Raw genomic sequence first — 112269 nt, 5'->3', positions numbered from 1 at the left:
GCCGGGTGTGCCCATGTCCACCGACCACACCGGGGCGGTGCAGCGGCGCCGGCTCGCCGAGGCGGGGCTGAACGTGCGCGACCTGCCGGTACTCCTCGACGTGGACACCGCCGCCGACGCCGTCGCGGTCGCCGCTTGCTGCCCCGTCGGTTCGCGCTTCGCCACCACACTGAACTCGCTCGCGGAGGTCGGTCGATGAGCGGTACGGCACACGGCACCGACCCCTCCTTCGCCCGGTGGACAACGCAGACAGGGACTCGACGGCATTCGCAGACCGTGATGGCGCGGCCTGCTCGACTGCCCGCGCAGTCGCATCCTGCCGATCGCCCGAGACCGGGCGAGCCGTGGACGGACGACCCCTACGCCCACGCCCTGCGCACCGGACGCGGCCCGCTCTTCATGCGCCGCCTGCGGCCACCGGTCGACAGGGACGACGCCGGAGGGGAAGGGGAACTGCTGCCGCTGGACGTCGAGCGCTGGTGCGCCGCACCCGACGCCGCCGACACCGGTGTTCTGCAGCGTTGCGCCGGCCCCGTTCTCGACGTCGGCTGCGGGCCCGGACGGCTGGTGGCCGCCCTGACTGCAGGGGGCGTGCCGGCGCTCGGCGTGGACGTCAGCCCGGCCGCCGTGGCCCGGACCCGACAGCGCGGGGGCGCCGCCGTGCGCCGGTCCGTGTTCGATCGCCTTCCCGGGGAAGGTCGCTGGGGCACCATCCTGTTGATGGACGGCAACCTCGGAATCGGCGGCGATCCGCTCGTCCTCCTGGCCCGCCTGCGCACCGTGGTCCCGCCCGGCGGGCGCCTGCTGGTGGAGGCCGCGCCGCACGACGTCGACGAGCGCCTCACCGTCCGGGTCGAGGACGCCCACGGCCGTCACGGCCGCCCCTTCCCCTGGGCACGGCTCGGCGCCACTGCCCTGCTGCACACCGCCGAAGCCGTGGGCTGGATCCTGACAGGCCGGTGGGCTGACGAAGGCCGCTCGTTCGTCGAACTGCACCGGCCACGGTCCAGGCAGCACGACGAGCGCGCCTCGGCCGGCGGAAGGACCGAACAGCCGTGAGCGACACCGCTGCCCCGCAGCATCAGTCCCCCCAGCCGATGCCCGGCCGGGCCGGAGTGCCGGGGAACCGCGCAGCAGCCCGTGTCAGCGTCGTGCTCACAGCGGTCCTGCTCACCGCGCTGACAGCCGTTGTCCACGACACCGTCCGCGCCGGCGACAACCACAGCGCACCCGGCCGTCTGCTGGCCGGCTACGGCATCGCCTGGACACTGTTCGCCGCCGCGGTGTGGGCTGTGCGCAGGGCCCCGGCCCGTGCCGCGACCGGACTGGTCCTGACCGGTGCGGCCGCCATGGCGCTGGCCGCCCTCGCCGCGCCGCCCCGCACCAGCAACGACATGTTCCGATATGCGTGGGACGGCCGTGTCCAGGCCGCCGGCATCTCCCCGTACACCTACCCGCCCGCCGCACCCGAACTTGCCAAGCTGCGTGACGACTGGCTGTTCCCCCCTCAACGGCCCTGCCGGGGCTGGGGGCTGACCCATACGGACAGCGGCCTGTGCGTCCGCATCAACCGGCCCACCGTCCCCACCATCTATCCGCCCGTCGCCGAGGGCTGGTTCTTCGCCGTGCACGCCCTCTCACCGTCCGACAGTCGCCACAAGCCGCTCCAAGTCGGTGGCGCAGTACTGGCGTTCGGCACGACTCTCGCTCTGCTCACCGTGGTGCGCCGGCGTGGCGATCCCCGCCGTGCCCCAGCCCGCGCAGCCTTGTGGGGATGGTGCCCGGCCGTGCCCTTCGAAGCGGTCAACAACGCCCACATCGACACCCTCGGCGTCCTGCTCACCGTGCTGGCTCTCGGCACCGCCACCGCCGGGGGCCGCCGCGGGGCGCTCCTCGGCGCCGCGATCGCCGTGAAACTGCTGCCCGTCCTGGCACTGCCCGGCGCCCTGTCCGGCCGGCGCAGTCCCGCACAGGTGGCACGCGTGGTGTCGGCCGCGATCGCCGTGTTCGCGCTCGCCTACCTGCCCTACGTCATCGCCTCCGGCGCGGGCGTCCTCGGCTATCTGCCCGGCTACCTCCAGGAGGAAGGCTACGAGCCCGGGGACGTGCACCGCTTCGCCCTGCTGCGGCTGCTGCTTCCGGACGCCGCCGCAGGGGCGACGGTGATCGTGCTGCTCGTACTGATGGCCCTGTACGTGTGGTGGCGCGGCGACCCGGCCCGGCCCTGGCGTGGTGCCCTGGTGCTGACGGGCACCGCTCTGCTGCTGGTCTCACCCAACTACCCGTGGTACTCGCTGCTCGTCGTCGGCCTCGTGGCCCTCGACGGCAGGTGGGAGTGGCTGACCGTCACCATGGCCGGCACCGCCCTCTACCTCGGCGGCCGCCTGCTCCCCGGCTTCCCGCTCCAGGCCTGGGCGTACGGCGTGGCCGCCGCGGCCATCGCTCTCGGAGCCTGCCTGCGCACCGCCCCGGCACGGCATCTCCTGGACCGGCGCCGTGACCGGAGTCTGCCGGGCACCTGACATGGATCGCGGACGCCGACCGGGTGCCCGGACACCGTGGCGCCGCACCCAGGAGGCTGATCCAGGTCATCCGCCCTGTCGGCACCACGGCATCAGCGGCGGCGCCGGAACACGACCAGCCGCAACATCGTGAAGCGCAAACCGGTCACCAGGGCGACCGTGGGAACCAGCACCAGAGCCTCCGTCGCCGGAGGGGCGGTGGGCCGGTAGTGGACGAAGAGCAGGAGCACACCGGAGGTGACGAGGTAGGCCAGAACGAACAGGAGCCCGGCGCCCGCATGAGCCCGAACGGCCCTGACCGTGGACCCGCGGAAGGTGAGTCGGCGGTTGGCCTCGGTATTGAGAACCGTGACGACGACCAGGGAGACAAGATTCGCCAGCACCGGCGGCCACCAGCGGCGCATCTCCCAGTACAGCAGTGCCTGGGCCACGGTGGAGGCGAGACCGATCACGATGAACCAGCCCAGCTCCCCGGTCAGCCTCGTACGGCCGGGCAAAGAGGGGCGGTGCAATGTGCGCAGGCGTCGCACCTGACCATGATGAGTCCAACCTCCCGGGCCCGTCGAGTCGAGCCGGGCAACGACTCCGCCGTCCGGCTGACGGCACGTACCCGCCTCCCCGCCGGACCCGCCCTTCGGCCCGGATCTGCGTCAGGTTGTAGACCTGCGCCGAGGTGTCCGGCGCCCGCCGTGCCGGGGTCGGCGGCCGGTTGCGCGGGAGCGCCCTGCTCGCACCCCACAACCGCAATCCGGGCAGCGGCCCGAACGGCTTCCAGAACAACAAGACGGCCGCGGCCGTCGGAGTCACCCGCGCGCGCCTGGGCCCTGACCGGCGGCTGGAACTCAGCGGGCACGGCCCGTCTGTGACCTTGACCCGAGCCCGGCTGCTGGCCATGCGTCAGCACGCCGTCATGTTGCCGATCGCGTGCGTGGAGGGATGGTCCACCTCCGATCAGCACTGGAGCGGACTGCGGCTGGCGGATCTGGCCGCCATGGCCGGGCTGCCCCGTGCCTCGAGCGTCCTGGTCGAGTCCGTCCAGCCGCCCGGCCCCTACAGCTCCGTGCTGCTGCGGGGCAACCAGATCCACGACCCCCGAGCGCTCCTCGCTCTGCGCGTCAACGGTGCGGACCTCTCGATCGATCACGGATATCCGGCACGCGTCATCGTCCCGGCCAACCCAGGGGTGAACAACACCAAGTGGGTGCACCGGCTCACCTTCAGGACGTGACCATGGCACGTTTCGTCCGTTGGTACGGCTCCAACCCCTTGCACCTGCTGGTTCCGATCTGCTCGTTCGCCCTCACCGCCTACGCCATGGTTCGCCTGTTCGCCATCAGACCGCTCGCAGTCGCGGTCGGGTTCGTCGGCGCCGCGATCGTCCACGACTTGGTGCTGCTGCCGCTCTACCCGATCGCCGACCTGACGGTCCCCGCGGTGCTGAGGCATCGGACCATCGGTGTGCCGTAACTCCCCTGGATCAATCACCTGCGGGTGCTCCGGGGTGCTCCGGGGTGCTCCTGCTCGTCTGGTTCCCGCTCGTATTCGGTCTGTCCATGCCCTATTCCGGTGCGACCGGGCTGTCGGGGCTCCTGACGGCCGGTAAGAACATGACGTCCTGCGTGTGGTGCGCAACGACCGGACTCAGGCACCTTCGGCAGGCGGAGAGGGAAGCCAGGCCGATTCAACGGGGCCCTCGCCCGCGCAGCCCCTGGGACCAGCACCGAGCCGCCGTGTTCAGCTCCCGCCCTTCGTCGTCGGAACGGTCCAGGTGTCGTTGCCGTGGAGGAGGGTGGTGAGGTCGCCTTTGCCGTTGTGTTCGATGGCGGTGTCGAGTTGGTCGGCCATCTGGGTGTCGTAGACGGGGCGGTGGATGGAGCGTAGGACGCCGATGGGGGTGTGGTGGAGGGTGTTGGGGTCGGCGAGGCGGGTGAGGGCGAAGGCGGTGGTGGGGGTGGTGGCGTGGGCGTCGTGGATGAGGATGTCGGCTTCGTTGTCGGGGGTGATGGTGGCGGTTTTGAGGTCGCCGGTGTGGGGGTCGCGCAGGACGCCGTGGGTGTGGTGGGGTCCGAAGCGGATGGGTTGGCCGTGTTCGAGGCGGATGACGGCTTCGTCGGCGGTGTGTTGGTCTTTGAGGGTGTCGAAGGCGCCGTCGTTGAAGATGTTGCAGTTCTGGTAGATCTCGACGAGGGCGGTGCCGGGGTGGGCGGCGGCTTGGCGTAGGACGTCGGTGAGGTGTTTGCGGTCGGAGTCGATGGTGCGGGCGACGAAGGTGGCTTCGGCTCCGAGGGCGAGTGAGAGGGGGTTGAAGGGGGCGTCGAGGGAGCCCATGGGGGTGGATTTGGTGATTTTGCCGGTTTCGGAGGTGGGGGAGTACTGGCCTTTGGTGAGGCCGTAGATGCGGTTGTTGAAGAGCAGGATTTTGAGGTTGACGTTGCGGCGCAGGGCGTGGATGAGGTGGTTGCCGCCGATGGATAGGGCGTCGCCGTCGCCGGTGACGACCCAGACGGACAGGTCGCGGCGGGAGGTGGCCAGGCCGGTGGCGATGGCGGGTGCGCGGCCGTGGATGGAGTGCATGCCGTAGGTGTTCATGTAGTACGGGAAGCGGGAGGAGCATCCGATGCCGGAGATGAACACGATGTTTTCTCTGGCCAGGCCGAGTTCGGGCATGAAGCCCTGGACGGCGGCCAGGACCGCGTAGTCGCCGCAGCCGGGGCACCAGCGGACTTCCTGGTCGGATTTGAAGTCCTTCATGCTCTGGCGGGCGATGGCTTTGGGCACGAGGGAGAGCGCGTCGATCGTGCCGGTGCCTTGGGTGGGCGTCTCAGCCATCGATGGCCTCCTGGAGAGCCGTGGCGAGTTGTTCGGCTTTGAAGGGCATGCCGTTGATCTGGGTGTGGGGGCGGGCGTCGACGAGGTAGGTGGCGCGGATGAGGGTGGTGAGCTGGCCGAGGTTCATCTCGGGGACGACGACGGTGTCGTAGTGGTGCAGGACGTCGCCGAGGTTGGCGGGGAAGGGGTTGAGGTGGCGCAGGTGGGCCTGGGCGATGGATTGGCCGGCGGTGCGCAGTCGGCGGACGGCGGCGGTGATGGGGCCGTAGGTGGAGCCCCAGCCCAGGACGAGGGTGCGGGCGTGGTGGGGGTCGTCGACGTCGAGGTCGGGCACGGTGATGCCGTCGATCTTGGCTTGGCGGGTGCGGACCATGAAGTCGTGGTTGGCGGGGTCGTAGGAGATGTTGCCGGTGCCGTCCTGTTTCTCGATGCCGCCGATGCGGTGTTCCAGGCCGGGGGTGCCGGGGATGGCCCAGGGGCGGGCCAGGGTCTGTGGGTCGCGCAGGTAGGGCCAGAACGCTGTGGTGCCGTCGGCCAGGGTGTGGTTGGGGCCCTGGGCGAACTGCACTCGCAGGTCGGGTAGTTCGTCGAGGTCGGGGATGCGCCAGGGCTCGGAGCCGTTGGCCAGGTAGCCGTCGGACAGCAGGAAGACGGGGGTGCGGTAGGTCAGTGCGATCCGGGCCGCCTCCAGTGCGGCGTCGAAGCAGTCTGCCGGGGTGCGCGGGGCGATCACCGCGACGGGGGCCTCGCCGTTGCGGCCGTACATCGCCTGCAGCAGATCGGCCTGCTCGGTCTTGGTCGGCAGGCCCGTGGAGGGGCCGCCGCGCTGGATGTCCACCACCAGCAGCGGCAATTCCAGGGAGACGGCCAGGCCGATCGTCTCGCTCTTGAGCGCCACCCCCGGACCGGAGGTCGTGGTCACGGCCAGTGAACCGCCGAACGCCGCGCCCAGTGCGGCGCCGATCCCGGCGATCTCGTCCTCCGCCTGGAAGGTACGCACTCCGAAGTTCTTGTGCCGGGACAACTCGTGCAGGATGTCGGAGGCGGGTGTGATCGGATACGAGCCCAAAAACAGTGGCAGGTCCGCCTGCCGGGACGCCGCGATCAGCCCGTAGGCCAGCGCCAGGTTCCCTGAGATGTTGCGGTAGGTGCCCACCGGGAACGCCGTCGTGGCCGGCGCGACCTCGTAGGAGACCGCGAAGTCCTCGGTGGTCTCACCGAAGTTCCAGCCCGCCCGGAACGCGGCGATGTTGGCCGCCGCGATGTCCGGCTTCTTCGCGAACTTCGCCCGCAGGAAACGCTCCGTGCCCTCCGTGGGCCGGTGATACATCCACGACAGCAGACCCAACGCGAACATGTTCTTGCTGCGCTCGGCCTCCTTGCGGCTGAGGTCGAACTCCTTCAGCGCCTGGACGGTCAGCGTGGTCAGCGGCACCGGATGGACCTGGTAGCCCTCCAGCGAGCCGTCCTGCAGGGGGCTGGTGTCATAGCCGACCTTCAGCAGCGCCCGTTTGGTGAACTCGTCCGTGTTGACGATGATCTCCGCGCCCCGCGGCAGGTCGCCCACGTTCGCCTTCAACGCGGCCGGGTTCATCGCCACCAGCACGTTCGGCGCGTCACCCGGCGTGAGGATGTCATGATCGGCGAAGTGCAACTGGAACGAGGACACACCCGGCAACGTGCCTGCCGGAGCACGGATCTCCGCGGGAAAGTTCGGCAACGTCGACAGATCGTTCCCGAACGACGCCGTCTCCGACGTGAAACGATCACCCGTCAACTGCATCCCGTCACCGGAATCCCCCGCAAAACGGATGATCACCCGGTCGAGCCTCTGCACATCCTTCGTCCGTGAGATCTGGCGGTCCGGTGTCTGTGCGGGTGTCGTGCGGTCCCGCGCCTGTGCGGCGGTCATGTCCTCATCCCATCTCCCGAGAGCGGCGTCAAGTCGCCCGGGTCCTGTCGTGTGTCGGCCGGGGAGGATGGCCGATTCGCCACTGCTTCTGAACTGACGGTGTCGATAGCGTGCTGTTGTGGATACTCCTGCGCTTGATCGCATTTGCGGTCGCGTGGGTGTGACCCATCACTCGTATACGTCGTACGCTCCTGCGTGTACGATGTATCGCGAGATAATGGAAGAGGTCTGTACGGGGGAGCTGGTGTAGTTGGCTTTGCAACAATTCGGGGCTGGTGTGCGGATACCAGTGGGCTGACTGACCAGGCAATATGATTCGCTATGCGATGAGCCTTCCGCCGGGGTCGTGTTTCCGCGGGGGCGTGAATCTGTGTGCACCGGATCGCCTTCTTCGGCGCCTGTCGGATTACTTATTGTTTCGGCAGAGTTTCGGTTCTCCTCTATTTGCCGAGTCATCAACTGTTGATCTTTGACGGATCGAGTGCATGGTCTGTACCCTTCTTGTGGACATGCTTTCGATGGCTCGACGCTCCTCTTGACCGGACGAATATGGGGGATTTCTCGGATGGGGCATCAGTCCGTAAGGCTTGTTGAAGCGCGCATTCCGCATCAGATGTCGGCGCGGGGTGCGTCCGTCAGGCCGGAGGTGAGGCGAGTCCGCAAGGCGTTACGCGTACTCGCGGTGGAGAACGAGACCGAAGTGGCGAAGGAGTTGGTTCGCGACCTGTGGCGGCACGGATACCAGGCCGAGAGTGTGCCGACCGGCGCACAGGCCCTGCAGCAGTACCGCAATGCCGACCTGCTCCTCGTCGACCTGGACCTGCCCGATCTGGACGGTGTCGAGCTGTGCCGGAGCATCCGTGCCCTGTGCGACGTCCCGATCATCGTCGTGACGGCCCGTGACTCCGAGGTGGACCGGGTCCTCAGCCTCCGGGCCGGCTCGGACGACTATGTGGCCAAGCCGTACAGCCTGGCCGAGTTGATCGCGCGTATCGAGGCCGTCATGCGCCGGGCGCTGCGGCAGCCTGCCGCGCCCGATGAGGCCATCACCGTCGGCTCGCTGGGCATCGATCCCCGCGCCCGGGAAATCCGTCTCGACGGCCGGCACATAGATGTGACGCGCAAGGAATTCGATCTGCTCTACCTGCTGGCCTCGCGCCCGGGAATCGTTGTCACCCGGAGGCAGATAATGGCGCAGGTCTGGCGGGACTCCCGGTCGGAGCCGGGACGTACGATCGACACTCATGTCAGCAGCCTGCGCAGCAAGCTGGGTTCGAGCAGTTGGATCATCACCGCCCGCGGCGTCGGTTTTCGTCTGGGGCATGCTTGATCCTGACCGGCGGTCACCTGGATCGTCCGGGAAATGAGTCGGCAGTACGGCAGGGATACGTCTCGTATTCGAGAGCGGATCCGGGGAAAACGAAGGATCAGTGATCCGAGGGAGGCCGCCCGGTCAACGGCGATCTGCGGTCTTCCCACCTGGAATCGGCTCGGATGAAACTGTATTCCGCTCATTCGCCCCAGGTTTTCGCCCCCGCCCGGCGGGCGGGATCAGGCCGCGCCGCGCCAGCCCGGCAGCGGGCCGGCGGCCCATGAGGTGGCCGTCCCGCGCCTGGCCGAGAAGGGTGTCCAGTGCGCCCCCCGCGGACCGGTGCCGGTGTCCGCCGGCTCCACCGCCCGAGTGGCGTTCGTGGCGAGTACGCCGGCCAGCGCCACCGCCACCGCGGCGACCTCTTCGTCGGTGGGCGATCCGCTGATGATGCGCCAGCACTCCGTTGCCATGCTTCCCCCTTGTACGCGGTGATGTGAAGACGTGCGGAACCGTACGAAGGCGGCCCTTCGGAACCGGTCGGTTCCGAAGGGCCGCCTGGCGACTGCCTCGATGTCAGACGCGGGACCTGCGGACCACCTCCAGGGCGGCCACCACGACGAAGCCGACGAACAGATGCATCGGGATCAGGGTGGCGGCGGTCCCGCCGTCGGTGTCCTGGGTCAGCGGCCCGATCGCGGTGAGCACCGCCACGGCACCGCCCAGGATCTGACCCACCCTCAGGAAGACCGGCTTCCAGCGGGCCAGAAGGACGGTCACCGTGACGCCGATCACCGGTGCCGCGATCGACATGAAGACCACGGCGCCGGCGCCGATCTCGTCGGGCTTGCCGTTGAGCTCCAGGACCAGGGAGGCTCCGGCGGCGTCGCCGATGAACAGAAGGATCAGGTTGACGACCGTGGCGAGGACGGCGGCCCCCGCCACGGCCTGCCATACGGGCAGCGCTCGCCGTCCTGGAGCGGTGCGGGTGGCAGCGGGGTTACTGCTGGTCATGGAGCCCTCCGGGCTGTTGTACCGCGCCGGCCACGGGGGTGCCCGGGGCCGGCGCGATGCTCATGGACATAGGGGTGTGCGCTTCCGGCGCGAGGGCCGACCGCCCGAGCCGGCCGTCAGGCGGGATCCAGGGACAGGGCGTGCCGGAAGACGTTCTTGGGGTCGTAGGTGTTCTTGACCCGCTGCAGCCTGGGGTAGTTGTCCTTCCAGATGATCGAGTACCAGGGCACACCGGAGGTGTTCTGCACCGGGTCGCGCATGTCGACGTCGGGGTAGTTGATGTAGCCGCCGTCCTGCCGGCCGTTCGGCACCGGGAAGCCGCCGGTCGCTCCGTGGACGTTCTTGCGCAGCGTGCGCAGCCAGCCGACCTCGGTCTCGTCCTGCGCCGGATCGGCCCAGTTGTTCGAGTACCAGAGCTTGAGGACGGAGTCCCGCTGAGGGATGGCCGTGGCCGACGACTCCACCGTGTTGATCTTGCAGCCGTAGGCCGCGAGGTAGACCAGCCCGGCGCCGAAGTGGTTCGGGTCGTTCAGGGAGCGGTAGATCGCGCCGACCTGGGCCTCGGTCAGCGGCTTGCGCAGATGGCCGCCCATGGACTTCTGCCGGGCGTATTCGCCGTAGCTCGGGGTCGGTTCCAGGGCGATCTCCAGCCAGGTGCCCTCCGTGATGTCGACCGTCGGCTCCAGGCCCACACCCGCGTTCACCGCGCGGATGTAGTCGTCGTGGAGCTTGGCGGTGTCCTTCAGCGTGGCGTCCATGCGTATCTCGAGCTGGACCGTGCCGGCGAGGGACGAGTGCAGCTGCAGCGAGCTGTGCATCGCCGAGTAGACCGAGCCGGGGGCGCTGTTCGCGGCGTGCCAGGCACCGTGGTTGAGCACCATGCGCGTGAAGCCCGCCTCGGTCAGCTGGGCCCAGGGCCAGGTCACGATGGTCTTGCGCATCCGCGCGGGAGGCCGCGGCAGCAGTGCGGACGCGCTCCCGGAGGCCCCCGGGGTGCGGAACCAGAACCGAGTCACGATGCCGAACCCTCCGCCGCCTCCGCCGGTGTGGGCCCACCACAGGTCGCGGTTCGGGTCCCCCGCGTCGCGCGTGGCGATGATCGTGCGCGCCTTGCCGCCCCGGTCCGCGACGACGACCTCGACCGCGTACAGATGGTCCACGACAAGGCCGTGGCGGCGGGACAGCGGCCCGTATCCGCCGCCGCTGACGTGGCCGCCGACGCCCACCTCGGGGCAGACCCCGCCGGGGACGGTGACACCCCAGCCCTCGTACAGCGCCTTGTACACCTCGCCGAGGCGGGCACCGGCCTCCACGGCGAAGGCGTTCATCGTCCGGTCGAAGGTGACGTTCTTCATCTCCGACAGGTCGACCAGCAGACGGAACTGCGGGTCGTCGACCAGGCCCTCGAAGCAGTGCCCGCCGCTGCGCACGGTGATGCGCTGGTTCTTGGCGACGGCCTGGTTCACCGCCTTCTCGACCTGGGAGGCGCAGTGCACGAGCCAGATCTCGTCCGGGGTCGCCACGAAACGGTTGTTGTAACCGCGCTCTGCGAGCTCGGCGTAGCGGGCGTCGCCCGGCCTGACGATCACCTCCGGATCGGCCTGTGCCACGGCCTGTGCCGAGGACGGGTTCAGTGCGGTGAAGCCCGCCGTGGCGCCGGCCACCGCAATCGCGGAGCCCAGAAACCTGCGTCGCGAAACCATGTTGAGCCCTATCTGTGCGGGGATATCGACAAAACACCGCATGGACGCATGCGGACCGGGGGTGGCCTTCAGCCAAGCAGCCACCGAGGGGCGTCACCACGCACTTGACGTGGATCTGTCATGCCCCGATGCGAAAGTTGAGGTACCGGACGCTCCGGTCAGAAGCCGGGGGTGGTCCGGGCCGCCTCGCGCAGCGCCGCGAACAGCGCGGCCTCCGGCTGGGATCCGTGCAGCGGCCGTACGCCGTCGATGAAGAACACCGGCACCCCGGTGACCCCCAGCCGGCGCACCCGGTCCAGTTCGGCGCGCAGCCGTTCGGTCTCGGCGGTCATGTCGACCGGCACGGAGCCGTCGTCCTCCATGACACCGACCTCCTCCGCGAGACGGGCGAGAGTGGTGGCGTCGCCGATGTGCAGCCCGTCGGTGAAGTGGGCGCGGAAGAGCCGTTCCACCAACTGCTCGGCCCTGCCCTGCCGGGCGGCCCGGGCGATGAGCCGGTGCGCCTCGAACGTGCCGGTGGCCACGGCGCGTTCGTAGTGCAGCTCCAGTCCCTCCGAGGCGAGCTGTTCGGCGTGGCGCAGCGTCTGCCGTACGGCCTCCGCGCCGAACACCCGCTCAAGGACGGGAAGCAATGGCTCCCCCTCGGTGGCGGCACCCGGTGCGAGTTCGAACGGCAGGAACTCCACCCGGACTTGCCGGCCTTCGGCACGCAGCCGGTCTGCCGCACGGACGAAGCGGGTGTAACCGAGATAGGAGTGCACGCAGATCACATCGAGCGCGATCCGTACGTGCACCGTCGTGCTCTTGGGCGTGTGCTGTGGCAAGGCTGCCGCCTCCCAGGGGCTGGTGCGGTCGGGTACCTGGTCACTGCGGGGGGTTGCCGTGTTTGCGGGAGGGCAGGTCCGCGTGCTTGGACTGGAGCATCGCGAGGGACTTGATGAGGACCTCGCGGGTCTCGGCGGGATCGATGACGTCGTCCACGAGTCCGCGTTCGGCCGCGTAGTAGGGGTGCATCAGCTCGGACTTGTACTCCTTGACCATGCGTGCCCGCATGGCCTCGGGGTCCTCCGCACCGGCGATCTGGCGGCGGAAGATGACGTTGGCCGCACCCTCCGCGCCCATCACGGCGATCTCGTTCGCGGGCCAGGCGTAGGTGAGGTCCGCCCCGATGGACTGGCTGTCCATCACGATGTACGCACCGCCGTACGCCTTCCGCAGGATCAGCGAGATCCGCGGCACGGTCGCGTTGCAGTAGGCGTACAGCAGCTTCGCGCCGTGCCGGATGATCCCGCCGTGCTCCTGGTCGACACCGGGCAGGAACCCCGGAACGTCCAGGAGGGTGGTGATTGGGACGTTGAAAGCATCGCACATCTGCACGAAACGGGCGGCCTTCTCGCTGGCCTGGATGTCCAGTACGCCGGCGAGGGTCTGGGGCTGGTTGGCGATGATGCCGACGACCTGGCCGTCCAGGCGGGCCAGCGCGCAGATGATGTTCCGCGCCCAGCGCTCGTGGACCTCCAGGTACTCGCCGTCGTCGACGATCTCCTCGATCACCTTGGCCATGTCGTAGGGCCGGTTGCCGTCCGCCGGGACCAGGTCCAGCAACACCTCGCTGCGCCGGTCCACCGCATCCTCGGACTCCACCCGCGGCGGGTTCTCCCGGTTGTTCTGCGGCAGCATCGACAACAGGTAGCGCACCTCGGCGATGCACGTCTCCTCGTCGTCGTAGGCGAAGTGGCACACCCCGCTGGTCTCGGCGTGCACATCCGCACCGCCCAGACCGTTCTGGCTGATCTCCTCACCCGTCACGGCCTTGACCACGTCCGGACCGGTGATGAACATCTGCGACGTCTCACGGACCATGAACACGAAGTCCGTCAGCGCCGGACTGTAGGCCGCACCACCCGCACACGGGCCCAGCATCACCGAGATCTGCGGGATCACACCCGAGGCCCGGGTATTGCGCTGGAAGATGCCCCCGTACCCGGCGAGCGCACTGACACCCTCCTGGATCCGCGCACCCGCACCGTCGTTCAGCGACACCAGCGGCGCACCGGCCGCGATGGCCATGTCCATGATCTTGTGGATCTTCGTGGCATGCGCCTCACCCAGCGCACCGCCGAAGACACGGAAGTCATGGGCGTACACGAAGACCGTGCGGCCCTCCACCGTGCCCCAGCCGGTGACCACACCATCGGTGTACGGCTTCTTCGTCTCCAGCCCGAACCCGGTCGCCCGATGCCGCCGCAGCTGCTCGACCTCCTGGAAGGAACCCGCGTCCACAAGCAGCTCGATACGCTCCCGCGCCGTCAGCTTGCCCTTGGCATGCTGCGCCTCGGTCGCCTTCTCACTGGGCCCGGCCACAGCCTGCGCACGGATCTCGTGCAGCTCCGCCACCCGCCCGCGCCCGTCGACGGGTTCGACCCCCGACGGAGGCCTGTCGTCCAGTGCGGTCATCCGTGTCTCCTCCTTCATGAGCGGGACGGGCGCGGTCGGGCGTCCGTGGTACGTCCGTCGGAGATGTTCCCGACGCTCAGCACCGACTCGGGCCGGAGCCGGTGCACGACGGTGTGCCGAACCGGTTCCCGAACCGCCGCGGCCGCCGCGTGGCCCGGGCCGCAGGGCACGTCGAGGACGTGCCAGCCGTCCGGCCGCGGCGGAGCCCCGGGGCCGGCGTCACCGAGATACACATCGGACGTCCAGCGGCCCACCCCCACGCCCGTTCCCTTCAGATACGCCTCCTTGCGCGCCCAGAGGCGAGCGAAGACGGCCGGCCGGCCCGGACCCGCACACTGCTCCAACTCCCGCCGCTCCCACGGGTGGAGAGCCGATCGGCACAGCGAGACCCGTTCCGGGCACGGCAGTCCTTCGATGTCGACGCCAACCGGTGCGCGGGCCACACCGATGAGCACCGCGCCCCGGCTGTGGGACAACGAGAAGTGCGGTGCGCCCGGTGCGGCGCCGGCCAGCACGGGGCGCCCGTGCGGGCCGCCGCAGCGAGGGCAGTCCGCACGGGTGAACGTCACGTCCCTGGCGGGGATGCGCAGGTACGCACCGAGCAGCCGGCGCAGCGCGATGTGCGCGGCGATGTACAGCGCCCGGTCGGCGGGCCGCCGGAAGGCGTCCGCTCGGTGCCGCTCGGCTTCGTCGAGTTCCCCGAGGGGAAGCGGTACGACTCCGGGCGGGGTCAGCAGCCACAGGTCCAACCGATCCGCGTCGAGGTGGAGTTCGGTCATGCGGACAGACGGCGTACGTCGTCCAGCAGCTCGGCCTGCCGCAGGGTGTCCCCACGCACCGCGGACCCGGCGCGGACGGCGGTGGCGAAGGCGGCGACGGTGGCCGCGACCTGGTCGGCGGGCTCCAGCCGGATCTCCTCCGTGGTGTGCCCGTGCACGGCGATCCCGGGCACGAAGTCGGCCGGCGGCGTGAACGCCCGGTCCACCGTGATCCGGCCCTCGCTGCCCCACAGTTCGTACCGCGAGAGGTAGGCGTGCTCCATCCCGAACGTGAGGTGTGCGGTGACGCCTTCGGGTGTGCCCAGCAGCGCGGCGCCGGACGTCTCCACCCGTCGCCCGCTCCCTCGGGTGAGCCTGGCGCCGATGACCTCGAGAGCGGGGCCCAGGAAGTGCAGGGCGGCGCGCAGCGGGTAGAGGCCGACGTCCGACAGGGCGCCACCGCCGAGCTCGGGTGCGTAGCGGATGTCACCGTCGGGGAGCGGGGGGATGGTGAACGCTGCGTGAAACGAGCGGAGTTCACCGATCCGCCCCGCGGAGACGAGGCGCCGCACCGCCTCGTGCCGCGGATGGTGGACGAACATCACGTTCTCCATCAGGGCCGCACCCTGCTTCGCGGCGAGGTCCAGAAGACGCTCGGTGCTCTCCGGGTCCGTCGTCAGGGGCTTCTCGGCCAGCACGTGTCTGCCCGCGTTCAGAGCGGCCTCCACCCAGGGGGCGTGCAGTGCGGCCGGCAGGGGGACGTACACCGCCTGCACGTCGTCGGCGTCCAGCAGTTCGGCGTATCCCCGCACCGGACGGCAGCCGAAGCGTGCGGCCACCTCCTCGGCCCTGGCCGGATCACGGCTGGCGACGGCGGCGACCTCCACGTCGCGGGATGCGGCGAACGCCGGCAGCATCCGCCGTACCGCGATGTCCGCGCAGCCGAGCACCCCGATGCGTACCGGCGCGCTCATCGCCGGCCCGCCAAGGTCGCGTTGAGGCAGGCCAGCAGTGTGCGGGCCTGGACGTTGAGGTAGTGACCGTGGCGGACCAGCCAGGTGAGCTGGTCGGGGGTGACCCAGGCGTAGCCGGGCGGCGGATCGAGTGGGGCCTCCCGCTCGTCGGCGTCGACGACGAGATACCGGCTCTCCGCGTTGAGGAACCGACCGCCCTCCTCCGAGTGCACGGCCTCGTACCGGATCCGGTCCGGCGGCACCTCGAGCACGGTGTCGAGGAACAACGGGCGCTCCTTGTCCGGGAGATGGGCGTAGTTGCCGGGTGTGTACTGGACCGTGGGGCCCAGTTCGACGGTGTCCAGGAACCCGCCTTCGACCCGGGCGTGCACCAGCACATGGGGTATGCCGTCGAACGTCCGGGTGAGGAAGGCGGTGACGCCGAGGCCGACCGGCTCGAACAGCGGCTGGGTCCAGCTGGTGACCTCGCGGTTACCGGCCTGGACGGCCACCGCCACCACCGTGAAGTAGCGTCCGTCCTCGTGCTCGATGGCCATGTCGTGGCGCCGCCAGCCGGGCAGCCCCGCCAGCGGAACACGCTCGGCGTGCACATCGTGCCGGGCGCGCTCACCGGTGATCCAGGACAGCAGGTCGGCGTCGCAGTGCAGGGCGCTGCTCGCCGTCGGTGCGACGGGCAGGCAGGACAGCACCGTTCGCGAGTCCATGTTGACGACATTGTCGCGGTGCAGGAGCTCGGCGATCTGCCCCAGGGTGAGCCAGCAGAAGTCGTCGAGGAGGGGCACGTCGCCGACCGCTTCCACGATCATGTTGCGGTTGGACTTGCGGTAGAACCACGAACCGTGCTCGGACTGCAGGACGTCGGCGACGATCCGCCCGCGCCCCGGCCCCACGAAGTGCTCGATGTACTTCACGTCCGCGCCCCGGTGGGCCTTGGTGTAGTTGCTGCGGGTCGCCTGCACGGTGGGGGAGAGCTGGAGCAGATTCGGGTTGCCGGGTTCCATCTTCGCCTGCATCAGGAAGTGCAGGACCCCGTCGAACTCCTTGACCAGGATGCCCAGGATGCCGACCTCGGGCTGCTTGATGACGGGTTGGTGCCAGTCCGCGTACGGGCCGTCGCCATAGGGGCCGTCCCGCTCGGTGACGTGCAGGCCCTCGATCGTGAAGAACCGGCCACTGCGGTGCATCAGGTTCCCGGTGGTCTCCTGGAACGACCAGCCGTCCAGTCGCGCGAGGGGGATCCGGTCCACGCGGAAGGCGTTGACACGGCCTCGTTCGGCGAGCCATTCCGGGAAGTCGGCGGTCGGCAGGTGCACGCCCCGGGCGGTGGCGGCCGACCGGGCGAACCGGTCGGAGAACTGCCGTGCAGTGTCGCGTGCTTGAAGGAGCGGAGACGGCATCGAAGAGAACTCCCCGTGTGCGATGGGTCCGGTGTGTCCGGGCTGCGAGGCGTACGGCTGACCGTTCAGCGGAAGTCGACGATGGTGAACAGGCCCTTCTTCACGAGCTTGATCCCGTCGGTGGCGTCCTTCGACCACGTGAGCGCGGCGTACCGGGCCCGCTCCACGGGGAGTTGTACGACCGTCGACCGGCCCGTGGACAGATGCAGGCTGCCCAGGCTGACCGAGGTGAACGGGGAGTCCGGCGGGAAGGTGCCGTCGTCGGGCATCGAGTCGAAGTAGGCCTTGAGGCCGGCTTCGGTGGTGCCGTCCGCGATCCTCACGAAGAGCAGTTCGTTGACCTGGCCGGGGATCTCGTTGACGTACTGCAGGGGCCGTCCGGCGCGCAGCGTGCCGCGTACCTCGAAGCGCGGCCCGGCGCCGGGCACGTTCCTGGACACGATCGTCGCGGTCGGTGCGAGACCCTGGTCCACGGTGTCCCCGGTGACCGTCAGCCAGCGGTAGCGCGGCTCGGCGTCGCCCACCGCCAGATAGTCGAACAGCAGGTACCTGCCGGGCTGGAGACGCTGGGTGAAGACCCCCGGCTGTCCGGGGTGGATCACCAGGCCGCCGAGCAGGGTGGCGGTGTCGTCCAGGTCCTTCGCCCCCTGGGGCACGTCGGACGGCGTGTTGGACAGCGCGCGGGACAGGGCGCCCAGGAAGTCGTCCCAGCCCTTGCCGTCCCTCAGCCGGGCGAGTCCGATCCAGCCCTTGCCCGCCTGGGTGGTCGAGGCGTGGAACGTCGTCAGCCCGGGACGGATGGTCGCCGGTGCCGTGAACTCCTCGGCGGTGGAGGTGATGTCGACCGAGTGGGACGTCTCGGCGGTGGCGGTGCTGAGGGCGGGAGCAGGTGCCGCGAGGGCGGGCCCCTGGACACCGGCCAGTATCAGTGCGGCGCCGGCCAGTACGGTCGTCATGCGCGGGGTGCGCCTTCCGCGCTCGGTGTTCTTCCCGCCCTGCGGGCGCTTTGTGCTCTCACGGCTCTCGTCGTTCATCTCGGGGTCCTCACCGGTCTTTCCGGGTACGGGGGCGGGTGCTGGGGCGTCGCAGGGAGGCGGACGTTCAGGCGTGCGTGGACGTGCGGGACGAGACCGAGGCCGTGAAGTCGCCGAGGATCCGCCGGTAGTAGCCGGGACCGAAGCCCATCTCCGCGACCTGCGGCACGAGGGCGCGCAGTTTCTCGGTCGAGATGACGTGCTGACGGACCCCCGTGTCGACGAACTCTTGGCGCGCCTCCAGACCCAGGGCCCGCGCGAGGTGGTCGACGACGTCCTCCACCGGGACCGCGAAACCGGAGGCGACGTTGACCGTCTCGGCCCGCAGATCCATGGCGAGCAGACGGTCGATGACCGTGATGACGTCGCCGACGTCGATCAGGTCGCGGGCCGCTCCCCGGTGCACGCGGACCCTTCCTTCGCGCAACTGGCGTACCAGAGTGGGCAGTAACTGGTGCTCGGGCTGATCGGGCCCGACCAGATGGCCGAGCCGAAGGATCACGTGGGCGGCGCCGGAGTCGTGCAGCAGCTGCTCGAGGGCGAGTTTGTGCGCGCCGTAGGGGGTGCAGGGCGTCACCGGCGTGTCCTCCCGGCCGGGCCCCTCGGCGAGTCCGTACATGCCGGTCGCCGCCGTGGAGAAGAAGAGCAGTCGCCGGCCGGTGTCCTGACACCGCTCGGCGACCTCGCGCAGCAGCGCCGCCTCGCGGGCGAAGTCCTCGTCGGAGGTGCCGCTCGCCCAGGACACGCCCGCCGCCAGAGCCACGGTGTCCGGATGCCGGCCGGCCAGCGAACGCAGGTTTCGCGCCAGGAAACCGTTTCCCACAATGTCCATGTGTCGTCGTCCCGATCTCTGGAGGGGGATGAGGGCCGGTCCTGCTCAGCCGCGCGTGGCCACGAACTCCTTGATCGAGGCGGTGACGTAGTCCAGCATCTCGTCGGTGAGCGCCGGGTAGACCCCGATCCAGAAGGTGTGCTCGGTGATGACGTCGCTGTTGGCCAGTTCCCCCACGATCCGGTGCGGCTGGTCGATGTAGGCCGGGTGCCGGGTGAGGTTGCCGGCGAACAGACGGCGGGTGCCGATCCTTCGGGACTCCAGGAAGTCGACCAACTCGGCGCGGCCGAAGGGCGCCTCTGGGTCGACGGTGATCACGAACCCGAACCAGCTCGGCTCGGAACGCGGCGTTGCCTCGGGCAGCAGCAGCCCGGGAACCCCGTCCAGGCCCTCCCGCAGCCGCCGCCAGTTGCGCTGCCGGGCCTCGATGAAGGAGTCCAGCTTGGCCAGCTGCGCCAGACCGAGTGCGGCCTGGATGTCCGTGGCCTTCAGGTTGTACCCGACGTGCGAGAAGATGTACTTGTGGTCGTATCCGGCGGGCAGCGTGCCCATCTGGTACTTGAACCGCTTCATGCAACGGTCGTTCTCGCCCGGCTCGCACCAGCAGTCCCGCCCCCAGTCCCGCAGTGACTCCACGATCCTGGCCAGTGCCAGGTTGGAGGTCAGCACACACCCGCCCTCGCCCATGGTGAGGTGGTGCGCCGGGTAGAAGCTGACGGTGGTCATGTCGCCGAAGGTGCCGGTGAGTTTGCCGTCGTAGAGCGAACCGACCGCGTCGCAGTTGTCCTCGATCAGGAACAGATCGTGCTCCTGGGCGAGTTGGGCTATCTCCGCGACCTCGAAGGGGTTGCCCAGGGCGTGCGCGACGATGATGGCGCGAGTCCTGGGACCGATCGCCGCGGCCACCCGGTCGGCGGTCGCGTTGTAGGTGGTGAGGTCCACGTCCACGAAGACCGGGATCAGGCCGTTCTGCAGGATGGGGTTCACGGTGGTCGGGAAACCCGCCGCCACCGTGATGACCTCGTCGCCCGGCCGCAGCCGCCGGTCCTCCAGCGTGTGCGACGTCAGTGCAGACACCGCCAGCAGATTGGCCGACGAACCGGAGTTCGTCAGATGGGCCTTGCGGCGCTTCAGGCGGCGGGCGAAGGCCGACTCGAACTTGCGGGAGCTGGTCCCGGCGGCGATGCGCATATCCAGCGCGGCCTCCACCAGAGCCATCCGGTCGGCCTCCTCCAGGACCGCGCCGGACGGCCAGATCTCCGTCGTGCCCGGCACGAACTCACGCTCCGGGGAGACCTCCTGGTGGTACGTGCGGACCTCTTCCAGGATCCGGTCCTTGCGGTCGCTCATGGTCGTACCCCTTCCTCGGCCGGTGCGCCGGCCGTGATGCCCAGTGGTGTGCCGAGCGGCGGTCGCTCCGGCGGCAGTACGGATGCGAGAAGGTGGCGCAGGGAGTCGTCGACGCTGCGCAGCGGGCGCCAGCCGAGCAGTCGCCGGGCACGCGAGACGTCCAGGCACTGACGGGCGACATCGGTGCGCGAGGCGGGTGCCTCGGTCGCCTCGACCACCGGGATCTCCAGGCCGCTGAGCGCGATCATCCGGTCGACCAGCCCGCGCATGGGGACCGCCTCGCCGCGGCCCACATTGATCACCTGGCCGGTGACGATCCGCGCCGGTGCCGTGGCCGCGGCCAGGACCGCCGCGGCGACGTCACCGGCGTCCACCAGGTCGCGGGCCGCACGCAGGGGCGGCAGACGCAGTGCGGCGGGCTTCTCACCCCGCGCGTCGGCCCGGGCGGACGCGCCGAGGTGGCCGGCGACCCGGCCGAAGAGGCTGCCCTGCGGTACCCCGGCACCGATGACGTTGGCGAGCCGGAGCACCACCCCGTCGACGCCCCGTTCCCGTGTGCCGCGCAGCACGGCCTGCGTGCCCCGGAGTTTGGTACGGCCGTACGGCGTCACCGGGGTGGGCACATGGTCCTCGCCGGTGGCGCCGTCCGGGGCGCCCGCCCCGTACTCGTGGACGCTGCCGAGCTGGACCAGCCGCACCGGAGGGCCGGATGCGGCGGCGAGCGCCGTCACGACACGTTCGACCAGCTCGGCGTTGCCCGCGGCCATCTCCGTCCCGTCGGCCCGCCAGGCCCGGCCCGCCGCGTTGACCACCACGTCGGCCCCGACCGTGGCGAGGACCTCCGTGAGTGCCTCGGGTGCCGTCGTGAGCAGGTCCAGCCGCGTCGTCGTCACCCCGGAGTCGGTGGGCGGCACCGACTCGGTTGCCGCGGTGCGGGCGATCAGGTGCACCCGGGCGCCCTGCGCGGCGAACGCCGCGCCGAGGTGCCGGCCCAGGAACCCGGTGCCGCCCAGGACGGCGACCGAAAGCCCGGCCGTCGGCCGGTGCTCAGGCCGCACGGCTCGCCCCGTGCTTGACGGCCTTCCACCAGTCGGGGTTGTCGCGGTACCAGGCGACCGTGTCGGCGAGACCCTGTGCGAAGCTGATCCGCGGCGCGTAGCCGAGCTGTTTGCGGATCTTGGATTCGTCGATGGAGTAGCGCAGGTCGTGCGCCTTGCGGTCGGCGACCCGGCGGATCATCTCCTCGCCCGCGCCGGTCAGTTCCAGCAGTCTCTGGGTCAGGGCGAGGTTGGTGTACTCGTTTCCGCCGCCTATGTTGTAGACCTCTCCGGGCTTGCCGTCGTTGAGCACGAGGTGGATGCCGCGGCAGTGGTCGGCCACGTGCAGCCACTCGCGGACATTGCGCCCGTCGCCGTACAGCGGCACCTGGTGGCCCTCCAGGAGGTTCGTGACGAACAGCGGGATGACCTTCTCGGGGTGCTGGTAGGGCCCGTAGTTGTTGGAGCAGCGCGTGATCGAGAGGTCCACGCCGTGGGTACGCCAGTACGTCCGCGCCACCAGGTCCGAGCCCGCCTTCGAGGCGGCGTACGGGGAGTTGGGCGCCAGCGGCCACTCCTCCGTCCAGGAACCCTCCTCGATCGAGCCGTACACCTCGTCCGTGGAGACGTGCACGACCCGCTCGATCCCGCTCTCCAGCACGGCGTCCAGCAGGGTCTGGGTGCCGAGGACGTTCGTCCGGAAGAACTCGCCGGCGCCCTCCAGGGAGCGGTCGACGTGGGACTCGGCGGCGAAGTGGACCACGGCGTCATGGCCGGGCAGCAGTTCACGCAGCAGACCGCGGTCGCAGACGTCGCCCCGGACGAACACCAGCCGCTCGTGCGCGGCGGGCAGGTTCTCCCTGTTTCCCGCGTAGGTCAGCTTGTCCAGTGCGGTGACCTGGGCGCCCTCCCAGCCGCTGTACTCGTCGGCGAGCAGGCTGCGCACGAAGTGCGAGCCGATGAAGCCTGCCGCTCCGGTGACCAGGATCCTCATGCCGCGACCTCCACTCGGGTGTGATCTCCGACGACCAGGCAGTGATGGTCGGTGCCCCGGCCCGTGGTGCCCACGGACGCGGCGCGCCCGATCAGCGAGTTGCGCAGGCCGCGGACCCCGGTGACCGATGCCTCGTCGAGGGCGATGGAGCGCTCCAGCCGGCTGTCCGTCACCAGGCAGTTCCGCCCGATGGAGGTGTGCGGGCCCACGTGGCTGTCCTGCAGCACCGTGCCCGCGCCGATGATCGCCGGGCCCTCGACCCGGGAGCGGACGACGCGCGCGCCCGCCTCGACCACGACGCGGCCGACCAGCACGCTGCCGGGGTCGACGCGTCCCTCGACGCGCCGGGTCAGGCCGTCCAGGAGGTGGCTGTTGCACTCCAGGACGTCCTCGACCCTTCCGGTGTCCTTCCAGTAGCCGTCGTAGCGCCCGGCGCGCACGTCCGCCCCGGAGGAGACCAGCCACTGGATCGCGTCGGTGATCTCCAGTTCGCCACGGGCGCTGGGTTCGATCGAGGCCACCGCCTCGTGGATGGCCGCGGTGAAGAAGTACACGCCGATCAGGGCCAGGTCGCTGCGCGGCTGCCGAGGCTTCTCCACCAGACGCAGCACCTCGCCGTCCGGGCCGAGTTCGGCGACGCCGAACGCGCGCGGGTCGGCCACCTTGTGGACGACGACCTGCGCGGCCGGCCGGTACCGGGCGAACTCCTCGGCGCTCGAATCCACGCCGTCGGGCAGCATGTTGTCGCCCAGGTACATCACGAAGTCGTCGTCGCCGAGGAAGTCGCGGGCGATGACCACGGTGTGGGCCAGTCCGCGCGGCGCGTCCTGCGGGATGTAGGTGATGTGCACGCCGAACCGGGCACCGTCACCGAGCACCGCCTCGATCTCGGGGCCGCGGCTGCCGACGACGACGCCGACCTCGCTCACCCCCAGATCCCGAACGGAGTTCAGCACATGCACCAGGACGGGCGTGTTGGCGATGGGGATGAGTTGTTTGGGCATCGAATAGCTGAAAGGCCGCAGCCGGGTACCGGACCCGCCTGCGAGCACCAGAGCCTTCATCGAGAGGTCCTCTCGGTTCGTGTGTTCACGCCAGTCGGCCGAGCGCGGCGACCACGCTCGCGGGTGAGGGCATGCCGGCGATCTCGCGGGCCAGTTCACGGGCCCGCTCGCCGTATCCGCCCTTGGACAGCAGCTCCTGACAGGAGTCCGCGACGGCGTCGGCCGAGTCCTCGCCGGGCAGCAGCGTGATCGCGGCCCCGAAGTCGGCGACGCGGCGGGCCGGCTTCTCGAGCACGGCCCCCTTGGGGATGAGCAGTTGGGGCACCCCGGCGTTCAGCCCGGTCAGGGTGCTGACCCCGCCGGCGTGGTGGACGAGCAGATCGCACGTCGGCGCGACGAGATCGAGGGGCACCCAGCCGGCCCGGACGCCGGGCAGATCCTCGCGCACGGCGTCGGCGACCTGGTCGGGTGCGGCGACGATCAGCTCGACGTCCCAGGACGCGACGTCCTTCGCGAGGCCGCGCAGGAAGTCGAAGTTCTTGTCGTAGCTCTCCCTGGCGACCCGGCTCCCCGAGGTCACGAGGATCCTGCGGCGCTCGCCCCGCTCGAACATCCAGGATTCCAGGCGCCGTTGGGCGTTCGCCGGGATGTAGCGCAACGCCTGTGCCCCGGCCGTGCCCGCCGGGCGCAGGCTGGGCGGGCAGATGTCGACGAACAGGTCGGGGTCGGGCAGTCGGTCGAGTCCGAACTCACCGAGTTCCGGCCGGAGTTCGGCGTCGGCGCCGGGATGGATGCCGTCGGCCTCGATGGCGTCCCAGGCCTGCCGTACATGCGGCACTCCCAGATGCAGTGCCAGCAGCGGAGCGACATAGCTCATCGTGCCGCCGACGATCACGTCGGGTCGCCAGGCCAGGCCGAACTCGCGCATCCGCGGCAGGCTCGAGGCGGCCATGCGCGCGAACCAGCGCCCGGTGAACAGCGCCTGCTCCAGCGGGTCGGAGGGGATCGACTCGGGGTTGCCGGCCCGGTCCGTGGTGATGAAGTGCCGGATCGGCAGATCGGTGGTCGCGACCCCCGGCAGGCCCGAGGCGGTGATGTACGGGACCATGTCGTCGTTCGCGGCCATGACGACCTGATGGCCCGCGTTGCGGGCGGCGGTGGCCAGCGGGGCGAGGGCGAACACGGTCGCCGGACTGCCCGCGGCGACGAACAGCATCTTCACGGTGTGCCTGCCTTGTCGAATCGGGGCAGCATGCCTGCCCTTACGGCCTCGGCCACGGTGGGCGCCTTGGCGTCCTTGTCCGAGATGAGAGGGGGCTGCGGGCAGTCCCAGGGCAGATCGAGATCCGGGTCCAGAGGATTGATGTCGATCTGCGTGCCCGGCACGTACGTGGTGGAGACGACGTAGCAGATGCAGGCGTCGTCGCTGAGTGCGAGGAAACCGTGGCCGACACCCTCGGGCACGTAGACGGACCTGCCGGAGTCCGCGTCCAGCACATTGACCCGGTGCTCGCCGAAGGTCGGGGAGCCGATCCTCAGGTCCACGACGATGTCGCGCAGCGAGCCGCGTACACAGGTGACGTACTTTGCCTGCCCCGGCGGAATGCGCACGCTGTGGATCCCGCGCAGCGTATGGCGCTTCGACACGGAGTAGTTGATCTGCCGCGGACCGAAGGGGACGCCGGTGGCGCCCTCCAGCGCGTCACTGCGCATCGCCTCGTAGAACGTCCCGCGCTCGTCCGGGATCTGGGCGGGCGTTATCAAGTAGGCCCCGGGGATGTTCAGTTCCTCGATCCGCACTGTGTGCTCGCCTCTCTCGGTCGTCCGGCCGCACGGGCCAGGTCCGCCAGGTCGGCGGCCACGGTGGACGGGGGCGGCATCGCGGCCGTCTCCGCGGCCAGCCCCCGCGCCGACGCGGCGTACCGGGGGTCGGACAGCAGATCGTCCAGGGCCTCGCCGACGATCCGCGGGTCGTCCTGCTGGGCCGCCCTGTCGAAGGAGAGCCCCGCCCCGGTCGCGGCGAGCCGGTCGCCCAGCGGGAAGTGGTCCGCCAGCTGGGGCAGCACCAGCTGCGGCAGCCCGAACGCCGTGGCGGTCATCGCCGTACCGGCACCGCCGTGGTGCACCATGGCGTCACAGGTGCCGAGGAAGAGGTGCAGGGGCAGCGGATCGACCGCCGTCACGCGATCGGGCAGCGGCCCGATCGCGGTGCGGTACGGCTCGGGCAGTGTCACCACGATCTCAGTGCCGGGTCGCGCGGCGAGAGTGTGCAGCAGATCGCGGGTGAAGCGCTCGCCGTGCAGGGCAAGGGTGTTGCCCAGCGACACGGCGACCCGGCGCCGCCCGGCCCCGGGGCCGCGGTCCGCGCGCACCCAGGCCGGCACCTCGCCGCCCCCGCTGTACGGCACGTACCGGACCGGCACGCCCGGCTCGCCGTCCGGTATCCGCAGCGACGGCGGGCACGGGTCGAGCAGCACGGCCGGATCGGGCAGCCCGGGCAGGCCGAGTCTGTCGCACAGCTCCTGCAGGTCGGGGCGGACGAAGCGCCGGGCGGGGCCGGAGATGGCGTCCACCGTCCAGCGGTGGTGGACCACCGGCACCCCCAGCCGCGCTCCGATGATCAGCGAGCAGTACTCCAGCGGGTCCGCGAGGATCAGCTCCGGGCGGTACTCCTCGGCCACGCCGGCGTAGCGGTCGAGCAGCGAGGTGGCATGGGCCCCCCACAACCTGCCGTAGCCGCCGATCAGTTCGGGTTCGGGCCGGGGCCTTGCCTGCAATGGCCGCCGGTCCTCGGGCAGCCCCTTCAGCAGCATCGCGTTCACATCGAACGACTCGCCGATCCGGATGCCGGTGAGCCCGCCGGCCCGGACGGCGCCGAGCACATCGGGCTGGCCGAGGACGGTCACCTCGTGTCCGGCGGCACGCAGCGCCCACAGCAGTGGCACCAGGGGGAGGAAGTGGGTCGGTACAGGGGTGGAGATCACCAGTACGCGCATCTGACGGGCAGTCCTCTCGGGGCGGTCAGCGGCGCTCGGCGGTCAGTCGCTCCAGCAGCGGAACGACGTCCTTCGGCGCGGGCGCGGCGAGCATCTCGTCGTGCAGTGCGCGCGCGCCCAGCTGGAACGACGGTTCTTCAAGGAGCCGTACGAGTTGCTTGTGCAGCCCCGCGACCTCCAGCGCGTCGGGGTCGGCGACCAGGCCCGCGCCCATGTCGGCCACATAGCGGCCCGTGACCATCTCGTCCCACATGACCAGCGGCATCACCAGCTGAGGCACCCGGAAGGCGACGGCGGAGGCGAAGGTGCCGCCGCCACCGTGATGGATGATCGCGGAGCTGGTGGGCAGGACCTGGTTGAGCGGGACGTACTCGACGGCGCGCACATTGCCGGGGAGCGTGCCGACCGTGTCGAGCTGGCGGCTGTTGAGCGTGGCGACGACCTCGATGTCCAGGGCGGACACCGAGTCGAAGAACTCCCGCATCGGGAAACCGCTGTACTTGCCGAAGATCTTGCGTCGGCTGACGCCCAGGGACAGCACCACGCGGGGCCGCTGCGGAGGTGTGTGCAGCCAGCCGGGCAGCACGGCCGAGCCGGTGTACGGGACCCGGCGCACCGGGACGTGCGTGAGATCGAGCGGCGCGCGCATCCGGGACTGGGTCAGATCGAGCGTCCACTGACCCAGCAGCATCTCGTCGCCGAACTCGAGCCCGTACCGCTCCAGCATGGGGCCGAGCCAGCTCAGCCATGGGTGTTCGGTCAACTCCGCCGCGGGGTCGGCCAGTTCCCTCTTCGTGCGCTCGTGGATCACCGCGATGTTGTCCATGCCCCAGACCAGTCGGGCGTGCGCGGCACCGCTGACCCGTGCGCCGATGGGCGCGGGGAACATCAGCGGGTCCCACAGCACCAGGTCCGGGCGCCACACGCGGGCGAAGTCGACCAGGTTGTCCAGCACCGGCCTTCGGGCACCCGCCTCGTCGGGCTCCGGGTAGTGCAGCCGGAACATGCCCGTGAGGATGGAACGCGCCGTACGCCAGGAACCCGTGTCCTCCGCTTCGTGGGCGTCGAAGCCGAGCGAGGGCCGGTCGGGCTTGGCGTCGCCGGTGTGCGGTCCGAGCGCGGCCGGAAGTTCCTCCGGCGTGCCGAGCGGTACGGCCGTGAGGCCCGCCGCGGCGATGTTGTCGATCACTCCCGGGTCCACCACGCCCGCGTGGCTCGCCACGACGACCTCGTGCCCGGCGCTCTGCAGCGCCCAGGCAAGCGGCACGACCGGATACAGGTGTGCCGTCGCCGGAAAGATGGTGAACAGGACACGCATCGTTGATCTCCGTTCGCGTTCGTCCGCGTAGGTGGATTGAGGGCCGGGTGCGGTGGTGTCAGACGACTGCTCCGGGGCCGTCGCGGCGGCGGGACGTGCTTGCGATCAGGGCTCCCGCAGCGGACAGCGCGGTGAGGACCAGCAGCGCCGCGCGGTATCCGACGGCCGCGGTGGCGGCCACGGCCGGCAGGGTCACGACGGGGCCGAGCTGCACGGCCGTCTGGTAGACCGGCACCGCGGCGCCGCGGTGCCCGGCCGCGATCCCGGACGTGGCCTGCAGATTGAGGGCCGCGAAGGACAGCACGAAGGCGGCCTCCACGCACAGCAGCACGGGCAGCACCCCGGAGGCGTACGCCGACGGCGGTCCCGTCAGGAGCGCGGTCGCACAGCCCGCAAGCGCGGCGCAGCCGCCGGCCGCGATCAGTCGTTCGGTGCCGAAGCGCGCCACCAACCGTCCGCTGAACGGCAGGGCGACCGCCAGTGGCACACAGGCGGGCAGGAAGGCGACCGCCGTACGCCAGGAGCTCCACCCCCACCGGTCGTGCAGCCAGTGGGTGAGAAGAAGCAGCAGGCCCAGATACGTGCCGTTGAGCGTTGCCGCGCACACCGCCGACCGCACGAACGGGGCGTTGCGTGCGAGCCGTGCCAGGGTCACCCGGAGCGGTACGGCGGGCGCGGGCGCGGTGTCGCGAGGGATGAGACGAAAGCCGGCCACCAGCAGAAGCAGGGCGACCGGCGCCGGGAACACCGGGTTCCAGCGCCAGCTCAGCTCGGTGAGCGCCCCCGAGGACAGCAGCCCCGCCGTGAATCCGGCGGCGCCGAACAGCGAGTACACCGACACCGCCCGGCGCTGTTCGGGTCCCGGCCGGAACGTGGAGCCGATGATGGCGAGCCCGGTGGGGGCGGTGAGCGCGGCGCACATGCCCTTCACCACCCGGGTGGCGACCAGTACGGCCCCCTGGCCGGTCAGCCCGCCGGCCACCGAGGCGGCGATGAACACCGGCAGCGCGGCGAGATACACGCGCCGCCGGCCCCAGCGGGACACCAGGCGCGGACCGAGGAGCAGCAGCGCCGCGAACCCGGCGGCGAACCCGCTCATCACCCACTGGCCGGCGGCCGCCGGCCAACCGAGGTCCCGCTCCACGGCCGGCAGCGCGACCAGGACGACGGAGACCTCGAGGGCGTCGATGAGCATGTTCCCGGCGAGGACGAACAGCAGGGCCCGCTGTCCGGCACCGAACCCTGACGCGGGGCGGGAGGAGAGCGTCGTCATGTGCTCGGCCGCCGCCCGCTCAGCCGCCGAGCAGGGTGCCGCCGCTGGCGTCCAGGTAGGAGCCGGTGATCCAGCGGGAGTCGTCGCTCGCGAGGAAGGCCACCACGTCGGCGATGTCCCGGGCCTCGCCGACCCGGTTGAACACCGAGTAGCCCGCCATGGCGGCCACCGCCTGCGGGTCGTCGAAGACCGGTGTGCCGTTGTCGGTGATTCCGGGACCCACGCTGTTCACGGTGATGCCGCGCGGGCCGAGGTGCTTGGCGAAGTGCAGGGTGAGTTGGTCGATGGCGCCCTTGGTCATCGCGTACGCCACCTCCTGCGGATTGGCGACCCGGGTCAGTCCCGAGGAGATGTTGATGATCCGTCCGCCGTCGGGAAGGTTGTCGAGCGCACGCTGCACGAGGAAGTAGGGCGCCTTCGCGTTGACGGCGAAGAGCCGGTCGAACTTCTCGGGTGTCAGGTCCTCGGGGTTCACCCCGCCCATGACCCCGGCGTTGTTCACCAGGATGTCCAGCGTGGTGGTGCCGGTGCGCACCTTCAACTCCCGCTCCAGGGCCAGGAAGAGCTTGTGCACGTCGCCGGACACCCCGAGTTCGGCCGACACCGGGAAGGCCCGGCCGCCGTCCTTCTCGATCGCGGCGACGGTGTCCCCGGCGGCCTCCCCGTTGCTGGAGCAGTGCACCGCGACGAGCGCTCCTTCTCGGGCCAGGCGGAGGGCCGTGGCCCGCCCGATGCCCCTGCTGGAGCCGGTGACGAGCGCGGTCTTCCCGGTGAGCTTGCCCATGGTGATCCTCCTGGTCGTGGTGTGCTGACGAGTCGGTGCGGCGCCGTCGGACGGGGGCGGTGCGGCCGGGGCGTGCGGCCGGACCGCGACGGGGCCGCCGCCTTCGAGCCCGCTGATCGTCGCGGCGAGTGCGCGCCGGGCGGCCGGGATGTCCAGCAGCTCCCGGAACACCGCGCGCAGGGCGTCCGTCTCGGGGCCGCCGAACAGCAGTTGGGCCTGCGCCTCGATGTGGGTGAGCGTGCGTGCGCCCGCCGGGTGGCGGACCGCGTGATAGGTGTCGAGCAGGTCGGCGCCCGACCGGCCGGCCAGGTACGCGGCGAGTTTCCCGCCGAGGTCCATCGCGTCCTGCAGACCGAGGTTGAGCGCCTGGCCACCGACCGGCAGCTGGACGTGCGCGGCGTCCCCGGCCAGGAACATCCGGCCCTTGCGGTAACAGGCGGCCTGCCGCCGGGCGTTGTGGAAGGCGTTGACCCAGACCGGCCGGGCGGCGCTGATGTCCTCTCCGGTGACACGGGCCCATACGGCGCAGATCTCCGCGAAGGCGGGCGTCCGGGTCGTCCCCGGGACCCGGCCGAAGGCGTGCACCATGATGCGGGTGATGCCGTCCGGTCCGCGGCGGGCGTTGGCCACCCCCTCCGGGTGCCGCTCGAAGCGCCGCTCGCGCAGATCGATGCCCGCGAGGTCGGCGCGCAGCAGTTCCTTGGTCGCACCCGTTCCCGGGAAGTCGAAGCCGCCCAGCCGGCGCACGGCGCTCTCCTCGCCGTCGCAGCCGACGACGTACGCGGCGTCGAGACGCGGGCGCTCCGCGTCCGGCCCGTCGGCGAGGACACGGACCCGATCGGGTTCCTCGACGAGGCCGGTCACCGTGTGACCGCGCAGCACCTCGACGCCGAGCTCCGTGGCCCATGCGGCCAGGACGGCCTCGATCCGGGTCTGCGGGGCCTTCCATTGTCCGGCGTACGGGCTGTCGCCGGCCTCGCGCAGGTCGAGGCGCATGCCACCGAAGTGGCCGGGACCGGCGTCGGGCAACTGGCCGAACCGCTCCAGCAGGCCTCGCTCGTCGAGGAGTTCCATCGTGCGGGCGTGCAGGATCGACGCCCGCGACTCGGTGGTGGGCGCCGTGAGCCGTTCCAGTACGGTCACCCGTGCACCGCCGGTGCGCAGCTCTCCGGCGAGCATCAGACCGACGGGTCCGGCGCCGACCACGATCACATCGGTGTCCGGTCCGGCCATGGTCAGCGCTTGTTCTCGGCGTAGTCCCTGGCGTGGCCCAGCGTGGCCCGGCTGTTGGTGCCCAGCGCGCCGCGGACGTACTCCCGGGCGTCGGCGACGGTCGCGTCGGGGCCGAGGACACGCGCGATGTTCTCCGTGTTCAGGACCACGGTGTGCTGTGAGGTGGCGGCGACACCGCCGTCGTTCTCGGTGAACGTCCAGCGGCCGGTGTGCAGCGTCATCAGCGCGGGCAGCGTGACCTGCTTGTACACGATCCTGTGGTGGGGGAAGGTCACTCGGTACGACTTCGTGGTGTGTGTCGAGCCGTCCTTGGCGCGGGTGTCCATCTCCAGGGTCTGCAGTCCCGGGGTGTCCTCCGAGAAGCGTACGGAGGCCACGTGCGGCAACCGCTCCACCCACAGCCCGGCCTCGTTGACGAAGTCGTAGGCATCCTTGGCCGAACCGGCGATCTGCACGGTGTCCTCGAAGGAGAACGTGACCTCCTCGGCGGCGTGGGCCAGTTCGACGTTGGTCTTCAGGGCGGCCAGCTCCGCACGGGAGTTGCGGTCCACGGCCTCGTCGATCCACTTCAGGCCCGCCGGATCGTCGTCCACGGCCCGGTAGTCGTGCAGCAGCCGGATCCGGGCGGAGCCGCCGGAGAGCGGTTCGATGATCCAGGTGCCGCCCATGGCGGCCACAGGCGGGGTGGAGACCTCCTGGCGGAAGGTGATCCGCAGGTTCGCCGGGTCCAGGGTGCGCCGCGAGGACCAGGTCTTCGCCTCATCGTTGGCGGTGGCCCAGATCCGGATGCGCTCTTCACCCGCCCCCCGCTCCACGTGGTCGACGTAGAGGGTGGGCGGGAAGATCCGGGGCCAGTTCTCCACCTCGGCGATCAACCGGTAGACGGCGGCTGCCGGGGCCTCGACGATGATGTCGTGTTCGACCTGACGGGTCGTCATGACGTGCTCTCCTCGTGTCGTCGAAAGTGCTGGGCGAGGTCTCAGAAGTTGCCCAGGCCGCCACAGACGTTCAGCGCCTGGGAGGTGATGGAGGCGGCGCTGTCGGAGGCCAGATAGCCGACCAGGCCCGCGACCTCCTCGGGGGTCGAGTAGCGGCCGAGCGGGATCTTCGCCTGGAACTTCTCGAGGATCGCGTCCTCCGTGGTGTCGTAGGCGGCCGCGTAGCCCTGGCGGACGCGCTGCGCCATCGGGGTCTCGACATAGCCCGGGCAGACCGCGTTGACGGTGATGCCGGTGGGCGCCAGCTCGTTGCCGAGCGCCTTGGTGAAGCCAACGACACCGTGCTTGGACGCCGAGTAGGGGGCGCCGAGCACCACACCCTGCTTGCCCGCGGTGGAGGCGATGTTGATGATCCGGCCGCGGTCCTTCCCGCGCATGCCGCCCGTGGTGAGCACTTCGCGTGTCATCAGGAAGACGCTGTTGAGGTTCGTGTCGATGACGTCGTACCAGAGGTCGTCGGTGATGTCGGCGGTGACCCCGCCGCCCGACCGGCCGGCGTTGTTGACCAGCACGTCGATCGTGCCGAAGCGGTCGACCGCCTGTCGCACGAACCGCCCCACGTCGTCCCGGGAGCGAACGTCGCAGGGGGCGCCGTCGACCTCCAGCCCCTCGTCGAGGAGCTCCTTGACCGTCCGGGTCACGCCGTCCTCGGTGCGGGCGCACAGGAACACCCGGTGGCCCCGGCCGGCCAGCAGCCTGGTCACCTCCAGGCCGATACCGCTGGTCGCACCCGTGACAACGGCGACCTTCGGGCTCTGCTGCGTCATGTCTGTCTCCTGGATGTGTCGGTGGCGGCTGACAGGCCGCTGCCGCCGGGCCCGACGGGCGCACGGCGGCAGCGGTGGGAGGGGAGTGAGGGGAGGGGGGAAGCGCGCCGCCGGTTCCCGCCGGGGGCATCGACGGTGGCCGGCGGGAACCGGCGGGCGCCGTCCGGGCCGGGCTCAGCCGATCTCGGCGGGCACCAGCAGAGCGTTGACGGCCTCGACGAGCGCACGCGGCGTCCTGGCCTCGGTCAGCGTGTCGTCGTCCAGGGTGACGCGGAACTCGCGCTCGATCCGGCTGCCGGTCTCCAGCATGGCCAGGGACTCGTAGCCCAGCGACTCGAAGTCGGTGTCGGTGATGTCGCCGTCGAGGTCGACACCTTCGTCCGCACCGGCTCCCTCGCGCAGGATGCGCTTGAGGTCGTCGAGGGTGAACTCATGGGCGGGCATGGTGGCTGTCCTTTCGTCGCTGTTGTGGGGAGGCGGTCACGCCCGGCCCTGCGCATGCCGTCGTGAGCCTGCGGGCCGGGGCCCGCGCAGGCCGGTGCGATGCTCCGCCCCGTGAGGGCGCGGCAACGGCGCGACCGGCCGGGGACCGTCCGCGGGGCTCGGGGCGGCACGGCCCGTGGAGCGCCTACTCCACGGCTCGCACCACGGTCGCGGAGTTGAATCCGCCGTGGCCCCGGGCGATCACCAGGGCGGACCGCACCGGGGCGGTCCGTTCGTGGCCGACGACCAGGTCGAGGGCGTGGCCGGGGGAGGGGGTGATGCCGATGGACGGCGGGATCACGCCGTCCCGCATGGCGAGGAACGCCGCCGCCAGATCCAGGGGCGCGCCTCCCGAGTAGAGCCGCCCGGTCATCGTCTTGGGCACCGTGACCGGCACCGCCCGCTCGCCGAACACCCCATTGATCGCCTCGGCCTCGATCCGGTCAAGCTCCAAGATCGCCGCCCCGTCGGCGAACACCACGTCGATGTCGCGGGGCAGTGCCCCGGCGTCGGCGAGCGCCAGCTCGATCGCCTTGCGCAGGCCGGGCGGACGCCCGCTGCCGGGACGGGGGTCGAGCGTGGCGCCGTACCCGGCGATCTCGCCGTAGATCTGCTCGGCGCCCCGGGCCCGCGCCTGCCCCAACTCCTCCAGCACGAGCAGGGCGCCGCCCTCGCCCGGCACATGTCCGTGCGCGGATCCGTCGAAGGGAAGGTAGGCGCGCTCCGGGTCGTGCGTGGTGCTCAGCCGGTTGCTCGCCATCTGCGCGACCCAGCCCCATGGGCAGATCGAGGCGTCGACGGCGCCCGACATCACCAACCGGGTGCCCTTGCGGATCTGCCGCCGTGCCTGGGCGACGGCGTCGAGCCCGCCCGCCTGGTCGCTGACCACCACGCCGCTCGGGCCGCGCATGCCGTTGCGGATGGAGATCTGGCCGCTGTTGACGGCGTAGAACCAGGCGAAGGACTGGTACGCACTGACGTACCGGCCGCCCTTGCTCCACAGAGCCTGAAGCTCTCGCTGGCCGAACTCGAAGCCGCCCGAGGAGCTCGCCGTGATCACACCCATCTCGAACTCGGGCAGCTCCGAGGGGCGCACGGCGGCGTCCCGGAACGCCCAGTCGGCGGCCACCAGGGCCAGTTGGGTCATCCGGTCGGTCTGCGGCAGGAGCCGGCCGGGCAGATGCTCCTCCGCGGTGAACCCGTCGATCTCCCCGGCCAGTCGGGCCGGGTAACGGTCGGGCACGAAGCGCGAGATCCGTCCGATGCCGCTGGTCCCCTTGCGGGTCGCGGCCCAGTAGGCCTCCGCGCCCAGGCCGTTGGGCGCGACCACGCCCAGCCCGGTGACGGCGACCCGGACACCTGACTCGCTCATGCGTCCCTCCGATCGGGACGGGCGAGCACCATGGCGCTCTGGAACCCGCCGAAGCCACTGCCCACCGAAAGCACCGCGTCCGTTCGCCAGTCCCGGGCGGTGAGCGGCACATAGTCGAGGTCGCATTCGGGGTCCGCCGTGTGCAGGTTGGCGGTGGGGGGCACGACGCCGTGCTCCATCGCCAGCGCGCTGGCCGCGATCTCGATCGAACCGATGGCGCCGAGCGAGTGGCCGACCATCGACTTGATGGAGCTGACGGGCACGCCGTAGGCGTGCTCGCCGAGGCTGCGCTTGAACGCTGCGGTCTCGTGCCGGTCGTTCTGTTTGGTGCCCGAGCCGTGCGCGTTGACGTAGTCGACGGCTTCGGGTCCGAGGCGGGCCTCGTCCAGGGCGATCCTGATGGCCTCGGCCATCTCGCGTCCGTCCGGGCGCAGGCCCGTCATATGGAAGGCGTTGCTGCGCGTGGCGTACCCGGCGACCTCCGCGTACACATGGGCGCCGCGCCTGCGTGCGCTGTCCAGTTCCTCCAGCACGAACACGGCCGAGCCCTCACCCAGTACAAAGCCGTTGCGGGTCCCGTCGAAGGGTCGCGAGGCGTTCTCCGGGTCGTCGTTGCGCGGGGTGGTCGCCTTGATCGCGTCGAAGCAGGCCACGGTGATGGGGGAGATCGGGGCGTCTGCCGCCCCGGCCACCATGACGTCGGCCGATCCCTCCCGGATCAGTTCGGTGGCGTAACCCACGGCGTCCAGACCGGAGGTGCAGCCGGTGGACACCACGGTGGTCGGCCCCTCGGCGCCCACCGCCCAGGCCACCTCGGCGGCGAAGGAGCTGGGTACAAGGTAGTTGTAGAGGTGGGGGACCGCGTACTCGTGGTCGACGAGGTCGAGCCGGCCGCTGTCGCTGACGGTGCGGTACTCCTGGTCGAGCCCCATCGTCGCGCCGACGGCGCTGCCGATGGTCACGCCGGTGCGGTGCGGATCGAGGGAGTGGAGATCCAGGCCGCTGTCCTCGACCGCCTCGCGCGCGGTGACCACCGCGAACTGCGCGGCCCGGTCCATCCGGCGTATCTCCTGGGCGCCCAGGCCCAGCAGTTCGGCGTCGAAGTCGACCTCGGCGGCGATCTGCGAGCGGAACGGGGACGGATCGAAGAAGCTGATGCGCCGGGTGGCGGTACGGCCGTCGGACAGCAGGCTCCAGAAGTTCTTGACGCCCACCCCGCCGGGTGCGGTGACCCCGATCCCGGTGATCACGACCCGCCTTGCATACGGGCCGCTCACCGTGCGCTCCAGTGGTAGAAGCGCTGTGCCATCGCGTCGGCGGGGGAGCGCCAGGTGGCGGGGTCGTAGGCGGTGATGAACGGCTTGAGGTCCTCGCTGATGCCGATGAACCGGGGGTCCGTCTTCGCGGCCTCGATCCGCTCGCCGCCGTCCTCGGTCTCGAAGTCCTGCAGATGGAAGTAGAGGCCGCGGTACCTGAAGAGCTGCCGACGCCGGGTGCCCATCAGATGTGGCATCTCCGTGCCGTCGAACTCGCCGAAGAGGCCCGCCACTTCGTCTGCGGTGTGGGGTTCCATCCGCGCCACGATCAGGGTGCTGTGCATGTGTCTCTCCTTGTCAGGACTGCTGGATCCGGGACGGACCGAACCAGCGCTCCAGTGCCATGGGCAGGTCGTGATGGCTGCCCGGCGCCGCCCAGGCCACGTGCCCGTCGGGCCGCACCAGTACCGCCGAGGTGTCCGCGAGCGGGCTGCCGGCCGGCGCGCCGTGGGGCTCGGCGGTGACGAGGTCGACCCGGTCCGACCATCCGGCCGCGCGGTCGCGCAGGACGGCGTTGTCCTCCAGGTCGAGGAGCACGCCGCGTCCCGCGCGCAGCAGTTCGGTGCTGCTGGTCTTGCGTCGATCGCCCACCAGTTCCAGGTGCGGCATGCGCAGTCCCAGCAGGGGATGCGGGCCCGGGCCGACGTCGTAGCGGATCTCCAGGCCGCTCACCATCCCGGCGAGGTGGCGGCTGACCTCCTCGTAGTGGATGAGCTCCTTCAGCACGTCGCGCAGCGGCTGGATCTCGTCTCCGGTGAGGAAGAGCAGGCCCTGGGCCTTGGTGTTCATCATCAGCCGCTCGCCGACCGGGTGCCGCTCACCGTGGTAGGTGTCCAGCAGGGCCTCGGGTGCGGTGCCGAGGACCACCGCGGCCAGCTTCCAGCCGAGGTTCACGGCGTCCTGGATGCCGGTGTTCATGCCCTGGCCGCCGGCCGGCAGATGGATGTGCGCGGCGTCCCCGGCGAGCAGTACCCGGCCCCGCCGGTACTCGGTGGCGAGCCGGGTCGCGTCGCCGAACGCACTGACCCACTCGTGCTCGGCGTGCGAGATGTCGATTCCGGTGATCCGCTGCCAGGCCGCCGCCACCTCCGCGTACGAGGGCGGCTCCGTGCGGCGTCGGGGCGGCGTGCCGTGCTCGCAGACGATGATGCGGGTGACGCCGCGGTCGCCGAGCGGGCCGCTCATGACCATGCCGCCGGAGTACGTCTCACCGATCAGCCGCGGCGCGAGGTCCACGCCCTTGATGTCCGCCAGATACATCTCCATGGTCGCGGCGGTGCCCGGGAAGTTGAAGCCGGCCGCCTTGCGCACGGTGCTGCGGCCGCCGTCGCACCCGACGAGGTAGTGCGCGCTCAACCGGACCTCCTCGCCCCCGGGACCGCGCACCTCGACCTCGACGTGGTCGCCGTGGTCGTGCAGCGCGACCAGGTCACGGCCGCGCCGGATGTCGGCGCCGAGTTCGCGGGCCCACTCCTCGAGCATCGTCTCGGTGTCCGACTGGGGGACGGTCTTGGCGGCCTGGTGGATGCTGTCGAGGACGCCGAAGTCGACCGGCAGGCCTCCGAAGTGCCCGGCGTTGCTGGTACCCATGTCGCCGAGGCGGTGCAGGAGTCCGCGCTGGTCGAAGATCTCCATCGTGCGGGTGGTGAAGCCCAGCCCGCGGGACTCGCCGGTGCGCTCCCGAAGCCGGTCCAGCACGATGACATCGACTCCCGCGAGCCGCAGTTCCCCGGCGAGCATGAGTCCGGTGGGACCTGCGCCGGCGACGATGACGGAAGCGTCCATGGATGTGTCCTCCGGGGCGTCGGAATGGGGATACGACGAGGCGGCGCACCGGAAGGGACTTCGGTGCGCCGCCTCTGACGGGTCGTGATATTCGTCCGTGGCCAATGTGTGCCGGATGAATCGGCACAGTGCTGCGGAAGCTAATGAAGAGCTTCTTCGGAATCACGGCCGATGTCAATGCGGATATGACAGTTCGACAACAAGCTTGTGTCAAACCCCTGTCAAGTTGAATTCCTCGGGCAACAAAGAAAAGCTCTGCCAGGTGAATAACCCCTGGCAGAGCTTCTTTTCCGCTTGTTCTGCGGCCCGCGCCGCTCAGGTGCGGACGCCGAGCGACGCGTGGATGTCCTGCTCGTGGTAGTACGTCCGGCCGCCCCGCGCGCGCCGACGCCACCGGTCCTCACTGGCCCGGCGGTACACGCTGCCCGGCGCGATGCCCCAGAGCAGGGCGATGTCCCGGGCGGTCATCCAGCGGACCGCGGGCTCGCGCCGCTCCTGCGCCCCTCCGCCCCGCCGCAGCCACTCCTGACCGGACCACCGGTGCTCGGGATCGGCGTCGCAGCCGACCTCCACCGTGCCCGCGGTGGAGCCGGACCGCGCCGCCGCCAGCAGGACGCCCCGGCACCCCGGCACCACGCAGTCGCCGACCGGGACACGGCGCCGGGGAGCGGGATCGATCACCTGACGGGCCAGGCGCACACACCGGCTGACCTCGTCGGACAGTTCGCCGGCGGCCGGGTGCGAGGCGAGCCAGCCGAGGTGCACGAGCAGAAGTGCGGCGAGCTGGGGCGGGGTGTCGCGCGGAGCGCCGACACCGCGTTCCTCGATCACCAGTGCGGCCCAGGACCGCAGCAGCCCGACGATCGCCGAACGCGCGTCGGCGGCCGCCGTGTTGAAGGGCATGCCCGGCAGCGGGCCGCCGGAGGTGCGATCGCGCGGCCGGTCGGTACCGGTGAGCAGCCGGCCGCACTCGTCGTGCAGCCGCGGCAGCCGCTGAAGATCATGGGTGAGCCGGAGCCGGCAGTTCGGGCAGAGCCGGCTGCCGGCGGCGGCGAGATCGCGGGCCCGGCCCGCCGTTCCGTCGCGCCCGCACGCGGCACCCTCGCACTCCCTCGGTTCGGTCGTCCCGGGTGCTGTCTTCGTGGTGTCCGTGAATCCTTTGGTCATTTCCCCCACCGCCTCGAAGTACGGCGAACCTATTTTGGGGATTCCGGCACGGACAAGCGAAGGCTCGCTACATGTAATTCCTCTGTAGCGAGCCTTCTGTTTTTCTGAGCGACCTGTTCGGGATGTGTCTCAGACCGCAAGACGTGCCGCGATGCCGTCCAGGACGCAGTCCAGACCCGTCTCGAACTGCCACTGCAGATCGTCCTTGCGGTCGGCCTCCCCGATGTAGCGCGCGTACATCGGGAAGCGGCCGGTGCTCATGAGCCAGGTCATCTGCGAGGCGAGTCCCGTCCGGGCCTCCTCGCGGCTGGACCAGCCACGCACCCGCAGCAGTTGGGTCAGCCCGATCTCCGAGTCGACGGCGCCGTGCACATACGCGGTGACGGTGCTGTAGACCGCCATCGCGGTGTCCGCGTCCAGCCCGAGGCCGTCGAGCGCCGCGAGCGCGGCCTCCGGTACGGCCAACTGGTGCGGGGTGGGCGCGCACCAGGTCGCGCGGGTCACCCATGAGTGCCGCAGCAGGACCTCTCTGATACGCAGGGCGAGGGTGCGCATGGTCGTGCGCCAGCCGTCGGTGCCGTCCGGCAGGTCCAGCTCGCCGTAGACGAAGTCGACCATCAGCTCGAGGAGTTCGTCCTTGCCCGTGACATAGCGGTACGCGGCCATGGGGGCGACGCCGAGCTCGGTGGCGAGCCGCCGCATGGTGACCGCGTCGAGGCCCTCGGCGTCGGCGACGCCGACCGCGGTTCTGGCGATCCGCTGGGGGGTGAGGGTGGTGCGGGGGGCCGGCGCGGGGCGTTCGAGGCGTTCCCACACGGAGACGTGGTCCCTGTCCTCGGTCTCTACCTGTCTCTCCTGGGAGGCCATCGCATGGGTTCCTTCCGCCGAACAGTGCTGTGTACAGCGTATCAGCAGTAGACAACGTACACGTGGATGTGTACGTTGTACGTTGAGGATACGTCGTACACAACTGGAGGTGCTTTCCCATGGGCGACGCGACCGGTACCCCCCTGCGGACCGCGGTGATCATCGGCAGTACGCGGGACGGGCGGTTCGGCCCGGTCGTCGCCGACTGGATCACCGGGCACATCGGTGAGCGCGAGGACATGACGGCCGACGTGGTCGACCTCGTCGAGACCCCGCTGCCCACCGTCTTCCCCGCCTTCGGCCAGGCCCCCTCCGAGGAGGTCGTGGCCCGACTCGGTGCGGTGACACCGCGACTGGCCGAGGCCGACGCCTTCGTGATCGTCACCCCGGAGTACAACCACAGCTTCCCGGCGGCGCTGAAGAACGCCCTCGACTGGCACAACGAGCAGTGGCACGCCAAGCCGGTCGGTTTTGTGTCCTACGGCGGCCTCGCGGGCGGCCTGCGCGCGGTCGAGCATCTCCGGGTCGTCCTCGCGGAACTGCACGCGGTGACCATCCGCAACACCGTCAGCTTCCACAACTACGGCGAGATCTTCGGCGCCGACGGCAGGCCGACCGACCCCGGCTGCGAGGTCGCGGCCAAGGCCATGCTCGACCAGCTCACCTGGTGGGCGCACGCCCTTCGCGAGGCCAGGAGCCTGCGCCCGTACGCCGTCTGACGTCCCGCCACTTCTGCCTTGGGGGAAGCCATGAACGACCCCGCGACACCCACCTCCGCGGCCGACCCGCCCGCACTGCCCCGGTTGGGCGTCTTCGGACTGATGCTCGGCATCTTCCTGGCGACCCTCGACGGGCAGATCGTCAGCACCGCGCTCCCCACGATCGTGGGCGACCTCGGCGGACTCGACCACTTCTCCTGGTCGGTGACGGCGTATCTGCTGACCATGGCCGCCTCCACACCCATCTGGGGCAAGCTCGGCGACCTCTACGGCCGCAAGGGCGCCTACACCAGCTCCGTGGTGCTCTTCCTGATCGGCACGGTGCTGTGCGGCCTGGCCCAGAGCATGGGCCAGCTCATCGCCTTCCGGGCCGTCCAGGGCCTCGGTGCGGGCGGACTGATGGTCGGGGCGCTGTCGGTGATCGGCGTGCTGGTACCGCCGCAGGAGCGTGGCCGTATCCAGTCGATGGTGGGGGTCATGCTGCCGGTCGCCTTCGTAGGCGGGCCGCTGCTCGGCGGATTCATCACCGACTACCTGGACTGGCGCTGGACGTTCTACGTCAACGTGCCCATCGGCATCGTCGCCCTGCTGGCCGTCGGCAAGGGCGTGCGGCTGCCCGCGCAGCGGGTAACGGGGCGGGTGGACTACCTCGGCGCGGCCCTGCTCACCAGCGGCATCCTGGCTCTCACCCTGCTCGCGAGCTGGGCCGGCACCACCTACGCCTGGACGTCCTGGCAGATCGCCGTGCTCGCCGTCGTGGTCGTGCTCAGCCTCGCCTGGTTCGTGCGCGTCGAACTGCGTGCCACGGAACCGATCACGCCGCCCCGGCTGTTCACCAGCAGGGAGTTCACCCTCGCACAGGTACTCAGCCTGCTGGTCGGCGCCGTACTCGTCTCCGTCATCAACTACCTCCCGCAGTACATGCAGTTCGTCCAGGGCGCCTCGCCCACGGTCAGCGGCATGCTGATCCTGCCGCTGATGCTCGGCATGCTCACCGCCCAGCTCACCACCGGACGGCTCATGGACCGCGGGGGACTGGACCGCACCGTCCCGCTCACCGGCGGCACCGTCACCGTGGCCGGTGCGATGCTGCTGCTCCTGCTCGGCGCGGACACCCCGCTCGTCGCCGCCTCGGCCCTGACCCTGGTCATCGGGGCAGGCGTCGGCATCCTGATGCAGAGCACCCTGCTCACCACCATGAACAGCGCCGCCCCGCGCGACATGGGCGCCGCCACCGGCACCGTCACCCTGGTGCGCACCATCGGCGGCTCTCTCGGTGTCGCCGTCCTCGGTGCCGTGCACAGCAGCCGCATGGCGGACGTCCTGGCCGAACAGCTGGGCACCGACACGGAGAAGCGGCTGACCGCCGGCGGCGGACTGACCCCGGCCCTGCTGAAGGACATGCCCACCCGCGTGCGCCACACCGTCGAGGACGCGGTCAGCAGCGGACTCCACGGTGTCGTGGTCGGCGCTGCCGTCCTGTCGGTGATCGCGTTCGGCACGGCCTGGTTCATCCGCGTGACCCCGGAACCCGACCCGGCGGCCGCTGCGACGGCGGCCCCGGAAAGCGCACCGGACAAGGACTCCGTCCGCACTCCGCACGTGGACTGAGTGCGGCCCGGCCGCACCCAGGCACCACCTCCCATCCAAGCCGCCGACCGTACGGTGTCATCCCCCGTCGCCGTGCGGTCGGCTCCCAATCGAAGGCGAAGACTGATGCCCGCGAATCCGGTCGAGCGTGCCAGGGACGTCCTGGTCCGTCCCTTCTCCCTGGGTGGTCTCACCCTGCCCAACCGTGTCGTGATGGCTCCGATGACGCGCGAGTTCTCCCCCGGCGGAGTGCCGGGCGAGGACGTGGCGCGGTACTACGCCCGGCGGGCCGCCGGCGGCGTCGGCCTGATCCTCACCGAGGGCACCTACATCGGTCATGACTCGGCGGGCACCAGCGCCCGGGTACCGCACTTCCACGGCGACGAGGCGCTGGCCGGCTGGTCCGCGGTGGCCGAGGCGGTCCACCGGGCGGGCGGCCGGATCATGCCCCAGCTGTGGCATGTCGGCATGGACCGCACCGCCGGCAATCCTCCGGTGCCGGGGGCCCCGGCGATCGGTCCCTCCGGTATCGCCCTGGACGGCGCGCGCTCGGGCCACACGATGACCCAGGCCGACATCGACAACGTGGTCGCCGCCTATGCGACGGCCGCGGCCGCGGCCGAGGCACTCGGCTTCGACGGTGTGGAGATCCACGGCGGCCACGGTTATCTGGTCGACCAGTTCCTGTGGGCCCACACCAACCGGCGCACCGACGGCTACGGCGGTGATGTCGCCCGCCGCACCCGGTTCGCGGCCGAGATCGTGGCCGCCTGCCGCTCGGCCGTGTCGGCGGAGTTCCCGATCTCGTTCCGGTTCTCCCAGTGGAAGGTGAACCACTACCCGGCCCGGATCGCCGAGACGCCGCAGGAACTGGAGACCATCCTCGGTCTGCTGGCCGAGGCTGGCGCCGACATCTTCCACTGCTCGACCCGGCGCTTTCACCTCTCCGAGTTCGAGGGCTCCGACCTCAACCTCGCGGGCTGGGCGAAGAAGGTGTCGGGGAAGCCCGCCATCAGCGTGGGCTCGGTGGGCCTGAGCAATGAGTTCCTCCAGGTGTTCCAGGGGGAGCAGGCGAGCGTCACCGACATCGTGGAGCTGCTCGACCGCATGGAGCGGGAGGAGTTCGACCTCGTCGCGGTCGGCCGTGCCCTTCTCGGCGACCCGGAGTGGCTGATGAAGGTCCTCGCCGGACGTACCGAGGAACTTAACCCCTTCCACGTGGGACTCGTCGGCAGCCTCCATTGATCCCCGCGGTCGCACGCCCGACGGCGGGCCACTGATTCCCGTCGCTCCGGAGACGGCGCCGGAGCGACGGGGCATGCGGGCAACACGGAACGAGCGGTCCAGTGGCCGCCGTGGGCCGCGGAGTCCGCGGTGAGGGCGGGTCGGCGGTGAGGCGCGGGTCCGCCGCGCGCTCGGTGGCGGCGGACGTTCACGCATCCGGTATCGCCAGGGACCTCGGCCTCAGGGTCGGGGTCCCTGGCGCTTTTGCGGGGGATCCGGTACGGGCGGCGATGCGGCGGGGCCACCATGACGTCCGCCGCGCAGCGGTACCCAGGGGCCGATCCCGGTGCGCCCACGGTGAGTTCGCTGCTCGGCTGTTCGAGGTCTTTCCTTGCGCCGTTCAGGGGGCCCGCCGGTGCGATCTCGGCCCCACCTTCGTTCGGCGCGCATTGACTGCCCCCTGCCGCGCGGCAGGGATCCGTTTGTCGCAGCCCTCTTCGCGGTCAACCGTCATGACCGCGTAGGCGGTGCCGGCCGGCACCGCAAGAGAAGGGACTCGAATGCGCGTACTGCGACTGCGGCGTCTCGCACTGAGCGCACTTGCGTCAGCGCTCTTTCTGGTCGGAGCCGCCCCGGCCACCGTCCAGGCCGACGAAGTCCGTGTCCAACGGGCCGCCCGCGACTGCCCGATCACCCATCGGTCGGCCAGTACGACGATTGCTCCGCCGACGGGGCTGCAGAACTACTACCACAACGACTGGCGGCTCGGGCCCAGCCGGCTGCCCCGGACCGGGCCGATCGGAAGGATGCTTCGGGGCTACCACCCGGAGGACAGCACATCGCAGTACTGGTTCCTGGGCTGCTACTGGCAGACGAACCAGCAGAACCAGTCCGGTTGGTGGTACCCGGACAACAACGGGTTCGTGCTCCGCAACGGTCGTCCGGTCCAGTCGACGAGGACGCTCAAGGTGGGGCAGCTGGTCGACCTCTTCGGCAGGGGTACCGGCAACTTCCTTGCGCCCGCGGGCACGCCCTACGCGAAGCGCGCGCTGCCGCCGACCAACCTCGACGAGTACGACCCGGCCGCTCCCGCGTACAACTACCACCTCTACCGCGTCATCAAGGCGTTCACCGTGCAGGCCGGGCCCATCAGGCCCTGGTTCGGCCAGCCGGGGCTCGGCGAGCAGTACGTGACGAGTGTCACCATCCCCACCCTGATCGACACGCAGAACCTGGAAGAGATCGTCCCGAGGGGATAGAACCTCTTGAACGGTGCCCGGGGCGCGCCACTCGCGCCCCGGCCCCGATCGAAAACCTCCGGCCGTGCCCCGGCCCGGGCGTGCGCTCACCGGGCAACCGCCGACCGCCCGGCCCCTGGTCCGAGGTCAGCCGCCGGCCGTCGCCGACCCGGCCGGGAGCAGGTGCCGCAGTCGCGGCTCGGTGCGCGACAGGGACCGCACCCGCTCCAGGACCTCCTGGTCGAAGCCGGTGGTCCGTTCATGATGCTGCCTCAGGTGCTCGTCCCAGCTGGGCACCTCGAAGACCTCGTACACCTTCACCGGGTCCGCCGCGTCCTGGTACAACCGCCAGCGGGTCGCTCCGGTGCGGCGGCGGGAGCGGGACAGCCGCTCGGCCGCCGTGAGGAACTCGGACAGTTCCTCGGGGTCCACCTCGTAGACGACCTCCACCAGCACGGGGCCCGTGTCGCCGACGGTGTCGAAGACCAGGGCGGGCTCCGGCCAGTGGGCGGAGACGGTCCGGTCGAGCGTGCCGGTGTCGGGCAGCAGCGGGAGCAGCGGCAGGCTCGCCGCTGCGGCCACCAGCAGCAGGCCGGCCAGCACCAGTGCCCCTTGGGCGCCCAGCGGACGCGCGACGAACCCCCAGAGCAGCGAGCCGACGCCCTGACCGCCGAGGAAGACGATCAGATAGACCGCGAGCGCGCGGGCCCGGACCCAGGCGGGGAGCGTCAGCTGCATGGAGGTGTTCAGCGTCGACAGGGTGACCAGCCACCCCGATCCCGTCACGACGGACACCGCGGTGACGACGAGCAGGCTGGTGGAGTAGGCCGTGACCAGTACGCCGGCGCCGTAGAGCAGTCCTGAGGACAAGAGAAGTTGATTGCCAGTCAGCTTTTTGCGCAGCCGGCCCATGCCCAGCGCCCCGGCCACCGCGCCCGCCCCGAGTGCGGCGAGCAGCAGGCCGTAGCCGCCGGAGCCCTGGTGCAGACGCACGCTGGCGATCACGGGCAGCAGGGCCCACAGGGCGCTGGCAGGCAGGACGAACAGGGCGGCCCGCCACAGGATCCGGCGCACGCCCGGGGCATGGCGCACATAGCGGCCCCCTGCGTGCAGGGCGGCGACGACCGCCTCGGGCGCGGCGCGCTCCTCCCCGCTCCGGCGCCAGCGCAGCAGCGCCAGGATCACGGCGGTGAACGACACCGCGTTGATGCCGAACAGCACCCAGGTGGAGGTGAACGTGAGCAGCAGGCCCGCGAGGGCGGGGCCGACCGCGCGCGCCACGTTGACGCTGAGGCTCCCCAGAGCGGCCGCGGCCGGGATCTGCTCCCTGGGGACCAGCTCGGGCTGGATCGCCTGCCACGCAGGATTGCCGACGGCCTGCCCGCAACCGAGCAGGAAGGTGAAGGCGATGAGGACGGCGGGAGTGGTCCGACCGGTGGCGGTGAGCAACGTCAGCAGCGCGGCGAGCACCGTCATCGCGCTCTGCACGCCGATGAGCAGCCGACGCCGATCCAGGACGTCGGCGAGCACGCCCGCGGGGAGCGACACGAACATCACCGGCAGCAGGCTCGCCGCCTGCACGAGCGAGACCCAGGTGGCGGCGCCCGGGCGGTGCACCAGCATCCACTGTGCTCCCACGGCCTGCATCCAGCCGCCGACGGCCGAGCCCAACTGGGCGGCCCAGAGCATGCGGTAGGTCGGATCTCCCAGAGGCCCACCACTGACACGGGTGCGTTGCCGGATCGCGCTCACCGCCCCATCCAACCACCTCGCTTTCGCCTCGCCGGCCGAACCGACCGCTCGTCGGGGCCCTGGACCCCCTGCCCGCCGAACCTCGCGCGGCTCATGGGCCGCAGGAACAGAAGGGTTCGCACAATCCGGGTGTTCCTCCCCGTCCCGCCGAGGTGAGCTTCCACCGTCGGCGGGGCGACCCGTCGGCCACACACCATGACCTCACGCCAGTGGCGTTGCCGTACTGACGGGGCCTCGGACCGACGCCTTCGTCAGGGAGTGCTCGCCGGTGTGTCCACGACCATCCAGTCGAGCACCGGGGTGCTCTGCAGATAGACCAGCACGCACATGAAGAGCATGAAGACCACGCTCCACACGATGACCCGGCGGAAGAGGATCCCTTCGCGGCCCTCGAAGCCGACCGCGGCCGCGGCGATGGCGAGGTTCTGCGGCGAGATCATCTTGCCGAGCACACCACCCGAGGAGTTGGCCGCGGCCATGAGGGTCGGCGACAGGCCGGCCTGGTGGGCGGCGGTGATCTGGAGGGCGCCGAAAAGGGAGTTGGACGAGGTGTCGGATCCGGTGACGGCAACGCCCAGCCAGCCGAGGATCGGTGAGAGGAAGGCGAAGGCGCCGCCGGCCCCGGCCACCCACAGACCCAGCGTCGTGGTCTGGCCGGACTCGTTCATGATGTAGCCGAGCCCCAGCACCAGCATGACGGTGAGCACCGCGAACTTCAGCTGGTCCAGGGTGCGTCCGTAGGCGCGCAGGGCGCGGCGCGGCCCGACCTGGATGAGCACCATGCTGATCAGTCCGGCGATCAGCAGCAGACTCCCGGCCGCCGAAAGGTAGTTGAGCTTGAAGGTGGTGGCGACCGGGTCGCCGTTCGCCTTGAGGATGTGCAGCCCGGGCCAGTTGACGATGTGCGTCACCGACTCCAGACCGGTACCGGTGGCGCCGACGCCGGTCGGCGGCTTTCCGGTGATCGCCGGAACCCGGGTGGCCAGTACGAACACCACGATGATGGCAAGGTAGGGCGCATACGCCTTGAAGACGTCCAGCGGCGAGTCGTGTATGTCGCGGTCGGCGTCCGCGCGGGCCCGGGTCAGCACCTGGCTGTCCGCGGACTCGTCGCGGCCAGGGGCCGGTTCGCCCCCGGGGGTGTGCGGCCCGCTGGAGCCGCCGTCGGCGCCGTCGAGTCCTTCGTCCTCGTCGCGTTCCTGGTACGTCTCCTCGGCGTGCCACAGACGGGTGAACACCAGGACCGCCAGCGCGGAGGCGAGCGCGGCGACGATGTCGGCGAGCGGCACGGACCAGAAGTTCGAGGACAGGTACTGGAACACCGCGAAGGACACGCCGCAGACCACCGCCGGCGGCCAGGTCTGCCGCAGCCCCCTGCGGCCGTCCACGATGAACACCAGAGCCAGCGGCACGAACAGGGCCAGAATCGGGGTCTGCCGGCCGACCATCGCGCCGAGGTCGTCCACGGGCAGGCCGGTGACGCCGGCCAGTGTGGTGATCGGCACGGCGATCGCGCCGAACGCGACGGGTGCGGTGTTGGCGACCAGGGCGACCGTGGCCGCCTTGAGCGGCTTGAAGCCCAGGGCGATCAGCATGACCGCGCTGATCGCGACGGGGGTGCCGAAACCGGCCAGCGCCTCCATGAGGGCGCCGAAGGAGAAGGCGATGATGATCGCCTGTACCCGCTGGTCGTCGCTGATGGACGCGAACGACCGGCGCAGTACGTCGAAGTGACCGGTCTCCACGGTGAGGTTGTAGATCCAGATCGCGTTGATGACGATCCACATGATCGGGAAGAAGCCGAACGCGGCTCCCAGCAGGCCGCTGTTGAGCGCGTCGGCGACCGGCATCGAGTACACGGCGACCGCGAGTACCACGGCGACGACGAGGGAGATCAACGAGGCGAGCCACGCCTTCATCCGCACCACGCCGAGCAGGACGAAGAGGACCAGCAGCGGAAGGATTGCGACGATGGACGACAGCCCGAGCGAATCGCCCACCGGACTGTAGTCCTGCTGATAGTTGGCGAGGAACATGTAGCACCCTTTTTCTACGACGCCGGAGATGAGGGGGCCGCGCCACGGATCGGCACCGTGGTGGTCGGGGGGGATGGCGTACATGACGACGTCGCCGGGAACGCGGGCGCGCCCTTGGGCGACTGTCGTGCGGGGACGCCGCGGACGGCGGCATCGAGCACCTGCACGGTGGGGGCGAGGGGCATTCTTCGCACATGCGGGCGGACGTGGTCGCGACCTGTATCCAGCACCCGGGGGCGGCGGTCAGTCCCCGACGTGCCCCGGGAGCAGGTGGCCGGCACCGCCTTGGTCCTGCGTTCACCGGGACCGCGGGCCCCGTGACGCAACAGGTGGCACGTTCCGGCGCTCGCTCCCACGCGGACGCGGGATCTGATGCGGTGTCCCATGCGGGTACTCCGAGTTGGCGACGAGGTCGATTCCACTACTCGGTAGACACCAACCGAATGGTGGAAGAATGCAGTGGTGCCGGAGCTGTGTCAAGGGTCACACGTGACCTGGGTGCAGCCGCGCTCCCGCCAGAACAAGGGGTGTGCGGGAACGGGTCCGCCGCCGGGGGCCGTCGCCCTGAAACGGAGGAGGTCGCGGACGTCAGCGCGCGGGTCGCCGGTGTACGGCGCCGGTGACGACGGACGTCACGAACCTGTGGACGGCCGCGGTTACCGGTGGGCCCGGTTCGCGGTCCGTGAACAGCAGATGCCCGCCGCCGACCAGGGAAAGGGTGAGTGAGTCGATGTCGGCGTCGACTGCGATGCGGCCCAGATCGCGCTCGTCCGCAAGGTAGGCGGAGACGGCGGTCGTGGCCTGGGCGAGGATCGCGACGCCGCCGCCGGGCGTGGCGTGCCGCAGCCGCTCGCGCAGCTGGTCCCGGAAGGTGACGAGCGGGATGATCGCCATCGGGATCGGTCCGAACAGGACGGTCAGCGCGCCGGTGAGGTTGTCGACGACCGTCCCGGTGCCGGCGGACTCCCGCAGCGCAACCGCCTGCGACTCGAGCTGCGCGGCCCGGTCGAGTACGAGATCGGTGAGGAAGGCGCCGAAGTCCGCGAAGTGACGGTGCAGGACTCCCTTGGCGCAGCCCGCCTCGTCGGTGACGGCCCGGCTGGTCAGCGCGTTCGGACCGTCCCGCAGCAGGACGCGTTCGGCGGCGTCGAACAGCTGCTGCCGCGCGTCTCGAAGATGCACCCCGGTCGGCACTCGCCGTCCTCTCGTGTCGGCCCGCCCGCGGCCATGGCCCAGTGGGCATGCGCCCACTAAGGTGGGCGCATGCCCACTCTACCGCGAGAGCAGCCTGAACCCTCCTCGCCGGAGCCGTACAAGGCCCGGCGGACGGCCGAGTCGTTCGGCGTGGACGCGCAACGCTACGACCGAGCCAGGCCCGGTTATCCGGAGGCGCTGGTGGCACGGATCGTCGCCGCCGGCCCGGCGCCCGACGTGCTCGACGTCGGCTGCGGCACCGGCATCGCGGCTCGTCAGTTCCAGGCGGCAGGGTGCGCCGTACTCGGTGTTGAGCCCGATGTGCGGATGGCGGAGTTCGCGCAGGCGCGCGGGCTGCAGGTCGAGGTCGCGACTTTCGAGACATGGCAGCCGGCGGGCCGGACGTTCGACGCCGTCGTAGCCGCCCAGTCGTGGCACTGGGTGGATCCGGTCGCCGGCGCCGTGAAGGCGGCACGGATACTGCGACCAGGGGGACGGTTGGCGATCTTCGGGCATGTGTATGAGCCGCCCGCCGAGGTGTCCGGGCCCTTCGCCGCCGCCTACCGGCGAGTCGTTCCCGACTCCCCGTTCGACGGCGGACAGGACCGACGGCCCGTCGACCTCTATGAGGTGATGTACGCGCAGTTCGCCGACAGGGTCCGGGAGACCGGACAGTTCGACGAACCCGAGTTGTGGCGATTCGACTGGCAGCGGCCCTACACCCGGGACCAGTGGCTGGATCTGCTGCCCACCACCGGGGGCCTCACCCGGCTCCGCCCCGATCGGCTGGCCGAGGTGCTGGACGCCGTCGGGGGTGCGATCGACGCCCTGGGTGGACGCTTCACCATGAACTACACGACCCTGGCGGCGACCGCCGTACGCGCCGCCTCTTGAGTCGGCCGGCGCCATCGCCGCCGGCCGAGGAATCGGCGATGCCTGCCTGCGATGGACCGGGGGCGGAGACATGGTCGAGAACCGCTGTTCCGCGGTCCCGGCATCGTCCGGTGGGCGCGGCCGGATCTGCGCCCACCGGGCGACGACGTTCGGCATGCGCACCCCGACGGACCCGGTTCCAACAGGAGTCGGAGTGCGCTCTGGACCGGCGAGGGTCAGATGCCGCGCCGGCGGAGCAGCAGGTCGGCGACGACCGGCCGGTGGTCCGAGGCCGCGGTCTCCTCCTCGCGGGTGCCGGTCACGGTGACCTCGGGGGAGACGGACACGACATCGATGCGCTTGACCGGGGTGATCGCCGGGTACGATTTTCCGCCCTGCGGGGCGGCGTCGGCGAGGGGTCCCCACAGCTTCGCCAACTCGGGGGCGCCGGGCTCGGCGTTGAAGTCACCGACGAGGATCTTCGGCCCGGAGTCCTCGGCGAGGATGCCCAACATGTCGTCGACCTGCGTCCGCCTGACGGTCGGGTCGGCGCGGTAGTCCAGGTGCGTCGAGTAGACGTGCACAGCGGTCCCGCGAACCCGGAGCGTCACCTCCGCGAAGCCCGGGGCAGGGGCCGGCACCGGGTTGGGGTCCTGGGTGGACAGTCGTGTGATCTCGTGGTTCTCCGCGCGCACGATCGGGTGGCGGCTCAGGATCGCGACACCGTACTGGCGCCGCTCCGTGTGCTCCGGCGCGGGAGGCAGGTCGTAGATCGGGGCGAAGAAGACACGCATGTGCAGGCGTGCCGCCAACTCATGCGCCTCGTCGGTGAAGTTGCTCCGCGCGTCCCAGTGCACGTCGACCTCCTGGAGGCCGATCACATCGGCATGGAGGGCCCGGACGGCATCGGCGGTGCGGTCGAGGTCGAAGACGTTGTCCTCGCCGGCCCCCGCGTGGATGTTGTACGTGGCCACCCGCAGCGGCACACTCCGGGGCGCCTGCTCGGCAGTGGTCGACGGGCGGGCCGTGGCCACGCCGGGTGATGTCGCACCGAGCGCCACGAAGGCGAGAACGCCGGCGGCCAGTGACCGGTAAACAGACAATCGATTCGCGTGTTTCACCCAGTGCTCCAGATGCTCGACGGACTGATGACATGCTGCGGGCGTGGGAGACGGGACGAACGCCGACCGCCGGGGAGACGTCTCCCGGCTGCCGCGCGCATCCGTACCCGCCTGTTCGGCCCGGGCGATCATCGCGGGATCGGGTGACGGGGTTGCGCCACACGCTCAAAAAAATCGTGCTGACCCTGTGTCCGACAGCGAACGAACTCCCCTGCGTCCGCCCGTCAGGGCACCCTGCTGTCCGCCGCTGCCGCGGCGGGCGCTGTCGACGCCGCCCTGCCGACCCTCGCCGAGAGCGGACTGCCCCCGACGGACGTCCACGGCCCCTGTTCGGCATCGTCGGCCTCGACGGCCGGCTGGACTGGTCGCAGGAGTACACGAGGTCCACCCCGGTCGGGTCCGCGACGGATTGACCGTCCGGACGACGCGCATCGAGTGGAGTTCGTACACGACGGTGCTTTCGTTCATGCCTTTGCGGTGAGCCGCCGAGTCGCTGTCTATCATCGACCACGAACGGCACGGCATTCTCGCGATCAATGGGACAAGGGACGGTCCGTTGAACGGACAGCGGAAAGGGCGGGGAGACGCGGCCACCGGCCGGGCGATATGACAGGCCTGCACCTGGACATATCAGTAGCACCGACGCTGACGACCTCTCGGCCGGTCGGCCTCGGGACTTTCGCCGCCCGGCGGGGTTCGCCTGCACAGGGATTCCGGCATCATCAGCCGTCTTCCGGCGTGACATGCGAATGGTCCGCCGCCGTCCGAGCCGGAGAGAGAATTCATGACGCTGTCTGCCCTGCTGGGAGCCGTCGACCCGCCACAACTCCTCCCCGCGCGTGAGCAGATGGCCTTCACCCTGGGCTTCCACATCATTCTGGTGCCCTTCGGCGTCGCATTCACCTTCATGATGCTGATCTGCCAGTACCGCGGGCTGCGCCGCGGCGATCAGCAAGCGCTCCTCCTGGCGCAGCGATGGTCCAAAGTGGCCGCCGTTCTGTTCGCGGTCGGGGCCGTTTCGGGAACGGTGCTGACTTTTGAATTGGGCCTTCTCTGGCCCGGGCTCATGGGCAAGTACGGTTCGGCGTTCGGATTTCCGTTCGCCATCGAAGGGCTTTTCTTCTTCCTCGAAGCCATCTTCATGGCCATCTACATCTACGGCTGGAAGCGGCTGCCCCCATGGCCACACTTCTTCACCGGCGTCGTGGTCACCCTGTCGGGCGTGGGCGGAACGGCGTCCGTCATCGCGGCCAACAGCTGGATGAACCAGCCGGCCGGCATCGTCGTGAAGAACGGGCGTGTGGTGGACGTGATCCCGTCCAAGGTCTTCTTCAACGGGGCCTTCTGGTGGGAGATGGTGCACATGCTCCTCGCGGCCTACATCGTCGCGGGGTTCATGGTCGCCGGGGTGTACGCATGGGACCTGCTCAAGGGCCGTCGCGACCACTACCACCGGCTCGGGTTCCTCGTCCCCTTCACGGTCGCCGCGATCGCCATGCCGCTGCAGTTCCTCGTCGGGGACACCATCGCGCGCCAGGTCTTCGACAGGGAACCGGCCAAGTTCGCCGCCATCGAGATGGTGCCGACCACCGGCACCCATGTCCCGGAGATCCTCGGCGGCGTCTATATCGACGGCGAGGTGCGCTACGGCATTCCGCTCCCCGGTGTCGCGTCGATCCTCGCCGGTTTCCGTCCCTCCACCCCCATCAAGGGGCTCGACGCGATCCCGCCGGACGTACGCCCTGACGACGCGGTGGTCAGCGTCGTCCATCTCGCCTTCGACGTGATGGTCGGCACGGCGTCACTCCTGCTCCTGCTGGCCCTGTGGTTCGCCTGGCTGTGGTGGCGGCGGCGCGAGGTGCCGACGAACCCATGGTTCCTGCGCAGTGCGGCCGTCGCCGGTCTGGTCTCGCTGCTGTCGCTGGAGAGCGGCTGGGTGGTGACCGAGGTCGGCCGGCAGCCCTGGACCGTCGTGGGGCTCCTGCTCACTCGGGACGCGGTCGCCACGCAGGGCAATCTGTGGCCGCTGTTCGCCACGGTCCTCGCGATCTATTTCTGCGTCGGTGCCGGTGCCCTGTTCGTGCTCCGGACCATGCGCCGCCGTTGGGCGGAGGAAGGAACCGATGCCGTGGCGGTCCCGTACGGCCCCCGGCCGGCACCGGCGATGAACGGGCGCACCTCCGGAGCTGATGACGCATGAGCACTGTGATCGCCGTGATCCTGTTCGTCGGTGTCATCGCCTACGCCCTCTTCGGCGGGGCCGACTACGGAGCCGGCTTCTGGGATCTGACGGCCGGGGGCGAGACGCGGGGACACCGCGTCCGCGAGCTGATCAACCTCTCCCTCAGCCCCGTGTGGGAGGCCAACCACACATGGCTGGTCTTCTGTCTCGTCACGATCTGGACCGGCTTTCCCCGGGCCTTCACCGCCATCACCACGACCTTGTACATCCCACTGGGACTTGCGGCGCTGGGGATCGTCGCCAGAGGAGCCGGCTTCGCCTTCCGTCATGCACTGACCGAGCGTCAGGCACAGCGCGTCAGCGGTATCGCGTTCGCCTGTTCGTCGGTGCTCACCCCGTTCTTCTTCGGGACCATCGCGGGCGGGATCGCCTCGGGGCGCGTGCCGTCGGCGGGGCACGGTGACGCGCTGTCCAGCTGGCTCAACCCGACCTCCGTCCTCGGCGGGGTCCTCGCGGTCACCGTCTGCGCCTACCTCGCCGCCGTGTTCCTGACCGGGCAGGCCCAACGTCGAGCGGACGCCTCCCTGGAGCACGCATGCCGCCTGAGAGCCTTCGCGGCGGGCGTCGGCGGGGGAGTGGTGGCCCTGGTCGGCGTGTACGTCCTGTACTCGGACGCCCCGCGTCTGTTCCACCAGTTGAGGACGGTGGGCGCGCCGCTCCTGGCCGTCTCGGGCCTGTGCGGTCTCGCCGCGCTGATCCTGTTGCACCGGGGCCGTCCGCCCGTGGTACGCGCCCTGGCGGCCCTCGCGATCGCCACCGTCGTCGCCGGATGGGGAGTCGCCCAGTATCCGTACCTCCTGGGCACCCACCTGACGATCCAGCAGGCGGCCGCGCCGTCGGCCACCCTGTGGGTGCTGCTCGTGGTCTCCTGCGTGGCGGCCGCCCTGATCGCGCCTTCGCTCGTCCTGCTCTACACGCTTCAGCTGCAACGCAAACTCGGCTGACCGCACCGGGTGCGGTACGCCCTCTTCACCCGCTCCGACCGATCCGGCCGCCGGAAGTCCGTCCGACCTGCACGGGAGAAGAGCGGGACGGCTGAAGCACGGGCACAGGCGACGTGTTACAAGTGTCCCCTGGCAGGCAGCAACAGGAGATCAGTCGTACCACCCGGAGGGCCGTCCGTTGTTCAGCATCACCGTTCGCGATCACATCATGGTCGCCCACAGCTTCCGCGGCGAGGTGTTCGGGCCCGCGCAGCGGTTGCACGGTGCCACGTTCCTCGTCGACGCGACGTTCCGGCGGGAGGAGTTGGACGACGACAACATCGTCGTCGACATCGGGCTGGCCACGAAGGAACTGGGCGCGGTCGTGGGTGAGCTCAACTACCGCAATCTCGACGACGAGCCGGACTTCGCCGGGATCAACACCTCGACGGAGTTCCTGGCGAAGGTGATCGCCGACCGGCTCGCGGAGCGCATCCACAAGGGTGCGCTCGGGGAGGGTGCCAAGGGCATCGCCACCCTCGCCGTGACCCTGCACGAGTCCCATGTCGCCTGGGCGGGTTATGAACGTGCTCTGTGATCGGGCGACCGTTGCGGGCGTGGCCGTGAGCCGGCCGCCCCTCGTCGCCCGAGGGGGCGGATGAGGCAGCTTCGCCGGCGGACCGGGTCGACCGGTCTGCCGGCGGTGCCCGTGCGGGCTCAGCCTGCCCGCCCGGCGTCGCCCGGGTCCGGGCCCCGCGCGTCCTGCGGGTCCTCCGGCGTCCAGTGGCGGTGCCAGGTCCTGGCCCAGTCGCGCCCCACGAATCCGGTGCGCATGCCGAGCCGTGCCTCGGGGTCGCGATACGCCCTTCTCATGTGCCCGATCAGCACCGCGGCGATCCCCCAGGCCAGGACGTCGTGGACGAAGATGGCACTGGTGCGGGAGATCGTCGGCAGCACTCCGGTGAACCACATCAGGAGTCCGGTGGCCATCATGACCAGAACCGCTCCCGCGATCCAGCCCGCATAGATCTTCTGTCCCGCGTTGAACTTGCCGGCGGGGCGCGCCCGGGGCTCGGTCAGCCGCCTGCGGACGGCCCGCAGCCATTCCCGGTCGTACGCGGCGAAGCGGTTCAGCCGGCGGAGATCCGTGCGGAAGGCGGGCGAGGCGAGCCCGAGGAGGAAGGGCAGGGGGAGCAGGACGCCCGACCACTCATGGACCGTGACGAGCAGGTGGCGGCGGCCCACCAGCTGGGCCAGCGGCGCCAGATAGAGGCAGGCCGCCGTCCCCACGCAGAGCAGCATCAGCCAGCCGGTGGCCCGGTGCACCAGGCGTTCGGCCCGGCTGAACCGGCGGACCCGGCCCGAACGCTCAGGCCGCGGAGCCGTCGCCGTCGCGGTCCTCGCCGTCGAGCCATCCGTCGATGTCATAGCCGTACTCCTCCCAGTAGCCGGGGACGACCTTGTCGGTCACCGAGATGCCGGACAGCCATTTGGCCGACTTGTAGAAGTACATGGGGGCCGCGTAGAGCCGGACCGGACCGCCGTGCTCGTGGGTGATGGGCTCGTCCTGCATCCTGAGCGCCACGAGCATGTCGGAGCGGCGTGCCTGAGCGAGCGTGAGGCTCTCGGTGTAGACACCGTCGAAGCAGGTGAAGCGCAGGGCGCGGCCTTCGGGACGTACCCCGGCGGCATCGAGCAGGTCGGAGAGCCTCACACCTTCGAACGGGGTGTTCTCCACCCGCCAGCCGTCGGTGCACAGCACGTCGTGGACGATCCGGGTCTGCCGCAGCGCGCGCAGATCCTCGAGCGTGTAGGTCGTCGGCCGGTCGACGAGTCCGTCGATCCGCAGCGCGTAGTCGGTCTCGTCCTTGCGCGGCACCGAGCCCACCACGCTGTAGTAGCGGAATCCCCCCGGGTTGGGGAGCACCCCGGTGAGTCCCGTGGGGTCCTTCTGTGACGCCGCGCCGAGTGCCTTCTCCCAGCCGTCCTGCAGCCAGGGCGCGGTGGCGAGGCCGACGGCCCCGGCGCCGAGCATGGTGAGCATCGTCCGCCGCGCCACGGGTGCGCCCTCGGCCGGCCGGTTCTTTCTGAGGCCCATCGTCACCGGACCCCGGGGTGCGGGGGGAATGCGGTGACACGCCCTGTGTGACCGCGTCCCACCATCTGCGGCGCCGCGCTCACCGCGGCGTCGCCGTACTCGACTGCCGAACTCACCGAATCTCTCCTCTGCATGTGCACGGTCGTCACGAAGGGGCGGGCGCCGCCCGGCGGCCCTTCGGTCCTCCGGCTGCGCCGGGGGATCGGCCGTGCCGGTGGCCGGCGGCGGGGACGGTCGGGCGGTATGGAAACCCGCGGCGCCCTGGGCGGTCTCAGGCGACCGTGGCCTCGATGGTCACGGGGATGTCGAGCGCCTTGGAGTAGGGGCAGATCCGGTGAGCACCGGCGCCGAGCTCCTCCGCGGTGCTCTGGTCCACTCCGCTGAGCTCGAGGCGCAGGACGGCACTGAGGTGGTAGTCGCCCGCGTCGTGGTGCAGCGTGACCTCGGCGACGACCGCCGGGTCCTGCAGAGCGACCTTCTTCCGAGCGGCGGTGATCTTGACCGCGCCCAGGAAGCAGGATGCCCAGCCGGCGGCGAGGAGCTGCTCGGGATTGGTGGCTCCGCCATTGCCTCCGAACTCCTTCGGAATGGCAAGGGTGACGTCGAGAAGCCCGTCGCTTGATGCGGCACGGCCGCCGTTGCGGCCCTCACCCGTCGCGGTGACGACGGCGGTGTAGTTCGTTTCAGCCATGATCGCGCCTTTCGGATTCACCTGGGAGGGAGCCGATCGAGTTCGTAACCCCTCTGACCGGTGACGACTCTGGCAGTCTCGCTATCACCTGTCAAGCGGGTGACGGATGGGAAGGTTGGAGTGTCCTGGGTCGCCGAGCGGAGTGTCTGGCGCCCGACGGAAGGGGGCCAAGTGATGCACGAGGTTGTGATCACTCTTTCGGCGCGTGAAAATCAGGGTCGACCTGCCTCGAGGTGCTTGAGGGCTGTCCCCTTGTTCTTTTTTCCATCACCGGTCAGACTGGTGACATGATGCATGTCTTCAAATGCGGTGCCCCTGTGCTGGACTTCCTGGGGACCCTGCGTGCACGGCGCAACGCGGTGCCCGTCGAGGTGCTCACCTCCCCGGAGAGCCTCGACGCCTGGTTCCGGGAGTCCGGCATGGTCGACGGAGACACGCACTGCGGACCGTCCGACGTGGATGACGCGATCGCTCTGCGCGAGGCGATCTACCTCCTGATCGTCGCCAGGCTGGCCGGCGACGACTACGACGCGGAGGCGCTCGCGCTGGTCAACGGCAGGGCGCGCACTCCGTCCGCGATTCCGCAGCTCACGCGGGCGGGGCGCCGGATCGAGGCGACGGCGCAGCAGGCCCTGTCGTCGGTCGCCCGGCAGGCCGTGGAGGTGCTCGGCGGTCCTGAGGCGGCGCTGCTCAAGGAGTGCAGCAGGCCCGAATGCACCCAGGTCTTCCTCGACCGGTCGCGTGGAGGCTTCCGGGAGTGGTGCGCCATGGATCCCTGCGGAAACAGGGTGAAGGCCGCCGCCTACCGTGCCCGCAGGCGGGCGAGCAGGCCTCGCTCGGCCTCGACCGCGCCGGCCGGCCGTTAGGACTCAGCCCGCGGTGCCCTCGTTGCGCCGCCGGCTTCCCTGCGGACCCCGCCTCTCCGGGGCCTCCGGTCCCGGCCGCTCGATGGAGCAGCGCGTGGACGGCGGCGGTGAGCTCCTCGGTGAGGTGTTCCCCGCTCATGTCCCCCACGGCGCCGGCCAGGACGATGGGCGGCTGAAGGTGCCCCCCACGAGCAGTGCGGCGAGGAACGGCAGCCGCTGTTCCGGCGGTGCGCCCGTCGTCCGCGGCGCCGCGCAGGAGCGCGCTACGAACGTGTCGGTGCCGTCGGGGTCCTCCGTGCGCCGTACGTGGATCCGGGGATGCGTACGGGCGATGCACTCGGGCCCGGGCCCGCGGACGGTCCGGGTGGAGCCGGCATGTCCCAGCCGGCCACTCCCCGAAGGGCGACGCATCCGACTCGTCGTCACCCGGCTCCGAGACCCGCGTCCTCGACCTCGTTCCTGCCTTCCGCCTTGAGGACCTTGTTGAGCGGTGCCAGGTCGTAGATGCCCTTGAGATCTGGCTTCTCCAGCAGACCGGCCTTCACCGCGTGGTCCGCCTCACTGTCGAGCGTGGCGGCCAGCGGGTCGTCCAGGAACGTGATGGACTTCCAGGCCGGGTCGAGGACTTCGGCGGGCAGCGCCTTGCCGGACAGTTCCTTCAGTGCGGCGTTGGCGGAGGCCTTCGCCTTGTCGGGGTTGGCGTTGATCCATTCGTTGGTCTTCACCGAGCCTCGCAGCACGGCCTCGACGACGTCCGGGTGCTCCTTGAGGAACTTCTGGGACACGATGATGTTCGTGATCACGAACTTCTTGTCCGGCCAGAGATCCGATTCGTCGAGCAGCACCTTGCCGCCCTCGGCGACCAGTTTGGAGGCGGTCGGCTCCGGCACCCAGGCGCCGTCGATCGAGCCGGACTTGAAGGCGTCCGGGGTGACCTTGTTGTCCATCCGGAGCACCGAGACGTCGCCCTTGCCGCTCTCCGCGTCGACCTTCCAGCCCTGGTCCGCGATCCAGTTGAGGAAGGCGACGTCCTGGGTGTTGCCCAGCTGAGGGGTCGCGATCTTCTTGCCCTTGACGTCCTTCAGGGACTTGATCTTCTTCGGGTCGCCGACGAGCTTCACACCGCCCGACGCGGAGCCGCTGATGATGCGGAGGCTCTTGCCGTTCGACTTGGTGTAGCCGTTGATGGCGGGGGAGGGGCCGATCCAGCCGATGTCGATGGAGCCCGAGTTGAGCGCCTCGATCTCGGAGGGCCCGGCGTTGAAGGTCGACGCCTTGATCGTGGTGCCGCCGAGCTCCTTCTGGAACAGGCCCTCCTGGACGCCGACCAGCGCCGTGGCGTGGGTGAGGTTGGGGAAGTACCCGATCCTCACTTCGTCGGTGGAGAGCTTCTTGCCGTCCGCCGCAACCTTGGTCTGCTTGCCGTCGTCCGTGGACTCGGAACCGTAGCCGCAGGCGGTCAGCAGGAGAGGGAGCGCCGCTATGACGGCGATCGTGCGCAGGGTGGTGAGCGGTCTTGCGGCAGACACGGAGGTGTCCTCTCAGGGAATGGGTGATCGGGGAAGGAACGGAACCGGGCGGTGCGGAGCCCATGGGCACACACCGGCGTGACGTTCACCGGCCCTCGGCGGATGGAAGGCCGTCGCGGGCGGTGAAGCGGGCTGTGGTGTGCCGCAGGGGACGGTGTGACTTCACGGCGTCCGTGCGGGACCCGAAGGTACGAGGTCATGGGAGCGCGCGGGTGACGCCGCCGGTCGAGGGGCGTCCCGTCCGCGACGCGGAGCGGGGGCGCGGTGATGTCCGGCGGGATGCCGGCCGCTTCTGCGGACGGTCTCAGACGGGTCGACAGATGGCGCTGGACGTACGGCCGAGGTCGATGTGGCGACGTGAGGTCAGAAGGGGCAGCAACCGGCCTGCCCGGCTGAGTGTTCTCATGGCCGCCCTCCCCCCACAGATCCCTAGTTTTCCTACCGGGTTGATGGGGATCGTGGCAGAAGTCGGCGCCCGCCCCAAGGGGGTGTTCACATACTGGATGACCAGATCTCGCTCTTCGAGATCGGTGAGGCCGCAGGGCGTGGCGTCAGGGGTTCACCCAGGCGCCCGGGGCGTCGGTCAGTGCGGACACGCCGGCGGGCAGTTGGGCCGATGCCACATCCGCGAGCGACACACCCTCGAGGATCTCGCGCACATTGGTCCGCAGCGCGATCCACAGAGGGAGCAGCGACTGGGCGGGTCCGGTGTAGGACAGCTCCGGGGGACGGACCCCGCGCACCGAGACCAGCGGTCCGTCCACGACGCGTATGACATCGGCGATGCTGATGGCTTCGGCGGGCCTGGCCAGCCGATAGCCGCCCTTGCCGCCGCGCTGGCTGAGCACAAGACCGCCCCGGCGCATGTCGTTCAGGATGCTCTCCAGGAACTTGTGCGGAATGTCCTGGGCGTCGGCGATGGCCTCGGCCTTCAGTGGCTCGTCGTCCCGGGACGCGGCGAGCTGCAGTGCGGCACGTACCGCGTAGTCCGCCCTGGCTGAGATCCGCATGCGCCCATTATTCCGCAGAGCTCCCGTACTCGTCCGTCCCGGGCGGGCCCGGACGGGGCAGCGGTTCCCGCCGAGCGATCGGGCCCGGCGGAGGTGCGCGGCCCCGGCGGTCAGACGGGGAGTGAGAAGGGAGGATGCGCACCGTTCAGGAAGTAGTCCCCGACGTCGCGGAGTCGGTGCGCAACGGGTTCGTAGAGGGTGTGGGTGCGCGCATCACGCCAGAAGCGGTCCAGACCCAGGTGGGAGGACGCGGAGCGGGCGCCGATGACGTCGAGCGCGCGGGTGGTGGCCTCCTGGGCGGCCGTGGACGCGGCGGCCTCGGCCATGGCCACGAGGACGGAGATCTCCGCGTACTCGTCGTAGCCGAGGTTCTCGCCGCGTGCCAGTCCGCCGCACACGGCCTGCTGCGCCTGATCGGCGAGCGCCGACGCGGAGCGGGTGAGGACCGTGAGTTCGCCGTAGACGGTCAGTACCTGCGGCTCCTCGGGGGAACCGGCCGGCCAGGCGGGGTGCCAGGGCGAGTGGCCCGCCCTGCTGTACTCGCGGACCTCGGCGAGCACGCCCTCGGCCGCGCCGAGACAGAGCTGGACGGAGAAGAGGCGTCCGATCGGCGACGCCAGCGCGGTGTGGGGTGCGAGGACGTCCTCGTCCGCGGACAGGGAGCCGAGCATGTCGTCGCCGGCCACCGGGACCGCGTCGAACTCGACGCTGCCACCGGCCGCGAGCCGCTGGCCGAAGGTGTCGATGTCGCTGTCGATCCTCACTCCGCCACGGGCGGGATCGACGACGAGGGCGACCGGCTCACCGGTGTCGGCCCGCGCGGCCCGCACGGCGATACGGTCGGCGACCAGGACCCCGGTGACATGACTCTGGCGGCCGTCGAGCACATGCCCGTCGGTCGTCTCGGTCAGCGTCAGGGACGGCTCCTGGCGGGCGAAGCCTCCTCCCCAGCACCACTGCTCCGCCGCGGTCCGGCGCTGGACCCGTGCGGCGAGAGCGGGTTCGCCGAAGAACCGGGGGCTCGACGACAGATGGTAGTGGGAGCCGAGGAGCCGGCCGATCGCGCCGTCGGCCGCGGCGATCTCCCGGACCACGGCATAGGCGGTCGCCCAGTCCGCGCCGCCTCCGCCCGACTCGGCGGGGACGAGCAGCGAGAGCAGTCCCGCGTCGCGCAGCCGGGACACCTCGTCGAACGGGGCCTTGCCCGCCTGCTCCCGGGCCGCCGCGTCCGTGGCCAGATCGTCGGCCGTCTCGCGGGCCACGCGCAGCCAGAGTGCGGGGGGCGGCCCGGTTCGGTCGCGCTCCGAGGTGAGGCCGGACGACGCAAGGGCAACGCCCATGGAGGTGGTCTCCTCAACTTCAGCAGCAGACGGCACTGATGACGTGACCGAGGTCGACATGCCGACGACGAACGAGTCGTTGCCGGGTGCAGGCCGTGTACATCATCCTGCGCATCCCCGTTCGGCCCCGTCAATGCTTTCCTAGTAAATCGATAGGAAAACTGGGAAAGCGCTTCACCCTTCACCCGGCTGCACACCGGCCCCGACGCTGACGTCGGCGTCGAGCCGTTCCGCGGCGGCACCGGGCGCGCCGGGGTGCGTACCGGTGTCGAGGGCGCGCAGGAGCGCCCGGGCAACCGCGTCGTTCTGGCGGAAGGCGGGGGCGTTGGTGCGGGGGCGGGCGAAGGCGGCCACGGCCCGGCTGTCGGTCGGGGCGCCGAGGGCGATACGGCGGGGGTGCGGGCCGCCGAGACCGGGATCGATGACGCGGCCGTCGGCGGGGGCGACGGTGAGCCGGCCGGAGCGGTGGGTGTGTCCGGCGTCGGCGATGACCTCCTCCGCGAGCGCGCCCGTGCGGTGCAGTCGCCGCAGCAGCGGGTCCTCGGTGCGGTCGAGATTCGGGCCGGGCAGATACGCCTCGATCAGGGCCGTGGCACGGACCGTTCGACCAGGCACAGTGGGACTCGTCGCGGTGAAGGTGCCGGTTGTCTCGTCGGTCCCGACGCGGAGTTCGGCACCGAGGAAGCGGACCAGCCCGGCGCGGGACAGGGCGAGCAACTGGCGCAGCCGGAACCCGGGGGGACCCGAGGCGAGGAAGCTGAAGAAGCCGTGCCACCAGCCGTCGAGGTCCTCGGCGAGGGAGCGGGCCGACAAGCGTCCCCCGGCGATCAGCCGCGGCAACTGGCCGTACACGGAGAGCAGGGCGAGGAACGCGCCCAGGTCGGCGCTGTACGCGGGATCCTCACGGCGGGCCACGTCCCGGGCGATGCGGTCACGCAGATGCTCCTCGAAGTCGTCCGGCGAGGCGAAGGCCAGGTCCTGCAAAGGGCGGTCGAGGGCTTCGAAGTCCAGGCGGTCGTCCGGTCCTGGCACGGCCCCGGCGACCAGGTGCGTCATCGCGTCCGAGTACCACTCGAGGCGGTCGTAGGCGGCGGCGAACTCCGGCCACGGCACGGCGGTGCGCTCCGGGTGGGCGTGGAACAACTCGTGGTAGTGCCCGAAGCCGATCTCCTTGGCCATCAAGGGCCATACGTCGCGGCGCAGGTTCAGCGGGCGTTCCTCGGCGAGCAGCGCGTCGACCGCCTCGGGGCCGAAGTGGCGGGGCAGCGCAGGGCGGGGTCCCTGGAGCCGGTAGCCGGTCTTGGCGTGGTACGGCACCCCGCGCCGTGAACCGATGTGCAGCACCGGCTCACGGCCGGAGGGCAGGTAGGTGAGGGTGCCGTCGGGCTCGTCGCGGTAGGTGCCGCCCCGACCCTCGGTGAGCAGCGTCACCAGGTCGACGCAGGCCAGCCCGAATCCGCGCAGTACGACGTGCTCGCCGGGGCGCAGCCCCGTGAGATCGGCGTCGGCGGAGAACTCCGGCGGCAGATGGAAGCGTCCGTGACGGCGGGCGAAGGCGGCATGGGCGCGGTGCTCGGCGGCGGGGGCTGAGCCGAGGTGCCCCTGGGCGAGGACCACCAGGTCGGCGGTGAGCGGAGCGGTGCGGCCGGTGAGGTGCACCTGCTGGGCTCCGTCGGACGGCCCGGTGACGGCAGTCGCGGTCGTGCGGTGCCATTCGACCGTGACCGTCGACGGCAGTTCGGCCACCGCCCGGCGGAACACCCAGTCCAGGTAGGCGCTCTGGGCGCGACGGGTCGGGAAGTCGGCCCCGGTCAGTGTGCGCAGTTCGGGAAGTACCCGCGGGTCGGCCGGTTCGGCGTACGGTGCGAACCGCGGTCCGCCGGGGCGGAACTGGGCGGCCCACTCGGCCAGGGAGGGCCCCGGACGGACCGGTCCGTCGATGGTGGACGTCTCGTCGGTGAACATTGTGACGTCCTCGGCCATGGAGTTCATGCGCAGCAGAGGCGACTGCGTGTGCCGCCAGATCCGCCCCGGCCCCGGCGGATGCGGGTCGACCAGATGGATGCGCAACTCCCGCTTGCCGGACCACAGTTCGGGTGAGTTGGCGGCGATGCGCTCCAGCAGTCCGGTGGCGCGCGGTCCCGCGCCGACGACGACGAGGGTGGAAACGGAACCGGTGCTCACCGGTCACCGCCGAGGGCAGGTCGGGAGTCGGCCGCGGTCGCCACGTGCAACCGGCCCCGCAGCACGGAGAGTCGGGCGCGCAGCCGCGCGAGCGGGGTGGGCGGAAGGCTGTGTGCGAGCCCCGGACGTAGTGGCGCGCCCGTGAGCCACAAGGTGTGCAGCAGCCCGTCGAGTACCGCGCCGGTGGTGAGGTAGCGGCCCACGACGTCCCACTGGAAGGCGGCGTTGCGGACCACGGAATGGAGGACCAGTGCGAGAACCACCAGTGCCGCGGCGCCGGTCAGCAGGCGGCCGGGGTGCCGGCGCGGCACGATCTGCGGCGGTCCTTCGGGGGCGCCGCGCTCATCGGGTTCGTGTGCGGGGGCGGGCATGACATCGGAAGGCGTGACCATGGGGAGGCTCTCCGGGGAGGGGAAGCGCAGGCGTAGGTGACCAGCCGGGGTCCCTCGCGGGCGCAAGGTGCCGCGCCGCCACGGGGCCGCCGGGACGGGATGTCGTCACGCTCGCCGCGTCCCTCAACGCGGCCGGACAGACACCGCGCACGGCGGGGCCTCTCCGCCGTCGATCGTATGTGTGGGCCGCACGGTTGTGTCAACCACGGCCCACGGCCACCTGCGGTCCGGCATGCGGGCACCTGTTGACGAAAAGCCCGGCGTACTGCTCAATGAATCGCATGAATGCCCAGTTGCGCTTGGTCTCGCGCGATCACATCGACTTCGGTCGTGTGTGGTCCGCGGCGTGTTGCGCCTGACTCGGCAGCGGGCCGCCTGACCGGCCCTTCCCTCCCTCGGTGACCCCGTCGCGGGCCGAGATTCCTCCTGCGCGCGCTGCCGCACCCGCGTATCTCCCGACGCCCGGCGTCGTCACGCCCGCCTCGCCCCGTCCGTTCGTCTGACGGTTCGTCATCCCTGCTCGTGCGCAGGGCAGTTCCGCCATGCCCGCACACGGACAGCCTCTCGAAAGGCTTCTGTCATGCCCGTGGAGTTCCTCGGCATCGCCGCGACCAACAACGGCTCCGAAACCACCCCGCGCTCCGGCCCCGCATTCGACAAGGAGTACACGCTCCGGCTCGCCCGGGCGCACGAGGACCACGGCTGGGACCGGGTGCTGTTCGCCTATGGCTCCGGATCCCCGGATCCGGCCCCGGCGGCCGCTTACATCGCGAGCCGGACGGACAGGCTGCAGATCCTGCTCGCCCACCGCCCCAACGTCTCCTACCCCACCTTCGCCGCCAAGACCTTCGCCACCCTCGACCAGATCAGCGAGGGCCGGCTGACCGTGCACTTCATCACCGGCGGCAACGACCACGAGCAGGGCCGTGAGGGGGACACCCTGACCAAGGACGAGCGCTACGCCCGCACCCGCGAATACATCCGCGTCGTCAAGAAGATCTGGACCACCCACGAGCCCTTCGACCACGAGGGCGGGCACTACCGCTTCCACGACTTCGTCAGTGATGTCTTCCCGGTCCAGCAGCCCCGCCCGAACGTGTCGTTCGGAGGTTCCTCGCCCGCCGCGTACGCCGCCGGGGGCGCCGAGGCGGACATCTACTGCCTGTGGGGGGAGCCCTTGGAGAGGACCGCCGAGCAGATCGAGGCGGTGAAGGCCGCCGCGAGGGCCGCGGGCCGTACCGACGTGCCGCGCATCCAGGTCGCCTTCCGCCCGATCATCGCCCCGACCGAGGAACTGGCCTGGGAAAAGGCCCACCGCACGGTCGGTGCCATCCGCCAGCGGCGCGAAGCCGGCCTCGTCCGCCACCACCGCGGCGACGCCCCGGAGAACACCGGCTCACAGCGGCTGATCGCCATCGCCGAGGCGGGGGAGCGCTACGACCGCGCCCTGTGGACCCCGACCGCCGCCGCCACCGGTGGCGCGGGCAACTCCAACGCCCTGGTCGGCACTCCGGAGACAGTCGCCCAGGCCCTGCTGGACTACTACGACATCGGCGTCGACATCCTCTCCGCCCGCGGCTACGACCTGCTCGGCGACGCCGTCGACTTCGGGCGGCACGTGATCCCGATCGTCCGCGAGGAGGTCGCGAGGCGCGACGCCGAGCGGTCGGCGCATGTTCCCCGGACCTACGCGACGGTGGCCGAATGACCTCCGTCGCACCGAAGCCCGTCCCCGGGCCGACGGTGGTGCATGTCCCGGTCTCCGACCCACGCGTGAGACCCCTGCTGCACGAACTCGGCGGGGAGTACTCCACCTGGTGCGGCAAGGACGCGCACGTCGAAAAGGGGCCGCCCGAGGCGGGCCGGGAGACGCTCCGTCCGAGCCCGCCCGCGACGCGAGCCGACTGAAAGGCGCAGTGCCTCTCAGTCGACCCGATCCGAACGAGAGGCCCTAGACAGCCTCGGTTCTCGAGGCGGCCGCCGGCTGCGCGCCGGACTCGTTCCCGCTGGGCAGCGCCGGGTTCCGCCGGGCCAGCAGCCAGTACAGCAGCGCGGGCACCACGAGGCCGACGATCCAGGAGACGTCCGCGCCGCCCAGCGGATCGACCAGCGGACCGGTGTAGAACGCCGTGGAGAGGAAGGGTAGTTGGGCGAGCAGACCCACCGCGTAGACCACGAGCGCGTCCCACCTCCAGGCGCCGTAACGGCCCTTGGGGTCGAAGAGCGCCGGGATGTCGTAGCGCTCCTTCGAGATCAGGTAGTAGTCGACCAGGTTGATGGCCGACCACGGAGTGAAGAAGGTCAGCAGGAAGAGCAGGAAGTCCTTGAACGAGGCCAGGAAGCTGTCCTTGCCGAGGAGCGCGACCACCGTGCCCGCGACCATGATCAACGCGATGTAGGTGGCCCGGCCGCGCTGGGAGAGCAGGCGCCGGCCGCGGAACCCGCTGACGCTCGTGACCATCGACATGAAGCCGCCGTAGGTGTTGAGCACGTTGATCGTCAGCTTGCCGAGCGCGATCACGAAGTAGAGGAAGGACGCGATGAGGCCCGTGCCGCCGAGGCCGACGACATAGCCGACCTGGTTCGCGAGGAACTTGTCACCGGCCGTCGCCGCCACCAGCACGCCGAACGTCATCGACCACTGCGAGCCGATCGCCGAGCCCGACAGGGTCCACCAGAAGGTGGCCCGGCCGGAGGTGGTGCGCGGCAGATAGCGCGAGTAGTCCGCGACGTAGGGCCCGAACGCGAGTTGCCAGGACGCCGACAGCGACATCGCGAGCAGGAACATCGGCAGCGAGAAGTGCGCGTCCTTCATCAGCGTCGAGAGGTCGACGTGATCGAGCAGGCGTATGCCCAGGTAGACGAAGGCGAGCGCGCAGATGACGCTCGCGATCCGGCCCAGGGCGTGGATGACGCGGTAACCGACCACCGCCACGACCGCCGTGACCACGGCGAAGATCACGATGCCGCTGGTGTCGCCGGTGTGGGTCAGCTCGCCGACCGCCTGGCCCGCCAGCACCGTGCCGCTCGCGAAGAACCCGACGTACATCAGGATCACCAGCAGCAGCGGGACCACGGCGCCGCGCACGCCGAACTGGGCGCGCGACTGGATCATCTGCGGAAGGCCGAGCTTGGGGCCCTGAGCGGAGTGCAGCGCCATCACGGCGCCGCCCAGCACATTGCCCACCACCAGGCCGAGGAGCGACCACACGACGTCCCCGCCGAAGACGACGGCCAGGGCACCGGTCACCACGGCCGTGATCTGGAGATTGGCGCCGAGCCAGAGTGTGAACTGGGAGAAGGCGGTGCCGTGTCGTTCCTCGTCCGGTACGACGTCGATGGAGCGCCGCTCGACCAGAGTCTCTGCCATGATCCGCTGTCCCTCCTCGGTCGTCTTCCACGACGGACCTAGGTGTGCCGGGCATGTATAACATCATGCAGAGTTCTAGGTGACTGAATAGATTGTCAAGAGGCTGCACGTCGCGAGCTTGAACGAGGATCCCGCGCCGAGGTGTCCGAGTCCCTCGAAGGTCAGAGGCCGCCGGCCGGCCGGGCGAAGGTACGGGCGGCGGGTTCGGTCATCGCGTGACGGTGGCCCGTGCCCGCCCACAGAGGGATCAGCCGGGTGTCCCCGGCCGCGGTGGCCGCCCTGCGCGGCGGGACGGTGAGGTGGTGCAGGGCCGGACGGCCGACGGGGGCGACACGGTCGTAGCGCTCGACGAAGTGATTGCGCAGTGTGCGTGCGGGCCGCCCGGTGAAGGCGCGGGTGATCACGGTCGTGTCGAAGGCGGGATCGGTGAGCCCGGCCTTGTGCGGCGCGGACGCCCGCGCTCTTGTCGATGCGCAGCAGGGCGGTGCCGGCCATCGCGGCCTCCTCTCCGGCGGCGAGGACGTCGGCCACGTCGGCCGGGCCTGCGAGTCCGCCCGTGGCGATGACGGGCAACGGGACGGCGCCTCTGATCCGGGTGATCAGTTCCGGCAGCGCAACGGCGCGGGCAGGTGCGCGGGCGTGAACGTGGCGGAGTGCCCGCCGGCCGCCGAGGCCTGGACGATGACCGCGTCCACCATGATCCCGGCGGCGCCCCGTGCCTCGTCGGCCGAGGTGACCGTCTGGACGACGCCGTGAACGGGTGAACCGCGGGAGGGCCCGGATGCGCGGCCGCGTTCCGTTCGGGGGGCGGCGGTCTTGTCCTCGCAACGGCACGACCCGGACCGGACCGGGGACACGCGGTGCCCGCGGCCGATGTGGTTTGACTTGCGGTGCACGCATGGCACGCTGAGGAAACGTGAGCCGGTGGAGCACTGCGGTGCCGGCGGCCTGCGGGCCACGGTGCCGGCGGACCCGGCCACCGCATCGGGGACGGCCGGTCGGCGGCCCGAAAGGACGGGCGATGATGGATCCCCTCAGCGGTGCGCGGTGGCTGACGGGGCGGCACGCCGCGGGGACGGCCCTCCGGGCCCTTGCCTGCTGAGGGCGAGATGCGCGGAGAAGCCCATGGCGGTGACCTTCGTGCCGCCCCCGCCCGTTGGGAGCGGCGTCAGTGGCGGGGAATGCTGCGGCTGGGGTCGTTCAAATGGCACGAGTTGTCCCTCGGCAGGGCGCTTCGCGTGGCGCTCGGCGTGGCGGTCCCGCTCGTCGTCGGAGTGGTGACCCACCACCTGGACGACGGGGCGTTCGCCGCACTGGGCGCGCTGCCCGCCGGGTTCGCGTCGTTCGAAGGCAGGGCCCGGACCCGGGTCGCAGCGGTGGTGGCGGCCAGCACGGGCATGGCGGTGTCCACGTTCGTCGGCGGTGTACTGGCCGGCTCGGCCCCCTGGCTGCTCGTGCCCGTGGTGGCCCTGTGGGGGTACGCGACCGGGCTGTCGGTCTGCCTGGGCCTGTGGCTGAGCGTCGCGATCCTTCAGTGGGCGGTGGCGCTGCTGATCGCGGTCGGAATCCCGCAGAGCCCGTCGCAGGCGGCGCTGCGGGCCGGTCTGGTGCTGGCGGGGGGCCTGTTCCAGGGTGTGCTGGTCGCCGCATCGTGGACGGTGCAACGCGGCGCCGCCGAGCGGGCCGCCCTGGCCGAGTCCTACCGCAGCCTGTCCGCCTACGCGTCGGGCCTTGCCGCGGGCAGCACCGAACCGCCACCGCCGGCCGACTTCAGCGCCACGGCCGTCGTCGCCGATCCCAACCCGCTCCTTTCGGACACAACTCGCGCGATCTGTCTGAACCTCCTGGAGCAGGCCGAACGCATCCGCGCCTCACTCGCGGCCCTGGGCGCGCACACGGCCGCTGATCCCTCCGGGACCGTCCGGACCTTCGCCGTACGGACCTCCGAGGTCCTGGACGTCGCCGCCGAGGCGATGAGCGCCAGGTCGGCCGTTCCGGCCACGCGGCTGCGTGAGTTGAACGCGGCCCTGGCCGGGCAGGCGGCCGCGGCCCGGACCAGCGGCTGGCACTGGGTCGCCGAGGCGCTCCTCGGGCAACTGCGCGCCGTCGACACCATCGTGGGCCGTATGCGAACGACCGGAAGCGGCACCGGACACGCCGGTCCCGACGAGGCGCCGCAGCGGCCGGTCCCCGGGCCGGGGGTGGAGTGGACGGCCCTGACGCTCAAGGCCAATCTGACCCCGGCGGGGGAGACCGGGCGTCATGCGGTGCGGCTGGCCGTCGTCGCCGGGCTGGCCGAGCTGATGGTGCACATCAGTGGCCTGTTCCAGGGCCGTTGGGTGGTGCTGACGATCTTCCTGGTGCTCAAACCGGACTTCGCCTCGACGCTGTCCCGAAGCGTGCACAGGGCGCTGGGCACGGCTGCCGGAGCCGGCCTCGGCGCGGGGGTCGCCCTCCTGGCCCGCCCGCAGGACGCCGGTCTGATCGTCGGTGCGACCGTCGCCGTCGCCGCGGCCTACGCGCTGTTCTCCGTGAACTATCTGCTCTTCAGCGTCTCACTCACCGTGTTCATCGTGATCATCCTGGACATCCTCGGGCTGTCGGCCGAGTCCACGGCCACCGCCCGCCTGGCCAACACGGCCATCGGAGCGGCGCTCGCGATCATCGCCTACTGGGCATGGCCCACCTGGGAGGGCCTCACGGCCCAGCAGAAGTTCGCACGGCTGCTCACCTCGCAGAGCGCGTACCTCACCTATCTGCTGAGCCGGCTCGGCCGGCCCGGGACGACCGACCTGGCCCGGCTGCGCGCCCTGCAGAGCGCGGCCCGCCGCGCTCGCACCGATGCCGACGCGTCCACGGCCCGACTGGCCGCCGAGCCGATCCACCCGCCGCTGACCCCGGCCGTCGCCCGGACCCTGGTCGCCGTCGTCATGCGTCTGGCACACGCGGAGCTCTCCCTGCATCTGCTCGTGCTCCAGCAGGCCGCTTCCCGGCGAGCGGCGGGCACCGGAGCGGCGGACCGGGACGAAGAGTGGCGCGGCTGTGCCCCCAGCGCTCAACTGGACGCCCTGGCCGCCGCTCTGGGCGGCACCTTGGACAAGCTGGCGGAGGCCCTGGTGACCCTGAAGGCCCCGGGCGGTCTTCCGCCACTGCGGCGTCTGGAGGCCTCGCTGCGCGACCGGTCGCTGCCGGACGGCAGTCGCCTCCTCCCCATCACGGACAGCATCGTCGATGCCACGAACACCCTGAGCGATGTGCTGCGCCGGGAGTTCGCCTGAGCAGCGACGCCCGACGAGGCGTTTTCGCCGCCCGACGCGCGACCGTTCCGCGGGACCACCGGCACGGCCCCGGGCGGGCGTGCGCCCCATGCACCGATGCCGGGCAAGCGCGGGGGAACGGTGGCCCTGGGACCCGGTGTCCTCGCGTCGTCAACGGGGTCGGGGGAACTCTCCGCTCGGGCGGGTGCAGCACTGCACGGCCATCATGGCGAGATCGTCCTCCAGCCGCCGACCGGTGTGGGCGTCCAGGTCGTCACTGATGCGCTGCAGGATGGCTTCCGGCTCCCCCCACGGCCAGCCCGAAGCCCGTTCGGCAAGGGGGTAGAAATCGCCGGCGGTGTCCCGACTCCAGGACGTTCACACGGCCGTGATACCTCAGCAAGTCAACCACATGGCCTGGTAGGACGAGTTGGCGCCGTCGACCCTCTCTTCACTCACGGGTCTGCCGGAGTTGCGGTGCGCTGTTCCCTGCCCGGCCGCCGTTCGCGTCGTCGCGCCGGTAACGTTGCGTGTGGGTGGTGATCTCCTACGGCGCATGGGGGCGTTTGATGAACCAGCAGGTGAACTTGGTGACCTTGGGCGTTCAGGACGTTCGGGTGAGCCGTCGGTTCTACAGCCAGGGCCTCGGCTGGACGCCGCTGCTCGATCTGGACGGGATCGTCTTCTACCAGATCGGCAAGGGGCTGGCCCTGGCGCTGTTTCCCCTGGCGGACCTCGGTGCCGACACCGGGCATGCGGCGACGGCCGGAACCTCGTTCACCCTCGCCCAGAACCTCGATACGCCTGCCGCGGTGGACACGGTCATGGCCAGCGCCCGTGCGGCAGGGGCGACCGTCCTCAAGGAGCCTCAGCGTGCGGCCTTCGGCGGTTACCACGGCTACTTCGCCGACCCGGACGGTCACCGCTGGGAGGTGTGCCACAACCCCGGCTGGTCGGTCGCGGACGACGGCACCGTGACGCTCACGGCCGTCGAGGCGGCGGACATGGGGGAATGACGTCGTCAGAACCAGCCGCCGTCGGCCTGGATCGTCCGGCCGGTGATGAACGAGGCGTCATCCGACACCAGGAACGCGACGACGGCGGCGATCTCCTCGGGCTGGGCCATCCTCCCCAGTGAACTGGTCGTGCGGATCAGGGTGTTGAAGTCCGCGTCGAGATCGGGGTGGACGTAGTGCGCACCGGCGTGGGCGGACATGTCCGTGACCGTTCCGCCGGGGGCGACGGCGTTGACGGTGATGCCGCGGCTGCCGAGTTCGGGGCCGAGGTTGAGCGCGATGGATTCGACGGCGGCCTTGCTCGACGCATAAAGGGCGTGGTGGAAGACCGCCTTGTGGGCGCTGCCCGATGACGTGAGGACGATCCTGCCACCGTCGTCCATGTGCCGCACCGCGTTCTGCACGGCGAAGAACTGGGCTCGGGTGTTGACGGCGAAGACCTCGTCGAACTCGTCCGGGGTGACGGCGTCCAGGCTGCCGAAGTGCTCGATTCCCGCGTTGCTGACCAGGGTGTCCAGCCCGCCGAGAGCGTCGGCGGCCCGATCCGTCATGCGCCGGATCTGATCAGGATCGCCGACGTCCGCCTTGATCGCGGCTGCGCGTCGGCCGGTGGCGGAGATCTCGGCGGCGAGTGCTTCGGCCGCGTCGCCGCTGCTCCGGAAGCCGATCACTACATCGGCCCCGTCGGCGGCGAGTCTGCGCGCGGTCGCCGCGCCGATCCCCCGTGAGCCACCGGTGACCAGGGCCTTTCGGCCGGCGAGCCGTCCACTCATCGGTCTTCTCCCGGACGGCCGGTCGCATCGGGCGCGGACAGCGCTGTGGCTACGGGCTCGGGCCGAGTGCTCACGAGCGGCCGCCGAGGCCGTCGTCGACTGCCACGTTCTCGGGCTCGAGCGTCATTCCGGAGTTGCGCGCCTGCTCGAGGACCAGGGACGCGAAGTCCTCCGTCGTCAGGCCCGCGCCGACGGCCGCCTGGACGAGTTGCGCGGTGGCCGAGGCGACGGGCATGGGGACCTCCAGCTCGCGTGCCGCCGCCAGCCCCAGGTCGAAGTCCTTGCGCAGCAGGACGTTGGTGAAGGTCGGCGTGAAGTCCAGGTGGACCAGCGCGGGGGACTTGTACCTGGTGAACACCGAGCCCATCACGGAGTTGTTGAGGAACTCGAGAAACGCCGACCGCGTGACGCCGCCCTTCTCCGCGAGGACCGTGATCTCGGCCAGCGACTGGGTGACGACGCCCAGGAAGACGTTGTGCGCGATCTTGACCAGCCGGGCCACCTCGTCCGCACCCACATAGGTCACGGCACGTCCCAGCAGGCTCAGGAGCGGCTGGACGGCGTCGAAGACCTCCCGCGGACCGGAGACCGCGACGGTCAGCTCGCCCGCCTCGATGACCTTCGGGTTGCCGCTGACCGGGGCGGCCAGGAAACCGGTTCCGTGTTTGGCGGCGGCCGCCCGTACGAGGGCGGAGACCTGGGTGGACACGGTGGAGCTGTCGACCAGCACACCGGGTGAGGCGTCGCTCGCGGTCAGTACGCCCCCGGGGCCGGTGGTGACGGACTCAAGATCGGGAGACGTGGCCACCATGGTGAAGACGACGTCCCGGTCGGCCAGTTCCTCCGGCCGGTCGACCACCGTCGCGCCTTTTTCGGTCAGCGGCTCGGCCTTGGCGCGGGTCCGGTTGTAGACGGCGACATCATGGCCGGCGTCGAGCAGTCTGGACGCCAGCCGGTACCCCATTCGGCCGGCACCGATCCAGCCGATGCGGGGACGGTCAGTGGCGACATAGGTCATGGTGTCTCCTCACCCCCGGAAGACGGCCCGGCAGTTCCGGGGACACGGTGGGGCGGTTTCCGGGGGACACAGTCACACGCCGTTTCGACGGCAATTCCCGTCACGCACACGTGTCGCCGCCGTCCTACCGGACGCCTCGGGGGTTCCGTGCGGACCTCCAACCACGCTATGCCGACCGGCCAGGTCTGTCCTGTTGCCCTCCCGGACGGCGACAGGCGCCGGCAGGACAGGCGCCGGCAACGGTGAAATGCTGCTGCTGAGACCTTGTTGACGAGGGCGCCGCGCCTGGCGCCTGTCCGAACGGCACCTCACACGGCTCCGTAGACGCACGGGCGTCCACGGGCTGCGTGGAGGAGTGGATCAGTGATGAGCGAGAAGATCGCCGGTGTGGACATCCCCGATACGCGGTTGGTCGCCGACGCCACGGAGTTCGTCCGGGAAGCCGAGCCGCCGCTGCTTTTCGACCACTCGCGCAGGGTGTACCTGTTCGGGATGTTGCAGGGGCAACGACGCGGTCTGAAGCCCGACCCGGAAATGCTCTATGTGGGGGCGATGTTCCACGACCTCGGGCTGACCCGGCGTTACCGGACGACCGATCAGCGTTTCGAGATCGACGGGGCGAACGAGGCACGCCGGTTCCTCACCGACCACGAGGTGGGCCCCGACGACGTCCGCCGGGTATGGACCGCCATCGCGCTGCACACCACGCCCGGTGTCCCGGAGTTCATGGAGCCCGAGATCGCGTTGGTGACCGCGGGTGTGGAGACCGATGTGCTCGGGATCGGCCGTGACGACCTGGATCCCGAGGACCTGAGAGCCGTCACCGACGCGCATCCGCGCCCCGACTTCAAGCGCCGGATCCTGGAGGCCTTCACCGACGGTTTCAAGGACCGGCCCGACACGACCTTCGGCACGGTGAACGCCGATGTGCTGGCCCACTTCGTGCCCGGATTCCGGCGCATCGACTTCGTCGAGGTCATCCTGAACAGCTCCTGGCCGCAGTAGCGTTGCCCGGGGACCTCGCAGCCCGGCCGCGGCCGGCGCGGATCCCCAGGTGTGCATCGCGACCCGGCCCCGGGGCCGGGTCGCCCGGCTGCGCGGACATCACAGGTCGAGTGCCGTGCGCCCGCCGGCGCTCCGGCACCCGAAGCCGCGCCCCGGCCCGCTACCCGCGCTCAGCGCTCCGTGCGGGCGGGCAGCCGCCATCCCGGACGCGGGAAGTGGCAGGTGTAGCCGTCGGGGTAGCGCTCCAGGTAGTCCTGGTGCTCCGGCTCGGCCTCCCAGAAGGGGCCGACCGGCTCGACCTCGGTGACGACCTTGCCCGGCCACAGTCCGGAGGCGTCCACATCCGCGATGGTGTCCTCGGCGATCCGCTTCTGCTCGTCGTCCACGTAGTAGATCGCCGAGCGGTAGCTGAGACCGATGTCGTTGCCCTGGCGGTTCTTGGTGCTGGGGTCGTGGATCTGGAAGAAGAACTCCAGGAGCGTGCGGAAGTCGGTCTTCTCGGGGTCGAAGAGGATCTCGATCGCCTCCGCGTGCGTCCCGTGGTTGCGGTACGTCGCGTTCGGCACGTCACCGCCCGTGTATCCGACCCGGGTCCCCGTCACGCCCGGGAGCTTGCGGATCAGATCCTGCATTCCCCAGAAGCATCCGCCCGCAAGCACGGCCCTCTGCGTCTGCGCTGCCATGTCGGCCCCTCCAATGTGTGTCGCCTCGGTCATTCGGGCTGCTCGGCCCGCACACAGCCGGCTCGCATACCCTCCGCCCTCATCAGCGCACGGGGGTGCCGAACAATTCCGTGCCCGGCCCGCCGCCCTCGACCGACGGCGGTCCGGCGGCCTGCGAGTGCCTCGGCGAGGGGGGTGTGCCGGGTGGTGCGCTGCAGCACTCCTGCCCCGCCCTCGCCGAGAAACGTCTTTCGTGCAGGTCGGACGTGTGGTGCGGGCGGCGCGAGGCCGACGGCGCGTCCTACAACCGTACGGGCAGATGGCGGGGGCCGCGGAGCATGGCGTTCTGCCGGTAGAGAGGCGGATCCTGCACGAGGGCCGCCGTGCCGAGGCGGGGGAGCAGCGCGCCCAGCGCGGCCTGGGCTTCGAGGCGGGCGAGTGGAGCGCCGTAGCACAGATGGACGCCGCTGCCGAAGCCGAAGTGCTCGTTGTCCGGGCGGGCGGGGTCGAACCGGTCGGGCTGGTCGAACCGCTTGGGGTCACGACTGCCCGAGGCCAGGGCCAGTACGACCGATGTGCCCTTGGGAAGGGTGGTGCCTGCGACGTCGACGTCCGAGAGCGGGATGCGCTCACGCATGTGGACCGGGGGCTCGTAGCGCAGCAGCTCCTCGATCGCGTTCGGCAGCAGCTCGGGTTCGCGACGCAGCCGGTCCAGCTGGTCCGGGTGGCGCAGCAGGGTCAGCACCCCGTTGGTGATCAGATTGACGGTGGTCTCGTGCCCGGCGATGAGCAGCAGCACGGCGGTCTGCGCGAGTTCCTCGCGGCTGAGTCGCAGGGCCGGGTCAGGCTCGTTGACGAACTCGGACAGGATGTCGTCTGTGGGATGGCCGCGGCGCTCCTCGGCGAGGTCCACGAGGTACTGGCCCATCTCGGTCCGCGCCTGCCGGCCTGCGCGGTCACGCTCGGTGGTGGTGTCGTCCGCGGGCCTGACATCGGCGGAGGCGATCAGCGCGTCGGTCCACCCGCGGAAGAGGGGCTCGTCCTTGCGCGGCACGCCGAGCAGCCGGCAGATGACCGTGACGGGCAGCGGGTAGGCGAAATCGTCCACGACGTCGATCTCCCGCCCGGTTCCGAGGCCCCCGAGCACTTCCTCGGTGATCCGGGTGATCTCGCCGCGCATGGCGTCGATCCGGCCCGGAGTGTGCGGCGGGCCGAAGGGCCGCATGGCCAGGGTGCGCAGCCGGTGGTGCTCGGGATCGTCGAGCCGCAGGAACGGCGGCTTCGGCGCGTCCTGCGACGGACCGGGCGAGGGGGCGGTGCGGCTGCGTGGATCCGCGCTGATCCGCGGGTCGTGCAGCAGGGCGGCGACCTCGTGGTAGGTCCCGATCAGGTAGCTGCCGTCCGACTGCCGCACCACGGGACCGGCCTCGCGGAGCTCCGCGTACAGCGGGTAGGGGTCTGGGCGGTTGCCGTAGTCGGTGATGCGCTCGAGCAGGGTGTCGGCGGTCATGAGTATCGCTCCTTGCCGAGGGGCGGGTCAGCCGGTGGGCCGCACCACGGTCAGCCGGCGGTCCGGCAGATGACCGGTGAGCGCCACGGTGGGGCCGTGGTACAGCCCCTTCGGGTCCGGTACGTCGGAGGGGATCGGCACCTCGGCGGCCATCGGGCGGTCCGCCGCCCCGGCCGCGGGCGGAAACGGCGCGGCCGTCTCGATCAGGCGCTCGTAGTACTCGAGCGACTTGGCCATGTCGACGGTCACCGCGGCGGTGACCCGGCCCCGGTAGCCGTACACCATCACCAGCCGGCGTGCCTCCAGCGAGCCTTGGGCGATCACCACCTGGTCGGAGAAGGTGGGCACACCCACCGACTTGATGTTGTGCCCGAACTGACTCGACCAGAAGATCGGGACCGAGAGGTGCGGGCGCCGCATCGGCCCGGGATGCACCATGTTGTGGGCCGCCACCTCGGCCTGCGCGACGGCGTTGCCCCAGTGCTCCAGAGACAGCATCTGGTATTCGAACAGCGGGTGCGGGAAGCGCGAGACGTCGCCGGCCACGAACACGTCGTCGGTGACGATCCCGTACATGTCGAAGGCCCGGCACCCCGCGTCGCAGGCGATGCCGCGTGGGCCGGCCGCGAGTCCGCTGTCCGCGAGCCACTCGACGTTGCGGACGGCCCCCAGCGCCACGACGCACACGTCCGCCTCGACACGGCTGCCGTCGGACAGGTCCGCACCGGTGAACCGGCCGCCGCCGTCCCCGCGCAGCGCGGTGACCGTGACCCCGCAGCGCAGGTCGACCCCGTGGGCCCGGTGCATCGCGGCGGCGAGCTTCGACAGCGTTCCGCCGAGGGCGCCCACCAGCGGTCCGGGGCCACGTTCGGCGACCGTCACCTCCAGGCCGCGTTCCCGGCAGGCCGAGGCGATCTCCGAGCCGGTGAATCCGCCGCCGATGACCAGGACCCGCCGCGGTCCCGCGGCCAGCCGCTCGGCGAGCCCTCCGGCGTCGTCGAGGGTGCGGAGCGTGAACACCCCGTCGAGGGCGGCCTCCTCCTGCTGCGGCCAGGGCCTCGCCCGCGTCCCGGTGGTGATCAGCAACCGGTCGAACGGCACCGCTTCCCCATCGGCCAGCAGCACCCGCTTGCCCATCGGGTCCAGCCCGGTGGCGGGCACCCCCAGCCGCCACTCCGCGTCAGGGTCCCGGCGCATCGGCAGCCCGGTGGTGTCGGCGGCGGCCTGGCCGAGCAGCACCTGCTTGGACAGCGGCGGCCTGTCGTAGGGCGGACGGGGCTCGTCCCCGATCACGGTCACGGGGCCGGTGAAGCCTTCCTCACGCAGCGTCTCGGCGGCCCTCAGTCCGGCCAGCGACGCGCCGACGACGACGATCCGGCCGTCCCACAGGTCACCGGCCACCGACGCTCACCTCTTCACCGAGGAGGATGGCCTGGACCGGGCACGCAGCCGCGGCCTGACGCACCCGCTCCACCTGATCACCGGGGACGGCAGGGGTGTAGAGCAGGGCCTCGTCCCCGTGCAGCCGGAACACCCCGGGAGCGAGGAACACACACTGCGCGTAACCCTGGCAGCGCGTGAGGTCCACGACGATCTGCATCCTCATCACTCCCTCCGTCGCCTCACCCCCTCGCCTTCAGAATGCGGGAAGGAACGGATGCTCGCCCGGCCACCGCGGTGGGCCCCGACGAGCCGCCTCGGTGCGCACACATCCCGTGCCCGGGGAGGTCACTGGTCCTCGGGCAACGCGACGACCCGGGGTCCGGTGGGTTCCGCGCCGTCGACGCGGGGCAGTTGAGGGAGCGGAACGCGCCGGCGGTCTTCCGTTGTGGACCGCACCGCCCGGTGCAGGCGGGCGTTGGGGCCTGCAGGGCGATGCGGTGCGACAGTTCCGCGGTCGGCCCGAGGTGGTCTTCGCGGAAGAGCCGTTCGCGAGCGGTCCGTGCGGGCGCGACAGCTCTCATTTCACGCCGGCAGGCGTGGCGCGATCACCGCCGAGTTCGCGTTCGACTGTTCCTGCGGGTTCCACTCTCACATGGGTGCCTTCCGGCGAACAGCCGGCCCGGGGGGCGAGCAAGGGGTCGACCCTGCGGAGCACGCGGGCCGAAGGTGTCCTCGGGAGCCGTGGGCAGACAGCCTTCGGCAGCTCCCTGCGGCAGCAGCGAAGGGTGCGTACACGCGCCGGAGACGTTTGCCGCCCACCAGCAGATCCATGGCGCACGAGTCGGCCAGCCGGGGTACCACGCCCCTGCGCGCCCACCGCAGGCGTCGAGCGACCGGCGGCGGGATTCGGCGGGACGCGAGCAGTGTCCGGTTCCGGGGTGCGGGCGCCCCGCGGCAGAGAGCGAGGGCCCGAGAGCTCGGCCGAGCTCTCGGGCCCTCGCAGGATCGCGTATCCGGGGAGGTTGATCATTTACGCGATGCGCGAGTCAACGATCACTTTTGTGGCAGGTCACGGGGGAGACGTAGACGTCTTCCCGGCGGCCGTTCCTCCGGACCGTTTCCGCAGCGGCACGTTTGTCACCAGTAGTGCCGACGGCCACCGACGGCACGCCCCGTGGCGCCCAACACCCAGAGCACGAGACCGATGACCGCCAGGATGACCCCGATGGTCCACAGGATGGAGATTCCGGTGAGGAATCCGATGATCAGCAAGATAACGCCGACAATGAGCATGCTGTCCTCCGTTCGTGGCGTCGCTTTGAAGGCACGGGCCCGGGTTCGGTGCGAGCCCGCTCAGCTTCCGAGTGCCCGCTTCAGGTCGGCCTTGTTCATGTGGGAGCGGCCTTCCACGTTGCGCCGCTTGGCTTCGGCGTAGAGCTGGTCGTAGGTCGGGCCCTGAGGACCCTTGCCCGAGCGGTGACCACCCCGCTCGCCGGAGGACATGTCCTGGGTGGAGCTGCGACTCGCGGTCTTCGCCTCACCCGAGCGGGCACGTTCCTTGTTGACGGTGCGCGCGGCGATCTCCTTGGCGCGCTTCTCGCTCTCGCCCCGGTCCTGGGCGCTCTCCTTGATGTGCTCGTACTGCCGCTCACGCTTACGGCTCGACCCTGCGGGCATCGGATGTCACCCCACTTCTTCCCTTGAGCTCTCTGCGTCGGGTACCCCGTACATCCGGATCATCACGGCTTTGCTCCGGCAACGCGACCGCGGGAGACCCGGGCCGGTGCCGATCCCCCGGCCGACGCCCGGGGAGGCGGCGATCCGGGGAATGGGCCCGAGTATGGGCCGCATGGGTCTGGGGTACTCGCGGTCGAAGCGCCGTTCGGGCCGAGCGCACCGCTCGTTGCGTACGGCCCCGAAGAGGTGGAGACAACGCCTACCGCAATACGACCAAAGTTCGATTTCTCCCGATCGGGAAGGGGAGGTGTCCCTCATGAGGCTGACGAGCGCAGCGCAGACACCACTGGGCGACCCCCTGGCCACCGCGATGGACTCCATCGAAGAACAGGAGTGGCTGGACGGCCTCGCCGCGGGGATACGCAAGGTCGTACGTGCCGTCCCCATGGGCCGGGGCCGGGACGCCCTGCGCGGCCTGTGGCTCGGTCATCCGCTGCACCCTGTCATGGTCCAATTGCCCATCGGGGCCTGGACCTCGGCCGCGATCCTCGACCTGTTCCCCGGGGAGAGCCGTGCGGCCCGCCGGCTGGTGGCGGCCGGTCTGCTCGGTGCCGCACCGGCGGCCCTGACCGGCTGGGTGGACTGGGCGGAGCAGCGTCCGCGCCAGGCCCGCGTGGGTCTCGTCCATGCCACGTCGAACCTCGCCGCCGTCGGCGCGTACGCCGCCTCCCTCGCGGCGCGCAGGCGCCATCGCAACGTGCTGGGCCGCATGCTCGGCTTCGCGGGTCTGACGATGGCCACGGTCGGGGGCACGCTCGGCGGCCATCTCGCCTACCGGCAGGCGGCCGGCGTCAACCATGCGGAGGCCGTGCCGGTTCTGGTCGAGCCCGGATGGCACCGGATCGGGGCGCTCGACGACTTCCCGGTCGGCGAGCCCGTGCGGCGGACGGCAGACGAGGTGTCGCTGCTCGTGGTGCGTGACGGGGACGGCCGGCTGAACGCCCTCGCCGACCGGTGCAGCCACATGGACGGCCCGCTCCACGAGGGCAACGTGCTCGACGGCTGCGTCACCTGCCCGTGGCACGGGAGCGAGTTCCGGCTGTCGGACGGCGTGAACGTGCACGGTCCCGCCACCGCGCCGCAGCCTTCTTTCGAGTGCCGGGTCTCCGCGGGCGGCGACGTCGACGTCCGCCTGCCGGTGACGGCCTGAACGGCAGGAGACGCCATGGGTCCGGAAGCTCTGGAGATCTATCTCAACGACCATCTGGCCGGTGCGACCGCGGGGCAGTTCATGTCACGTCATCTGGCCGAGCATCACCGTGCCTCGTCGCACGGCGGCGCATTGCGCCGCGTGGCGGACGAGATCGCCGAGGACCGGCGGTCCCTCCTGGAGATGATGGACGCCCTCGGTGTACCGGCGCACCGCTACAAGGTGTACGCCGGTCGCCTCGTCGAGAAGGTACGGCTGTTCAAACTCAACGGGCGGGTGACCCGGCGCTCGGGGCTGAGCAGCGTCCTTGAACTGGAAACCCTGCGCTTGGGCATCGAGGGCAAGAGCCTGCTGTGGCAGACCCTGTTGTCGCTCCCGCCGGCCAAGGGCCTCGACAGGGCGCGGCTGCAGGACCTTCTGGACCGTGCGCGGCACCAGATCGACACCGTCGAGGGCATGCGCCGTGAAGGGGCGGTCACCGTCTTCGGCTGACGGGACGCTCACTCGGGCGCTCGTGACCGCGAGGGCGCGGTCAGAGGGGTTTTCAGGGCGGTCCGGCCGTGCCGCCACGCCTCGAGCAGGGTCGCGGCAAGACGGCGGTCGAGTTCCGCGGTCGTGTCGATGCCGAACACGACGTCGGGCTCCAGACCCGGCTCGTCGGCCAGCAGACCGCCGATGACCTCACGGCGGACGACCTGTTCGTGCACGGCGTCGGCCTCCACGTGTTCGTCGTAGAAGCGCTCGGCGGCCGGGCCCGCGCCGGTGCGGTGCATGGCCCGGGCCAGGCGCCTCGAAGCGGGGGACGAGGTCACCTCGACCGAGGCGAAGTGACCGACCAGCGCACCCCGCCAGAGGCGATGCAGCCCGAACAGGGACATGAGGTTCACCGTGGCCAGTGCCTCGGCGGGCGCGGCGTCCAGGTAGCGGCCGTATGTGCCGTCCAGCCCCAGGTCGGCCATGAGATTCGCGAAGAGGGTCGCGTGGATGTCCTCGGCACGGCCGGCCCCGAACTCGTCGAACTCCACGGCCACCATGCCGGCCTTGGCTCTGCCGCGCAGCCTCGGGACGACCCACACGTGCGGGTCGGCCTCCTTCAGATGGTAGAGCGACCTGATCGCCGCGTATTCCCGCAACTGCCAGAGTTCGCCGTGGTGTTGGAGGAAGTGGGTGACACTGCTCCCGTCGTCCCGAGCCGGTTCCGCCAGGAGGTCGTCGAGCGCCCGGCCCACGGATCTGCCTGCTCGGGCGACATCATGGCGGAGGGCGTCGAGGAAGTGGTCCTCCAGTGTCGAGCGCAGACTCAGCAGACGGGAATCCCACTCGCGGCGGGGGTCCACGCCCTCGAAGCCCCAGTAGTGCAGCTCGTAGAGGCTGTAGAGGGCCAGTTGCATGTCGTCACCGTACGGATCCGCCCGTTCGGCCTCGGCGGACGTCGGCAGCTCACCCGGGTCCCCCCTCGACACCGCGACGACGGCGGACGAGATGTCGCCCCGGGGGCGCGGCGGCGCCGGCCCCGTGCTCACGGGTGCCGGCGGGGGTGCGATCATGACGCTCCGCCCTCCTCATGTGTTCCGGGGCAGCCGGCTGTCCGGCGCCGATGGCTGGTGTCGCACCACGGGTAGATGGCGCTGCGTCGGCACATGCACACGGCGACGACGAACCGGGTGGACACGGCCACGGTCCCGTCGGCGAGAGTGACCTCCACCGGGCCCGGTACGAGCAGCGGGCCGTCGTCGGTGAGCACGACGCGGCACGGTCGGTCAGGCTTGCTGGGCACGGATGATCACCAGCTCTTCGAACATGTCCTGGGGGTTGACCAGTCGGCGGTCGCGCAGCCAGGGGAGCCGGGAGCGCAGAACGGGGCCGAACGGTATACGGATGTGATCGCTGACGGCGGCCCGGAGTCCGGATCCGGACAGTCTCAGCAGGGTTGTGTCCGGTCCGCTCAGTGTGGACTGCACCATCAGCAGGACGCCGCCGGGACGCAGCGCCTGCGGTACTTCCTCACAGAGGCGGTCGAGGATCGCCCGCCCGTCCGGGCCGGCGTTCCACGCCGAGCCGGGTGCGGTGCGGCCGTCGTCGTTCCGTGTGCCATGAAGGGGAGACCCCGGGGCGGGGACATAGGGCGGGTTGCAGACCACCAGGTCGAACCGTCGGCCCCGTATCGGTGACAGCAGATCCCCACGGCGGACATCGATGTGCTGTCCCGCCCGCGACGCGTTCAGACGTGCCGTGGCCACGGCACGCCGGGCGATGTCCGTCGCGGTGACGCGAGCGCCCTGTTGCGCGGCGTAGATGGCCAGCGTCCCATTGCCCGTGCCCAGGTCGAGGACGTCCGTCCCCGGTGCGAGTGCCTCCCTCCAAAGAGCCGTCGCCAGGAACAGGGTGTCGGCTTGGGGTGCGTACACCCCTGGCGGAGTCGCGAGTGACGCAAGCCAGGGGGGTGCGGCGGATACCGTCATCGAGGCACCTCCGTTCAGGCCCCGAGGAGACCCACAGGCAGTTGCCGCAGGCTCGGGTCTCCTCCTTGCGTACCCCTCCTGAGCAGGGGCAACCCGTGCACGTGCGGCATGTGGGGCATTGCGCTCCGTGAGCGGTGGGGCCCCTCGTCGGCCCCCGGTGCCGCCCCTCCCTCCGTCAGTCCCGCGGACCCTTCGGCAGTGCGGCCAACAGGTGGGCCGGGTCGTCGGACACGGCATCTGCGCTGGCCCTTTCCGGGCCCGCACGGGATATGCCCCCGCAGAGCAGTTACACGCACCGTACTCCCGCCCGCATGTCCCCTACGGTGTCACCGACGAACACGGCGTCTTCGGGCGGGACTCCGACGAGTCCCATCACCACGTCGCCACGTGCAGGTGGTTGGTGTCCACGAGGGTGCCGTCCACGTCGATCACCGCGGCTCGTCCTGTTCCGGAGCCCTGCCCGTCGTCAGCGGCGAACACGGGGAAGCACTTTCGTACGGTAGAAGTCGAAGAAGCCTTGTTGGTCCTGGCCGATCTGGTTGACGTACACGGTGTCGAATCCGGCCTCGGCGTACGCGGTCAGGGCTTCGATGTGCGCGTCCGGATCGTCGCCACAGCAGACGGCCCTCTCGACCTGTTCCTGGGTGACGAGCTCGGATGCCTGCTCGAAGTGGCGGGGTGTCGGGAGTATCTGCGGTAGTTCCCCGGGCAGTTGCTCGTTGGCCCACAGGCGGTGGGCGGTCCGTACGGCCTCGTCCTTGTCAGGCCCCCAGCAGACCTTCAGCCCGCCGTACGCGGGTTTGGCGCCGCCACCGCTCCGCCGGAAGCGCTCGATCATGTCGCCGTCGGGCATCATCGTGATCAGCCCGTCCCCGATCCGCGCGGCGGCCTCGGCGGCGTGCGGCCCGAAAGCGGAGACATCGATCGGCACGGGCTCCTCGGGCCGGGTGTACAGACGGGCGTTCTCCACGGTGTAGTGCGTGCCGCGATGGCTGACCTGCTCCCCGGTGAACAACTGCCGGATGATCTGCAGAGCCTCCTCGAGCATCTCCAGGCGAACCGGGGCCTCGGGCCAAGGGCCGCCCAGGATGTGCTCGTTCAGGGCCTCGCCGGTACCCACCCCCAGCCGGAACCTGCCGCTCAACTGCACCGCGGCGGTTGCCGCGGCCTGCGCGATCACGGCCGGGTGGGTGCGGACGAGGGGGCAGGTCACGGCCGTCTCCACCGGGAGGGACACGGCCTCGGAGAGGGCGCCGATCACCGACCACACGAAAGGGCTCTGGCCCTGCTCGTCGTTCCAGGGATGGTAGTGGTCCGAGATCCACAACGCGGTGAAGCCTGCCTGCTCCGCCATCCGTGCCTGTTCGACAAGCGCATTCGGGCTGTGCTCCTCGCATGACAGGAAGTACCCGAACTGGGTCATCACGCCTCCTGGTAGATCACGTGCCTTTCGACGGTGCGGCCGGGTACCCGGCGAGGGGCCGGGCTGAACCTCCTCAGGTCAGGACGGCGGTGGGGCAGTAGGGGTCAAGTGATTCGTGCGCCGCCAGGGTGGCGGTCACCTGGCGGCAGAGATGATTGATGCGGGGATGGATCCAGCCGTTCACGGACAGGCCGACGACCAGTGGTGATGTTGGTCCCGAGTCCTTCCCGCGCCCGGTCCGTCCACCACGGGAGGCAGCACGTGGACCGGCTGACCAGCGCTACCCAGCGCCTACATCGTCTTTTCGGCTCAGAGCCCTCGTCAGCGGAGCGTGTTCACGATCCGTACACAGGGAACGTTTTATCCGGGCTCATGCGGTTGCAGCCGGGGTGCGAGTTCGTCGCGGATGTCCGCCGGGAGGTACCCGTTCCGCGCCCAGTCCACCACCAGCTCCGCAACCTGGCGCAGCTTGGTGTTGGTGCACATGGAGGTCTCACGGAGCGCGTCCCAGGCCTCTTCCGGCGTGATCCGTCCTACGGCGACGAGGACGCCGATGGCCTGGTCGATCAACGCGTGTGCGGTGACCGCTTGCCGCAGCTGAGTCACCTCGGCCTCCAGTTCCCGGATGCGGTCGGAGCGTGACTCCATCTCCTGGACCACTCCAGGAACCCTGCCGGCGTGAGTGTCCACGTCGCCTCCGTGATGTGGGAGTGGTCGGGACTCCATGGCCGATGTTGCCTTGTCCTGCGCGGCGTACGCGCCGCTTGACCCATGAGGGTTCCCTCTCACCGTGGCACCGAAGCCGCCGCGGTGCAAAACAGCCCGGTCGACGGGCGCCGTCCACGGGTCTCGGGAGGAGCATCACAGGGACCGCATCAGTTGCGCCCTCGGGGTACCCGGTGCCGTGTCCGAGGTACACGAAGGCGGAAGGTCGGGGTCGTACATGGGCGCAGCCGGTAGTGCCGTCACGCTGGGTGTGGAAGAGGAGTACGTTCTGCTCGACGCGCGCAGTGGGCTGCCCGCACCGACGGCGGGCCAGGTGGAGGCCGCGGCCGGTCTGGAGCCCACGCTGGCGGGCGGCGAGGTCGACAGGGAGTTGCTGCAGGCGCAGATCGAGGTGGCTACACCGGTGTGCGGGGACCTGGCGGAGGTCGCAGCGCATCTGGTGCGGCTGAGGCAGGCCGTGGGTAGGGCGGCACGGCGCAGCGGCTGTGTGGCCGCGGCGACCGGCGCCGCCCCGGTGGCCGCCCGCACCGCGGTGCCGGTAACGCCGCTGCCTCGCTATGAGGACATGCACAATGAGGCGGCGCTTCTGGTCGACGAGCAGCTGATCTGCGGTATGCACGTGCACGTGGCCGTCCCCGGCCGGTCGCCGGGGGCCGGTGCGCTGGCCCGGTTGCGGCCGTGGCTGGCGGTACTGGTCGCGCTCGGCGCCAATTCCCCGTTCTGGCAGGGCAAGGACAGCGGGTTCGCCAGCTGGCGCACGGTGGTGTTCGGCCGGTGGCCGGCCAGCGGTGTGCCGCCGTTCGCCGCGGACGCCACGCAGTACGAGCAGCGTGTCGGGGAGCTGCTGGCCACCGGCGTGATACCGGATCGGCGTCAGCTGTACTGGCAGGCGAGGCTCTCCGACTGCTATCCGACGCTGGAGATACGGGCGCCGGACGTGCAGATCGACGTCGACAGCGCGGTGACGCTCGCCGGTCTGGTCCGTGGACTGGTCGCCACGGGTCTGGACGAGACCCGCTCGGGCCTTGTCGCCCCGAATCCTCCGGCGGGCATCCTCACCGCGGCCGGCTGGCACGCGGCCCGTCACGGTCTGAGCGATGTGCTGGTCGATCCGCGCAGCGGAAAGCCCGCACCGGCCGGACAGGTCGCCGAGACGCTGTACGACCATGTCGCCCCCGCCCTGCGCAGGTTCGGTGACCACGACCGGGTCGCCGAAGGCCTGCACAGGATGCTCGACGCCGGTACGGGAGCCGACCGGCAGCGTGCCGCCACGCGCAGGGGCGGCCTGCACGCACTCCTGGACCTGGTCACCGAGGACGCGGCCGGACCGGCCACCGGCCTGCCGCGGTGACACCGTGCGCATCCCTGTCCCTCCGGCGCCCGGCCGGGCAGGCGACTCTCGGTCGGCACGCCGTGTGAGCCCGCGCCACCGCGGTACCCGCAACCACGGTGCCCCGCTCAGGCCCGGAAGGTGGACGTGATGACGTTGCTGCTGTCCCGCTCTCACGAAGACTCCATGTCAGGACTCTCCGCGGTGGTCACGGGCGGCTCACGCGGCCTTGGACTGCTGCTCGCCGAACAACTGCTCATCCGGGGGTGCGCGGTCACGATCGCGGCCCGGGACGAGGAGGAGCTCGGCCGGGCGCGGCAGTTCCTGACCGAAAGTCGCCCCGACGCGCGCGTGCGCACCGCGCCCTGCGACGTGACCGACCGTGCGACGGTCGCCTCACTGATGACGCACGCCGCCGAAGCACAGGGCGGGATCGACGTGGTGATCGCGAACGCGGGCATCATCCAGGTCGCGCCGGTGGAGTCGATCGGGGTCGACGAGTTCCGGTCGGCCATGGAGACCATGTACATGGGTGCCGTGCACACCTCGCTCGAAGCCCTGCCCTGGCTGCGCCGCGGCCGGGGCGACGGACGCCTGGCACTGATCGGCTCGGTCGGAGGACTTCTCGCGGTACCGCACCTGCTGCCCTACTCGTGTGCGAAATCCGCCGTCGCCGCCCTTGCCGAGGGCCTGCACACCGAACTACGGGGCCGCGGCGTGAGCGTGACGGCGGTCCACCCGGGGCTGATGCGGACCGGTTCCCACCTTGCCGCGGAGTTCGGCGGGAACGTGGGCGCGGAGTTCGCCTGGTTCTCGGCGCTCGCGGGCAGCCCAGTGGTCTCGATGGACGCGCGCCGCGCCGCCGACCGCATCGTGACCGCCGTGGAGCGGCGCCGGGCCCGTATCGTGCTCACCCCGATGGCGAAGGCGGCCGGTCTCACCCACGGAGTGGCCCCCGCACTGACCACCCGGCTCAGCGCGCTGGCGGTCCGGGCGCTGCCGCGCCCACCGGAAGGGAGCGATGCCGCGGGTCTGCACCCGGGCCGGGACATCGAACCGGGCCCGGACAGGTCGGGGCATCCGGTGGCAGCGCGACTGCGTGACTGGGGCAGCGCTCTCAACGATCGCGCGGCCCGGCGGCTGAACCAGCGGGCGCACCACGCGCACGGCGGCGGGTAGCCGGCGGCGGGACCCGCCCACCGCCGGGGACGTGGAAAGACGGGAACGAGCCCATGCCCGAGCTCCCGGATGTCGAGGCGTTCCGCCAGGTGCTCATGAACTGCGGTCGCAGTCGGCGTGTCACGGACATCGAGGTGCGCGACGCAGGAGTGCTGCGGGGTGTCACCGAGAAGCGGCTGCGCAGGGAGCTGACGGGCCGACGTCTGGGGAAGGCCTGGCGTCACGGCAAGTGGCTGTTCGTGCCGACCGATGGCGGGTCCACCCTGGTCTGTCACTTCGGTATGACCGGATCGCTGAGATGCTGCCGCCCCGACGAGCCGATCGAACCGCACGACCGCATCGTCCTGACCCTCGACGAGGCCCGCGATCTGCGCTATCACGATCAACGCAAGCTTCAGGGCGTACGGTTGGCCGACGAGTACACCGTCGACCGGATCGTGGACGGACTGGGTCCCGACGCCCTGACGGTGGACCGAGCCGAGTTCCAGGACCTGCTGTCGGGGCGGCGTGGCGCGGTCAAGAGCGCGCTGATGGACCAGTCCGTGATCGCCGGTCTCGGAAACCTGCTGTGCGACGAGATCCTGTGGCGGGCTCGGGTGGATCCCCGGACGCCGGCCCGGGATCTGGATCGCACGGCACTGCGCCGTATCCACTCCGCGATGGGCCGGGTACTCACGGCGTCCGTGCGGGCCGGTCGCGTGCCCCCTCGACGCTCCTGGCTCACCGGGCGCAGGGACGACGGCGAACCGTCGTGCCCCCGCTGCGGCGCATCCCTGCGCTCGACCCGTGTTGCCGGGCGCAGAACCCTGTGGTGCCCGAGGTGCCAGACCTCGACGAGGGGTGACCGGTGAGCGGCCAAGCCGTGCGTCCACGCCCGGTCGGGGGACCGGGTCAGCCGGCCGGGGGCGTGAAGCCGACCTCCTGCGCCCTGACGATTCGGGCCGCCATGTTGCGCTCCATCATCTCCAGGGCTGCATCCTCCAGGTGGCGGTGGATGGAGGCGACGGCGTCCTTCGGGACGGTGACGTTCAGATGGCGGATGTGAGCGTCGAGAGCCGAGTAGAGAACGCACTGCTCGGTGACCTGGCCGCACAGCACCACATGTCGAACGTTCAGTTGCCACAGCAAGTAGGACATGGGTGTCTCGTAAAAGATGGAATGGCGTGCCTTCACCACGAAAAGGGAGTCCTCGTCCGGTCTGATCGGCCCGACGAGACGGGCGTGCGGGCCCGCCAGCGCGGCCTCCACGAGTTCTCCTTGGTGGGACCGCCACAGTCCGAAGTTGTCGTTTGCATAGATCACCGGCGTATCGCCCGCGCGGGCTCTGTGGATCAAGTCTGCGAGGACCGGCACAATGCGCTCGGCGGACGGCACGAGCAGCTCGGCGTCCTTGTGATCGTATGTGTTGATCATGTCGATCACGACGAGTGCGCTGCCCCCCTGCCCTTCGGGCATGTGCACCCCGTTCACCACCTCGTGCCGTCTATCGGGGGAACGCCCCGATGCGGGACAAGCACTCCACCGTCGGCACCGTGCTTGTCGACGGCGGTACGGGTACCCGGGTGGAGGTGGCCGGAACGTGCCGCCGCCGAGCGTGACCGATCGCGCCTTGCTACGTCCCCTCTCGCTGGGGCACCACCGTGTACTTCGGGTCCTCGGCCGAGGCGACGCCCGCGGCGAAGACACCGAAACGCGTGCACACGGAGCCCGCCAGCAGCGCCAGACCGGATGCGACCGCGGCGGGCCGACGGTGGCCGAGGCAGGCGGCCGCGAGGCCGCCCGCGAGGGTGAGGACCCGGGACGCGCGCAGGAGTGTCCCCGCGCGGCCCTCCCGGTATGTTTCGGCGACCATTCCGAGGCGGTGCTCCGCCGCCTCGGTGACCGCCGTCTCGGCGAGGGCGGCCAGCCCGGCGGCACACCGGGCAGGTGTGTTCTCTCGGACAGGTCCGGCCACGAGGGCCATGCCGGCGGCTGCGGCCGTCGCGGAGGCGGCGAAGAGATAGGGCAGTTCGCGGTGCGCGCCGTGCCATGCGGGCACCGCCGTGTCCGCGGCGAGGACCCCGGTGTAGGCGGCCACGGCCGGGCCGAGCAGAGCTGCCGCCGCGGTCGCGGCCGCCCCCGCCCTGGGTAGCCGCCCTGTCACCGCGCTGACGGCGGCCGCCCCCGCCGCCGGACCGTAGGCGCTCAGCAGCCAGGAGCCGACACTCATGGGAGAGGTGGGTTTGAAGACCCTCAGCATGTTCGCGAAACGCTCGGGGCGGCCCAGGTCGTGGATGAGCGCGGCGGCGGAGAGGGAGACCGCGGTGAGCGAGGAGACCTTCATCGCGGTCGCCGTACGGCCGCGGCCGGTGAGGTGCGCTCCCGCCGCGACCACGGAGCCCGCGCCGGCGAGACCCCCGAGGAAGAAGTACCCGGCGATGTCGCGTGCGGCCCAGGAGGGCGCCTTGATGACGGGACGCCCGTAGTACGAGTCGAACTCCGCCCTGGGTACCATCAGTTGTTCGCCCGTGCGGGCCCGCCGGCGCCCCGCGCCCCGGGTGCCGGTCATCGCCGCCCCCTTCCCGGCAGCGCGAACGAGAGCGCGAGACCGCCCAGCAGGGAGAGCGCGGCGGCGCCCGCGTGTTTCCACATCGTCGGCAGGTCACGCGTGGTGACGACGGGGTCCGGAGGCAGCCCGTAGACCTCGGGCCGGTCGAGCAGCAGGAAGAATGCGCCGTCGCCCCCCACTCCGTTGTCGGGATCGTGCCCGTACAGCCGGGCCTCGGTGACGCCCTCCTTGTGCAGCTGGTCGACGCGAAGTGCCGCCCGCTCACGCAGTTCGTCGAGCGGTCCGAACCGGATGGACTCGGTCGGGCAGGCCTTGGCGCAGGCGGGCTCCTGGCCGACGCCGAGCCGGTCGTAGCAGAGAGTGCACTTGAAGGCCCGCCCGTCGCCGGGGCGTTGTTCGATGACGCCGTAGGGGCAGGCGGGGACGCAGTAGCCGCAGCCGTTGCAGATGTCCTCCTGCACCACCACGGTGCCGAACTCGGTGCGGAACAGGGAGCCGGTGGGACACACGTCGAGGCACGCCGCATGCGTGCAGTGCTTGCACACGTCGGAGGACATCAGCCAGCGCATGTCACCGGCGGGGCCACCGTCACCGTGCCGGGGGCCGTTCGCCGACGCCGGTTCGGTGAGCGGGAGTTCGGTGCGTCCTTCGGGCCTCGGTTGTTCGATGAACGCGACGTGCCGCCAGGTGGACGCGCCCAGCGCCTGGGTGTTGTCGTAGGACATGCCGCTGAGGGAGAGACCGTCCTCCGGGATGGCGTTCCACTCCTTGCAGGCCACCTCGCAGGCCTTGCAGCCGATGCACACGGACGTGTCGGTGAAGAACCCGACCCTTTCCTCGCTGCCTGCGCTCATGCCCGGGTCTCCGTTCCGGTGGTGTCGGTGATGCCCGCGCGGCGGCGGTACTCGGCGACCAGACGCGGCAGGTCCGGTCCCCGGGGGCGGCGCCCCGGCCGGATGTCCGCGGTCAGCGCCTTGTCCTCCTGGATATGGGCGTTGGGATCGAGGGCGATGGCGACGAGTTCATTGGCGGCGTCCCCGGTGGACACTCCGTTGGGACCCCAGTGGAAGGGCAGGCCGATCTGATGGACGGTGCGGCCCTGGACGGTCAGCGGCCGGATCCGCTCGGTCACCAGCACCCGGGCCTCGATGGCGTTGCGTGCGGTGACGATGGTCGCCCAGCCGTCGGGTTCCAGTCCGCGCTCCGCCGCCAGCTGCGGTGAGACCTCGCAGAAGAACTCCGGCTGCAACTCGGACAGATACGGGGACCAGCGGCTCATGCCGCCCGCCGTGAAGTGCTCGGTCAACCGGTGTGTGGTCACGATGTACGGATAGACGCCGGCGCCCGGCTCGTCGCCGCTCGGGTGGTAGCGGTTGCCCTCGCGCGACAGCACCTGCCGTGTGGGGGAGCGGGGGGTGGCGGGATACAGGGCGTTGGTGAAGGGCGAGTCCTGCGGCTCGTAGTGGGTCGGCATCGGGCCGTCCTCCAGCCCCGCGGGCGCGTACAGCCAGCCCTTTCCGTCGGCCTGCATGATGAACGGGTCGTCGCCGCGCAGTGCCTGCGGGCCCGTCGCGTTGTCGTCCGGTACGAAGTCGGGCGCCCGGTCGGGGATGAAGTCCGGGACGTCGTGGCCGTCCCATCGTCCGGCGTCCGCGTCCCACCAGAGGTACGCCTTGCGTTCGCTCCACGGGGTGCCGTCGGGGGCCGCCGAGGCGCGGTTGTAGAGGATGCGGCGGTTGGCGGGCCAGGCCCAGGCCCACTCCGCGGCCACCCAGTCCTGCTGGGACCCCGGCTTCTTGCGGGCCGCCTGGTTGACACCGTCGGCGTACACCCCGCAGTAGATCCAGCAGCCGCAGCGGGTCGAGCCGTCGTCCTTCAGTTCGGTGTAGGCCGTGAGAGGGCGGCCGTCGGGGCCATGACCGTTGATCTCGGCGAGGACGGCGTCGGCGACGGGTTCCGCGAGGGGGCCGTCGACGGGGTACTCCCAGCTGAGGTCAAGGATCGCCCGGTCCATCGGATCGGTGGAGCCCGCCAGCTTCTCCTTGATGCGTCGACCGAGGTGGTACGTGAACCACAGATCGCTGCGCGCGTCGCCCTCGGGTTCGACGGCCGCGTGGTGCCACTGCACCCAGCGGTTGGTGTTGGTGAAGGAGCCGGACTTCTCGGTGTGCGCCGCGGCCGGGAAGAAGAAGACCTCCGTGCCGATGTCCTCGGTCCGCAGCTCGCCGCTCTCGATCTCCGGTCCGTCCTGCCACCAGGTCGCGGACTCGATCAGCGAGAAGTCCCTGACGACGAGCCAGTCGAGCCCGGCCATGCCCAGGCGCTGAAGCCGGGTGTTGGCCGAGCCCACCGCCGGGTTCTCGCCCATCAGGAAGTAGCCCTTGCAGGTGCCGTCGAGCTGGGCCATCACCGTCTCGTACGTGGAGTGGGAACCGGTCAGGCGCGGCAGGTGATCGAAGCAGAAGTCGTTGTCCTCGGTTGCGGCGTCCCCGTAGTAGGCCTTCAGCAGGCTGACGAAATACGCCCGCATCGACGCCCAGAAGCCCTTCTCCGTCCGGGTCGTCCCGACGAACGTGTCGAGGTCGAGATGCTTGTGGGCGTGCGGCATCGGCAGATAGCCGGGCAGCAGGTTGAACAGGGTGGGGATGTCGCTGGAGCCCTGGATGGAGGCGTGGCCCCGCAGCGCCTGGATTCCTCCACCGGGGCGCCCGATGTTGCCGAGCAGCAGTTGCAGGATGCTCGCGGCGCGGATGTACTGCGAGCCCACCGAGTGCTGTGTCCAGCCGACCGCGTAGGCGAAGGAACTGGTCCTCTCCCGGCCGGAGTTGGCGGTGAGGGCGGCACAGACGCGCAGGAACGTGTCGCGGGGCACACCGCAGACGTCCTCCACCAACTCGGGTGTGTAGCGGGCGAAGTGCCTCTTGAGGACCTGGTAGACGCACCGCGGATGCCGCAGTGTCGGGTCGGCGGGGGCACGGGGCGCGGTGCGCGCTCCTCCGGACCCGTGCGCCTCGGCCCCGCCGGCGGCGTGCACCCGGTCCTCGTACTGCTCGTCGGCCTCGCCGGTCGGCTGCTGCACCTGGACGCCCTCGTACTGCCAGCTGCGCGGGTCGTAGTGGCCCTTCTCCTCGTCGAGTCCGGAGAAGACGCCGTCGAGGTCCTCCGTGTCGCGGAAGTCCTCGCTCACCAGGGTCGCCGCATTGGTGTAGTGCAGGACGTATTCGCGGAAGTCCTTCTCCTCGGTGAGGACGTGGTTGATGATCCCGCCGAGGAAGGCGATGTCGCTGCCCGCCCGGATCGGGACGTGCAGGTCGGCGAGGGCGCTGGTACGTGTGTACCGGGGGTCGACGTGGATGATGTACGCGCCGCGGGCCTTGGCCTCCATCACCCATTGGAAGCCCACCGGATGGGCTTCGGCGTAGTTGGAGCCCTGGATGACGATGCAGTCGGAGTGCTGCAGGTCCTGCATGAAGGTGGTCGCGCCGCCGCGACCGAACGAGGTGCCGAGGCCGGCGACGGTGGAACTGTGGCAGACCCGGGCCTGGTTCTCCACCTGCACGACGCCGAGGCCGGTCAGCAGCTTCTTGATGAGGTAGTTCTCCTCGTTGTCGAGGGTGGCTCCGCCGAGGCTCGCGATGCCCATCGTCCGAGCGGTCCGCACGCCGTCGCGCTCCCACTCCCAGGTGTCGCGGCGCGTCGCGATCACCCGGTCGGCGACCATGTCCATGGCCGTCTCCAGGTCGAGGGGCTCCCAGTCGGTACCGTGCGGGGCGCGGTGGAGGACCTGGTGGCGGCGGGCGGGTCCCGTGGTGAGCTGGAGGGTCGCCGAGCCCTTTGGGCACAGCCGTCCGCGGCTGACGGGCGAAGCGGGATCACCCTCGATCTGGACTACCTTGTCGTCCTTGACGTACACCTGCTGCCCGCAGCCGACCGCGCAGTACGGGCAGATCGACTGCGTCACATGGTCGGCGGTGTCGGTCCGTGGACGCAACCGCTCCGTGTGCCGGGACTTGGCGGCGCTGCCCCGGCCCAGGCGATCCTCCCCCTTCAACTGCCGGTAGACGGGCCATTCCCGGAAACGGTCGGACACACCCATGAGCGCTCCCCTGACGGATCGGACCGGGGACCCGTCGGCTCCGGACCCGCCGGTACGGGCGCCTTCGCCCGTCCGTCGTGGCCCGCACCTGCTGACGGGTGCCCCCGCGCCTGGGTACCGGGAACGTGCTCGGCGAAACCCGAAGGCTGCGGGCCGCCGCTCCCGGCGCTCCCGCGTCCGGCCCGCTTCAGCGCTGTGGACGGCAGGGGCGTCCGTCAGCGCTCGAAGATGCCGGCGTCACTGCTCGGGACGCGCCTGCACGGCCGGCTGCGAGGCCCGGGTGGTCTCGTCCTGGACGAGCAGGGAGAGCAGGGAGGCCACCGTGAGGCCCGCCTCGGCCGGATGCCGAAGCACCTTGCCCGGGTCGATCCGGTACGTATTGGTCCGCCCGTCACGAGTGTGGGACAGATAACCGTCCTGCTCGAGGTCGGAGATGATCCGCTGGACGGCGCGCTCGGTGAGCCGACAGTACGCGGCGATGTCACGGATGCGGATGTTCGGATCGTCGGCGATGGCCGCCAGCACGCGGGCGTGATTGGTGAGGAACGTCCATCCGGTGTGAGACACGGGCACTTCATCCATGTCTCAATCCTATGGTCCGAGGCCCTTGGCGTGGGACAGACGGGTGACATATATTTCATGTATCCAATGACGTGTTCTCATGGAAAGTCCGCAAGGGGAGGACGGACAGTGCCCTTTGCACAGGCCGCGAGGCCGGAGCCGGCCCACAGGGTGAAGTCGTCGACACAACGCGAGGGACGAGCCATGGCGCTCCCGAGCCCGCTGAATCTCATCACCGTGAGCAGTCGTCGCAGTGGCGACCGGATGATCGTGGTGCTGCGCGGCGCGATCGACTACGAGTCCGAAGGCGTGCTCAGGCGCTCCCTGGTCAGGGCCCTCGGCCGTTCCCTCCGGGGGATCGACCTCGATCTGCGTGAGGTCACCTTCTGGGACTGCTCCAGTCTCAACGTCCTGCTCGCGGTGCGCCGGACGGCCTTGAAGGAGGGCAAGACCGTGACCATTCGGGCGGCCAGCCCGGTGGTGGAACGCGTGTGTGAGCTGACGGAGACACTGCCGCTGTTCGCTGCCTCCGCCGAGCGATGAGTGCGCTGCCCTGTTCGATCATGATGCTGACCGACGCCGCCGCCCAGGGGCGCGGCCGATGATGTATGCCTGACTGCCGCGGGAGGGGGAACCCACCAAACGACGACCGAACCCGAGCCGAAAGAGGTGTCTGATGGGACACGGTGGCAACGTCATCGACGAACTCACCACGGACCACCGCGAAGTCGAGGAGTTCTTCGAGCGCCTGCGCGCGCTGCCGACAGGCCACAAGGACCGCAGGACCGTCGTGGACGAACTCACCGTCGAGCTCGTGCGGCACTCCGTCGCCGAGGAGATGTACCTCTATCCGGCTGTGCGGGAGTACCTGCCGGGCGGCGACGCCCTGGCCGACAAGGAGATCCAGGATCACGCCGAGGTGGAACGCATCCTGAAGGACCTGGAGCACCTCGACGTCGACGACCCCCGGTTCGAGGACCTGGCCCAGAAGCTGATCATGGAGGTCACCGAGCATGTGTCGGAGGAGGAGCAACAGCTCTTCCCCAGCCTCGCGCAGGTCTGCACACCGCAGGAGCTGGACAGGCTCGGTGACCGTATCCGACGTGCCAAGAAGGTCGCGCCGACACGTCCGCACCCCGGCGCTCCGGACACTCCTCCCGGTAACAAGCTCCTGGCACCGGGCGCGGGTCTGGTCGATCGGGTGCGCGACTTCGTGACCGGCCGCGGAAAGGCATGAGCGTCCGCCCCGGCGCCGCCGCCGGCACCCGAGCGACGGCCCCGGGACGCGCGGTGAGGCAGGCCTCCAAGCCGTCGGCCGGGGCCCGCGACTGCGGGGCTCAGTGAGAGACCGCCGTGAACGCGGGGCCGCTCATACCGCCCGGGCCGCCGCGCGCACCTCGTCGGCGAAGGGCTGGTCGAGGGCCGTGTGCACAAGGCCGTCCGCCAGCCTCGGCAGCTCGCGGTCGTCGACAAGACCGCCCAGTTTCCCAGGCGTCGTGGGCAGCCCCAGCCGCCGGGCGCCGTCACGGGCCTTGTCGTCGATGTACGGCGCGAACTCGGGCCAGAGGCCCTGTACGTCCCGCAGGAAGATGTCGACTCCGGTCGGCCCGATCCCGGGCACGTCCAACAGGGCCGCCCTCGGGTCGGGCTCCTCGCGCAGCCTGCGCAGGTCGCCGGCGTAGCGTTCGAGCAACAGCTCGGCTCCTTCGCCGAGCATCGTCGCGGTGCGCTCGTCGTAGCGCCGGTAGCCGCCCTCGCCGAGTGCGTCGACGCGTTGCTGCCAGGTCGCGTCCGCCATCGACCGCGGACTTCGGAACCCGGCGTCGAACAGCGCCCTGGCCGCAGCCACCGCTGTGTCTGCCTTGATGCGGGCACTGAGAAGCGTCGCCAGGACGAGCATCTGGTACAGCGGGGCCGGAGTGTTGCGTAGCCGGATGCCGGCCTCCGCCGCGTAGGTGTGCGGCTGGTGTTCGAGGAGGGCGCGGACGGCAGCCTTGTCCGTCGACCTGCCGGTCTTCCCGGATCGAGCCGTTTTCCTGCCGGTCTTTGTGGTCATGGGCGGTCACCGATTCAACGTTTGCCGAATCAACGCCTTACGGTTCCTCCGTCGGGCGCCGTCGTCGGGTCCCATCCGGGTACCCGCACGAGCCGCTTTCGACCCGGCCGTTTGCCGCGGGCGGCCCCGGGAACCCGTGCGCGGCCCGGGCCCACACAGAGCCCGCGAGCTTTGTCCGCCGCGCGGCCGGGCCGTTCCCGCAGCCGAATGGGCCTTCCGATTGCCGGAGCCGCGCGAGCGGCGTCGTCGAACGCCCATACGCCGTAATGACTGCCGAGCACCCATAGGTCGTAATGGATAGGGAAAGTACGCCTTGCGCCTGGAAAGGGCGGGTACTCGACGAACCGGCCGTCGGGGTGCCGCTCGTACGGCCCGATGTCCCGCACGCCCCGGAATCAACGAAGGCGGTTTCCCCAATGACTCGTGCCTCCTCCTCCGGCGGTTCCACGGTGGATGCCTCCGGTCTGGAGGCGGCGCTGCGTGGGGCGGTGGATGCCGAGATCCGATGACCGTCGCACCGGACGCCGGGCCCTGCATCTGGCCGAGGTGCTTGCCCTCGGCCTCGAGGGGAACCTGCCCGGCCAGGACCCCGAGCGTCTGGCCGAGCGGCCCTCCCGCCCCTCCCTCGCTGCCCGGTGCGCGACCACCGCGGGCGCCGCCGCCCTCACGGCCGCGGTGGCGACGGCCGCCGGTCACAGAGCCCTCCGCGCACTGCGCCGTCAGTGACCGCGTCCCTTCACAGCAACCTCCGGAAAGGTCCTCGAACATGTCGATGAAGGTCTCCGACCACGTCCTGGAGCGACTGCGCGACTGGGGGGTGGAGCACGTCTTCGCCTATCCCGGCGATGGCATCAACGGCCTGCTCGCGGCCTGGGGCCGGGCCGACGACAAACCCCGGTTCATCCAGGCCCGGCACGAGGAGATGGCCGCCTTCGAGGCCGTCGGCTACGCCAAGTTCTCCGGCAGGGTCGGCGTCTGCGCCGCCACCTCCGGGCCCGGCGCGATCCACCTGCTCAACGGTCTGTACGACGCCAAGCTCGACCACGTCCCGGTCGTGGCGATCGTGGGGCAGACCAACCGCAGCGCCATGGGCGGCTCCTATCAGCAGGAGGTCGACCTGCTGAGCCTGTACAAGGACGTCGCCTCCGACTTCTGCGAGATGGTCACCGTCCCCGAGCAACTGCCCAACGTGCTGGACCGGGCGATGCGCACGGCCATGGCACGACGCTCGGTCACGGCCGTCATCATCCCCGCCGATGTGCAGGAACTCGACTACTCGCCGCCCCAGCACGCGTTCAAGATGGTGCCGTCGAGCCTCGGCATGCCGAACTACGCGCCGGTGCCGTCGCACGAGGACGTCACACGCGCCGCCGACGTGCTCAACGCGGGCGACAAGGTCGCGATCCTCATCGGTCAGGGCGCCCGCGGGGCACGGCAGGAGGTCATGGCCGTCGCCGACCGGCTCGGCGCGGGCGTCGCCAAGGCGCTGCTGGGAAAGGACGCCCTGGACGACGACCTGCCGTACGTCACCGGCTCCATCGGGCTGCTGGGCACCCGGCCGTCGTACGAGATGATGCAGGGCTGCGACACGCTCCTGGTCATCGGCTCGTCGTTCCCCTACACCCAGTTCCTGCCGGAGTTCGGGCAGGCTCGGGCGGTGCAGATCGACATCGATCCGCACATGGTCGGCCTGCGCTACCCGTTCGAGGTGAACCTCGTCGGCGACTCCCGCGAGACACTCGACCGGCTGCTGCCGCTCCTGGACTCCGGCAAGGACCAGGGCTGGCGCAGGAAGATCGAGAAGAACACGGCCCGTTGGTGGGAGGTCATGGAACGACGTGCCGCCGTCGACGCCTACCCGATCAACCCCGAGTACGTCGCCCACGCCCTCAACGACCTGCTGCCCGACAACGTCGTCCTCGCCTCGGACTCCGGCTCGGCCGCCAACTGGTACGCCCGTCACCTGAAACTGCGCGGCGCCATGCGCGGCTCGCTGTCCGGAACGCTCGCCACCATGGGTCCTGGAGTGCCGTACGTCATCGGTGCCAAGTTCGCGCACGGCGACCGTCCGGCGATCGCCCTGGTGGGCGACGGCGCGATGCAGATGAACGGCATGGCCGAGCTGATCACCGTCGCGAAGTACTACCGCGAGTGGGAGGACCCGCGTCTGATCGTCGCCATTCTGAACAACCAGGACCTCAACCAGGTCACCTGGGAGATGCGCGCCATGGAGGGCGCCCCGCAGTTCCTGCCCTCCCAGTCGATCCCCGATGTCGCCTACGCCGACTTCGCCCGTCTCATCGGCCTCGAGGGGCTGCGGGTCGAGAAGCCGGTCGATGTGCGCGGTGCCTGGGAGACCGCACTCGCCACCGACCGGCCCTGTGTGCTCGACTTCGTCACCGACCCGGCCGTGCCGCCCATCCCGCCGCACGCCACCCTCGACCAGATCGAGGCGGCCGCGGCCTCCGTCATCAAGGGCGACAGCGATCGGGCGGCCGTGGTCCGCCAGGGCTTCAAGGCCAAGGTCCAGGAGTTCCTGCCCGGTCACCGCCACCGCAACGAACGGCCCTCGCGGACCGAACGGTGAGCGACACCCCGGTCGTGGAGCGGGTGAACAGCGCGGTGTTCACCCTGTCCACGGATGTTGCCGAGACGGACGGCGCGCTGACGGTGAAACGGATGGGCGACCGCGGGCGTCCGGTCAGGCGCCTTCGGGGTGGAGGATGACCTTCGTCCAACCGTCGTCCCGGGCGTCGAAGTGCCGGTAGCCTTCGGGCGCCCGGTCGAGGGGCAGCTCATGGGAGACGATCCAGGACGGCTTGGCCTTGCCCTGCTCGATCAGCCCGCACAGCTGCCGATTGTAGTCCTTGACGTTGGCCTGTCCATTGCCGATGCTCTGGCCCTTGAACCAGAACCTGCCGTAGTCGAAGGCGACTTCGCCCTCCTTGTACAGCGGGTCGGGGCTCTTCGGATCCTGTGCGACGAAGACTCCGACCACACCGATCGTGCCGGTGAACTTCACCGAGTCGACCAGACGATTGAGCGTGAGGTTGGGGTGCTCGTTGCCCTGGGTGTCGTGTGCCTGGTAGCCCACGCACTCACAGCCCCGGTCCGCGCCGAGCCCCTTGGTCTCCTCCAGGACCCGGTCGACGGGTGACCCCTTGGAGTCGTCGATGGAGATGGCGCCGATCTGCTCCGCGAGCGCGAGACGGTCGGGATGGCGGTCGACCACCATCACCTTCGCCGCGCTCTTCAGCGTCGCGGACAGGGCGGCCATCAGCCCCACCGGACCGGCACCGTAGATGACGACGGTGTCGCCCGGTTCCACCCGGGCCAGCTGGGTGGCGTGCCAGCCGGTGGGGAAGACGTCGGAGAGCATCGTGTAGTCGCTCTGCCGCTCGGCGGCGTCCTCGGGCAGGACCAGACAGTTGTGGTCGCCGTAGGGCACCCGCAGGAACTCGGCCTGCCCCCCGCTGTAGGGACCCATGCCCGCGAATCCGTACGCCGCCCCTGCCATCGTCGGATCGTCCGGAGTGGTCAGACAGAACCCGGTCAGCCCGTGCTCGCAGTTGCGGCAGAAACCACAGGAGATGTTGAACGGCAGACTGACCATGTCGCCGACCCTGACCCGGTCCACGCCGTCGCCGACCTCGATGACCTCGCCCATGTTCTCGTGGCCGAGGATGCGGCCGGACTCCAGGTCGGTACGGCCTTCGTACATGTGCAGATCGGAACCGCAGATATTGGTCGTGGTGATCCTCACCAGGACATCGGTGGGTCGCTCGATCCTGGCATCGGGCATGTCCCTCACCACGACCTCGCGCGGACCTTCGTACACCAGAGCCTCCATCGGGATTCCCTCCGTCCGAGCGGTACGCACTGTGTCCTGGCCGGCCGGACAACCCGTGCACGCTGTACCGGCGCCGGACCCGGCCTCCGGAGCGAGTAGCCCACTCGGGGACAAAAATGCACGAAACCTATAAAAAGGGGAGGCAAGGTCCCCGAGGGTGAACGTTGCGCGCGGCCGACCGTCACGTGAGGGGGCGACCAAGCTTGTGACCTGGGCGAATGCAGGCTCGACGGAGGCAGGATCGGCGCTGGCCCCGGAAGGGTTCCGTTGTCAGCGGTTTTCGCCAGACGCGACGGCGCTCCTCGCGGGCACCGCTGCCCAGCTCACCCTCGGGGCCGTGTCACATGTCGGAAGTCCACGGAACGGCATCGTCCGGGAGGTGAACGACGATCACCGTGGCGGCCCGCTCCGCGACGGCCCGCACAGTGGCGCCCACGTCCCGGCCGCCCACCGTCGCCGAGATCCGCATCCGATGGCGAACCGATGGTGATCAGCGGTTCGGGAAGGAGGCCAGAGCAAGGTCCCACTGGTCCGCCGCGTCGAGCAGGGCAGCCGTATCGACGCGCACCATCACGAAGTACTGGTAGATGTCGGCCCGGTTGTCACCCTGCCGCCACGGCGGTGCCGCCTCCAAAGACAGGTGAACGCGGATCACCACCCCGTCCTCACGTCGATCGGCGAGGCTGAAGGCCAGGACCGGCTCGATGAACCACGTGTCGGGGGACAACCACTCGTCTTCGGCGGCAGGTTCGCTCACCGCCACCGTCCCCGCAGCCACACCGCGCAGCCAGGCGGCCACCTCACGGGCCTCACCCGTGAGCAGACATGGATCGGTGAAGGACCAACTGCCCTCGGGAGTCGTGACCGCGCCGGTGACGACCAGCCAGTTGTCGTCGTGTACGTCGCCGCGGACCACGGGGAACTCATAGCGCAACGGGCCGAGCTCGACACTGGTCGCGTGATCACTCAGGAGCACCGCCACAGGATGGCACGGGCCTTCCCTGCCCCGCGCGGCGTTTGTTGTGCGAGCTGTCGACTCCCGCCTGTGTCTGGAAAGCCGTGAGAGTGAGTCGTCCGTGGTCCCCTGCTGGGACGACGTTGACCAGCAGCGCGCTCTCCTCGTCGAAACCCAGGGTGAAGACCGGGTCGAGTTTCATCAGGAAACCGAAACCCTCCCGGTCCTCCTCGGACAGTGGAGGCTCGGGGATCGCCTCACACGTCCAGTCGTCGCCGGTGACGTGGATCGCGACTCGCACACCGAACCGGGCCAAGCACGTCGAGCGGTTGGCCCACCACTCAAGTGTCGCCGAGCCCTCGTAGCTGTCCATCGCACGAGTATCACGGACAGGTCGGCGGCTCGGCGCCGGCGTTGACGCCGAAGAGAATCAGCTCGTGCCATGGGCGAGGAACAGAACATGGTGACGGATCGGCCGAGCCGTCAGATACGAACCGGGGGGAGCGCGGCGGGGATCCGCTCCAGGACCCCGCCTGCGAACACGTCGTACAGAGGCAGCGTCTCCAAGTGGACGTACCCGATGTGGCAGTCGCAGGCGGCCAACGGGCAGGCGCGTGGACGCAGTGCTCGGCGGTATGAGCCGTCGTACAGGTTGCCCAACTCCGACCGGACGAAGTGACAGCGCCGCACCGTGCCCTCTCCGTCCACCGATATGACGGACTCGCCCGTACGGCAGGGCAGACCGCCGCTGCGGTGCGGGTGGCGGCTGTAAGGGAAGAGCGGGTCGAGGTCGGTCCATCGGTCGGCCTCGTCATCGGTGTAGGTGTGGCCTTCGGCGGCGTTGATCCACAGATAGACGTGCGGGGGGAGGTCGGCGCGCAGGCGGCGCGCGTGCTCCAGGTGCTCCGGGAGGCCCACGACGCCGACGCTGTGCCGGACGCCGCGGGAGGCGAGATCATGGCACTTGGCCAGGAAGCGGTCGTACGGCGTCTGCCCGGGGTGGAAGGTGCACCACAGGGCGATGGTGTCCAAGTCGGCCTCGTCCAGCCAGTTCGTGCGGCAGCTGAGGTTGGTCTGGATCGCCACCCGGTTCACATGCGGCAACCGGCTCAGTTCCACGAGGGTGTACCGGTACCAGGAACGCACCAGGCCCTCACCCCAGGGCGTGAACAGCAGGGAGAGCCGGTCCTCGCGCTGCGCGACCGCCCAGTCGGCGAAACGCTCCAGTGCGGCGCGGTCCGCCGTCAGTTGGGCGCGGCTGTCCCGCCGCTTGGCGAAGGGGCAGTAGGGGCAGTCGTAGTCGCACGACGCCAGCGGGCCGCGGTAGAGGATCGTCAGGTCCATGCGGGCTCCGTCACTTCGGTTCGTACGCGGTCATGCGCTCCCGCACGGCGGCGGAGAACAACTCGGGTCCCAGCGCGTCGGAGTGGGCCAGGCCCTCGGGAGACAGGCGCAGCAGCGCCGGACCGGTGGAGTCGTCAAGCCAGCCCCGGTCGTGGAACCGGTCCAGCTCGTCGGGGAAATCGTCCTCGGGCGCAGTGCCGAATCGGGTCCGGTAGCCGGCGAGGGGCATGCCCTCGGCCTGGAGCAAAGACTGCAGCAGATGACGGCGCCGGGCGTCGTCCGCGTTCATCTCCCAGCCGTAGTCGGCACGGCGGAAGCCGTCGGTGGAGCGGGCGGTGTAGTCGTCGATGATCGCGCGTATGCGATGCATGTCCACCGCGTAGTCGAAGGAGTAGTGCAGCTTCGTGGTGTACGAGCGTGCGCCGCAGCCGAGGCCGACCATGCCGTCGGTCTGGCACGCGTAGTCCTCTCCTCCGGTCGACGGGGCGTCCGCACGGCGGAACATGCGCATCGAGACCTGTTCATAGCCCCGCGCGAGCAGGTGGTCGCGGCCGTGTCGGTACAGCCGCAGCCGGTGTTCGTCCCAGTCGGCCTCCTCGGTGGGCCGGCCGTGATGCCGGCCAAGACCCGTGAGCGGGCGGACGTAGAGGGGATACAGATACAGCTCCTCGGGCCGCCAGGCGAGAGCGGCGTCGAGGGAACGGCTCCAGGACTGCTCGGTCTGCCCCTCGATGCCGTAGATCAGGTCGATGTTCAGGACGGGGATTCCGGCGTCGCGGACCCGGGCGAGCGCCGCCTCGACGTCCGCCCGGCGCTGGGGACGCACGGCCGCCCGGGCCTCGGAGTCGACGAAGCTCTGCACCCCGAGGCTCAGCCGTGTGGTGCCGCGGGAGGCCAGCACGGACAGCCGGTCCGCCGTCGCGGTCGCGGGCGAGGCCTCCACGGACAACGGGACGGCCAGCAGGTCGGCGCCCAGGCCGTGCTCGGCCAGATCGCACAGCCGCTCGAGCTCCGCGGCCTCCAGGAAGGTCGGAGTGCCGCCACCGAAGGCCGCATTCGCGAACCGCGCGCCGTCGCCCAGCGCCTCACGCACCGCGACCGCCTGACGCTCCAGCGCGTCCAGGTAGGCCGCTGTCAGACCGTCCGGTGCCCCGATCCGGGTGAAGAGGTTGCAGAAGCCGCACCGTACCTCGCAGAACGGGATGTGGAAGTAGAGCGAGAGGGCGTTCTTCGGTTCAGCGGCCCACAGTTCGCGCAGAAGGGCGCGCTCCCGGGGCAGGGGCCGGTACGCGGTCTTGTGCGGATAGGCGTAGACGTAGTGCTGGTACGGGCGGACGGCGGGCAGGGCCGCGGCTTCGGCGGTGGTCATGCGGCCTCATCGAGGAAGAAGTGGGCATAGGGCACGGTCCAGACGACGTCGTGGCCGACACGGTGGCCGGTGTAGCCGTCCTCGCCGTAGGCGGTGCCGTGGTCGGAGCAGACGATGGCGAAGCACGGACGGCGGCTGCTCGCGGCGTCGAACAGCCGCCCGATGTGCCGGTCCACGTACTCGAGGGCGGCCGCGTGAGTGGCCCGGGTGTCGCCGTCCTCTCGAGTGGCGCCGGGCAGATGGAACCAGTTGGGCTGGTGCAGGGCGGCCACGTTCACGAAGAGGAACAGGCGTTGCTCCGGGGGGAGTTCGGCGACGACCTTCTCGGCGCAGGTCACCTGGGCCTCGAAGGAGGTGGGTGAGACCACCCCGAACTCCGGCTCCCAGTGACTCTCATGGAACATTCCGGGCAGGACGGAGCCCAGCGGCCCTTGCTTGTTGAAGAACCCCACCCCGCCGATGCACACGGTGCGGTAGCCGACGCCGGCCAGCCCCGAGACCAGGTCGGGGGTGTCGTAGACGAAGGTGCCGTCCGCCGTGGTCTCGCTGCCCGCGAAGCGGGCGGCGAAGAGCCGTGGGTGCGGTCCCGGCGTGGCCGGTGTCGGCAGGAATCCCGCGAACATGGCCTGGTGCGAGGCGTAGGTGAAGTTGCCGGGTGCGTGCCGGCGTTCCCAGCCGCCGCCGGGCAGATGGCGTGCCAGGTTCGGTATGCGGCCGGCCGCGGCCAGCTCCTCGGCCACGTCGTGGCGGAGTGTGTCCAGCGTGACCAGCAGCAGGTCGTGGCTGCCCACGATGTCGTTCATGTCAAGCGGTGGTGTCATGGTGGTGCTCCTTGCGTTCCGTACGTCGTACGGCGACCTGTGCCGCGGCGACCTGTGCCGCGTAGGTGTCCAGGCCCTCGGCTCCGCTGCCGGGCAGGCCGGTCAGGCGGGGCAGCAGATCGCCGAATGCGTTCACCTCTCCGACGGTGAACCGCCGCCATCCCGCGCTCGGCAGGATGTCCACACCGACGCAGAGAGTGCCCGGGAAACACGCGGCCGCCCGTTCGGCCGTCTCCAGCACGTCGGCGAACCTGCCTCCCGCGGCCGTGATCGCCGCGCGTGCCGCGTCCAGGTCGCCGCGGGCGCCACCCAGATGGAGATTCGTCATGGGATGCCGGCTGGTCCGCACGACGGCGTGAGTGGCACGTCCCGCGACGACCACCACCCGCAGATCGCAGGCCCGGCCGCCCTGCGAGGCCTTGGGCAGCCACCGTTCGACGTGGATGCCGTCCGGGACCAGGGCGTCAACGAGGGCGGCGACCTCCGGCTCCGAGGTGTAGTGCCGTACCCGGAGCGAGTTGTACAGGCGGCCGTCGGGCGCGGTCTCCACGGAGGTCGTCGCCTTGACCCGGCCGGGACCTGCCGTCTCCAGCGCCACGATCCCCGAGGCCGACGAGCCGTGTGCCGGCTTGACGAACACCCGCGCCAGGCGGGCCTGCTTCAGCCGGTCCTTGAGCTCCTCCCAGCCGCCGACCGCACCCGTAAGGGCCGGAGGGACCGGCACGCCCGCGGCGCTCAGCCGGGCGTGGCAGCGGCGCTTGTCGAACATGACCGCGACGTCCTCCGGGTCGGCGGAGGTCACCGCGCCCGCACGGTGCGCCGCACGGGCCACGTCCCGCAGTACGGCGGTGAAGCGGCGGTGCCACAGCGCCGTTCCCTCGACGCGCGCCGGGTCGTCGGTGCCCCGCAACAGCCGGTCGACCTCCGCGTTCTCGCCAGGGGAGTCGATCCGCACCCACTCGCCCGGCGTGAAGGCGTACCGCCCGCGCAGCACGTCCGGCCATGGGAGGACACGGGGCGTCCCGTGACCCGCGGCCCGCACGGCGTCGGCGAACATCGACGTCCGCCGGTTCTCGGGATTGCCGACGACGGCGAACCGGAGACCGGTGCGCGGCGCCGGACTACTCGGAGACAGCGACATAGCGCCACTCCTCGTCCCGCCAGCGGTGCGGGGCGCACTGGTCCGACAGGTCGACCTCGGTGCCTGCGGAGCCGAAGGCGGTACGCACCCGGTCGGCCACCGACTCGCTGAGGAAGTGGTGGTGCAGGTCCAGCCGCTTCAGATGGGACAACGGCTGACCCCGGAGCAGGGCTTCGGCACCCGCGTCGGTGAGGGTCCCCATGGACAGGCTCAGCGATTCAAGCTGTGCCACGACGGGCGCCGAGGCCACCGCCGCCGCGATCTCGTCCTGCAGTTCGCTGTCCTGAAGGCCGAGACGGCGCAGCGCGGGGAAGCGTCCTCCGGCCAGGACCGGCGCGAGGTCGGCGACCGTCGTGTCACCGCCGTACTGGGACACACCGAGCCACAGCTCCAGGTGCTCCAGCGCGGGCAGTTCGCTGGCGCCGACCGCGCGGACCACCTGTGCGGGCAGGCCCCCCGACTCGAAGCGCATTATGCGCAGCGCTTCGTGGCGCACCGGGCGCAGCGACAGGGGCTCCTCGCCGAGCCCCTGCGAGTCGCCGCCGCGGACGGCCAGCTCCTCCAGCAGCGGGAAGGCCTCCAGCACGGGAGTGACATCGGTGAGCTGCAGCCAGGAGATCTCGCACTCCTCGCCGGTGACGTCGGCGAGGAACAGGGCCCGCAGTGCGGGGAATCGCGGCGCGTCGGCGAGGATGAGCTCGAGCGCCGGGCGCAGTTCGCTGTACTCGTCGTACCACCAGGGTCCGATGACCAGAGCCCGTACCTCGGTGCTCGGCACCCGGTCCACGAAGCTTTGCCACAGGTCGTCGAACGACATGGACTCGGCCACGTGGCAGTCCAGTCGCCAGGCCACGGCGCCCGCTGCCGGAAGTGCCTCTTCGGGCCGCTCCGGAAGGGTGTGGACGGGCAGCCCGTGGAACGTCTCGAAGTGATCGGCGAACGTCATCGTGTCCTCATTCCGCGACGGCGGTGAAACGGTGGACGACGCCGTCGTCCTCCCAGGAGTCGCCTACTTCGGACAGGTCGATCTCGACGCCGGACGGCTCCAGGGCCGTTCGGATCCGCTCGGCGACCGGTTCGCTGACGAAGTTGTGGTGGAGGTCGAGCCGGGTCAGGTGGGTGAGGGGCTGGCCGCCGAGGAGCGCCGTCACCCCCTCGTCGGTGAGCACGCCGAGGGACAGGTCGAGCGACGTCAGCTGGGCGACGACCGGGGACCCGGCGACGACGGCGGCGATCTCGTCCTGTATCTCGCTGTTGCGCAGGCCGAGATGGCGCAGCGCCGGGAAGCGTCCCCCCGCCAGGATCGGAGCGAGGTCGGCGACCGTCGCATCGCCGCCGTACTCCTCCACGCCGAGCCACAGGTCGAGGCTCTCCAGGGCGGGGAACTCGCCGGCGGCGACACCGCGTACGACCTCCCCCGGCAGGCCGCCGGCCTCGAACCGGAGCCTGCGCAGATGCTTGTGCCGGACGGCGGGGAAGCGCAGTCCGGCGCCGCCACGGACCCCGAACTCCTCCAGCAGCGGATAGGCCTCGAGGACCGGTGTGACGTCGGACTGCTCGATCCAGGAGATCTCCGCCTCCTCCATCTCCAGGTCCCCGATGAACACGGCCCGAAGAGCCGTCAGCCGGTCCCGGGCATCCACGAGGCGCTGCACGATGACGCTGGAGTCGTTGTCGTACGCCTCACCCCACTGACCCACGACGATCGCGCGGACGCCGGACGGGTCCACGGAGCCGAGGAATCGGTCCCAGAGGTCGGCGAAACCCTCCGAGGAGTCTCCATAGGCGTCGACGGCCAGCCGCCAGGCCACATCGCCCGCGGCGGGCAGCTCGCGGTGGGTCCCGGGATCGGGGAAGTCGAAGGCCGGGAGGCCGTGCAGTTCCTGAAGATGCTCGACGGGGGACATGTCGCTGGCCTCCTGGGATGCGGACGCGGTGCGTTGCTCGCGAAGAGTTCTACCAAGCGGCACTGACACCGCCGGCAACGGGCCGTGCGTGGCCGGCGGCCCGGAGCCCGACGGGTCGTCGAGCCGGTCCGCGCCATCAACAGGAGCCGTCCGCGACCCGGTTCGACGGGGGCGGGGCGGCCGACCCACGCGACTGGCGATGTCTCGTGGCACGAGGGCGCCCGCCGTCCGGCGGCTGCCGCGGCGCTCGAGCCCGGGGACAGCGGCCGCGGTCGGTCGGTGTCGTGACCGGACTCCGGCCGGGGCCGCCCGTGCGGGTCCGCGGTGTGGTGGATGCGGCGGTGGTGCGGAAGCGCAGGTCGGACGCGGAGCCGCACCCCGGCCGATGCCGTTCGGGACCGCGTTGTCAGACCCCCCGCATAACGTCGTGGACATCGATCGGCGAGGCGCCGACGGAAAGGGAGACACGCATGTACCGGCAGGGGGACGTCCTGATCATGCCCGTCGCGGAGGCGGCGCTGCCACCGGGCACGGAGGGGCTGCCGCAACAGCCGAGGGACGCGCGAGGGCGGCTCGTGCTCGCTCTCGGCGAGGTCACCGGACATGCCCACGCGGTGGTCGGGCCGGGGACGCTCATGCGTGAGACCGGGCCGTTCGCGGTCTCCTACCTCCATCTCCCGGACGGCGGACGGGTGGTGCACGAGGAGCACGCGGCCATACCGCTGCCCAAGGGCTGGTACCGCGTGGTCCGGCAGCGTGAGTACGTGCCCGGCGCGGTGCGCGTCGTGGCGGACTGAGACGGCGGGGGAGCGGAAGGGTGAGCACGCCGATGGAGACCGCACAGGCGGACACGATGGCGAAGTGGCGCGAGGTGGCGGCGGCGACCGGCCCCGCGGACCGGGGGGCCGCGGAGGAAGGACTGCGCCTGGCCTACCGGCTGGCGGCCCTGGAGGAGCCGGAGACCGTCGTATGGGCGGGGTCACCCCGCGAAGGGGCCGCCCTGGCGGCACGCCTCACGGCGGAGGGTGCGACCGGTCGCAGTGTGCGCGAGGCGGTGCGTACACGGCCGTGGGCCGCCGCTCGGAAGGGCGTCCTCGACCGGCTCGGGCCGGCCGGGTGGGCGGGGCACTGGTCCCTGACGGGAGCTCAACTGTGGGACGGCACGGTCATGTTGACCGAGCGCATACGGACCGGTGTGGTCGAGGCCCTGGCCGGTACGGCTGGGGACGAGCAGGCCGTCAGGCTGGTGCTGGTCGACGCGGTCCTCGGCCAGCACGACGCGGCGTGGCTCGCCGCCTTCGACGGCCAGGACGGTGGTGAGGCGCTCGACGGGGTCGCCGAGGTCGCCCGCGCCGCGGGCTGGTGGTGGCCGTACGAAAGGACCGTGATCGTCTGCGAACGCCCGGTGGAACTGCACCGGGACGAGGCGGGCAGGCTCGATCGCGGCGACGGACCGGCGCTCGCCTTCCCCGACGGATTTGCACTGCACGCGTGGCGCGGCATGCCCGTCCCCGCCGAGTTCCTCGATGGGCTGGCCGGGCTGACCCCGCAGCGGATACGCGAGGAGGAGAACGCCGAACTGCGCCGCGTGATGCTGGAGCACTACGGCTACGACCGGTATCTGGCGGAGTCCGGGGCCGAGCCGGTCCAGCGGGACGAGACGGGTGTGCTGTGGCGCATCGAACTGGACGGGGACGAGCCGATGGTGATGGTCGAGGTGGTCAACTCGACGCCCGAGCCCGACGGTACGCACCGCACGTACTGGCTTCGAGTACCGCCGCGTATGCGCACCGCCCGGGAAGGCGTCGCCTGGACCTTCGGCCTCGAGGAGGGCGAGTACATGCCGGAGAGGGAGACGTGAGACGGCTCCCTCGTGCCCGGGGCGGCAGGACGTCGTCCCGGCCGGGGTGGCGTCCCAACCGGTGAGCTGATCCTGGGCGGCACCTCAGCCGGGGAGCCTGTCCTCGGTGGCGCCTGAAGCCGGTGCGCCTGCCCGGGGTGGCGCCCGAACCGCGGAGCGTGCCGGGGCGCCAACCTCAGCCGGTGAGCCCGTCCGCCTGCCCGGATCGGCGTCCCCCGGCCGGTTCCGGACGGTAAGGAACGTCCTCCCGCGCCCGGCGCGGTCCTGAGTGGTGACTGACGGTCGGGTGCCGGTCACCCCTTGCAGTAGGGCCTCGTCGGCGGCCGAACGTGGTGCGCGCTCCCGACGCGGGGCCCGCCCCTGATACGAAAGGTGCTCATCCGCACGCGCCTCCTCCTCTGTCACGGATGGGGAGGCTGTCCGGTCCTGGTTGGAGCAGGCCGATTCCGAGCCGCCCTGACGGACGAGTGTCGGCCTTCGGCTCCCGCAGGGAGTCGTCACCCCCCACTGCCAGGAGGAGAACTTTCATGACCAACCCCGTCGTCGCGATCGCCTATCACTCCGGCTACGGCCACACGACGGTGCTGGCCGAGGCCGTGCGTGACGGTGCCGCGGAGGCCGGAGCCGTCGTCCACCTGATCAAGGTCGACGAGATCACCGACGAGCAGTGGGGGCTGCTCGACGCGGCCGACGCGATCGTCTTCGGTTCGCCGACCTACATGGGTACGGCGTCCGGCGCCTTCCACCAGTTCGCCGAGACCACCTCCAAGCGATGGTTCGTCCACTCGTGGAAGAACAAACTCGCCGCCGGCTTCAGCAACTCCGGAGCCAAGAGCGGTGACAAGCTGCACACACTCCAGTACTTCACCGTCCTGGCGGCCCAGCACGGCATGACGTGGGTCAACCTCGGCCTGCACCCGGGCTGGAACAGCTCCACCGCCTCCGAGGACGATCTCAACCGCCTCGGCTTCTACCTGGGCGCGGGCGCCCAGACCCACACCGACCACGGTCCCGAGGAAGTCCACAAGGCGGACATAGCCACCGCCGAGCACCTGGGCCGCCGCGTTGCCGAACAGACCCGCATCTACGTGGCCGGACGTACCGCCGTCGGTGCCTGAGCACAACCCCGACCCGGCGTGAGGTCCGGCCCGCACGCCGCACGCGGACCGCGCGTAGTCCGGGCCACGTCACCCCGTGAGGGAATGCGGCCCGGACAGGACCTGACGGGCGCCGCAGTCGCCGTACGGCCATG

The 112269-nt window shown here is 70.6% G+C and carries 102 protein-coding genes and 6 pseudogenes (1 of these 108 running past the window's edge); 32 read left to right on the top strand and 76 right to left on the bottom strand.

The window, feature by feature from the left end:
• The 3 genes from RCR19_RS07080 to RCR19_RS07070 all read left to right on the top strand — a co-directional run.
• Positions 1-199, top strand: partial view of a DUF2064 domain-containing protein gene (locus RCR19_RS07080; RefSeq protein WP_331264328.1) — the 3' end only. 458 nt of this gene lie to the left of the window's left edge; only the last 199 of its 657 coding nucleotides appear in the window; its start codon lies off the left edge, out of view; it ends in the stop codon at positions 197-199.
• An 80-nt stretch (positions 200-279) separates the two neighbouring features.
• Complete coding sequence (locus RCR19_RS07075) at positions 280-1059, top strand: methyltransferase domain-containing protein (protein ID WP_331264327.1); 780 nt, start codon at positions 280-282, stop codon at positions 1057-1059.
• On the top strand, positions 1056-2522 hold the full coding sequence (locus RCR19_RS07070) for a glycosyltransferase family 87 protein (RefSeq protein WP_331264326.1): 1467 nt from the start codon (positions 1056-1058) through the stop codon (positions 2520-2522). The genes RCR19_RS07075 and RCR19_RS07070 overlap by 4 nt, the downstream gene beginning before the upstream one ends.
• Positions 2523-2614: 92 nt before the next feature.
• On the opposite strand, the gene RCR19_RS07065 is transcribed toward RCR19_RS07070, so the two are convergent.
• Positions 2615-3052 (bottom strand): GtrA family protein, encoded by a 438-nt coding sequence (locus RCR19_RS07065; RefSeq protein ID WP_331264325.1) that lies wholly within the window; start codon positions 3050-3052, stop codon positions 2615-2617.
• Positions 3053-3219: 167 nt separating this feature from the next.
• On the opposite strand from RCR19_RS07065, the pseudogene RCR19_RS07060 reads away from it, so the two are divergent.
• Positions 3220-3750, top strand: a pseudogene (locus RCR19_RS07060) (molybdopterin-dependent oxidoreductase); the annotation flags it as partial.
• A 2-nt stretch (positions 3751-3752) separates the two neighbouring features.
• Positions 3753-3989 carry a hypothetical protein gene (locus tag RCR19_RS07055; RefSeq protein WP_331264324.1) on the top strand — a complete coding sequence of 79 codons (237 nt, stop codon included), beginning with the start codon at positions 3753-3755 and terminating at the stop codon, positions 3987-3989.
• A 267-nt stretch (positions 3990-4256) separates the two neighbouring features.
• On the opposite strand, the gene RCR19_RS07050 is transcribed toward RCR19_RS07055, so the two are convergent.
• Both RCR19_RS07050 and RCR19_RS07045 read right to left on the bottom strand, forming a co-directional pair.
• Entirely contained in the window at positions 4257-5351 is a 1095-nt protein-coding gene (locus RCR19_RS07050; protein ID WP_331264323.1) for a 2-oxoacid:ferredoxin oxidoreductase subunit beta, read from the bottom strand.
• Positions 5344-7194, bottom strand: a pseudogene (locus tag RCR19_RS07045) (2-oxoacid:acceptor oxidoreductase subunit alpha); the annotation flags it as partial. The pseudogene RCR19_RS07045 and the gene RCR19_RS07050, both read right to left, overlap by 8 nt.
• Positions 7195-7945: 751 nt before the next feature.
• Between RCR19_RS07045 and RCR19_RS07040 the strand changes: the two are divergent.
• Positions 7946-8593 carry a response regulator transcription factor gene (locus RCR19_RS07040; RefSeq protein ID WP_331264322.1) on the top strand — a complete coding sequence of 216 codons (648 nt, stop codon included), beginning with the start codon at positions 7946-7948 and terminating at the stop codon, positions 8591-8593.
• Positions 8594-8814: 221 nt separating this feature from the next.
• On the opposite strand, the gene RCR19_RS07035 is transcribed toward RCR19_RS07040, so the two are convergent.
• The 29 genes from RCR19_RS07035 to RCR19_RS06895 form a co-directional block, all read right to left on the bottom strand.
• Entirely contained in the window at positions 8815-9045 is a 231-nt protein-coding gene (locus tag RCR19_RS07035; RefSeq protein ID WP_331264321.1) for an acyl-CoA carboxylase epsilon subunit, read from the bottom strand.
• A gap of 103 nt (positions 9046-9148) precedes the next feature.
• Complete coding sequence (locus tag RCR19_RS07030; RefSeq protein WP_331264320.1) at positions 9149-9586, bottom strand: DUF6069 family protein; 438 nt, start codon at positions 9584-9586, stop codon at positions 9149-9151.
• 116 nt (positions 9587-9702) lie between these two features.
• Positions 9703-11289: an FAD-binding protein gene (locus RCR19_RS07025; RefSeq protein ID WP_331264319.1), complete on the bottom strand. Its 1587-nt coding sequence runs from the start codon at positions 11287-11289 to the stop codon at positions 9703-9705.
• Positions 11290-11447: 158 nt separating this feature from the next.
• Positions 11448-12113 (bottom strand): DsbA family oxidoreductase, encoded by a 666-nt coding sequence (locus RCR19_RS07020; RefSeq protein ID WP_331264318.1) that lies wholly within the window; start codon positions 12111-12113, stop codon positions 11448-11450.
• A 40-nt stretch (positions 12114-12153) separates the two neighbouring features.
• The gene (locus RCR19_RS07015; protein ID WP_331264317.1) at positions 12154-13746 is read right to left on the bottom strand and encodes an acyl-CoA carboxylase subunit beta; all 1593 of its coding nucleotides are present in this window, start codon (positions 13744-13746) and stop codon (positions 12154-12156) included.
• A 14-nt stretch (positions 13747-13760) separates the two neighbouring features.
• Positions 13761-14525, bottom strand: coding sequence for a 4'-phosphopantetheinyl transferase superfamily protein (locus RCR19_RS07010; RefSeq protein ID WP_331264316.1), 765 nt, complete (start codon positions 14523-14525; stop codon positions 13761-13763).
• Complete coding sequence (locus RCR19_RS07005) at positions 14522-15478, bottom strand: Gfo/Idh/MocA family oxidoreductase (RefSeq protein ID WP_331264315.1); 957 nt, start codon at positions 15476-15478, stop codon at positions 14522-14524. The genes RCR19_RS07010 and RCR19_RS07005 overlap by 4 nt, the downstream gene beginning before the upstream one ends.
• Positions 15475-16875, bottom strand: coding sequence for an NDP-hexose 2,3-dehydratase family protein (locus tag RCR19_RS07000; RefSeq protein WP_331264314.1), 1401 nt, complete (start codon positions 16873-16875; stop codon positions 15475-15477). Before RCR19_RS07000 ends, RCR19_RS07005 begins: the two co-directional genes overlap by 4 nt.
• 65 nt (positions 16876-16940) lie before the next feature.
• Positions 16941-17909, bottom strand: coding sequence for a hypothetical protein (locus RCR19_RS06995; protein WP_331264313.1), 969 nt, complete (start codon positions 17907-17909; stop codon positions 16941-16943).
• Positions 17910-17976: 67 nt separating this feature from the next.
• A complete protein-coding gene (locus tag RCR19_RS06990; protein ID WP_331264312.1) occupies positions 17977-18741 on the bottom strand; it encodes an NAD-dependent epimerase/dehydratase family protein in 765 nt (254 codons plus the stop codon).
• A 45-nt stretch (positions 18742-18786) separates the two neighbouring features.
• Complete coding sequence (gene rfbH, locus RCR19_RS06985; protein ID WP_331264311.1) at positions 18787-20091, bottom strand: lipopolysaccharide biosynthesis protein RfbH; 1305 nt, start codon at positions 20089-20091, stop codon at positions 18787-18789.
• Positions 20088-21149, bottom strand: a complete 1062-nt coding sequence (locus RCR19_RS06980; RefSeq protein ID WP_331264310.1) for an NAD(P)-dependent oxidoreductase — start codon at positions 21147-21149, stop codon at positions 20088-20090. The genes rfbH and RCR19_RS06980 overlap by 4 nt, the downstream gene beginning before the upstream one ends.
• Positions 21139-22122: a dTDP-glucose 4,6-dehydratase gene (gene rfbB, locus RCR19_RS06975; RefSeq protein WP_331264309.1), complete on the bottom strand. Its 984-nt coding sequence runs from the start codon at positions 22120-22122 to the stop codon at positions 21139-21141. Before rfbB ends, RCR19_RS06980 begins: the two co-directional genes overlap by 11 nt.
• Positions 22119-23186 (bottom strand): glucose-1-phosphate thymidylyltransferase, encoded by a 1068-nt coding sequence (locus tag RCR19_RS06970; protein WP_331264308.1) that lies wholly within the window; start codon positions 23184-23186, stop codon positions 22119-22121. Before RCR19_RS06970 ends, rfbB begins: the two co-directional genes overlap by 4 nt.
• A 25-nt stretch (positions 23187-23211) precedes the next feature.
• On the bottom strand, positions 23212-24342 hold the full coding sequence (locus RCR19_RS06965) for a nucleotide disphospho-sugar-binding domain-containing protein (protein ID WP_331269366.1): 1131 nt from the start codon (positions 24340-24342) through the stop codon (positions 23212-23214).
• A gap of 2 nt (positions 24343-24344) precedes the next feature.
• Positions 24345-24926 carry a dTDP-4-dehydrorhamnose 3,5-epimerase family protein gene (locus RCR19_RS06960; protein WP_331264307.1) on the bottom strand — a complete coding sequence of 194 codons (582 nt, stop codon included), beginning with the start codon at positions 24924-24926 and terminating at the stop codon, positions 24345-24347.
• Complete coding sequence (locus RCR19_RS06955) at positions 24908-26122, bottom strand: nucleotide disphospho-sugar-binding domain-containing protein (protein WP_331264306.1); 1215 nt, start codon at positions 26120-26122, stop codon at positions 24908-24910. The genes RCR19_RS06960 and RCR19_RS06955 overlap by 19 nt, the downstream gene beginning before the upstream one ends.
• A 25-nt stretch (positions 26123-26147) precedes the next feature.
• Positions 26148-27440: an activator-dependent family glycosyltransferase gene (locus tag RCR19_RS06950; RefSeq protein WP_331264305.1), complete on the bottom strand. Its 1293-nt coding sequence runs from the start codon at positions 27438-27440 to the stop codon at positions 26148-26150.
• 58 nt (positions 27441-27498) lie between these two features.
• Positions 27499-28713 (bottom strand): MFS transporter, encoded by a 1215-nt coding sequence (locus RCR19_RS06945; RefSeq protein WP_331264304.1) that lies wholly within the window; start codon positions 28711-28713, stop codon positions 27499-27501.
• Between the two features lie 19 nt (positions 28714-28732).
• On the bottom strand, positions 28733-30730 hold the full coding sequence (locus RCR19_RS06940; protein WP_331264303.1) for an SDR family oxidoreductase: 1998 nt from the start codon (positions 30728-30730) through the stop codon (positions 28733-28735).
• Between the two features lie 2 nt (positions 30731-30732).
• A complete protein-coding gene (locus RCR19_RS06935) occupies positions 30733-31668 on the bottom strand; it encodes an aromatase/cyclase (protein ID WP_331264302.1) in 936 nt (311 codons plus the stop codon).
• A gap of 41 nt (positions 31669-31709) precedes the next feature.
• The gene (gene fabG / locus RCR19_RS06930; protein ID WP_331264301.1) at positions 31710-32495 is read right to left on the bottom strand and encodes a 3-oxoacyl-ACP reductase FabG; all 786 of its coding nucleotides are present in this window, start codon (positions 32493-32495) and stop codon (positions 31710-31712) included.
• A 174-nt stretch (positions 32496-32669) separates the two neighbouring features.
• Entirely contained in the window at positions 32670-32939 is a 270-nt protein-coding gene (locus RCR19_RS06925) for an acyl carrier protein (protein WP_331264300.1), read from the bottom strand.
• Positions 32940-33123: 184 nt separating this feature from the next.
• Positions 33124-34350: a ketosynthase chain-length factor gene (locus tag RCR19_RS06920; RefSeq protein WP_331264299.1), complete on the bottom strand. Its 1227-nt coding sequence runs from the start codon at positions 34348-34350 to the stop codon at positions 33124-33126.
• On the bottom strand, positions 34347-35627 hold the full coding sequence (locus RCR19_RS06915; RefSeq protein WP_331264298.1) for a beta-ketoacyl-[acyl-carrier-protein] synthase family protein: 1281 nt from the start codon (positions 35625-35627) through the stop codon (positions 34347-34349). Before RCR19_RS06915 ends, RCR19_RS06920 begins: the two co-directional genes overlap by 4 nt.
• Positions 35624-35950, bottom strand: coding sequence for a TcmI family type II polyketide cyclase (locus RCR19_RS06910; protein WP_059130313.1), 327 nt, complete (start codon positions 35948-35950; stop codon positions 35624-35626). The genes RCR19_RS06915 and RCR19_RS06910 overlap by 4 nt, the downstream gene beginning before the upstream one ends.
• Before the next feature lie 13 nt (positions 35951-35963).
• A complete protein-coding gene (locus RCR19_RS06905; protein WP_331264297.1) occupies positions 35964-37451 on the bottom strand; it encodes an FAD-dependent monooxygenase in 1488 nt (495 codons plus the stop codon).
• 315 nt (positions 37452-37766) lie between these two features.
• Positions 37767-38618 carry a hypothetical protein gene (locus tag RCR19_RS06900; protein ID WP_331264296.1) on the bottom strand — a complete coding sequence of 284 codons (852 nt, stop codon included), beginning with the start codon at positions 38616-38618 and terminating at the stop codon, positions 37767-37769.
• 129 nt (positions 38619-38747) lie between these two features.
• Positions 38748-39485, bottom strand: coding sequence for a TetR/AcrR family transcriptional regulator (locus tag RCR19_RS06895; RefSeq protein ID WP_331264295.1), 738 nt, complete (start codon positions 39483-39485; stop codon positions 38748-38750).
• A 119-nt stretch (positions 39486-39604) separates the two neighbouring features.
• On the opposite strand from RCR19_RS06895, the gene RCR19_RS06890 reads away from it, so the two are divergent.
• From RCR19_RS06890 to RCR19_RS06875, 4 genes are all read left to right on the top strand, one after another.
• Positions 39605-40204 (top strand): NAD(P)H-dependent oxidoreductase, encoded by a 600-nt coding sequence (locus tag RCR19_RS06890; RefSeq protein ID WP_331264294.1) that lies wholly within the window; start codon positions 39605-39607, stop codon positions 40202-40204.
• A 30-nt stretch (positions 40205-40234) separates the two neighbouring features.
• Entirely contained in the window at positions 40235-41815 is a 1581-nt protein-coding gene (locus RCR19_RS06885; protein WP_331264293.1) for an MDR family MFS transporter, read from the top strand.
• A gap of 105 nt (positions 41816-41920) precedes the next feature.
• Positions 41921-43039, top strand: a complete 1119-nt coding sequence (locus RCR19_RS06880; RefSeq protein ID WP_331264292.1) for an NADH:flavin oxidoreductase — start codon at positions 41921-41923, stop codon at positions 43037-43039.
• A 539-nt stretch (positions 43040-43578) separates the two neighbouring features.
• The gene (locus RCR19_RS06875; RefSeq protein ID WP_331264291.1) at positions 43579-44277 is read left to right on the top strand and encodes a TNT domain-containing protein; all 699 of its coding nucleotides are present in this window, start codon (positions 43579-43581) and stop codon (positions 44275-44277) included.
• Positions 44278-44403: 126 nt separating this feature from the next.
• Here the strand turns inward: RCR19_RS06875 and RCR19_RS06870 are convergent, their stop codons facing one another.
• The 3 genes from RCR19_RS06870 to RCR19_RS06860 all read right to left on the bottom strand — a co-directional run bounded on the left by RCR19_RS06870 (position 44404) and on the right by RCR19_RS06860 (position 49238).
• Positions 44404-46008, bottom strand: coding sequence for an MFS transporter (locus RCR19_RS06870; protein ID WP_331264290.1), 1605 nt, complete (start codon positions 46006-46008; stop codon positions 44404-44406).
• Positions 46009-46259: 251 nt separating this feature from the next.
• Positions 46260-48044, bottom strand: a complete 1785-nt coding sequence (locus RCR19_RS06865) for an L-lactate permease (protein ID WP_331269365.1) — start codon at positions 48042-48044, stop codon at positions 46260-46262.
• Positions 48045-48632: 588 nt separating this feature from the next.
• Positions 48633-49238 carry a TetR/AcrR family transcriptional regulator gene (locus RCR19_RS06860; protein WP_331264289.1) on the bottom strand — a complete coding sequence of 202 codons (606 nt, stop codon included), beginning with the start codon at positions 49236-49238 and terminating at the stop codon, positions 48633-48635.
• Between the two features lie 69 nt (positions 49239-49307).
• Here RCR19_RS06860 and RCR19_RS06855 point away from each other — a divergent pair, with 69 nt between their 5' ends.
• Entirely contained in the window at positions 49308-50132 is an 825-nt protein-coding gene (locus RCR19_RS06855; RefSeq protein ID WP_331264288.1) for a class I SAM-dependent methyltransferase, read from the top strand.
• 215 nt (positions 50133-50347) lie between these two features.
• On the opposite strand, the gene RCR19_RS06850 is transcribed toward RCR19_RS06855, so the two are convergent.
• Complete coding sequence (locus RCR19_RS06850; protein WP_331264287.1) at positions 50348-51232, bottom strand: endonuclease/exonuclease/phosphatase family protein; 885 nt, start codon at positions 51230-51232, stop codon at positions 50348-50350.
• Positions 51233-52016: 784 nt separating this feature from the next.
• Here RCR19_RS06850 and RCR19_RS06845 point away from each other — a divergent pair.
• The 3 genes from RCR19_RS06845 (at position 52017) to RCR19_RS06835 (ending at position 54995) form a co-directional block, all read left to right on the top strand.
• On the top strand, positions 52017-53432 hold the full coding sequence (locus RCR19_RS06845; RefSeq protein ID WP_331264286.1) for a cytochrome ubiquinol oxidase subunit I: 1416 nt from the start codon (positions 52017-52019) through the stop codon (positions 53430-53432).
• A complete protein-coding gene (locus RCR19_RS06840) occupies positions 53429-54418 on the top strand; it encodes a cytochrome d ubiquinol oxidase subunit II (RefSeq protein WP_331264285.1) in 990 nt (329 codons plus the stop codon). Before RCR19_RS06845 ends, RCR19_RS06840 begins: the two co-directional genes overlap by 4 nt.
• A gap of 178 nt (positions 54419-54596) precedes the next feature.
• Complete coding sequence (locus tag RCR19_RS06835) at positions 54597-54995, top strand: 6-carboxytetrahydropterin synthase (protein ID WP_220291326.1); 399 nt, start codon at positions 54597-54599, stop codon at positions 54993-54995.
• A 119-nt stretch (positions 54996-55114) separates the two neighbouring features.
• On the opposite strand, the gene RCR19_RS06830 is transcribed toward RCR19_RS06835, so the two are convergent.
• From RCR19_RS06830 to RCR19_RS06820, 3 genes are all read right to left on the bottom strand, one after another.
• The gene (locus tag RCR19_RS06830; RefSeq protein ID WP_331264284.1) at positions 55115-55825 is read right to left on the bottom strand and encodes a cytochrome b/b6 domain-containing protein; all 711 of its coding nucleotides are present in this window, start codon (positions 55823-55825) and stop codon (positions 55115-55117) included.
• Positions 55767-56495 carry a molybdopterin-dependent oxidoreductase gene (locus RCR19_RS06825; protein ID WP_331264283.1) on the bottom strand — a complete coding sequence of 243 codons (729 nt, stop codon included), beginning with the start codon at positions 56493-56495 and terminating at the stop codon, positions 55767-55769. The genes RCR19_RS06830 and RCR19_RS06825 overlap by 59 nt, the downstream gene beginning before the upstream one ends.
• 271 nt (positions 56496-56766) lie before the next feature.
• Positions 56767-57186: an Ohr family peroxiredoxin gene (locus RCR19_RS06820; protein WP_331264282.1), complete on the bottom strand. Its 420-nt coding sequence runs from the start codon at positions 57184-57186 to the stop codon at positions 56767-56769.
• A gap of 290 nt (positions 57187-57476) precedes the next feature.
• Here RCR19_RS06820 and RCR19_RS06815 point away from each other — a divergent pair, with 290 nt between their 5' ends.
• A complete protein-coding gene (locus RCR19_RS06815) occupies positions 57477-58052 on the top strand; it encodes a CGNR zinc finger domain-containing protein (RefSeq protein WP_331269364.1) in 576 nt (191 codons plus the stop codon).
• A gap of 422 nt (positions 58053-58474) precedes the next feature.
• Here RCR19_RS06815 and RCR19_RS06810 read toward each other — a convergent pair whose 3' ends face one another.
• The 5 genes and pseudogenes from RCR19_RS06810 to RCR19_RS06790 form a co-directional block, all read right to left on the bottom strand.
• Complete coding sequence (locus RCR19_RS06810) at positions 58475-59581, bottom strand: aliphatic sulfonate ABC transporter substrate-binding protein (RefSeq protein ID WP_331264281.1); 1107 nt, start codon at positions 59579-59581, stop codon at positions 58475-58477.
• A gap of 551 nt (positions 59582-60132) precedes the next feature.
• Positions 60133-60591, bottom strand: coding sequence for an Rrf2 family transcriptional regulator (locus tag RCR19_RS06805; protein ID WP_059130296.1), 459 nt, complete (start codon positions 60589-60591; stop codon positions 60133-60135).
• A 110-nt stretch (positions 60592-60701) separates the two neighbouring features.
• Positions 60702-61931: an acyl-CoA dehydrogenase family protein gene (locus RCR19_RS06800; RefSeq protein WP_331264280.1), complete on the bottom strand. Its 1230-nt coding sequence runs from the start codon at positions 61929-61931 to the stop codon at positions 60702-60704.
• 174 nt (positions 61932-62105) lie between these two features.
• Complete coding sequence (locus RCR19_RS06795; protein WP_331264279.1) at positions 62106-64115, bottom strand: FAD/NAD(P)-binding protein; 2010 nt, start codon at positions 64113-64115, stop codon at positions 62106-62108.
• 137 nt (positions 64116-64252) lie between these two features.
• A pseudogene (locus RCR19_RS06790) lies at positions 64253-64507 on the bottom strand (amino acid ABC transporter permease); the annotation flags it as partial.
• A gap of 580 nt (positions 64508-65087) precedes the next feature.
• On the opposite strand from RCR19_RS06790, the gene RCR19_RS06785 reads away from it, so the two are divergent.
• Both RCR19_RS06785 and RCR19_RS06780 read left to right on the top strand, forming a co-directional pair.
• Positions 65088-66215: an LLM class flavin-dependent oxidoreductase gene (locus RCR19_RS06785; RefSeq protein WP_331264278.1), complete on the top strand. Its 1128-nt coding sequence runs from the start codon at positions 65088-65090 to the stop codon at positions 66213-66215.
• A complete protein-coding gene (locus RCR19_RS06780; protein WP_331264277.1) occupies positions 66212-66415 on the top strand; it encodes a hypothetical protein in 204 nt (67 codons plus the stop codon). Before RCR19_RS06785 ends, RCR19_RS06780 begins: the two co-directional genes overlap by 4 nt.
• 43 nt (positions 66416-66458) lie before the next feature.
• Here RCR19_RS06780 and RCR19_RS06775 read toward each other — a convergent pair whose 3' ends face one another.
• The 3 genes and pseudogenes from RCR19_RS06775 to RCR19_RS06765 all read right to left on the bottom strand — a co-directional run.
• The gene (locus tag RCR19_RS06775) at positions 66459-67877 is read right to left on the bottom strand and encodes a cytosine permease (protein WP_331264276.1); all 1419 of its coding nucleotides are present in this window, start codon (positions 67875-67877) and stop codon (positions 66459-66461) included.
• Positions 67878-68038: 161 nt separating this feature from the next.
• Positions 68039-68281, bottom strand: a complete 243-nt coding sequence (locus RCR19_RS06770) for a nitronate monooxygenase (RefSeq protein ID WP_331264275.1) — start codon at positions 68279-68281, stop codon at positions 68039-68041.
• A gap of 118 nt (positions 68282-68399) precedes the next feature.
• A pseudogene (locus RCR19_RS06765) lies at positions 68400-68777 on the bottom strand (hypothetical protein); the annotation flags it as partial.
• A gap of 209 nt (positions 68778-68986) precedes the next feature.
• On the opposite strand from RCR19_RS06765, the gene RCR19_RS06760 reads away from it, so the two are divergent.
• Both RCR19_RS06760 and RCR19_RS06755 read left to right on the top strand, forming a co-directional pair.
• The gene (locus RCR19_RS06760) at positions 68987-71155 is read left to right on the top strand and encodes an FUSC family protein (protein WP_331264274.1); all 2169 of its coding nucleotides are present in this window, start codon (positions 68987-68989) and stop codon (positions 71153-71155) included.
• Between the two features lie 548 nt (positions 71156-71703).
• On the top strand, positions 71704-72150 hold the full coding sequence (locus RCR19_RS06755; RefSeq protein ID WP_331264273.1) for a VOC family protein: 447 nt from the start codon (positions 71704-71706) through the stop codon (positions 72148-72150).
• Between the two features lie 5 nt (positions 72151-72155).
• Here the strand turns inward: RCR19_RS06755 and RCR19_RS06750 are convergent, their stop codons facing one another.
• A complete protein-coding gene (locus RCR19_RS06750; protein ID WP_331264272.1) occupies positions 72156-72923 on the bottom strand; it encodes an SDR family oxidoreductase in 768 nt (255 codons plus the stop codon).
• 70 nt (positions 72924-72993) lie between these two features.
• Positions 72994-73941 carry an NAD(P)-dependent oxidoreductase gene (locus RCR19_RS06745; protein ID WP_331264271.1) on the bottom strand — a complete coding sequence of 316 codons (948 nt, stop codon included), beginning with the start codon at positions 73939-73941 and terminating at the stop codon, positions 72994-72996.
• A 366-nt stretch (positions 73942-74307) separates the two neighbouring features.
• Between RCR19_RS06745 and RCR19_RS06740 the strand changes: the two genes are divergently transcribed.
• Complete coding sequence (locus tag RCR19_RS06740; RefSeq protein WP_331264270.1) at positions 74308-74946, top strand: HD domain-containing protein; 639 nt, start codon at positions 74308-74310, stop codon at positions 74944-74946.
• Between the two features lie 170 nt (positions 74947-75116).
• Here the strand turns inward: RCR19_RS06740 and msrA are convergent, their stop codons facing one another.
• The 6 genes from msrA to RCR19_RS06710 form a co-directional block, all read right to left on the bottom strand.
• Positions 75117-75629, bottom strand: a complete 513-nt coding sequence (gene msrA / locus RCR19_RS06735; RefSeq protein WP_059130278.1) for a peptide-methionine (S)-S-oxide reductase MsrA — start codon at positions 75627-75629, stop codon at positions 75117-75119.
• 280 nt (positions 75630-75909) lie between these two features.
• Positions 75910-77118 carry a cytochrome P450 gene (locus RCR19_RS06730; RefSeq protein WP_331264269.1) on the bottom strand — a complete coding sequence of 403 codons (1209 nt, stop codon included), beginning with the start codon at positions 77116-77118 and terminating at the stop codon, positions 75910-75912.
• 27 nt (positions 77119-77145) lie between these two features.
• On the bottom strand, positions 77146-78519 hold the full coding sequence (locus RCR19_RS06725; RefSeq protein WP_331264268.1) for an FAD-dependent oxidoreductase: 1374 nt from the start codon (positions 78517-78519) through the stop codon (positions 77146-77148).
• Positions 78509-78718 carry a ferredoxin gene (locus tag RCR19_RS06720; protein WP_331269363.1) on the bottom strand — a complete coding sequence of 70 codons (210 nt, stop codon included), beginning with the start codon at positions 78716-78718 and terminating at the stop codon, positions 78509-78511. Before RCR19_RS06720 ends, RCR19_RS06725 begins: the two co-directional genes overlap by 11 nt.
• A gap of 920 nt (positions 78719-79638) precedes the next feature.
• The gene (locus tag RCR19_RS06715; RefSeq protein WP_147318052.1) at positions 79639-79794 is read right to left on the bottom strand and encodes a DUF6131 family protein; all 156 of its coding nucleotides are present in this window, start codon (positions 79792-79794) and stop codon (positions 79639-79641) included.
• A 60-nt stretch (positions 79795-79854) separates the two neighbouring features.
• Positions 79855-80178 (bottom strand): plasmid stabilization protein, encoded by a 324-nt coding sequence (locus tag RCR19_RS06710; protein ID WP_331264267.1) that lies wholly within the window; start codon positions 80176-80178, stop codon positions 79855-79857.
• A 316-nt stretch (positions 80179-80494) separates the two neighbouring features.
• Between RCR19_RS06710 and RCR19_RS06705 the strand changes: the two genes are divergently transcribed.
• Together RCR19_RS06705 and RCR19_RS06700 are read left to right on the top strand one after the other, a co-directional pair.
• Positions 80495-81388, top strand: coding sequence for a Rieske (2Fe-2S) protein (locus RCR19_RS06705; RefSeq protein WP_331264266.1), 894 nt, complete (start codon positions 80495-80497; stop codon positions 81386-81388).
• Positions 81389-81403: 15 nt separating this feature from the next.
• Entirely contained in the window at positions 81404-81880 is a 477-nt protein-coding gene (locus RCR19_RS06700) for a hypothetical protein (protein ID WP_331264265.1), read from the top strand.
• 8 nt (positions 81881-81888) lie between these two features.
• Here RCR19_RS06700 and RCR19_RS06695 read toward each other — a convergent pair whose 3' ends face one another.
• The 6 genes and pseudogenes from RCR19_RS06695 to RCR19_RS06670 form a co-directional block, all read right to left on the bottom strand.
• Positions 81889-82935 (bottom strand): iron-containing redox enzyme family protein, encoded by a 1047-nt coding sequence (locus RCR19_RS06695; RefSeq protein WP_331264264.1) that lies wholly within the window; start codon positions 82933-82935, stop codon positions 81889-81891.
• Positions 82932-83165 (bottom strand): CDGSH iron-sulfur domain-containing protein, encoded by a 234-nt coding sequence (locus RCR19_RS06690; RefSeq protein WP_331264263.1) that lies wholly within the window; start codon positions 83163-83165, stop codon positions 82932-82934. Before RCR19_RS06690 ends, RCR19_RS06695 begins: the two co-directional genes overlap by 4 nt.
• The gene (locus tag RCR19_RS06685) at positions 83149-83850 is read right to left on the bottom strand and encodes a HemK2/MTQ2 family protein methyltransferase (protein ID WP_331264262.1); all 702 of its coding nucleotides are present in this window, start codon (positions 83848-83850) and stop codon (positions 83149-83151) included. Before RCR19_RS06685 ends, RCR19_RS06690 begins: the two co-directional genes overlap by 17 nt.
• Positions 83851-84025: 175 nt before the next feature.
• Positions 84026-84223: pseudogene (locus RCR19_RS06680) on the bottom strand (HAD family hydrolase); the annotation flags it as partial.
• Between the two features lie 93 nt (positions 84224-84316).
• The gene (locus RCR19_RS06675; RefSeq protein WP_331264261.1) at positions 84317-85273 is read right to left on the bottom strand and encodes a TIGR03557 family F420-dependent LLM class oxidoreductase; all 957 of its coding nucleotides are present in this window, start codon (positions 85271-85273) and stop codon (positions 84317-84319) included.
• A 360-nt stretch (positions 85274-85633) separates the two neighbouring features.
• Positions 85634-85963: an ANTAR domain-containing protein gene (locus RCR19_RS06670; protein WP_331264260.1), complete on the bottom strand. Its 330-nt coding sequence runs from the start codon at positions 85961-85963 to the stop codon at positions 85634-85636.
• Between the two features lie 253 nt (positions 85964-86216).
• Between RCR19_RS06670 and RCR19_RS06665 the strand changes: the two genes are divergently transcribed.
• From RCR19_RS06665 to RCR19_RS06655, 3 genes are all read left to right on the top strand, one after another.
• Positions 86217-87350: a glutamate--cysteine ligase gene (locus RCR19_RS06665; RefSeq protein WP_331264259.1), complete on the top strand. Its 1134-nt coding sequence runs from the start codon at positions 86217-86219 to the stop codon at positions 87348-87350.
• Positions 87351-87515: 165 nt separating this feature from the next.
• Positions 87516-88508 carry an SDR family NAD(P)-dependent oxidoreductase gene (locus RCR19_RS06660; RefSeq protein WP_331264258.1) on the top strand — a complete coding sequence of 331 codons (993 nt, stop codon included), beginning with the start codon at positions 87516-87518 and terminating at the stop codon, positions 88506-88508.
• A gap of 53 nt (positions 88509-88561) precedes the next feature.
• Complete coding sequence (locus RCR19_RS06655; protein ID WP_331264257.1) at positions 88562-89359, top strand: DNA-formamidopyrimidine glycosylase family protein; 798 nt, start codon at positions 88562-88564, stop codon at positions 89357-89359.
• Positions 89360-89399: 40 nt separating this feature from the next.
• Here RCR19_RS06655 and RCR19_RS06650 read toward each other — a convergent pair whose 3' ends face one another.
• From RCR19_RS06650 to RCR19_RS06630, 5 genes are all read right to left on the bottom strand, one after another.
• Positions 89400-89963, bottom strand: a complete 564-nt coding sequence (locus RCR19_RS06650) for an isochorismatase family cysteine hydrolase (protein WP_331264256.1) — start codon at positions 89961-89963, stop codon at positions 89400-89402.
• A 157-nt stretch (positions 89964-90120) separates the two neighbouring features.
• Complete coding sequence (gene nrfD, locus RCR19_RS06645) at positions 90121-91056, bottom strand: NrfD/PsrC family molybdoenzyme membrane anchor subunit (protein ID WP_331264255.1); 936 nt, start codon at positions 91054-91056, stop codon at positions 90121-90123.
• Positions 91053-91910: a 4Fe-4S dicluster domain-containing protein gene (locus RCR19_RS06640; protein ID WP_331264254.1), complete on the bottom strand. Its 858-nt coding sequence runs from the start codon at positions 91908-91910 to the stop codon at positions 91053-91055. The genes nrfD and RCR19_RS06640 overlap by 4 nt, the downstream gene beginning before the upstream one ends.
• Positions 91907-95152 carry a formate dehydrogenase gene (gene fdh / locus RCR19_RS06635; RefSeq protein WP_331264253.1) on the bottom strand — a complete coding sequence of 1082 codons (3246 nt, stop codon included), beginning with the start codon at positions 95150-95152 and terminating at the stop codon, positions 91907-91909. The genes RCR19_RS06640 and fdh overlap by 4 nt, the downstream gene beginning before the upstream one ends.
• Positions 95153-95389: 237 nt before the next feature.
• Entirely contained in the window at positions 95390-95734 is a 345-nt protein-coding gene (locus tag RCR19_RS06630) for a helix-turn-helix domain-containing protein (RefSeq protein WP_331264252.1), read from the bottom strand.
• Between the two features lie 183 nt (positions 95735-95917).
• Between RCR19_RS06630 and RCR19_RS06625 the strand changes: the two genes are divergently transcribed.
• Complete coding sequence (locus RCR19_RS06625; protein ID WP_331264251.1) at positions 95918-96256, top strand: STAS domain-containing protein; 339 nt, start codon at positions 95918-95920, stop codon at positions 96254-96256.
• A 133-nt stretch (positions 96257-96389) separates the two neighbouring features.
• A complete protein-coding gene (locus tag RCR19_RS06620) occupies positions 96390-96950 on the top strand; it encodes a hemerythrin domain-containing protein (protein WP_331264250.1) in 561 nt (186 codons plus the stop codon).
• Positions 96951-97082: 132 nt separating this feature from the next.
• Here RCR19_RS06620 and RCR19_RS06615 read toward each other — a convergent pair whose 3' ends face one another.
• Positions 97083-97769, bottom strand: a complete 687-nt coding sequence (locus tag RCR19_RS06615; protein WP_331264249.1) for an endonuclease — start codon at positions 97767-97769, stop codon at positions 97083-97085.
• A 516-nt stretch (positions 97770-98285) separates the two neighbouring features.
• Here RCR19_RS06615 and RCR19_RS06610 point away from each other — a divergent pair.
• Together RCR19_RS06610 and RCR19_RS06605 are read left to right on the top strand one after the other, a co-directional pair.
• Positions 98286-98495, top strand: a pseudogene (locus RCR19_RS06610) (hypothetical protein); the annotation flags it as partial.
• Between the two features lie 40 nt (positions 98496-98535).
• Complete coding sequence (locus RCR19_RS06605; protein WP_331264248.1) at positions 98536-100356, top strand: thiamine pyrophosphate-requiring protein; 1821 nt, start codon at positions 98536-98538, stop codon at positions 100354-100356.
• A 114-nt stretch (positions 100357-100470) separates the two neighbouring features.
• Here the strand turns inward: RCR19_RS06605 and RCR19_RS06600 are convergent, their stop codons facing one another.
• From RCR19_RS06600 to RCR19_RS06560, 9 genes are all read right to left on the bottom strand, one after another.
• Positions 100471-101619 (bottom strand): glutathione-independent formaldehyde dehydrogenase, encoded by a 1149-nt coding sequence (locus RCR19_RS06600; RefSeq protein WP_331264247.1) that lies wholly within the window; start codon positions 101617-101619, stop codon positions 100471-100473.
• A 490-nt stretch (positions 101620-102109) separates the two neighbouring features.
• Positions 102110-102595 carry a hypothetical protein gene (locus RCR19_RS06595; RefSeq protein ID WP_331264246.1) on the bottom strand — a complete coding sequence of 162 codons (486 nt, stop codon included), beginning with the start codon at positions 102593-102595 and terminating at the stop codon, positions 102110-102112.
• Positions 102582-102947: a hypothetical protein gene (locus RCR19_RS06590; RefSeq protein ID WP_331264245.1), complete on the bottom strand. Its 366-nt coding sequence runs from the start codon at positions 102945-102947 to the stop codon at positions 102582-102584. Before RCR19_RS06590 ends, RCR19_RS06595 begins: the two co-directional genes overlap by 14 nt.
• Before the next feature lie 110 nt (positions 102948-103057).
• A complete protein-coding gene (locus RCR19_RS06585; protein WP_331264244.1) occupies positions 103058-103918 on the bottom strand; it encodes an STM4011 family radical SAM protein in 861 nt (286 codons plus the stop codon).
• Between the two features lie 10 nt (positions 103919-103928).
• A complete protein-coding gene (locus tag RCR19_RS06580) occupies positions 103929-105287 on the bottom strand; it encodes an STM4012 family radical SAM protein (RefSeq protein ID WP_331264243.1) in 1359 nt (452 codons plus the stop codon).
• On the bottom strand, positions 105284-106090 hold the full coding sequence (locus RCR19_RS06575) for an STM4013/SEN3800 family hydrolase (RefSeq protein ID WP_331269362.1): 807 nt from the start codon (positions 106088-106090) through the stop codon (positions 105284-105286). Before RCR19_RS06575 ends, RCR19_RS06580 begins: the two co-directional genes overlap by 4 nt.
• Before the next feature lies 1 nt (position 106091).
• Complete coding sequence (locus tag RCR19_RS06570) at positions 106092-107249, bottom strand: STM4014 family protein (RefSeq protein WP_331264242.1); 1158 nt, start codon at positions 107247-107249, stop codon at positions 106092-106094.
• Positions 107230-108195 carry an STM4015 family protein gene (locus RCR19_RS06565; RefSeq protein ID WP_331264241.1) on the bottom strand — a complete coding sequence of 322 codons (966 nt, stop codon included), beginning with the start codon at positions 108193-108195 and terminating at the stop codon, positions 107230-107232. Before RCR19_RS06565 ends, RCR19_RS06570 begins: the two co-directional genes overlap by 20 nt.
• A 7-nt stretch (positions 108196-108202) precedes the next feature.
• A complete protein-coding gene (locus RCR19_RS06560; protein ID WP_331264240.1) occupies positions 108203-109156 on the bottom strand; it encodes an STM4015 family protein in 954 nt (317 codons plus the stop codon).
• A 470-nt stretch (positions 109157-109626) separates the two neighbouring features.
• Here RCR19_RS06560 and RCR19_RS06555 point away from each other — a divergent pair, with 470 nt between their 5' ends.
• The 3 genes from RCR19_RS06555 (at position 109627) to RCR19_RS06545 (ending at position 112135) form a co-directional block, all read left to right on the top strand.
• Positions 109627-109953 carry a hypothetical protein gene (locus RCR19_RS06555; protein ID WP_331264239.1) on the top strand — a complete coding sequence of 109 codons (327 nt, stop codon included), beginning with the start codon at positions 109627-109629 and terminating at the stop codon, positions 109951-109953.
• 56 nt (positions 109954-110009) lie between these two features.
• Positions 110010-111017, top strand: a complete 1008-nt coding sequence (locus RCR19_RS06550) for a DUF6745 domain-containing protein (RefSeq protein ID WP_331269361.1) — start codon at positions 110010-110012, stop codon at positions 111015-111017.
• A gap of 527 nt (positions 111018-111544) precedes the next feature.
• Positions 111545-112135 (top strand): flavodoxin family protein, encoded by a 591-nt coding sequence (locus RCR19_RS06545; RefSeq protein ID WP_331264238.1) that lies wholly within the window; start codon positions 111545-111547, stop codon positions 112133-112135.
• The last annotated feature ends 134 nt before the right edge of the window (positions 112136-112269 follow it).

The organism is Streptomyces sp. WAC07094 (assembly GCF_036320405.1).
In the GTDB taxonomy this organism is placed as follows: domain Bacteria; phylum Actinomycetota; class Actinomycetes; order Streptomycetales; family Streptomycetaceae; genus Streptomyces; species Streptomyces lannensis.
The sequence above is the reverse complement of the archived record's forward strand: the minus strand, read 5'-3'. Positions and strand labels throughout refer to the sequence as shown.

What these genes read in the sequence shown, in the direction of transcription:
- RCR19_RS07000 (WP_331264314.1), bottom strand. Translation starts at nt 16,875, where the DNA reads ATGCCGTCTCCGCTCCTTCAAGCACGCGACACTGCACGGCAGTTCTCC.
- RCR19_RS06545 (WP_331264238.1), top strand. Translation starts at nt 111,545, where the DNA reads ATGACCAACCCCGTCGTCGCGATCGCCTATCACTCCGGCTACGGCCAC.
- RCR19_RS06890 (WP_331264294.1), top strand. Translation starts at nt 39,605, where the DNA reads ATGGGCGACGCGACCGGTACCCCCCTGCGGACCGCGGTGATCATCGGC.
- RCR19_RS06660 (WP_331264258.1), top strand. Translation starts at nt 87,516, where the DNA reads ATGTCAGGACTCTCCGCGGTGGTCACGGGCGGCTCACGCGGCCTTGGA.
- RCR19_RS06845 (WP_331264286.1), top strand. Translation starts at nt 52,017, where the DNA reads ATGACGCTGTCTGCCCTGCTGGGAGCCGTCGACCCGCCACAACTCCTC.
- RCR19_RS07030 (WP_331264320.1), bottom strand. Translation starts at nt 9,586, where the DNA reads ATGACCAGCAGTAACCCCGCTGCCACCCGCACCGCTCCAGGACGGCGA.
- RCR19_RS06935 (WP_331264302.1), bottom strand. Translation starts at nt 31,668, where the DNA reads ATGACGACCCGTCAGGTCGAACACGACATCATCGTCGAGGCCCCGGCA.
- RCR19_RS07015 (WP_331264317.1), bottom strand. Translation starts at nt 13,746, where the DNA reads ATGACCGCACTGGACGACAGGCCTCCGTCGGGGGTCGAACCCGTCGAC.
- RCR19_RS07025 (WP_331264319.1), bottom strand. Translation starts at nt 11,289, where the DNA reads ATGGTTTCGCGACGCAGGTTTCTGGGCTCCGCGATTGCGGTGGCCGGC.
- RCR19_RS06800 (WP_331264280.1), bottom strand. Translation starts at nt 61,931, where the DNA reads ATGGGCGTTGCCCTTGCGTCGTCCGGCCTCACCTCGGAGCGCGACCGA.
- RCR19_RS06900 (WP_331264296.1), bottom strand. Translation starts at nt 38,618, where the DNA reads ATGACCAAAGGATTCACGGACACCACGAAGACAGCACCCGGGACGACC.
- RCR19_RS06640 (WP_331264254.1), bottom strand. Translation starts at nt 91,910, where the DNA reads ATGAGCGCAGGCAGCGAGGAAAGGGTCGGGTTCTTCACCGACACGTCC.
- rfbB (WP_331264309.1), bottom strand. Translation starts at nt 22,122, where the DNA reads ATGAGGATCCTGGTCACCGGAGCGGCAGGCTTCATCGGCTCGCACTTC.
- RCR19_RS06550 (WP_331269361.1), top strand. Translation starts at nt 110,010, where the DNA reads ATGGCGAAGTGGCGCGAGGTGGCGGCGGCGACCGGCCCCGCGGACCGG.
- RCR19_RS06755 (WP_331264273.1), top strand. Translation starts at nt 71,704, where the DNA reads ATGAACCAGCAGGTGAACTTGGTGACCTTGGGCGTTCAGGACGTTCGG.
- RCR19_RS06865 (WP_331269365.1), bottom strand. Translation starts at nt 48,044, where the DNA reads ATGTTCCTCGCCAACTATCAGCAGGACTACAGTCCGGTGGGCGATTCG.
- RCR19_RS06940 (WP_331264303.1), bottom strand. Translation starts at nt 30,730, where the DNA reads ATGGCCGGACCGGACACCGATGTGATCGTGGTCGGCGCCGGACCCGTC.
- RCR19_RS06620 (WP_331264250.1), top strand. Translation starts at nt 96,390, where the DNA reads ATGGGACACGGTGGCAACGTCATCGACGAACTCACCACGGACCACCGC.
- RCR19_RS06675 (WP_331264261.1), bottom strand. Translation starts at nt 85,273, where the DNA reads ATGACCCAGTTCGGGTACTTCCTGTCATGCGAGGAGCACAGCCCGAAT.
- RCR19_RS06995 (WP_331264313.1), bottom strand. Translation starts at nt 17,909, where the DNA reads ATGAACGACGAGAGCCGTGAGAGCACAAAGCGCCCGCAGGGCGGGAAG.
- RCR19_RS06705 (WP_331264266.1), top strand. Translation starts at nt 80,495, where the DNA reads ATGAGGCTGACGAGCGCAGCGCAGACACCACTGGGCGACCCCCTGGCC.
- RCR19_RS06630 (WP_331264252.1), bottom strand. Translation starts at nt 95,734, where the DNA reads ATGGATGAAGTGCCCGTGTCTCACACCGGATGGACGTTCCTCACCAAT.
- RCR19_RS06580 (WP_331264243.1), bottom strand. Translation starts at nt 105,287, where the DNA reads ATGACCACCGCCGAAGCCGCGGCCCTGCCCGCCGTCCGCCCGTACCAG.
- RCR19_RS07075 (WP_331264327.1), top strand. Translation starts at nt 280, where the DNA reads ATGGCGCGGCCTGCTCGACTGCCCGCGCAGTCGCATCCTGCCGATCGC.
- RCR19_RS06880 (WP_331264292.1), top strand. Translation starts at nt 41,921, where the DNA reads ATGCCCGCGAATCCGGTCGAGCGTGCCAGGGACGTCCTGGTCCGTCCC.
- RCR19_RS06965 (WP_331269366.1), bottom strand. Translation starts at nt 24,342, where the DNA reads ATGCTGTTCGTCGCCGCGGGCAGTCCGGCGACCGTGTTCGCCCTCGCC.
- rfbH (WP_331264311.1), bottom strand. Translation starts at nt 20,091, where the DNA reads ATGAGCGACCGCAAGGACCGGATCCTGGAAGAGGTCCGCACGTACCAC.
- RCR19_RS06560 (WP_331264240.1), bottom strand. Translation starts at nt 109,156, where the DNA reads ATGTCCCCCGTCGAGCATCTTCAGGAACTGCACGGCCTCCCGGCCTTC.
- RCR19_RS07050 (WP_331264323.1), bottom strand. Translation starts at nt 5,351, where the DNA reads ATGGCTGAGACGCCCACCCAAGGCACCGGCACGATCGACGCGCTCTCC.
- RCR19_RS06655 (WP_331264257.1), top strand. Translation starts at nt 88,562, where the DNA reads ATGCCCGAGCTCCCGGATGTCGAGGCGTTCCGCCAGGTGCTCATGAAC.
- RCR19_RS06840 (WP_331264285.1), top strand. Translation starts at nt 53,429, where the DNA reads ATGAGCACTGTGATCGCCGTGATCCTGTTCGTCGGTGTCATCGCCTAC.
- RCR19_RS06710 (WP_331264267.1), bottom strand. Translation starts at nt 80,178, where the DNA reads ATGCCCGCAGGGTCGAGCCGTAAGCGTGAGCGGCAGTACGAGCACATC.
- RCR19_RS06830 (WP_331264284.1), bottom strand. Translation starts at nt 55,825, where the DNA reads ATGACATCGACGGATGGCTCGACGGCGAGGACCGCGACGGCGACGGCT.
- RCR19_RS06805 (WP_059130296.1), bottom strand. Translation starts at nt 60,591, where the DNA reads ATGCGGATCTCAGCCAGGGCGGACTACGCGGTACGTGCCGCACTGCAG.
- RCR19_RS06685 (WP_331264262.1), bottom strand. Translation starts at nt 83,850, where the DNA reads ATGACGGTATCCGCCGCACCCCCCTGGCTTGCGTCACTCGCGACTCCG.
- RCR19_RS06555 (WP_331264239.1), top strand. Translation starts at nt 109,627, where the DNA reads ATGTACCGGCAGGGGGACGTCCTGATCATGCCCGTCGCGGAGGCGGCG.
- RCR19_RS06895 (WP_331264295.1), bottom strand. Translation starts at nt 39,485, where the DNA reads ATGGCCTCCCAGGAGAGACAGGTAGAGACCGAGGACAGGGACCACGTC.
- RCR19_RS06945 (WP_331264304.1), bottom strand. Translation starts at nt 28,713, where the DNA reads ATGACGACGCTCTCCTCCCGCCCCGCGTCAGGGTTCGGTGCCGGACAG.
- RCR19_RS06570 (WP_331264242.1), bottom strand. Translation starts at nt 107,249, where the DNA reads ATGTCGCTGTCTCCGAGTAGTCCGGCGCCGCGCACCGGTCTCCGGTTC.
- RCR19_RS06585 (WP_331264244.1), bottom strand. Translation starts at nt 103,918, where the DNA reads ATGGACCTGACGATCCTCTACCGCGGCCCGCTGGCGTCGTGCGACTAC.
- RCR19_RS06990 (WP_331264312.1), bottom strand. Translation starts at nt 18,741, where the DNA reads ATGGACATTGTGGGAAACGGTTTCCTGGCGCGAAACCTGCGTTCGCTG.
- RCR19_RS06720 (WP_331269363.1), bottom strand. Translation starts at nt 78,718, where the DNA reads ATGCAGATCGTCGTGGACCTCACGCGCTGCCAGGGTTACGCGCAGTGT.
- RCR19_RS06600 (WP_331264247.1), bottom strand. Translation starts at nt 101,619, where the DNA reads ATGGAGGCTCTGGTGTACGAAGGTCCGCGCGAGGTCGTGGTGAGGGAC.
- RCR19_RS06920 (WP_331264299.1), bottom strand. Translation starts at nt 34,350, where the DNA reads ATGAGCGAGTCAGGTGTCCGGGTCGCCGTCACCGGGCTGGGCGTGGTC.
- RCR19_RS07005 (WP_331264315.1), bottom strand. Translation starts at nt 15,478, where the DNA reads ATGAGCGCGCCGGTACGCATCGGGGTGCTCGGCTGCGCGGACATCGCG.
- RCR19_RS06695 (WP_331264264.1), bottom strand. Translation starts at nt 82,935, where the DNA reads ATGATCGCACCCCCGCCGGCACCCGTGAGCACGGGGCCGGCGCCGCCG.
- RCR19_RS06565 (WP_331264241.1), bottom strand. Translation starts at nt 108,195, where the DNA reads ATGACGTTCGCCGATCACTTCGAGACGTTCCACGGGCTGCCCGTCCAC.
- RCR19_RS06780 (WP_331264277.1), top strand. Translation starts at nt 66,212, where the DNA reads ATGACCTCCGTCGCACCGAAGCCCGTCCCCGGGCCGACGGTGGTGCAT.
- RCR19_RS07010 (WP_331264316.1), bottom strand. Translation starts at nt 14,525, where the DNA reads ATGACCGAACTCCACCTCGACGCGGATCGGTTGGACCTGTGGCTGCTG.
- RCR19_RS06775 (WP_331264276.1), bottom strand. Translation starts at nt 67,877, where the DNA reads ATGGCAGAGACTCTGGTCGAGCGGCGCTCCATCGACGTCGTACCGGAC.
- RCR19_RS06575 (WP_331269362.1), bottom strand. Translation starts at nt 106,090, where the DNA reads ATGAACGACATCGTGGGCAGCCACGACCTGCTGCTGGTCACGCTGGAC.
- RCR19_RS06950 (WP_331264305.1), bottom strand. Translation starts at nt 27,440, where the DNA reads ATGCGTGTCCTGTTCACCATCTTTCCGGCGACGGCACACCTGTATCCG.
- RCR19_RS06715 (WP_147318052.1), bottom strand. Translation starts at nt 79,794, where the DNA reads ATGCTCATTGTCGGCGTTATCTTGCTGATCATCGGATTCCTCACCGGA.
- RCR19_RS06615 (WP_331264249.1), bottom strand. Translation starts at nt 97,769, where the DNA reads ATGACCACAAAGACCGGCAGGAAAACGGCTCGATCCGGGAAGACCGGC.
- RCR19_RS06910 (WP_059130313.1), bottom strand. Translation starts at nt 35,950, where the DNA reads ATGCACAGCACCCTGATCGTGGCGCGGATGGAACCCCACACCGCAGAC.
- RCR19_RS06700 (WP_331264265.1), top strand. Translation starts at nt 81,404, where the DNA reads ATGGGTCCGGAAGCTCTGGAGATCTATCTCAACGACCATCTGGCCGGT.
- RCR19_RS06625 (WP_331264251.1), top strand. Translation starts at nt 95,918, where the DNA reads ATGGCGCTCCCGAGCCCGCTGAATCTCATCACCGTGAGCAGTCGTCGC.
- fdh (WP_331264253.1), bottom strand. Translation starts at nt 95,152, where the DNA reads ATGGGTGTGTCCGACCGTTTCCGGGAATGGCCCGTCTACCGGCAGTTG.
- RCR19_RS06740 (WP_331264270.1), top strand. Translation starts at nt 74,308, where the DNA reads ATGAGCGAGAAGATCGCCGGTGTGGACATCCCCGATACGCGGTTGGTC.
- RCR19_RS06665 (WP_331264259.1), top strand. Translation starts at nt 86,217, where the DNA reads ATGGGCGCAGCCGGTAGTGCCGTCACGCTGGGTGTGGAAGAGGAGTAC.
- RCR19_RS06905 (WP_331264297.1), bottom strand. Translation starts at nt 37,451, where the DNA reads ATGGACGCTTCCGTCATCGTCGCCGGCGCAGGTCCCACCGGACTCATG.
- RCR19_RS06825 (WP_331264283.1), bottom strand. Translation starts at nt 56,495, where the DNA reads ATGGGCCTCAGAAAGAACCGGCCGGCCGAGGGCGCACCCGTGGCGCGG.
- RCR19_RS06970 (WP_331264308.1), bottom strand. Translation starts at nt 23,186, where the DNA reads ATGAAGGCTCTGGTGCTCGCAGGCGGGTCCGGTACCCGGCTGCGGCCT.
- nrfD (WP_331264255.1), bottom strand. Translation starts at nt 91,056, where the DNA reads ATGACCGGCACCCGGGGCGCGGGGCGCCGGCGGGCCCGCACGGGCGAA.
- RCR19_RS07035 (WP_331264321.1), bottom strand. Translation starts at nt 9,045, where the DNA reads ATGGCAACGGAGTGCTGGCGCATCATCAGCGGATCGCCCACCGACGAA.
- msrA (WP_059130278.1), bottom strand. Translation starts at nt 75,629, where the DNA reads ATGGCAGCGCAGACGCAGAGGGCCGTGCTTGCGGGCGGATGCTTCTGG.
- RCR19_RS06750 (WP_331264272.1), bottom strand. Translation starts at nt 72,923, where the DNA reads ATGAGTGGACGGCTCGCCGGCCGAAAGGCCCTGGTCACCGGTGGCTCA.
- RCR19_RS06955 (WP_331264306.1), bottom strand. Translation starts at nt 26,122, where the DNA reads ATGCGCGTACTGGTGATCTCCACCCCTGTACCGACCCACTTCCTCCCC.
- RCR19_RS06730 (WP_331264269.1), bottom strand. Translation starts at nt 77,118, where the DNA reads ATGACCGCCGACACCCTGCTCGAGCGCATCACCGACTACGGCAACCGC.
- RCR19_RS06815 (WP_331269364.1), top strand. Translation starts at nt 57,477, where the DNA reads ATGCATGTCTTCAAATGCGGTGCCCCTGTGCTGGACTTCCTGGGGACC.
- RCR19_RS07055 (WP_331264324.1), top strand. Translation starts at nt 3,753, where the DNA reads ATGGCACGTTTCGTCCGTTGGTACGGCTCCAACCCCTTGCACCTGCTG.
- RCR19_RS06785 (WP_331264278.1), top strand. Translation starts at nt 65,088, where the DNA reads ATGCCCGTGGAGTTCCTCGGCATCGCCGCGACCAACAACGGCTCCGAA.
- RCR19_RS06745 (WP_331264271.1), bottom strand. Translation starts at nt 73,941, where the DNA reads ATGACCTATGTCGCCACTGACCGTCCCCGCATCGGCTGGATCGGTGCC.
- RCR19_RS06855 (WP_331264288.1), top strand. Translation starts at nt 49,308, where the DNA reads ATGCCCACTCTACCGCGAGAGCAGCCTGAACCCTCCTCGCCGGAGCCG.
- RCR19_RS06885 (WP_331264293.1), top strand. Translation starts at nt 40,235, where the DNA reads ATGAACGACCCCGCGACACCCACCTCCGCGGCCGACCCGCCCGCACTG.
- RCR19_RS06925 (WP_331264300.1), bottom strand. Translation starts at nt 32,939, where the DNA reads ATGCCCGCCCATGAGTTCACCCTCGACGACCTCAAGCGCATCCTGCGC.
- RCR19_RS06605 (WP_331264248.1), top strand. Translation starts at nt 98,536, where the DNA reads ATGTCGATGAAGGTCTCCGACCACGTCCTGGAGCGACTGCGCGACTGG.
- RCR19_RS06590 (WP_331264245.1), bottom strand. Translation starts at nt 102,947, where the DNA reads ATGGACAGCTACGAGGGCTCGGCGACACTTGAGTGGTGGGCCAACCGC.
- RCR19_RS06650 (WP_331264256.1), bottom strand. Translation starts at nt 89,963, where the DNA reads ATGCCCGAAGGGCAGGGGGGCAGCGCACTCGTCGTGATCGACATGATC.
- fabG (WP_331264301.1), bottom strand. Translation starts at nt 32,495, where the DNA reads ATGACGCAGCAGAGCCCGAAGGTCGCCGTTGTCACGGGTGCGACCAGC.
- RCR19_RS06760 (WP_331264274.1), top strand. Translation starts at nt 68,987, where the DNA reads ATGCGCGGAGAAGCCCATGGCGGTGACCTTCGTGCCGCCCCCGCCCGT.
- RCR19_RS06875 (WP_331264291.1), top strand. Translation starts at nt 43,579, where the DNA reads ATGCGCGTACTGCGACTGCGGCGTCTCGCACTGAGCGCACTTGCGTCA.
- RCR19_RS06820 (WP_331264282.1), bottom strand. Translation starts at nt 57,186, where the DNA reads ATGGCTGAAACGAACTACACCGCCGTCGTCACCGCGACGGGTGAGGGC.